Origin of the sequence: Chryseobacterium sp. C2(2020), assembly GCF_014218915.1 — a bacterium.
GTDB classification, from domain to species: Bacteria; Bacteroidota; Bacteroidia; order Flavobacteriales; family Weeksellaceae; genus Chryseobacterium; species Chryseobacterium mucoviscidosis.
In genome coordinates, this window is record NZ_JACLCT010000006.1 from 57,672 (window position 1) to 155,691 (window position 98,020).

At 36.3% G+C, this 98,020-nt stretch carries 82 protein-coding genes (1 of these 82 running past the window's edge); 44 read left to right on the forward strand and 38 right to left on the reverse strand.

Annotated elements, in window-relative coordinates; genetic code table 11:
• The 3 genes in view from H6W52_RS05415 to H6W52_RS05425 are tightly spaced (at most 4 nt apart) and all read right to left on the reverse strand, a layout consistent with a single transcriptional unit that may run on beyond the window.
• Nucleotides 1-800 carry the 5' portion of an anhydro-N-acetylmuramic acid kinase gene (locus H6W52_RS05415; protein ID WP_116096563.1) on the reverse strand. It extends 244 nt beyond the left edge of the window, so the window shows 800 of its 1,044 coding nt (coding positions 1-800); it begins with the start codon at nt 798-800; the stop codon falls past the left edge of the window.
• A 4-nt stretch (nt 801-804) separates the two neighbouring features.
• Nucleotides 805-1,398, reverse strand: a complete 594-nt coding sequence (gene lptC, locus H6W52_RS05420) for an LPS export ABC transporter periplasmic protein LptC (RefSeq protein WP_087711381.1) — start codon at nt 1,396-1,398, stop codon at nt 805-807.
• A 1-nt stretch (nt 1,399) separates the two neighbouring features.
• Nucleotides 1,400-2,683 (reverse strand): hypothetical protein, encoded by a 1,284-nt coding sequence (locus H6W52_RS05425; RefSeq protein WP_087711379.1) that lies wholly within the window; start codon nt 2,681-2,683, stop codon nt 1,400-1,402.
• Between the two features lie 256 nt (nt 2,684-2,939).
• On the opposite strand from H6W52_RS05425, the gene H6W52_RS05430 reads away from it, so the two are divergent.
• Nucleotides 2,940-4,055: an ATP-binding protein gene (locus tag H6W52_RS05430; protein ID WP_116096487.1), complete on the forward strand. Its 1,116-nt coding sequence runs from the start codon at nt 2,940-2,942 to the stop codon at nt 4,053-4,055.
• 36 nt (nt 4,056-4,091) lie between these two features.
• On the opposite strand, the gene H6W52_RS05435 is transcribed toward H6W52_RS05430, so the two are convergent.
• Nucleotides 4,092-4,316 (reverse strand): hypothetical protein, encoded by a 225-nt coding sequence (locus H6W52_RS05435; RefSeq protein WP_116096485.1) that lies wholly within the window; start codon nt 4,314-4,316, stop codon nt 4,092-4,094.
• Between the two features lie 158 nt (nt 4,317-4,474).
• Between H6W52_RS05435 and H6W52_RS05440 the strand changes: the two genes are divergently transcribed.
• The 4 genes from H6W52_RS05440 (at nt 4,475) to H6W52_RS05455 (ending at nt 9,734) form a co-directional block, all read left to right on the forward strand.
• Complete coding sequence (locus tag H6W52_RS05440; RefSeq protein WP_116096483.1) at nt 4,475-5,101, forward strand: TetR/AcrR family transcriptional regulator; 627 nt, start codon at nt 4,475-4,477, stop codon at nt 5,099-5,101.
• Nucleotides 5,085-6,398, forward strand: coding sequence for a TolC family protein (locus H6W52_RS05445; RefSeq protein WP_116096481.1), 1,314 nt, complete (start codon nt 5,085-5,087; stop codon nt 6,396-6,398). Before H6W52_RS05440 ends, H6W52_RS05445 begins: the two co-directional genes overlap by 17 nt.
• Nucleotides 6,399-6,419: 21 nt before the next feature.
• Complete coding sequence (locus H6W52_RS05450; RefSeq protein WP_116096479.1) at nt 6,420-7,523, forward strand: HlyD family secretion protein; 1,104 nt, start codon at nt 6,420-6,422, stop codon at nt 7,521-7,523.
• A gap of 636 nt (nt 7,524-8,159) precedes the next feature.
• Nucleotides 8,160-9,734 carry a DHA2 family efflux MFS transporter permease subunit gene (locus H6W52_RS05455; RefSeq protein ID WP_116096477.1) on the forward strand — a complete coding sequence of 525 codons (1,575 nt, stop codon included), beginning with the start codon at nt 8,160-8,162 and terminating at the stop codon, nt 9,732-9,734.
• Nucleotides 9,735-10,031: 297 nt separating this feature from the next.
• Here the strand turns inward: H6W52_RS05455 and H6W52_RS05460 are convergent, their stop codons facing one another.
• From H6W52_RS05460 to H6W52_RS21370, 7 genes are all read right to left on the reverse strand, one after another.
• Nucleotides 10,032-12,308, reverse strand: coding sequence for a cation:proton antiporter (locus tag H6W52_RS05460; protein ID WP_116096475.1), 2,277 nt, complete (start codon nt 12,306-12,308; stop codon nt 10,032-10,034).
• Between the two features lie 94 nt (nt 12,309-12,402).
• Nucleotides 12,403-13,113, reverse strand: a complete 711-nt coding sequence (locus H6W52_RS05465) for a LytR/AlgR family response regulator transcription factor (RefSeq protein WP_116096473.1) — start codon at nt 13,111-13,113, stop codon at nt 12,403-12,405.
• Complete coding sequence (locus H6W52_RS05470; RefSeq protein WP_116096471.1) at nt 13,091-13,861, reverse strand: histidine kinase; 771 nt, start codon at nt 13,859-13,861, stop codon at nt 13,091-13,093. Before H6W52_RS05470 ends, H6W52_RS05465 begins: the two co-directional genes overlap by 23 nt.
• 182 nt (nt 13,862-14,043) lie before the next feature.
• Nucleotides 14,044-14,415, reverse strand: a complete 372-nt coding sequence (locus H6W52_RS05475; protein ID WP_116096469.1) for a hypothetical protein — start codon at nt 14,413-14,415, stop codon at nt 14,044-14,046.
• The gene (locus tag H6W52_RS05480; RefSeq protein ID WP_116096467.1) at nt 14,415-15,608 is read right to left on the reverse strand and encodes an alanine dehydrogenase; all 1,194 of its coding nucleotides are present in this window, start codon (nt 15,606-15,608) and stop codon (nt 14,415-14,417) included. Before H6W52_RS05480 ends, H6W52_RS05475 begins: the two co-directional genes overlap by 1 nt.
• A 70-nt stretch (nt 15,609-15,678) precedes the next feature.
• The gene (gene tsaE / locus H6W52_RS05485) at nt 15,679-16,086 is read right to left on the reverse strand and encodes a tRNA (adenosine(37)-N6)-threonylcarbamoyltransferase complex ATPase subunit type 1 TsaE (protein WP_116096465.1); all 408 of its coding nucleotides are present in this window, start codon (nt 16,084-16,086) and stop codon (nt 15,679-15,681) included.
• Between the two features lie 37 nt (nt 16,087-16,123).
• Nucleotides 16,124-16,747, reverse strand: a complete 624-nt coding sequence (locus H6W52_RS21370; protein WP_116096463.1) for a transglycosylase domain-containing protein — start codon at nt 16,745-16,747, stop codon at nt 16,124-16,126.
• Nucleotides 16,748-16,885: 138 nt separating this feature from the next.
• Here H6W52_RS21370 and dnaG point away from each other — a divergent pair, with 138 nt between their 5' ends.
• The 3 genes from dnaG (at nt 16,886) to H6W52_RS05505 (ending at nt 20,568) form a co-directional block, all read left to right on the forward strand.
• On the forward strand, nt 16,886-18,865 hold the full coding sequence (gene dnaG / locus H6W52_RS05495; protein WP_116096461.1) for a DNA primase: 1,980 nt from the start codon (nt 16,886-16,888) through the stop codon (nt 18,863-18,865).
• Between the two features lie 110 nt (nt 18,866-18,975).
• Nucleotides 18,976-19,662, forward strand: coding sequence for an ATP-dependent Clp endopeptidase proteolytic subunit ClpP (gene clpP / locus H6W52_RS05500; RefSeq protein ID WP_076392404.1), 687 nt, complete (start codon nt 18,976-18,978; stop codon nt 19,660-19,662).
• Between the two features lie 357 nt (nt 19,663-20,019).
• Complete coding sequence (locus H6W52_RS05505) at nt 20,020-20,568, forward strand: type 1 glutamine amidotransferase domain-containing protein (protein WP_116096459.1); 549 nt, start codon at nt 20,020-20,022, stop codon at nt 20,566-20,568.
• A gap of 384 nt (nt 20,569-20,952) precedes the next feature.
• On the opposite strand, the gene tpiA is transcribed toward H6W52_RS05505, so the two are convergent.
• From tpiA to H6W52_RS05525, 4 genes are all read right to left on the reverse strand, one after another.
• Nucleotides 20,953-21,711, reverse strand: a complete 759-nt coding sequence (gene tpiA / locus H6W52_RS05510) for a triose-phosphate isomerase (RefSeq protein ID WP_116096457.1) — start codon at nt 21,709-21,711, stop codon at nt 20,953-20,955.
• Nucleotides 21,712-21,777: 66 nt separating this feature from the next.
• A complete protein-coding gene (locus tag H6W52_RS05515) occupies nt 21,778-22,131 on the reverse strand; it encodes a TerB family tellurite resistance protein (protein ID WP_076392410.1) in 354 nt (117 codons plus the stop codon).
• Between the two features lie 27 nt (nt 22,132-22,158).
• Nucleotides 22,159-23,271 (reverse strand): BT_3928 family protein, encoded by a 1,113-nt coding sequence (locus H6W52_RS05520; RefSeq protein WP_116096455.1) that lies wholly within the window; start codon nt 23,269-23,271, stop codon nt 22,159-22,161.
• Between the two features lie 15 nt (nt 23,272-23,286).
• Entirely contained in the window at nt 23,287-23,841 is a 555-nt protein-coding gene (locus H6W52_RS05525; RefSeq protein ID WP_116096453.1) for a DUF1599 domain-containing protein, read from the reverse strand.
• Nucleotides 23,842-24,173: 332 nt separating this feature from the next.
• On the opposite strand from H6W52_RS05525, the gene folP reads away from it, so the two are divergent.
• Nucleotides 24,174-24,941, forward strand: coding sequence for a dihydropteroate synthase (folP, locus tag H6W52_RS05530; RefSeq protein WP_116096451.1), 768 nt, complete (start codon nt 24,174-24,176; stop codon nt 24,939-24,941).
• Between the two features lie 98 nt (nt 24,942-25,039).
• Here folP and H6W52_RS05535 read toward each other — a convergent pair whose 3' ends face one another.
• From H6W52_RS05535 to alaS, 5 genes are all read right to left on the reverse strand, one after another.
• On the reverse strand, nt 25,040-26,506 hold the full coding sequence (locus H6W52_RS05535) for a M20/M25/M40 family metallo-hydrolase (RefSeq protein WP_116096449.1): 1,467 nt from the start codon (nt 26,504-26,506) through the stop codon (nt 25,040-25,042).
• A gap of 113 nt (nt 26,507-26,619) precedes the next feature.
• Nucleotides 26,620-26,856: a hypothetical protein gene (locus H6W52_RS05540; protein WP_116096447.1), complete on the reverse strand. Its 237-nt coding sequence runs from the start codon at nt 26,854-26,856 to the stop codon at nt 26,620-26,622.
• 26 nt (nt 26,857-26,882) lie between these two features.
• Nucleotides 26,883-29,081 (reverse strand): hypothetical protein, encoded by a 2,199-nt coding sequence (locus H6W52_RS05545; protein ID WP_116096445.1) that lies wholly within the window; start codon nt 29,079-29,081, stop codon nt 26,883-26,885.
• 280 nt (nt 29,082-29,361) lie between these two features.
• Nucleotides 29,362-31,818, reverse strand: a complete 2,457-nt coding sequence (locus tag H6W52_RS05550; RefSeq protein ID WP_116096443.1) for a DUF5686 family protein — start codon at nt 31,816-31,818, stop codon at nt 29,362-29,364.
• Between the two features lie 151 nt (nt 31,819-31,969).
• A complete protein-coding gene (alaS, locus tag H6W52_RS05555; protein WP_116096441.1) occupies nt 31,970-34,573 on the reverse strand; it encodes an alanine--tRNA ligase in 2,604 nt (867 codons plus the stop codon).
• Between the two features lie 494 nt (nt 34,574-35,067).
• Here alaS and H6W52_RS05560 point away from each other — a divergent pair, with 494 nt between their 5' ends.
• The 4 genes from H6W52_RS05560 (at nt 35,068) to msrB (ending at nt 37,565) form a co-directional block, all read left to right on the forward strand.
• Complete coding sequence (locus H6W52_RS05560; RefSeq protein WP_116096439.1) at nt 35,068-35,622, forward strand: RNA polymerase sigma factor; 555 nt, start codon at nt 35,068-35,070, stop codon at nt 35,620-35,622.
• Nucleotides 35,623-35,633: 11 nt separating this feature from the next.
• Nucleotides 35,634-35,906, forward strand: coding sequence for a hypothetical protein (locus H6W52_RS05565; protein ID WP_116096437.1), 273 nt, complete (start codon nt 35,634-35,636; stop codon nt 35,904-35,906).
• A gap of 79 nt (nt 35,907-35,985) precedes the next feature.
• Nucleotides 35,986-36,435 carry a DUF417 family protein gene (locus tag H6W52_RS05570; RefSeq protein ID WP_116096435.1) on the forward strand — a complete coding sequence of 150 codons (450 nt, stop codon included), beginning with the start codon at nt 35,986-35,988 and terminating at the stop codon, nt 36,433-36,435.
• Nucleotides 36,436-36,449: 14 nt separating this feature from the next.
• Nucleotides 36,450-37,565, forward strand: coding sequence for a peptide-methionine (R)-S-oxide reductase MsrB (gene msrB / locus H6W52_RS05575; RefSeq protein WP_087711546.1), 1,116 nt, complete (start codon nt 36,450-36,452; stop codon nt 37,563-37,565).
• 110 nt (nt 37,566-37,675) lie between these two features.
• On the opposite strand, the gene H6W52_RS05580 is transcribed toward msrB, so the two are convergent.
• From H6W52_RS05580 to H6W52_RS05600, 5 genes are all read right to left on the reverse strand, one after another.
• Nucleotides 37,676-38,341 (reverse strand): hypothetical protein, encoded by a 666-nt coding sequence (locus tag H6W52_RS05580; RefSeq protein ID WP_116096433.1) that lies wholly within the window; start codon nt 38,339-38,341, stop codon nt 37,676-37,678.
• The gene (locus tag H6W52_RS05585) at nt 38,338-38,976 is read right to left on the reverse strand and encodes a hypothetical protein (protein ID WP_116096431.1); all 639 of its coding nucleotides are present in this window, start codon (nt 38,974-38,976) and stop codon (nt 38,338-38,340) included. Before H6W52_RS05585 ends, H6W52_RS05580 begins: the two co-directional genes overlap by 4 nt.
• Entirely contained in the window at nt 38,973-39,587 is a 615-nt protein-coding gene (locus H6W52_RS05590) for a hypothetical protein (RefSeq protein WP_116096429.1), read from the reverse strand. Before H6W52_RS05590 ends, H6W52_RS05585 begins: the two co-directional genes overlap by 4 nt.
• Nucleotides 39,588-39,706: 119 nt before the next feature.
• The gene (locus H6W52_RS05595) at nt 39,707-40,552 is read right to left on the reverse strand and encodes an ABC transporter permease (protein WP_116096427.1); all 846 of its coding nucleotides are present in this window, start codon (nt 40,550-40,552) and stop codon (nt 39,707-39,709) included.
• A 2-nt stretch (nt 40,553-40,554) separates the two neighbouring features.
• Nucleotides 40,555-41,457, reverse strand: coding sequence for an ABC transporter ATP-binding protein (locus H6W52_RS05600; RefSeq protein WP_076392438.1), 903 nt, complete (start codon nt 41,455-41,457; stop codon nt 40,555-40,557).
• A gap of 117 nt (nt 41,458-41,574) precedes the next feature.
• Here H6W52_RS05600 and H6W52_RS05605 point away from each other — a divergent pair, with 117 nt between their 5' ends.
• Both H6W52_RS05605 and H6W52_RS05610 read left to right on the forward strand, forming a co-directional pair.
• Nucleotides 41,575-42,933 (forward strand): AAA family ATPase, encoded by a 1,359-nt coding sequence (locus tag H6W52_RS05605; protein WP_116096425.1) that lies wholly within the window; start codon nt 41,575-41,577, stop codon nt 42,931-42,933.
• Between the two features lie 385 nt (nt 42,934-43,318).
• A complete protein-coding gene (locus H6W52_RS05610) occupies nt 43,319-44,425 on the forward strand; it encodes an NAD(P)/FAD-dependent oxidoreductase (protein ID WP_116096423.1) in 1,107 nt (368 codons plus the stop codon).
• Between the two features lie 167 nt (nt 44,426-44,592).
• Here the strand turns inward: H6W52_RS05610 and H6W52_RS05615 are convergent, their stop codons facing one another.
• Nucleotides 44,593-46,179: a patatin-like phospholipase family protein gene (locus H6W52_RS05615; protein WP_116096421.1), complete on the reverse strand. Its 1,587-nt coding sequence runs from the start codon at nt 46,177-46,179 to the stop codon at nt 44,593-44,595.
• A 402-nt stretch (nt 46,180-46,581) separates the two neighbouring features.
• A complete protein-coding gene (locus H6W52_RS05620; RefSeq protein WP_116096417.1) occupies nt 46,582-47,481 on the reverse strand; it encodes a CorA family divalent cation transporter in 900 nt (299 codons plus the stop codon).
• Nucleotides 47,482-47,553: 72 nt separating this feature from the next.
• On the opposite strand from H6W52_RS05620, the gene H6W52_RS05625 reads away from it, so the two are divergent.
• A complete protein-coding gene (locus H6W52_RS05625; protein WP_087711319.1) occupies nt 47,554-48,576 on the forward strand; it encodes a 3-oxoacyl-ACP synthase III family protein in 1,023 nt (340 codons plus the stop codon).
• A gap of 256 nt (nt 48,577-48,832) precedes the next feature.
• On the opposite strand, the gene H6W52_RS05630 is transcribed toward H6W52_RS05625, so the two are convergent.
• Entirely contained in the window at nt 48,833-49,219 is a 387-nt protein-coding gene (locus tag H6W52_RS05630) for a helix-turn-helix domain-containing protein (protein ID WP_116096415.1), read from the reverse strand.
• Between the two features lie 178 nt (nt 49,220-49,397).
• On the opposite strand from H6W52_RS05630, the gene H6W52_RS05635 reads away from it, so the two are divergent.
• Together H6W52_RS05635 and H6W52_RS05640 are read left to right on the forward strand one after the other, a co-directional pair.
• Nucleotides 49,398-49,721, forward strand: a complete 324-nt coding sequence (locus tag H6W52_RS05635) for a hypothetical protein (RefSeq protein ID WP_087711315.1) — start codon at nt 49,398-49,400, stop codon at nt 49,719-49,721.
• 69 nt (nt 49,722-49,790) lie between these two features.
• Nucleotides 49,791-50,579, forward strand: coding sequence for a GLPGLI family protein (locus H6W52_RS05640; RefSeq protein ID WP_228457531.1), 789 nt, complete (start codon nt 49,791-49,793; stop codon nt 50,577-50,579).
• Between the two features lie 54 nt (nt 50,580-50,633).
• On the opposite strand, the gene H6W52_RS05645 is transcribed toward H6W52_RS05640, so the two are convergent.
• Nucleotides 50,634-51,803: a thioredoxin family protein gene (locus H6W52_RS05645; protein WP_116096411.1), complete on the reverse strand. Its 1,170-nt coding sequence runs from the start codon at nt 51,801-51,803 to the stop codon at nt 50,634-50,636.
• A gap of 279 nt (nt 51,804-52,082) precedes the next feature.
• Between H6W52_RS05645 and H6W52_RS05650 the strand changes: the two genes are divergently transcribed.
• Nucleotides 52,083-52,817 carry a helix-turn-helix domain-containing protein gene (locus H6W52_RS05650; RefSeq protein ID WP_116096409.1) on the forward strand — a complete coding sequence of 245 codons (735 nt, stop codon included), beginning with the start codon at nt 52,083-52,085 and terminating at the stop codon, nt 52,815-52,817.
• 250 nt (nt 52,818-53,067) lie between these two features.
• The gene (locus tag H6W52_RS05655; protein WP_123891935.1) at nt 53,068-53,958 is read left to right on the forward strand and encodes a hypothetical protein; all 891 of its coding nucleotides are present in this window, start codon (nt 53,068-53,070) and stop codon (nt 53,956-53,958) included.
• Nucleotides 53,959-54,051: 93 nt separating this feature from the next.
• On the opposite strand, the gene H6W52_RS05660 is transcribed toward H6W52_RS05655, so the two are convergent.
• The 6 genes from H6W52_RS05660 to H6W52_RS05685 all read right to left on the reverse strand — a co-directional run bounded on the left by H6W52_RS05660 (nt 54,052) and on the right by H6W52_RS05685 (nt 58,411).
• Nucleotides 54,052-54,261 carry a hypothetical protein gene (locus H6W52_RS05660; RefSeq protein WP_108410297.1) on the reverse strand — a complete coding sequence of 70 codons (210 nt, stop codon included), beginning with the start codon at nt 54,259-54,261 and terminating at the stop codon, nt 54,052-54,054.
• A 184-nt stretch (nt 54,262-54,445) separates the two neighbouring features.
• The gene (locus tag H6W52_RS05665) at nt 54,446-54,658 is read right to left on the reverse strand and encodes a cytochrome C551 (protein WP_116096405.1); all 213 of its coding nucleotides are present in this window, start codon (nt 54,656-54,658) and stop codon (nt 54,446-54,448) included.
• Nucleotides 54,659-54,865: 207 nt separating this feature from the next.
• The gene (gene pruA, locus H6W52_RS05670) at nt 54,866-56,491 is read right to left on the reverse strand and encodes an L-glutamate gamma-semialdehyde dehydrogenase (protein WP_116096403.1); all 1,626 of its coding nucleotides are present in this window, start codon (nt 56,489-56,491) and stop codon (nt 54,866-54,868) included.
• 169 nt (nt 56,492-56,660) lie between these two features.
• Nucleotides 56,661-57,764, reverse strand: a complete 1,104-nt coding sequence (locus tag H6W52_RS05675) for a DNA topoisomerase IB (protein WP_116096401.1) — start codon at nt 57,762-57,764, stop codon at nt 56,661-56,663.
• Nucleotides 57,765-57,776: 12 nt separating this feature from the next.
• On the reverse strand, nt 57,777-57,920 hold the full coding sequence (locus H6W52_RS05680) for a phosphatidate cytidylyltransferase (protein ID WP_228459446.1): 144 nt from the start codon (nt 57,918-57,920) through the stop codon (nt 57,777-57,779).
• Nucleotides 57,921-57,973: 53 nt separating this feature from the next.
• Entirely contained in the window at nt 57,974-58,411 is a 438-nt protein-coding gene (locus H6W52_RS05685; protein ID WP_116096397.1) for a DUF6526 family protein, read from the reverse strand.
• Nucleotides 58,412-58,827: 416 nt separating this feature from the next.
• Here H6W52_RS05685 and H6W52_RS05690 point away from each other — a divergent pair, with 416 nt between their 5' ends.
• Together H6W52_RS05690 and mnmE are read left to right on the forward strand one after the other, a co-directional pair.
• The gene (locus tag H6W52_RS05690; RefSeq protein ID WP_116096393.1) at nt 58,828-60,597 is read left to right on the forward strand and encodes an aminopeptidase P family protein; all 1,770 of its coding nucleotides are present in this window, start codon (nt 58,828-58,830) and stop codon (nt 60,595-60,597) included.
• Nucleotides 60,598-61,189: 592 nt separating this feature from the next.
• A complete protein-coding gene (gene mnmE / locus H6W52_RS05695; protein ID WP_116096391.1) occupies nt 61,190-62,575 on the forward strand; it encodes a tRNA uridine-5-carboxymethylaminomethyl(34) synthesis GTPase MnmE in 1,386 nt (461 codons plus the stop codon).
• An 88-nt stretch (nt 62,576-62,663) separates the two neighbouring features.
• Here the strand turns inward: mnmE and H6W52_RS05700 are convergent, their stop codons facing one another.
• Both H6W52_RS05700 and H6W52_RS05705 read right to left on the reverse strand, forming a co-directional pair.
• Entirely contained in the window at nt 62,664-64,154 is a 1,491-nt protein-coding gene (locus H6W52_RS05700; protein WP_116098403.1) for a contractile injection system tape measure protein, read from the reverse strand.
• A gap of 46 nt (nt 64,155-64,200) precedes the next feature.
• Entirely contained in the window at nt 64,201-64,521 is a 321-nt protein-coding gene (locus tag H6W52_RS05705; protein ID WP_116098401.1) for a hypothetical protein, read from the reverse strand.
• A gap of 513 nt (nt 64,522-65,034) precedes the next feature.
• Between H6W52_RS05705 and H6W52_RS05710 the strand changes: the two genes are divergently transcribed.
• From H6W52_RS05710 to H6W52_RS05790, 17 genes are all read left to right on the forward strand, one after another.
• Nucleotides 65,035-65,580, forward strand: coding sequence for a DUF4255 domain-containing protein (locus tag H6W52_RS05710; protein ID WP_116098399.1), 546 nt, complete (start codon nt 65,035-65,037; stop codon nt 65,578-65,580).
• A 41-nt stretch (nt 65,581-65,621) separates the two neighbouring features.
• On the forward strand, nt 65,622-67,007 hold the full coding sequence (locus H6W52_RS05715) for a phage tail sheath family protein (RefSeq protein WP_157967243.1): 1,386 nt from the start codon (nt 65,622-65,624) through the stop codon (nt 67,005-67,007).
• A gap of 79 nt (nt 67,008-67,086) precedes the next feature.
• Nucleotides 67,087-68,892 carry a phage tail sheath family protein gene (locus tag H6W52_RS21185; RefSeq protein ID WP_228457530.1) on the forward strand — a complete coding sequence of 602 codons (1,806 nt, stop codon included), beginning with the start codon at nt 67,087-67,089 and terminating at the stop codon, nt 68,890-68,892.
• A 40-nt stretch (nt 68,893-68,932) separates the two neighbouring features.
• Nucleotides 68,933-69,364 (forward strand): phage tail protein, encoded by a 432-nt coding sequence (locus H6W52_RS05725; protein ID WP_076394813.1) that lies wholly within the window; start codon nt 68,933-68,935, stop codon nt 69,362-69,364.
• Nucleotides 69,365-69,389: 25 nt separating this feature from the next.
• On the forward strand, nt 69,390-70,754 hold the full coding sequence (locus H6W52_RS05730) for a phage tail sheath family protein (protein WP_116098393.1): 1,365 nt from the start codon (nt 69,390-69,392) through the stop codon (nt 70,752-70,754).
• A gap of 40 nt (nt 70,755-70,794) precedes the next feature.
• Nucleotides 70,795-71,226 carry a phage tail protein gene (locus H6W52_RS05735; RefSeq protein WP_185216492.1) on the forward strand — a complete coding sequence of 144 codons (432 nt, stop codon included), beginning with the start codon at nt 70,795-70,797 and terminating at the stop codon, nt 71,224-71,226.
• A 2-nt stretch (nt 71,227-71,228) separates the two neighbouring features.
• Nucleotides 71,229-71,696 carry a phage tail protein gene (locus tag H6W52_RS05740; RefSeq protein WP_076394817.1) on the forward strand — a complete coding sequence of 156 codons (468 nt, stop codon included), beginning with the start codon at nt 71,229-71,231 and terminating at the stop codon, nt 71,694-71,696.
• Nucleotides 71,697-71,895: 199 nt separating this feature from the next.
• The gene (locus H6W52_RS05745; RefSeq protein WP_185144443.1) at nt 71,896-72,057 is read left to right on the forward strand and encodes a DUF5908 family protein; all 162 of its coding nucleotides are present in this window, start codon (nt 71,896-71,898) and stop codon (nt 72,055-72,057) included.
• Nucleotides 72,057-72,797 (forward strand): CIS tube protein, encoded by a 741-nt coding sequence (locus H6W52_RS05750; RefSeq protein WP_116099933.1) that lies wholly within the window; start codon nt 72,057-72,059, stop codon nt 72,795-72,797. The genes H6W52_RS05745 and H6W52_RS05750 overlap by 1 nt, the downstream gene beginning before the upstream one ends.
• Before the next feature lies 1 nt (nt 72,798).
• Nucleotides 72,799-74,544: a type VI secretion system tip protein VgrG gene (gene vgrG, locus H6W52_RS05755; RefSeq protein WP_116099932.1), complete on the forward strand. Its 1,746-nt coding sequence runs from the start codon at nt 72,799-72,801 to the stop codon at nt 74,542-74,544.
• A 2-nt stretch (nt 74,545-74,546) separates the two neighbouring features.
• Nucleotides 74,547-74,837, forward strand: a complete 291-nt coding sequence (locus tag H6W52_RS05760) for a PAAR domain-containing protein (RefSeq protein WP_076394823.1) — start codon at nt 74,547-74,549, stop codon at nt 74,835-74,837.
• A gap of 113 nt (nt 74,838-74,950) precedes the next feature.
• Nucleotides 74,951-75,361, forward strand: a complete 411-nt coding sequence (locus tag H6W52_RS05765) for a GPW/gp25 family protein (RefSeq protein ID WP_116099931.1) — start codon at nt 74,951-74,953, stop codon at nt 75,359-75,361.
• Between the two features lie 89 nt (nt 75,362-75,450).
• Nucleotides 75,451-78,525 carry a baseplate J/gp47 family protein gene (locus tag H6W52_RS05770; RefSeq protein ID WP_116099930.1) on the forward strand — a complete coding sequence of 1,025 codons (3,075 nt, stop codon included), beginning with the start codon at nt 75,451-75,453 and terminating at the stop codon, nt 78,523-78,525.
• A gap of 24 nt (nt 78,526-78,549) precedes the next feature.
• Nucleotides 78,550-81,399: a hypothetical protein gene (locus H6W52_RS05775; RefSeq protein ID WP_116099929.1), complete on the forward strand. Its 2,850-nt coding sequence runs from the start codon at nt 78,550-78,552 to the stop codon at nt 81,397-81,399.
• Between the two features lie 12 nt (nt 81,400-81,411).
• Nucleotides 81,412-84,672 (forward strand): Ig-like domain-containing protein, encoded by a 3,261-nt coding sequence (locus H6W52_RS05780; RefSeq protein WP_116099928.1) that lies wholly within the window; start codon nt 81,412-81,414, stop codon nt 84,670-84,672.
• Between the two features lie 117 nt (nt 84,673-84,789).
• The gene (locus tag H6W52_RS05785; RefSeq protein WP_116099927.1) at nt 84,790-87,129 is read left to right on the forward strand and encodes a hypothetical protein; all 2,340 of its coding nucleotides are present in this window, start codon (nt 84,790-84,792) and stop codon (nt 87,127-87,129) included.
• A gap of 92 nt (nt 87,130-87,221) precedes the next feature.
• The gene (locus tag H6W52_RS05790; protein ID WP_116099926.1) at nt 87,222-88,292 is read left to right on the forward strand and encodes a hypothetical protein; all 1,071 of its coding nucleotides are present in this window, start codon (nt 87,222-87,224) and stop codon (nt 88,290-88,292) included.
• Nucleotides 88,293-88,373: 81 nt separating this feature from the next.
• Here the strand turns inward: H6W52_RS05790 and H6W52_RS05795 are convergent, their stop codons facing one another.
• Entirely contained in the window at nt 88,374-89,036 is a 663-nt protein-coding gene (locus H6W52_RS05795; RefSeq protein WP_206608152.1) for a S24 family peptidase, read from the reverse strand.
• Between the two features lie 934 nt (nt 89,037-89,970).
• Between H6W52_RS05795 and H6W52_RS05800 the strand changes: the two genes are divergently transcribed.
• The 5 genes from H6W52_RS05800 (at nt 89,971) to H6W52_RS05820 (ending at nt 97,644) form a co-directional block, all read left to right on the forward strand.
• Nucleotides 89,971-90,126 carry a hypothetical protein gene (locus H6W52_RS05800; protein WP_157967284.1) on the forward strand — a complete coding sequence of 52 codons (156 nt, stop codon included), beginning with the start codon at nt 89,971-89,973 and terminating at the stop codon, nt 90,124-90,126.
• 352 nt (nt 90,127-90,478) lie between these two features.
• Nucleotides 90,479-90,649, forward strand: coding sequence for a hypothetical protein (locus H6W52_RS05805; RefSeq protein ID WP_157967283.1), 171 nt, complete (start codon nt 90,479-90,481; stop codon nt 90,647-90,649).
• A gap of 48 nt (nt 90,650-90,697) precedes the next feature.
• Nucleotides 90,698-91,063: a hypothetical protein gene (locus H6W52_RS05810; RefSeq protein ID WP_116099923.1), complete on the forward strand. Its 366-nt coding sequence runs from the start codon at nt 90,698-90,700 to the stop codon at nt 91,061-91,063.
• 1,191 nt (nt 91,064-92,254) lie between these two features.
• Nucleotides 92,255-96,487 (forward strand): hypothetical protein, encoded by a 4,233-nt coding sequence (locus H6W52_RS05815; RefSeq protein WP_116100146.1) that lies wholly within the window; start codon nt 92,255-92,257, stop codon nt 96,485-96,487.
• Nucleotides 96,488-96,489: 2 nt separating this feature from the next.
• Nucleotides 96,490-97,644, forward strand: a complete 1,155-nt coding sequence (locus H6W52_RS05820) for a hypothetical protein (RefSeq protein ID WP_185216494.1) — start codon at nt 96,490-96,492, stop codon at nt 97,642-97,644.
• Nucleotides 97,645-98,020: the final 376 nt, after the last annotated feature.

Here is a 98,020-nt window from a genome sequence, read left to right on the forward strand (position 1 = left end):
ATTTTAGAAATCTGTTCTGCAGTATGCTCTGTAAAGGTTGCCATTATATCTGCCGTTTCAATATCTCCAAAAAGAGGAAAAATATTCTCGTTACACCATTCAATTCCCAATGATTTTGGATGAGACTGGCTGTAAAAATCCAGCGAATTTAATTTAGACAGTAAATTCTTATTAATTTTTCCTATTCTCGCTAAATCACCGTCTTCGTCGAAATTTTTATTGAATTTCTGAGCCAATTTATTCAGGATAATATTGACCGGAGCAACATCAAAAGCTATTCTTTTCTCCCCAATTTTCATTGAAATATTAGAAAATCCGCCAAGATTAAGACAGGCGTCGTATTCCGAAAACAATAATTCATCACCAATCGGGACAAGCGGCGCGCCATTTCCGCCCATCAAAACATCCTGACTCCTGAAATCGTAAACCACAGGCAAATTTGTTTCGAGCTTAATTGCTCTTCCGTCGCCGATCTGTAAAGTAAATTTTTTCTGAGGCTGATGAAAAACCGTATGACCGTGAGAAGCAATCAGATCAACCGTTTTTATCTGATGCTTTTCGATAAAGTTTTTAACAGATTTCCCTAAATAAAAACCATATTCCGAATTCAGTTCCAGCAGTTCTTCCGCAGAAAGGTGAATAGAGTCTCTAAGCTTATCTTCCCAGTTTTTAGAGTAGGGAAGGGTTTCTGCTTTCAGTATTTGGAATGTCCATTGATCCTGTTTTTCAAATCTGGCAAAACAGATATCCAGTCCGTCTAAACTTGTTCCGGACATCAATCCGATTGCATGAAAAACCATCTGATTATTTCTTGTTTTGAGAAATTTCAGGCGCCGCAAAATCTCCTGAATTCTGGAAGAAAACATATTCGGAAAAATCATCTTTTGCACGCATTCCGTGTGCGCCGATCAGCGTACTTCCGTCTTTTCTCGTTACATACACTGTATCTTTGGTGTAGATATTCTTCTTTACCTGATCCCAGTAAATGCTCTGCATAGCAAATTTATCGCCTTCATTGGTGGTAATTCTTACGTTTCCTTTTGCTTCGTAAAACTTTTTGTAATCGTAGAATTTAGCATATTTAGCCTTAATTGTTCCTGGGATTTTCGGCTTTTTCTTGTCGAAAAACTGAATGTCAATTCCCTTCCTTGCAACCGTATAAGGACTGTCGATCAGCTCATACTTTTCAATGATCGGAGCTTTTGCCCTCATCGTCACAAAACCGGAATCTCTCTGGATGATATTTGCATTATTAATGATCTGTGAAGGGAAATTTTTGCTTTGTTTGCCTTTATTTTTCGTAAGATCTTCTTCACAGGAAGTTATCACAAAAAATATAGCACAACTAAAAAGGTATGCTATATTTTTTTTATATGATATGTTTCTAAATAACTTCATTTTAGTTGTATAGAGTCTTTCTGAACCACTTATCCGCAAAATTGAAACCAACTCTCAGGTTTATAAAATTCTGATTGATCAGATTATTTTTAGTAGTTCCTCTTTTTCCTACTTCAAGACCAAGTTCCAGACCGCTCATTCTCGTTATGCTGCTGTTTTTGAACGGAAGAAGAACTCCTCCGGAAATACCGAACTTATTAATGTTCTGTCCTGCAATCTGAAGATTTCCTTTCTCATAAAAGGCTCCGTATCTGTAAACGATTCTCGAAAAATAACTTCTGAAATTATTATAATTCGGTAAATACCAACCTCCGGCAGAAATTCTGTAAGAATCCTGAAGATCCAGCGTACTTCCAAAATAATTAATATTTTCCCCCTTTTTATAATCTCCCTGAAGAGAAACAAACCATCTGTTTTCTTCTCCATAACCTACCCCTAAAGAAGCCTGTAATGGCAAAAGATTTTTAGATTTTGTACTTTTCTGGTCGATAATGCTTTCATTACTTTTTACAGTAGCACCGGCATCAGAATAGAAATACGTACTGTTTACATAATCGGTCGTCATGTTACTCGTATTTCCGAAAGTAGTAGTAGCTCCGATCGTAAGTTTTTTGTCTGTACTTGTATTCAGGTTCTGGTAGCTTGCTCCTAAAGTAAAGTTGAAATTGTGGATGCTGTTTCTCGTTTCGTATCCGTTAATTAATTCTGCATTGGAATAAGCCAGTTCATTAAGGTCATAAAGATTCCCGAAATAATAATTTGCTCTTGCTCCAACAGCAAGTTTATCGTTCACTTTATATCCTAAAGCCATTTGTACCGTATTCAAAGTTCCGCTTCCTTTAAATCTGTTGGCTCTGATATTACCTGCAGAAAGCGTATCTCTGTGGATAATATCATAGCTTTTTGAGCTGTACGGCTGATAAGAAATCCCCATCTTCAATTTTGGAGACAGAGGGAAAGCAATAGAAATATTAGATAAATACGTAGAATGTTTGGTAGACTTCGTATTATTATAGTTTGTTTTAAAGTAATTGTTTTCGTTGGTAGCTTCCAGCTTAATACTTGTAAGCTCGAAATTAGCATTGTTTGCAGGGTTTGCAAAATTGAAATTACTTGTAAAATCGCTTATAAAAGCGGTAGATATACCTCCCATTGAGGTAGTTTCGATCGTATTATCATATTTTACATCTCCGATTCCGTAAGTTGCATAAGGAGAGTTACTCAGATTCTGCGCGTTAAGGAAATATCCAACTGATATCAATGATAGTACAAAGATTTTTTTCATTCTTTATTTTTAAAACAATGCGCAAATATCTTAAATATTAATGAATTGTAAAAATTATAAGAGGTTAAAGTTTGTTAAGGGGGATGAATAGCTATAATTATGATGAATTCTTAATTGTAAATTCGCTTTGGGTGTTAATTTTATGTACAATATCTACATACCTCATGATAAAATTCACAATTCATTTGCGATGCAAAATTCACCTGTAAAGTAAAAATTCACATTCTGCAAATTACAAATTTCATATCTTTGAATCATGAATTGGGAGAACATTGCCGGACAGGAAAGTCTGAAAAAACTTCTTAGAGACAGTATCGCCGAAAACAGGGTAAGCCATGCCCAGCTTTTCGTCGGCAAAGAAGGATACGGAACATTGCCGATTGCTTTGGCGTATGCTAAAGAAATTCTGAGCAGTGAAAATCCTCACGCCGGTGCGAAAGTAGAGCATCTCAATCATTTGGATCTACATTTCAGCTTTCCCGTTTTTACAGATAATAAAAACTCATTAAGCAAAAATAAATTTGATGAATTCAGGGAAATGATTCTTAAATCTCCGTATGCGGGATATGATGAATGGACGGCTGTTTTAGAATCCGAAAACAAGCAGCTTTTTATTTCGGCAGATGAAATTGATGAACAGAACCAGAAATTTTCTTTAAAAAGTTACGAAGGCGGAACTAAAATTCTCATTGTCTGGAGAGCCGATAAAATGAATGTCGCAGCATCCAACAAATTCCTGAAATTTTTAGAGGAACCTCCTGCGAAAACAATTATTTTGCTTACCGCAGAATCTACCAACGATATTTTACCAACCATTCTTTCCCGAACACAGATTGTAGAAGTACCGAGAATAAACGATGAAGATCTTGAAGTCTACCTCAAAAATAATACTACTGTTTCGGAGGACAAAATAGGAGAGATCATTCATCAAGCTCAGGGAAATCTGAATGAAGCCTTAAAGCTTTTACAATCCGGGAATAAAACCGATGAGTTTGAAAAGCTTTTTGTTCAGTGGGTTCGTGATGCATTTATGGTAAAAAAGAAACCTGAATTTCTGCGAAGCATCATTCTTTGGGCAAGAGAAATTGCAGGCTGGAACCGGGAAAAGCAGAAAAACTTCTTAAATTACTGTTCCGAGATTTTCAGACTCGCTTTGCTGCAGAACTATCAGTCGGAGAATTTAGTCTATAAAAAGATTGATGCCAATGGGTTTAACTGGATGGGATTCTCAAAATTCATCAGCGGCGCGAATATTGAAAGCATTCTGGAAGAAATCAATACCGCAGATCTGCACTTAACCCGAAACGGAAATCCTAAAATTGTCTGGACAGATCTCGGGATAAAATTATCAAGATACATTCATAAAAGCTAAATAAAAAACTCCGAAACGAATTCGGAGTTTTTTATTTTAAGCTGCTTTCTTTACTTTAGAAGCTTTTTTATCGGTCGTTTTAGAACTGTTTTCTGCTGTTTTGTGTTTAGCATCATAGTTTTTATGATCTCCACAGGCTTTTTTATCTTTTGTCGAGCATTCTTTCTTGTCTTTTCCTGCGCAGCATGCGCCTTTCGGAGTTTCCTGTGCAAAGTTGAAAGTGAATAAAGTGATGGCTAAAACAGAAATTATTTTTTTCATGATCTAAATTTTTAATTGAATCCAAATATAACAATTTTCCATTCGAAGAACTTTAAGATTAAAAAAAAATTAAATTTTATTAAAAAATCAATCAATCGTTTGATTTATGAAAAATTGGTTGTAGATTTGCACCTCGAAAAACAGATACAGAGTAAAAGATGATTTCAAAAGAAGAGAATATATTATTTGCCGCAGAAAAGCTTTTCGCCGAGAAAGGTTTTGAAGGAACCTCAACAAGAGAAATTGCCAAAGCCGCAAATGTGAATATTTCTATGATCTCTTATTATTTCGGTTCCAAAGAAAAGCTGTACGAGAAACTGGTAGAATACAGAATGAGCGAAGGACAGTTTTTTTCCAAAGATATTATCGAAAGAACCGATATCAACGAATGGGAAAAAGTTGAAAAAATCGTAGATCAGTTTGCAGGAAAAGTAAGACACAACAAATGTTTCTACAGAATTATGCAGAGAGAGCAGCTTCATGCAGAAAATCCGCAGATCGTAGAATTTCTTAAAGAAACCAAAATGGGATTCATTTCCATGTATTCAAAAATTCTGGAAAGCGGTCTTCAGAAAGGAATTTTTACAAAAAATCCTCCCATTTATCTCCTTCATTCCACGGTGAGCGGAACTTTATTTTACGCTTCTAATGCCAAAGAAATGTATAAGGAATTCCTTAACGACACCAATGAAGAAGAAATATTTGATGAAAAATATTACACAGAACTTAATAAACATATTAAATATCTACTAAAAGACCTTCTAGGTTATGAAGAAAATAAATAATTCAGTCCTTGCGCTCGCTCTATTTGTAGGGATTGCAAACGCAAATGCTCAGGAGAAAAAGACACTCACTCTTGATGATGCCGTGCAGTTGGGAATCCAGAACAGCAAAAATCTTAAAATTGATGCTGCAAAAATAGAAGAAGCTACAGCCAATCTTTTGGAAGCCAAAAACAGACAGCTTCCGGAGCTGAAAATTTCAGGAAGCTATATGTATCTTCCTTTAAAACCAAATATTGATATTAAACTTCCCGGAGTTTCAGGAGCAGGAGGTCCGGAAGTTCATCAGGTTGCCTACGGATCAGCGAATGTCAGCGTTCCGATTTACAGCGGAGGAAGAATAAAATACGGAATAGAATCTGCAAAATATTTAGTGGAAGCATCTAAATTAACCACTGAAAATGACAAAGTAGCCATTGCTTATAACGTGGCACAGGCTTACAATAATTTGTTTAAAGCCAACCAGTCCATCAAAGTTTTAGAAGAAAACCTTACCGCTTCTCAAAAGAGAGACGAAACGTTCCTTAAACTTGAAAACAACGGAGTAATTGCGAGAAATGACCGTTTAAAAGCGAGTTTGCAGACTTCAAACATCGAACTTCAGTTGCTGGAAGCAAAAAACAACTACAATATTGCCAATATCAATATGGATTTATTGCTTGGACTTCCGGAAACCACAGAAATCGAAGTAGACCAGAATTATATAGATGAAGGAAATGAAGTAAAAGCGCTTGATTTCTATTTAAATGAAGCCAGAGAAAACCGTAAAGACCTTCAGGCTTTAGACAAGCAGAGACAGGCTGCAGCTTTGGGAACAAAATCCGCGAAAGCAGAAAATCTTCCTTCCATTGCTTTTACAGGAGGTTATGTGGCGGCAGATATTCCGAAGTTTTTAACGATCTATAATGCGGTAAATGTAGGCGTAGGAATTTCTTACAATCTTTCAAACCTATGGAAAGAAAACTCTTCGCTTAAACAATCAAAAGCCAGAGAAATGCAGTTGGCTGCAACCAACGAGTTGTTAAACGACAACATCAAGCTGGATGTAAACAGAGAATATCAGAACACAGATTATTCTAAAAAGAGAATTGCCGTTTTCGAAAAATCTGCAGAACAGGCTAACGAAAATTACAGAATTACAAAAAATAAATATGATAACGGTTTGGCTACGATGACGGAACTTCTGGATGCAGATGCTGCACAGATTTCAGCGAACGTAGGAGTGATCAATGCGAAAGCAGATGCCGCTTTAGCTTACAGAAAACTATTACAGACCACCGGAACTTTAACAAACAAATAAAATTAAGAACTTATACCCACAATGGAAAATAATACTACACAAACGGCTGAACCTAAAAAGAAAAAAAGTTTAGTTTTCCCTATCATATTAGCAGTAGTTTTAATCGGCGGAGGAATCTACGGTTACAGAACCTATTCTTACGGGCAGGTTCATGAAGAAACAGACGATGCACAGATCGCGTCCAATATGGCTCCCGTAATTTCTAAAATTTCAGGATACGTAACGGAAGTAAAAGTAAAAGACAACCAGTTTGTAAAAAAAGGAGATACTCTGGTTATTCTGGACAGCAGAGATCAGAAAATGGCTTTACAGCAGGCAGAAGCAGCTTTGGCAACAGCGAAAAGCAGCATCTCTAATGCACAGGCTTCCACAACGGCAACTTCAAAAAATATAAATTCTTCTGAAGCCGCTGTTACTACAGCGAATGCACAGATTGAAGCCGCAAAAGTAAACGTTTGGAAAACTTCTCAGGATTTAAAAAGATATGCCAATCTTGTGAAAGACCACTCTATTACAGAACAGCAGTATGAGCAGGCTCTGGCAGCAAAACAGTCTGCAGATAAGCAGCTTCAGGTTTTAATCGATCAGAGAAACCAGATTGCACAGCAAACCAATATCGCTTCTTCTCAGACCGCAGCAAGTTCTCAGCAGATCGGGGTGGCAAATTCCGTTGCAAAACAGAGAGAAGTGGATGTAGAAAATGCAAGACTGAATTTATCTTACACGGTAATTGTAGCACCGGAAGACGGATATGTAGGAAAAGTGCCGATTCAAGCAGGACAGTATTTACAGGCAGGTTCACAATTGTTTGCTTTGGTTAAAAATGATCAGAAATGGGTGATTGCCAACTTCAAAGAAACTCAGATTGATAAAATGGTAGAAGGACAAAAAGTAAAAATTGAGATTGATGCTTTCCCGGACAGAGAATTTGACGGTGTGGTAAGTTCTTTCTCTCCAGCAACCGGAGCTACCTTCTCTATACTTCCTCCGGATAATGCGAGTGGTAACTTCGTAAAAGTAGTACAGAGACTTCCTGTAAAAATCGATTTTGTAAATCTGGATAAAAATGTATCCAAAAGATTAAGAACAGGAATGAATGTAAAAGCAGAAGTTTCTTTAAAATAAAAATATAAAATAAGTGAATTGTCAGCAATGCAGAAGCAGATCGGTTATGAGATGTAATGAAGTAGTAGAATTGACAATGAAAGATTGATAACTGCAATTCACTTTTTTCAAAAATATATAAGTGAATTGTCAATTTTTGAAGGAGAAGTCATTTTTTAATGAAATGAATTTGAAGATCGATGATGAAGCTGATGCCGGATAATGAAGAGAGATCAATGATAGATGTGGAAATGACGAAGTTGATCCATGAAGAAGGTTCCGGTGTAATGCAGAAAGATCATGAATAGGAAACAGGAAATGAAGACGATAAATGAAGCGGTTGCCGGATATGAAGAAGAAAATTGATGTTAAAATGAAGAAGCTGAACGATGCAGCAGAATTCCGGTTTAATGAAGACAGATCATGAAGAGGAAAATGCAGAGGTAAAAATAAGACCATGCAGAGGATGATTATTGACAATTCACTTTTTTAAAATTGAGAAATTTAGAGATTTGGAAATACTTTGATGAAATTTTAATCAGCTAAATTTTTCTGAAACCTCATCCCCGTGATGAGAGAACAAAGTTGGTTCGTAAAAACTTGTTCATATTTCCGAATCTCAAATCTCTTGATTTTTAATACAACACTAAAAAAACTATGCAAGATTCATTAGTAGAATATGGAGCCCGAAGAGTAATCATTACGATTACGGCAATTCTTTGTGCTTTGCTTGAAATAGTGGATTCCACGATTGTAAACGTTGCCCTGAATGAAATGAAGGGAAATCTTGGAGCCACCCTTTCCGAAGTAGGATGGGTAATCACCGCATATGCGATCGGAAACGTAATTATTGTTCCGATGACGAGCTGGCTTTCCCAGCAGTTCGGGAGAAGAAACTATTTTGCGGCTTCCATTATTATATTTACCGTTTTCTCCTTTTTATGCGGAAATGCAACCAACATCTGGGAGCTTGTATTTTTCCGTCTCATGCAGGGAATCGGTGGGGGAGCGCTTCTGGTAACTTCACAAACCATCATCACGGAATCTTATCCGGTGGAAAAAAGAAGTATGGCACAGGCAATTTACGGACTTGGGGTAATTATCGGTCCTACATTGGGTCCGCCTTTGGGAGGATATATTGTGGATAATTTTAGCTGGCCGTATATTTTCTACATCAATATTCCGATCGGGATTGCGGCAACCTTAATGACGCTTCAGTTTGTAAGAAGTCCGAAATATGCCGAAAAACGAAAGATTTCCGATGTAGACTGGATTGGAATTGCATTATTGGCAATTACCGTAGGTTCCTTACAGTTTATTCTGGAAAGAGGTCATGAAGAAGACTGGTTTGCCAGCGGAATGATCGTTTTCTTTACAGCCGCTGCGGTTTTAGGATTTATCCTTTTCCTATGGAGAGAACTTACCTTTAAATATCCGATCGTTGAACTCCGTGTTCTGAAAAACGGAAACTTAAGAATCGGAACCGTGATGTCCTTTGTTTTAGGATTTGGTTTGTACGGCTCAACGTTTATCGTTCCTTTATATACCCAGAGTATTTTGGGATGGACGGCACTTCAGTCGGGTGCTTTAATGATTCCGGCAGCTTTAACGACGGCTTTCATGATGCCGATTATCGGAAGACTGCTTTCAAAAGGAGCTAAACAGCAGATTTTGGTTTCACTGGGATTATTTATCTTCTTTATCTACAGTTTCTGGGGATATAAAATATTAACTCCGGACACGGGAAAAGATGCCTTCTTCTGGATGCTGATTGTAAGAGGAGCCGGACTGGGTTTACTGTTTATTCCCATCACCTCGCTTTCCTTAAGTACATTGAAAGGGCAGGAAATCGGACAGGGAGCTGCATTTACAGGAATGATGAGACAGCTTGGAGGTTCCTTCGGAATTGCCGGGATCACCACATTCATTGCCAATGCGAGCCAGAAATACAGGGTGAATCTTATTTCGCACCTCGACCAGACCGATTTTGCCGTACAGCAAAGGTTACAGGCTCTGAAAGGCAGTTTTATCGCAAAAGGAATGACTCCCGATGCCGCAATGAACGCCGCCTACAAAATGCTCGATCTTTCTGTAACGAAACAGGCAACCGTACTTTCTTACATGGATGTTTTCCTTTATCTTGGGGTAATCTTCCTTGTCTGTATTCCGTTCATCTTATTTATTAAAGAACGAAAAAGCAAAGAGAAGATTGATCTGAGTGGGGTGCATTAATAAAAATGCAAAAAAAATTCTAAATCAATACAATGAATATGACCGTTTCACAAATGAGACGGTTTTTTTAATTAAAGTGAGTTTGATTTAAGCCATAATTATAATTTTTGATCAATAATCTCCGAAAAGATATTAATTGATGTTTTTATCAAAGAACGAATATGCTGCCAAAGCAGATAGAGAATATTTTTTCATGATATTTTTTCATCTTTTAGATCGGACTCGCTTTAATTTCTCGGAAAGCGAATTGACAATAAAATTAATTGACTTGCATAACAAAATTCACTATTCAAATCATTAAGGATTACTGATAATCAATGTTGAAGGAATATCCGATAACCATATGCTTTTCGTATCGATGAGGTTTTTCCAGCTTTTGCTGCTGATGAGCATTAAATCCTGCGAATTCAGAAATTCTTTCTCAATTTTTTTCTCATTGTATAAAGTGATGTGATTGGGCGCAACCTGTTCGATGCTTCGGATGAGTTCTTTCACTTCAATATTATTCCGGATCTGTCCTGCAACATCTAAGATAATAATCTGAGAATTGTTGTTATTGATGAGTCTTTTGGCATATTCAAGCAGATAAAAATCACTTAAATTAAAGATCGGAACAAAAACTTTGTCTGCGGAAGTAAATTCTTTTTCCACCAGAATACCAACAGGAATCTGGGTTTTATCCAGAATCTGTAATGTAAAATCGTCAAAAGGAGAGTTGTTGAAAATATTTCCTTTCCCTTTTACCGTATTTAAAAGTTTTTCCGGATTAATGATCTTCGTCGTAAAACCTAAAAGTCTCCCCAACAGACTTCCCTCATACATCGATTTTCCGAGCATAATCAGAAGAAGATCGTAATTTCCTTTGTTGGTAATGTGTGTAAGATCGTTTTCAATATCATTGGAGGCTTTAAAAAGCGTTGTGACTTCAAGATTCAGATCGTTGGAAGTTTCTATTACATTTTTAAACTGTTCATTTTCGTATTCATTAATATCATAAGCGTGCATTTCGTTCACTGGAGCAATATTCATTGCGGTAATGCTTTTATTGCCGTTCATTTTATGGGTGAAATCATGAGCCAGTTTCAGCAGTGTACTTCCGGATTCAGGATGGTCAAAAGATAATAATACCCTGTATTTCGCATCATTTACCGGAGATTCCTCATCATCTTTTTTAGATTTAAATAGAAAATTGATGAAATCCAGCGCAGGTCCCGTCATAAAAGTTGTAAACAGCGCCATAATTACCATCATCGCAAATATCTGAGGACTTAAAACGCCCAGATCATAACCGATATTCAGGACAATAAGTTCCATTAAACCTCTGGTGTTCATCAAAGCTCCGATCGTTAAACTTTCTTTCCAGTTGATGCCTAAAAATTTTGCGGTTAACGCACTTCCTGCAAATTTTCCGATCACTGCGGTTAAAATGATGAATCCTGCTGTAATCCACAGATGACTGTCATTCAGTAATCCGATCTGGGTACGAAGTCCTGTAAATACAAAGAAAAGGGGCAGAAGAAGAACCAATGCCACATCTTCAACTTTATCAATAAACAATGTTCTGAATTTTGCATTTTCAGGCATGATCGCTCCTGCCATAAAAGCTCCGAAAAGCGCGTGAATCCCAATAACTTCCGTAGCATAAGCCGAAAGAATTAAGGTTAAAAAGAAAATCGCAACCATGGGTTTGTTGATGGTGCTTTTTCCTGCCTGTAAGTCTCCGATTCTTTTTAGGAACGGTCTTACAATTTTAATCATGAAAAATACATAGGCAATTGCCATCAGGATTACGTAAATGGAGCTTTCAAACGATCCGGCCTTTACAATAGCAATTACGGCTGCTAAAATACACCATGCCGTAATATCATCGGCTGCTGCACAGGTAATAACCACAGTTCCCAATTTGGTTTTCTGAAGATTTCTTTCCTGAACGATTCTTGCTAAAACGGGAAAAGCGGTAATACTCATGGCAATAGCGATGAAAAGCGCGAATGAGGTAAACTGAATTCCTTCCGGCGCAAATTCTTTATAAATGAAATAAGACAGACCAATTCCCAATGCAAAAGGGATAATAATACTTGCATGACTGATGACCACCGCATCGTGTGCTTTTTTTCTTAAAACACTTAGATCCAGTTCCATTCCCACAATGTACATGAAAAGAATAAGTCCGATCTGGCTTAAAAACTGAAGATTTCCTAAAGATTCTTTCGGGAAAAGAAACGCCGAAAATTCCGGGAAGTACATTCCTACAAGGGAAGGTCCCAGAACAATTCCTGCGATCATTTCACCGATCACGGAAGGCTGCTTGATCTTCATACAAATCCAGCCGAAAAGTCTTGCAACAAGAATAATCGTAACGATTTGCGCCAGTAATAAAGCTAAAGGATGGTGAAGATTGGTCTTGAATGATTCTAAAAAATTGTCCCAACTGGAACTGTTGTTTGTTTTTGTAATGATCTTTTCTCCGATTTCCAACGTCTGTCCTTCAATGATGAAAAAGTACATCAGTGATGAAAAAACAATAATGGTGGAAATATAAAAGATAATGTTTCTGTATTTTCCCCAATTCATGATTCCAAATTTTAGACAAAATTGCTAAGAAAATCGGAAAAAAAAGATGATTTTTAATCAAATGTAATGAAAAGAAAGAATTTTGCAGTGAAATCTAATGTCCCAATAAATCGGAAAGAGATTTCCTGTAGGTTTCCCCGATCTGAAGCTTTAAAAAGCGGTCATTTCCCAGAGAAACAGTAGTAATAATTTCGTTGGTGGAGAATATTTTGATGGCAGATAAAGCAATAACTTCTTTTTTATTGACCTGCGCAAAATCTTTTGCGGGAAGCATTTCCAGAAGATTTTTGAAATTCAGATTTTTTAGAACAATATTGGTTCCGTCCTTAAGAAGGATTTCCTTATCCCGACTGTCGATTTCCGAAGTTTTGATGTAGGCAATCTGGTCTGTAAAAATTACGGTTTTACCGATGTTGGTATTCCATTCGATAAAATCTTTTTTATGGGTTTTCCGGAGCAATTCTGCCGCTTTTTCGAAGGCCTGTACTAACCTTTCTTTTTTGATGGGTTTTCGAACGTAATCAACCACATTTAAATCAAATGCTTCGGCTGCGTATTCTTTGTAAGCGGTGGTAAAGATGATTTTTTTTGAGCCTGAAATGGCTTCTGCAATTTGCAATCCGCTCATTCCGGGCATTTCGATGTCTAAAATGCAGACGTTACAGTCGATATTTTCAATTTCGTTCAGAAAAATTTTAGGATCATTAAATGCTTTTACAACTTCTACATTTTCAATCTGTTCGCATAGAAGTTTTAAATAGCTGATTGCCAGTAATTCATCGTCAAGAATAACGCATTTTATCATAAAAATCTCCTAAATTGATTGTTAATTCTGCCGTGAATATACCGTTTTTTGAACTTTTCTGAAGCGTGTAAAACGTATTGTAGATCATTTTCAGCCTTTGATCCAGAGACTGGCTTCCGAAGCCGCTTTTTTCCTTTTCGAGAACATTTTTCAGAGAAGCTTTATTGCTTACTTTCATCGTGAAAACTCTTTCTTCCAGTTCCATCTGGATTGAAATAAAAGAGTCTGAAGCAAGGAAATCGGTATGTTTAAAGGCATTTTCAATCAGATCTACCGAAAGAAGAGGGGCAAAAACTTTTTCTTCGTAGATTTCATCCGATTTGTTTATTTTCGATTTAATTCTGAAATCAAAAAGAGGATTTACTTTAATTTTGTTGATCTCAATTAAGCTTAAGGCAAAATTTAATTCTTCTTTCGGGCTTACGAATTTATTGTTGCTTTCGTATAAAATATAGTCCAAAACATTCGCGAGCTTATCGAGCGACATATACGTCTGATAGGCGTGAGACTGCACCGAATTCAGGATATTTTTAAATAAATGTGGATTCAGTTTTGTTCCGATGTGTTCAAGCTGTACTTCATTCAGTCTTTCCTGAATCATTTTATTGGCAGTCGAAAGCTTGGCATTTTTTACTTTAAATTTCTGATTTTGGCTGAATAAATAAATGCTTACCGTTAAAAAAAAGAAAACCGCAAATACTCCGATGAATATCCAATAATCATGAATCATGTAGTAATTGCCTTCCATGGATTGAAAATTTATTTACTTCTTTTTATTTCTATTTTAAACCAAAACTCGGTATTTGTGACATGTCATGCTGAGCTTGTCGAAGCATCTTTATTTTTTATTTAAACGCAAAGTTTTAATAAAGATAATTCTAACTTCAAAAGGAGCAAAGGCATAAATGCTTCGCAAAGCGGACTGATAATTTATTTCAGTTTCTTCAAAGAATTCACTGTTACATTTTCCTCGCATTTTTCGAAAGTAATTTCGAAAGTTGGTTTTTCTTCGGGATAGGTGAGAAGATAATCAGGACAGGGTTTTTTCTGTGCGTGGCTTCTGTCGAAATCAATCTTTCCTTTGGTGATGATACTGTCTTTCAGAAATTTTTCATCAACTTTTAATGTCGCCATTTCTGCTTTTGCTGTTTCAGAATATTTAAAATCTTTAGACAGGGTTTCTGCAATAACGCGGCTGTTGGGAAGATAACCGCTGCAGCTTGCGCCTTTTTTGTTTAAGATAAAAAATACAATAATACATCCCGGTACAAGACCGATTGCATAGAATTTCAGTTTTTTCATTAGAAAATTAAAAGATTGATATCGTGATAAGTAAGTCCGAAACGGTCGCAGATGATTTTTTTCGTGTGTCTGCCTTTGTACATATAAAGACTCTGTTTCATTTCGTTTTTGCGAACCAGCATATTTTCGAAGCCGCCTTCTTCGTCGTAATTTAAAATATAGGAAAGGAAGAAATTGGAGATCGCTTTTGTGGTGGTTCTCGGCATTCTTGAGGTTAGGTTCGGAAGTCCGCAGTGGATTACGCCGTGCTTAATGATGTATGGATCTTCCATGGTGGTAAGTTCGGAAGTCTCGATTACTTTTCCGTTGTCGATGGTAATATCGATAATAACGCTTCCTTTTTTCATTTTCATTACCATATCTTCGGTAACGATGGGTGTCATATTAAGTCTTGGAAGGGCTCCGATCACCACATCGGCTCTTCTTAACGCTTTTTTCAGCTCTTTCGGATCGATAATGGAAGTCGGAACTCTGCTGTCGACCAAAGTATGAAGTCGTCTTAATTTTGAAAGGGAATTATCGAAAACTCTTACACTTGCGCCTAAACCGATGGCTGCTTTTGTTGCAAATTCTCCAACGATTCCTGCTCCCAAAATAACCACTTCAGCGGGTCTTACTCCTGTAATTCCGCCCAACATTAAGCCGTTGGATAAAGCTAAAAGCTCGGAAGCATAAAGAATGGAAACCGTTCCTGCAATTTCGCCGACCAATCTTACTAAAGCTAATTGTTTGTATTCATCTACAATGAACTCGAATGCAATGGCATTTACTTTTTTCTCTGCCAGTTTTAAGAAATAATCTTTATCTCTCAAATTGATCTGAAGTGCCGATACAAGATAGGTATTCGGTTTCATATACTCAATTTCCTCTTCTGTTGGCGGATTCACTTTTAAAATTAAATCCTGTCCGAAAGCTTCTTTAGGATCATTTGTAATTCTGGCTCCCGATTCAGAATATTGAAGATCTGTAAAGAACGAACCTTGTCCGGCTCCGGATTCTATGATAATTTCATGACCACTTTCTACCAAAACCTGCACCGCATCGGGCGTTATGCAAGCTCTTCTTTCATTCAGGGAAGTTTCCTTCGGAATTCCTATGCTGAATTGTTTTCCTTTTTTAATGACCTCCAGCTTTTCTTCTTTCGGCATCAGTTCCTCTTCGGTAAAAGGAGTAAAAATGTTTGTAGTACTCATCCTTTTAAATAATTAGGTTCTTACAGATCGTTATTTTACATTCAAATTCAGGAGCAAAGATACATAATATTTACTCGAATGAAATTTCTCTGTTTTCTCCGGTATTAATGATGCTCATTTCGTGGTATTTGAGACCGTAAAGATCTTCTTCGTAGACTTCCGGCCATTCAATAATGCAAAGAAAAGCGTTATCAAGATATTCTTCAATGCCAATATCGTAGACTTCTTCAATGTTTTTTAAGCGGTATAAATCGAAATGATAAACTTTTCCTTTCGGAGTGTTGTATTCGTTAACGATGGAATAGGTAGGAGAGTTTACTTCATCTGTACTTCCCAGATTTTTAAGTAGAAACTGGGTAAAAGTTGTTTTTCCGGCGCCCAGATTTCCTTTTAAAAGTAAAATGTTATGCTCTAATTTTGAAATGACGGTTTCGGCAATATTCTGCCAGTCTTCCATATGTTGAATCGTGAATTGCATATTTTTAAAACAAAGATAATTAATTACGGTAAAAAATTTAATTCTTTATTTTAGAATTATTGAGATAAACATGATAAAAATGTTCTGTCCTTTCCTTTGCTTTTTGAGGATTTCTAGACCGGTTGTGTTTTAGAGGAGCTTCGTATAATGCTAAAATTTCAGCCATTTCCATGGGTTTCAGATCTTCGGCATCCTTTTTAAAAAGAGACTGGGAAACTTCAGATAAACCTTTTCTGTTTTCTAAGAAATTAAAACTGCTGAAATTAAATTGAAGACATTCTTTCTGGCTAAATCTGTTTTCAATAAATCTTGCTACAATAAACTGATTCATGAAATAATTTATTCTTTTTGTATGCTTAATTTCTAAAGTTGGTAAAATCTTGTAAGACATTTGATTACATGGGCATTCTTTTCGAGGAGCTTGTGGATTAGTTAATATATCAAACATGTAACTCCATGAATTTGCGGATAACGAATTCGGATAAACGGTATTATAAAAATTTGAAAAGTTATTAGGAATTTTTTCGCTGCTTCTGATGTAGAATGTGATTGTTCTTTTGTCGTTGGTCTTTAAGATGAACATTCCTCCAAACTCTAGATACAAAAGGAATACAATGAAAATAGTAACAGTTATAATAAAAAATCTTCTGAAATATTTCATAAATAAAGAATGTCGTTATAGTTTGATTCAAAAATAAATAAATTAAATTGTTTTAAATCAATAAATTATGTGGGCTAATAAAAATCTTCTTTACAATCCTATTATAGAAAGAATATAATTTTTGTATATTTTTGCAGCATGATTTCCAAACAGACCATCGATAAGATTTTTTCTACAATCCGCGTTGAGGAGATTGTGGGAGAATATGTGCAGCTCAAAAGAGCAGGGTCTAATTTCAAGGGATTAAGTCCTTTTCATGACGAGAAAACACCGAGTTTCGTTGTTTCGGCAAGCAAACAGATCTGGAAAGATTTCTCCACCGGAAAAGGAGGGACAGCGATCTCTTTCTTAATGGAAATCGAAAATTTTACGTATCCTGAAGCACTTCGCCACGCGGCAAAAAAATACGGAATTGAAATTGAGGAAGATCAGAAAGATTTTTCCGAAGAAGCAAAAAATGCACAGTCGGAAAGAGATCTGCTGTATAAAATCCATGAAGTAGCGAACGATTTTTTTCAGAATTTTCTTTGGGAAGTGGAAGAGGGGAGATCAATCGGTCTTTCTTATTTTAAAGAGCGTGAACTTCGTGATGATATCATTAAAAAATTCCAGCTCGGCTATTCGCCTGAAAAAAAGAATGCCTTTACAGAATATGCTTTAGAAAAAGGCTATTCAAAAGAAATTCTGGAGAAATCGGGTCTTTCAATTTTCCCTGAAAATTCTCCCGCCGGAATCGACCGTTTCCGTGAAAGAGTAATCTTTCCGATCCACAGTTTTTCGGGCAGGGTTTTAGGTTTTGGAGCCAGAATTCTTAAAAATAACGTAAAGACAGCCAAATATCTCAACTCACCGGAAACGGAAATTTATCATAAATCCAATGTTCTTTATGGTTTAAACCAAAGCAAGCAGGCAATTTCGCGTAAGAATGTCTGTCTTTTGGTGGAAGGTTATATGGACGTTATTTCGCTTCACATGTCGGGAATCGAAAATGTGGTAGCAAGTTCCGGAACTTCTTTAACGACGGAGCAGATTAAGCTTATCAAAAGATTAACGGAGAATGTAACCATTCTTTTTGACGGGGATAATGCAGGAATCAAAGCCAGTTTCAGAAGTATTGATATGCTTTTGACGGAAGGAATGAATATTCGGGTGATGCTGTTTCCGGACGGAGACGATCCCGATTCTTTCGCCAGAAAACATCCGCAGGAATATGTGGAAAAATTCATCGAAAATGAAGCGATGGATTTTATTGATTTTAAAGCTGAAATTCTTTTCAAGGAAATTGGGGACGATCCGATTAAGAAAGCTGAGGCCATCAGAGACATTGTGAAGTCGGTTTCCTTTGTTCAGAATGCTTTGAAAAGGGAAGTGTATCTGAAGCAGGTCTCTACAAAATTCGGACTTTCTGAGCAAAGTCTTTTTAATGAGCTGGATGTTCAGAAACAGATCACCCAAAATCAGACCCATAAAGCGCAGATTAAAACGGAAGCGCAACAACCTGCAAAGCTTGAAGTAGTAAATGATCCGAGAGATTATATTGATCCGGTACTTTTTAATGTGACGAAACTTGAAAATGACCTTATCAATCATATGCTCAATTACGGAGATGTTGTTCTTCACAGAACCGCGCCGGATCAGCAGCAATATGATATTACGGTGATTGAAGAAATTCTTCACCATTTTGAAGAAGACAACTACGAATTCCAGGTGGAACTGAACAAACGAATCGTAGAGTATATAAAAGAAGGAATTGAAAAAGAGGAACTCCGAAAAGGAAATTTCTTTTTCGGATTAATGGATGAAGAATTGAGTAAGGCAGCCGTCAATTCCATGAATATTTACAGTGAGCTGAACGACTGGACCACAAGAAATATTTTTTCACCCAATTACGGGGATAAAATTCCGGAGCAGGTGGCAGGAGATATTCTGATTCATAAATTCAGATATGTTAATTTCCTGATATCAAAAGCAAAAGGAGAATTGGCAGAATATGCAGAATCCGATGAATCTAAATATTTTGAACAGCTTAAGAAAATTCAGATGCTCACGATGGTTTCAAAAGAATTGGCTAAAATTTTAAATTATTCTGCAATTACTGGTATTTATACTGACAGATAAGAGGAAATGATCTGTTAATTATTGAAACTTTATGACAAAAAGTCTTATAAAATTTTAGGAATAAAAGTTGTAAATTCAACCTCGTAAAATGTAATACACAAAACAAGCATATGGACATTAAAAAAGAATTCAGAGATTTCTCTGTAAAACATCTGGGAAATAACGGTTTGGCAACCGATCAGTATATGGGAATGTATGGTCCTACAGGTCTTACGCCGTACATCATGGAGGAGAGAAGATTAAATGTTGCACAAATGGATGTTTTCTCCCGTTTGATGATGGACAGAATTATTTTCTTAGGAACAGGAATTGATGATCAGGTGGCGAATATCGTAACCGCTCAGCTTCTTTTCTTGGAGAGTGCAGATCCTTCAAAAGATATTCAGATTTATATCAATTCTCCGGGTGGAAGTGTTTACGCCGGTTTAGGAATTTACGACACGATGCAGATCATTAAGCCTGATGTAGCAACAATCTGTACAGGTATTGCAGCTTCAATGGGAGCGGTTCTTTTGGTTGCCGGAGAAAGCGGAAAACGTTCTGCTTTAAAGCATTCAAGAGTAATGATTCACCAACCTTCGGGAGGTGCGCAAGGGGTGGCTTCTGATATGGAGATCAATTTAAGAGAGATGTTAAAGCTTAAAAAAGAGCTTTACGAGATCATTTCTGAGCACTCAGGACAGACTTATGACTGGGTAGAAAAAGCTTCCGACAGAGATTACTGGATGACTTCCGAAGAAGCAAAAGGATACGGAATGGTAGACGAAGTTTTACAGAGATCCAAAGACAAAAAATAAATTTTGTAAAAATAATAAGAAGACGCATCAATTGATTTTGGTGCGTTTTTTTTATGGAGACCTGAAACTTTTATGAATTTTTTTAGGAGCTTTTTCCGGCTTTCCGCACTCGCTGTTTCTAATATTTCAGGGTTGCGGCGGCGAAGCCGCCGCAACCCTGAAATATTAGAAACGAGCTCAGACAATTGCTGCAATCCGGGCTAGGATAAAAGTCAGATTTATAAATTTTAACATCAATAGTAATAAAAGTAATTTTTAGATCGGAAATAAATACTTTAACAAATTTTATAAAATGTAAGGGCAAAAACGGTATCATTTTTTCAAGATGATGAGTACAACACTTAAATCATAAAAATTATGTCAAAGAAAATTGCAATTTTAGCAACACACGGATTTGAAGAAAGCGAATTGAAATCTCCAAAAGAACATTTGGAACAGCAAGGTTGGACAGCCCACATCATCAGTCCGGAATCCGGAACCATTAAAGCATGGGCAGAAAAAGACTGGGGACAAGAATATAATGTCGATAAAACGCTGGATGAGGCTAATGCTTCAGACTATGATGCATTGGTTTTACCGGGAGGCTTGATCAATCCCGATCAGTTAAGAACCAATGAAACTGCTTTATCTTTCGTAAGAGATTTTTTCCAGCAGCACAAACCCGTTGCAGCTATTTGTCATGGATCACAGATTCTCATCAACGCCGAAGTAGTTGAAGGAAGAAAAATGACGTCGGTGGATTCAATCAGTAAAGATCTTAAAAATGCGGGAGCGAATTGGGAAGACAGCGAAGTTGTGGTAGATCATGGTTTAGTCACAAGCCGTACTCCGAAAGACCTTCCTGCCTTTAATTCAAAGATGATCGAGGAGATCAAAGAAGGAAAGCATGAAGAGCAGACCATCTAAAATATAAAAGCACAAACTTTAATTTTACAAACTCTGATTATAAAAGATCCGGCGGCATCGAAGATGCCGCCGAATTTTATTTTTCATTTTCTGTAGATCTTCTCTTTTTAAAGAACATCCTGTAAATCAAAAATGTCTGTACTAAAATATTTCCAAAAAATATCAGAAACATCTTATATATTGGTATTGACGCATAAAAAGGCAAAAGCTTATCAAATAATACTGCGGGTGAATTCACCAAAACTTTAATTATCGACAATGGATACTGCAAAAATTCAGGTTTTATACCGATGAAAAACTGGTCGTAGATAAATACATAAAGAATATCAAACAACAATATTCCCAGAAACAGCAGTATAAATTTTTTCACAGCTTTACTCGCTATTAGTTGAAAGCCTCAATAATTTTAGAAAAATCTTCCAGTTTTAAAGCGGCTCCACCAATCAGACCTCCATCGATATCCGGCTGAGAGAATATTTCCTTCGCATTATCCGGTTTTACAGAACCTCCGTAAAGAATAGAAACTTCATCAGCAACTTCCTGTCCGTATTTTGCAGCGATAATACTTCTGATGTGAGCATGAATTTCCTGTGCTTGTTCCGGCGTCGCAGTTTCTCCAGTTCCGATTGCCCAAACCGGTTCGTAAGCGATCACTACTTTTTTAATTTCCTCTGCTGAAAGTGTGAAAAGAGCTACTTCAGTCTGATTTTTTACCACTTCAAAATGCTGTCCTGCTTTTCTCTGTTCCAAAGTTTCTCCGTTACAGTAAACAGGAATCAAACCTTTATCCAAAGCTAATTTTACCTTTCTGTTGCAGTGAGAATCTGTTTCTCCGTGATATTGTCTTCTTTCAGAATGTCCGATTAAAGAACCTGTTGCATCAATGGATTCAAGCATATCCACAGAAATTTCTCCTGTGTACGCTCCGTTTTCATGTTCGCTGATATCCTGTGCGAAAACACCGATTTCATCCTTTTCAAAAACATCTTTTGCCATCATCAGATACAGAGACGGAGGAGCGATCCATACTTCGCAGTTCGTAGTATTATTGTTTTTATAGCTTAGTAACTGAACCATTAATTGTTGGGCATCAATTACATTTTTGTTCATTTTCCAGTTTCCTGCAACTATTTTTCTTCTCATAGTTTCTTTTATTTTAAAGTTAAAAACTAAAAGTCAGAAACGAATTTCTAACTTTTAATGACTCAATTATCGATTAATATTCCAAAGATTTTTCAAAAGTGTATAAAAAGTATGCTCTTCATCCGTCACTTTATTATCCGCCTTAATCAGCGTTTTCGCAAACTGAATGAAACTTGTTCTTTCTTCCTCCGTAGAATCGTCGTAGAAACAACGCGCGTGAAATTCAAAATGATCTTTCCATTCTTCCGGCTGAAGCAGGGCAATGGTTTCAAGCTCATTATCAAGATTCATTTTAAAAGGAAATTCATCGGCTAAATATTGCTGAACAAGCATTCCTTCTTCCGGAGCAAATTCTCCGTCTACAGAAGAAAGAATCATCAATAAATGATAACCGGCAATGGGTTTGTTAGACTTTTGCATTGATATAGTTTAAATTTTAGTGTTTTTTTATTTCAGATAATCTTTTGCAGGCTGTTTGTCAACAATTTTTCCGTTTTCCAAAACCAGTACAAAAGGATTGCTTCTTGCGATGGTTTTAATTGCTGTAGCATCCATCATCAAATTTTTAATGGTTTTAAAAGTATTCGGAAGCGTTGAAACCCCATAAACAGCAGTTGTACCCTGAGTTTTTACTTTAGCTTCAAGCTGTTTAATAACTTCCGGAGAAACATTTTGCGGATAGTACGTGAAAATTAAAATAGCTTTCGGAGTATTGATAATCTGCTGAGTAAGATCTGTTCCTGATGTATCTTCAAGCTTGAATTTTGCAATTTCAGATTTGTAGCCTTCTTTTACCAGAACAGATTCATTTTTTCCGTCTTCTATTTTCCAGGGCGATCCTTCTGCCCAATATTCTGTTTTTTTGATATAATCATCCTGATTCACTTTTATAACTTCTCCTGTTTTAGAGTTTTTCAGGGAGTAAAACGTTTTATACTGAAAAGGATTTTTAGCAATCTTAATTTTTTCCGTTTTCAGATCGGTTCCGATTTTATAATCACGGAAATCGATAACAGGTTCATGAATAATTCCATAAGCACCCACCACAATCATCGCAACAGAAAAAACGCCCAGAAGAATATATTTGAATTTATTTCCTGTCTCTTTTTTTGCACTGTAGCTGTACGCATCTTTTTTCTTAAATTCTTTTCTGTAAAGAATGAAAACAGCAATTAACCCGATTAAAAGCACAATATCTTTAATAAAACTCTGCCAAGGCGTAAATTTAATGGCATCCCCGAAACATCCGCAATCTGTTACCACATTGTAATAGGCAGAATAAAAGGTAAGGAAACCAAAGAAAATACAAAGTGCAATTAATGCAGAAAGCGTGAATTTAAGTTTCAGTTTAATTAAAAGCATAAAGCCCAGAAGAAGTTCCAAAACCACTACAAATATGGAAAGCGGCAGTGCAAATTTCTCGAAAAACGGCATATTAAAAACATTCGGGGCAAAGTATTCTTCCATTTTGAAAGAAAAACCAACCAGATCAACCGCTTTTACAAACCCTGAAAGGATGAAAATAATCGCAAGTAGGAATCGTAATAAACCTTTTATCATAATTAATTTGTTTTTTTATTCTACATGGGTTGCTTTTTCAGAAAATTTGATCAGGCAGAAAACCGCATAATTCAGCATATCAAAATAATTAGCGTCCAATCCTTCGGAAACGATAGTAACTCCTTGATTATCTTCAATTTGCTTGGTTCTCAAAACTTTCTGATAAATGAGATCTGTTATGGAGGAAACTCTCATATCTCTCCAGGCTTCACCGTAATCATGGTTTTTTCTTTCCATTAATTGCTGTGCTTCGGCTGCATAATGATTGTAAAGCTCTAAAATCTCTTCTTTATTTTCATTAAAATCGTTGGAGAAACCTTTTTCAAGCTGAATCAGTCCGATAATGGAGTAGTTCACAATGGCAATAAATTCATCCTCTTCACTTTCGTCCACCATTTTTTTGTCAGTCATTTGTAACGTACGGATTCTGTTGACTTTAATGTAAATCTGATCCGTAATTGAGCTTGGTCTTAAAACCCTCCAAGCTGCGCCGTAATCCTGTAATTTTTTGCTGAATAATTCGCGGCACTGACTGATAACTTTCCCGAACTGTACTGATGTTTCTGACATAAATTCTCTTAATCTTCCAAATATACGAATTTTTGTGTGTTGGAGGGGTTCGGAATAGGAGAGTTTGGGCGTTTTTGGGTGAGAGCGTTTATGAGTTTGAGGGAGAGCGTTTATGTGTGGCGCAGTTAATGGGCATTTAAATGATATTTTCAGATTTATGCATTTCTTTTTTATGTTATTTTTGTAGAATAAACTCAATTCGTAATTCCAAAATGTTTACTCATAAACCATCCGTCTTCCCAGCTCTGTCATTCTCCAACACTCAAACCTTTGAACACTTTCACTCCATCAACTGCAATGGAAGATTAATAGATTTATCAGCCCCGAAAATCATGGGAATTCTCAATCTCACTCCGGATTCTTTTTCAGACGGCGGAAAATTTAACAATGAAAAATCTGCGCTGGAACAGACTGAAAAAATGCTGAAAGATGGTGCTGAAATCATCGACATCGGACCGCAATCCACAAGACCGAATGCCGAATTTCTGACTTCTGAAGAGGAAATCCGACGAATCGGAAATATCATTTCTCTAATTAAAAAGGAATTTCCGGAAGCTTTGATCTCTTTGGATACATTTTATTCCGGAACCGTAAAATTTGGTTTTAATGAGGGCATTGATCTGATCAATGATATTTCCGGCGGTCAGTTTGATGATAAAATGTTTGAAACTGTTGCAGAAACAAAGCTGCCGTACATTTTGATGCACGTAAATCCTACTTATGAGACGATGCACGATAAGATACAATTTGAAGATATTATTCTTTCAGAAAATCGATATTTCTCAGAAAAAACGGCAGAATTGCTAAAGTTAGGAGTGAAAGATCTGATCCTTGATCCCGGCTTTGGATTTGGTAAAACAGTGGAAGATCAAATGAAAATGATTGACGAAGTACAGTATTTAGGATTCGGAAAATTCCCTTTACTGATCGGTATTTCAAGAAAATCTTTCATTTATAAACCTTTAGGAAAATCTCCTTTGGACATTAATGAAGAAACTCAAAAACTCCATCTGAAAGTTTTGCAGCAGGGCGCAAAAATTTTGAGAGTTCATGATGTTTTGGAAGCTAAGAAAACTTTAAATAGATTTTTGAGAAATTAAATAGTCCGAATCGTCGGATTTTCATGATTAAAAAACAAAAAAGCTGTCTCAAAAGTCAAAAAACTGACTTTTGAGACAGCTTTTTTATGTCACTAAATTTATCTTTCCAGTGTAAAATTAGAAATCACTTTCGGACGTTCGGTTTCATTGGCTGCTTTCCATGAAGTTCGGTACATCCATTCCGTCATTTTATACAGCTTTTTGTAATTAATGTTTTCCGATTCATCTTGCGGCGTGTGATACTGATCGTGCAGAACACTCGTGAAAAATATTGCAGGAATTCCTGCTTTTGCATAGGGTAAATGATCGCTTCTGAAATAAAAATATTCTGCATGCTTCGGCGAATCCCAATCTTTCAGATATCTGAATTTCGTACTCTCATTATTGGCATCTTCAGCCATTTTCACCAATTCTTCAGAATTTTTGTGAGGCGAATTTCCTCCCAGAAGCGCAGCTTCATTATTATCATTTCTCCCGATCATATCACCATTGAGAACGGCAACAATATTTTCTTTTGGCACAACAGGATGCGCTGCATGCCATCTCGAACCCAATAAACCTCGTTCTTCAGCACCATGAAAAACAAAGAGAATACTGCGTTTTGAAGGCTGTTTTTTATAGGCTCTTGCCATTGCCAACATTGCAACACAGGTACTTGCGTTATCATCTGCGCCGTTATAGATTGTATCGTTTTTTACAGGATGTCTTATTCCGTCGTGATCCTGATGTCCGCTGATTAAGACATATTTGTTTTTAAGTTTAGAATCTGTACCGTCTATTTTTCCGATGATGTTTACGGAAGGATATTTATACGTTTCTGTGATGAGGTGCAGCGAAATTTTAGGATTGTTTTTTACCCAGTCAGAATTTTCTCTTTTAATCCATAAAACCGGAATATTATTCGTTACACTTTCTCTTAAACCTTCAACTCCGTAAGAACCTCTGGTCATTTGCGGTAAAACTTCAACCCAGCTTTTATCCGATGTTTCGTCTGTAATGAAGATGATTCCTTTTGCTCCCAGTTCAGATGCTTTGTTATAGTATTTTGTTCTTACAAAACCGGGATATCTTCTTACGAAAAGCGTCATTTCCTTTTCAATATTCTTATCAGATGCATTTACGGCGAGAATTTTATCTTTAATATTTAATTTTGATAAATCTTCAGGTTCGGCATTTCCGGCATAAACAATTTCAGAATCAATGTCTGCATTTACGGGTTCCGCAACAAGAAAATCTTTCCATAATTTTAAAGAATTGTCACCAATTTTCAGACTGCTCTGCGGAATTACCTGATGTCTGTACATATCAAAAAACTGAAAGAAAGTTCCGTTGTCTCCGGCTGGTTTCATTCCCGCTTCCTTGGCTCTGTCAGCAAGCCACATTGATACTTTAAGCTCATCTAAAGTTCCTGCTTCTCGACCCAGAAACTGATCGGCTGCAAGATCATACATATCCTTGCGAAGATCGCCTTCTTTAATAGCAGAAACCAGAGGTTTTTGATAGGATTGAGCGGTAAAAGTCCCAAAAATAAATACACTGATTGCAGATAATAGGTAATTTTTCATCTTGAATTTTTTAATGATTTGATTACACTTTTAAAATTTAACACAAAATAAACAAAAAATGAAGTTTAAGTTGAGGTTAAACTTTAAATAAGAAGAAATACGTGTCTAAAAGTTTAATTCAGATTCGCAAGCTTATCTGCAAACTGTTTTGAAAATTCTTTTCGGTCTTCTTCCATTTTTTCCGGTGTGGAAGGAAGAATATAATTGAAGAGGATTTTATTTTCGTTATCCAGAAAGATGATTTCCTTTTCGTTTCCATCGATCATTTGGGTAAAGATTTCCCACATCGAGGTATCTTTTAATTTTAATAACTCGAAAAACTGATCTGCTTTTATTTCGATTTTCTGCATTATCTTTTATTTAACGGTTTCATTTTTTAAAAATCCAGAATCTTTAATTTAAACTGAATTGCAAAATTTTGTTTAAAATTAGGAGTGGTGTAATATCCAACCCTGTAAAATAATCCCAGATTAAAGTAGGTAGAAAGAAAATTATTCCATTCCAGACCGACTTCCTGATAAAGATGATCCAAAGGACGGAATCTGAACTGATGATAATCCGGATGTTTCATATTTCCCGTTGTTCCTCTTAACACAAAGTCGAAACTTGAAATATTCTGCCCAAAACTTTTAAAATACCAAGGAATTTTATGCGTGAAATAATACGCAATAAACCGGTCATTGTAATATTTTCCGCCTTCCAGAGTTGCAAATCCGAGGAAAGAAGTCAGGTTGAAATTAAAATCTTTTCTGGAAGAAGCAAGCCCATTCATGGTGAAATTTTTCCAGATTGGAGCCTCTCCGAAAACCATTCCGCCGTAGAGTCTGAAGCCGGTGGTTCCAAACATGGTTTTAAAGTTATGAATTAAAAGCGCATCAAATCGGGTATAATTGAAATCTCCGCCAAAAATTTTGTAGCTCTGTTCATAATTAAAGTACAGTTCGGGATATTTCTGATCGATCAGCGATTTTCCCTGCGGCGTCATAATGTTCGTAGAATTTGGGGAATATTTTAGTGTAAATAGGGTATTAAAATTATCAAAAGAAGGACCTCTTCCACGGAAAGAATAATCGAACATCGCTTCTTCCAGATTTCTGCGTGCGGCAAAAACCAGTGTTAATCCATTGGTAACATCATTCAGGTAAGACACAGAAGCTCCTTTGTAACGGTAATAACGGTCGTTGTTCAGGTTATTTCCATAGTTTGCCGTTCTCATTTTAAAGCTCCAGAGTCTTCTGTAAAATTCACCGGAAGCCGTCACATCATCATAATAATCCAACCGGAAATACGAGTCTTTTTCCAACGTTGTTTTGATATCAAGACCAATCCTGTATTTCCATTTATCATCCTTAAAACCGTAAGCAAAAAGGTAATCCGGAGAAAAATACGGATTGAAATTTTCATTAAGTTTTGCTTTTAATCCAACTCTGAAACCTTCATAAAGATTGTAATTGACGATTTCATCCACTGCAAAATCAACGACACCTACTTTAATCTGTCCGTTAAGAAACAGACCGCCCAAAACTCTTGCCTTACGGTCGATATTATAGATTTTTCCAAGACTGTCGATCGTTTTATAGGTGTTTTTTTCTCTTTCGGTAAGAGGATCGGTTCTGTATTGGTCTAAAGTTTTTCCGTCAATATTTTTTACTGAAAAAGTGTAGCCTTTAAAGTCATTTTGATTATTTTCCGCAGGGGAATGATAATCAAAATACCGCGATGTGAGAAAAGCGTAGGTTCCGAAAGTTTTTTTACTTTTCCTATCGGTTTTTTCTTCAGCATTTTCATTTTCCATCTGCATATCACTCATTTTCAGCTTTACGGTTTCATATGCCAGAAACCATTTGTTGTTGAAAAAAATCCACGAACTGGTAATAATTCCGTCGTTTTTATTCTTGCTGAAATTTTCAATTTTTTTTACGCCGTAGGTTTCGGTATCTACATAAATAGCACCGTTGTATTTTCTTTTTTTATCGGGCTTTTTGTAATTCACTTCCCGGAAACGGATGACGAAGTTTTTTCTTCCGTCTATTTCAATGGTATCGGTAAGAAAGAAACGGTACAGTCCTCGGTTTTCTTTTTTAATCTGATCCGGGATTTTGTCTCTGTTGCTCTGCTGAAGCGCGATCATTTCATAAATAGGCTGTTTGAGACCGGAAATTCTGTTATCCAGAATATTGATCTTCTCACCGTATTTTTTAGAATACAGAAATTCCTGCGCTCTTTCCCAGAGAAACAGTTTGCTTTTCGAGAATATTTTTCGCGCGGTAATGTTGTTTAAAGAATCTTTTTCCCGCTTTTTTTTGAACATTCCGGTTTCTTCGAAGAATTTGTTGTACTGAGAAATACTGTCTTCGTCGATATCGAGAGAAATTTTTTCGTAAGATTTGTAATAGTAGGAATCCAGCGTTTTGGGAGAGTTCTCATGGAAATACTGATTCACTTTATTAAGGATTTCCAGTGCTCTCGGATCACTTTTGTCTTCGATGATAACGGTTTCAATAGAAGTAACTTTCGATTGTGAAAAACCAAAAATACAGATTGAAAAACATAGAAACAGTAAAATCCTTTTCATAGAAAACCTTGCCAAAATTACTAATATTTATTGTCCCGCAAAAGTTTTGTTAATTGATATTAATGGGATCATTCTTTGGAAATATCTTTTAAAAAATAAGGCTCAAACTCCCTATCTTCAATCAAAGGACGGGATTCTTTTTGTATTAGAAGAAATTAATATTGCAGAGAAACACTCAGTAAGCATATGTTTCATGGTTATTTTTTCAGAAAGATAATAAAAAAACAGAAACCCGAAAGCTTCTGTTTCTATTTTGCAGATAATTATTTAAAAATACGGCTTAGTTTAACAGGTTAAATCTCAGTTTGATTGCAAAGTTATCCTTAAATTCTGAAGTCTGATAATATCCTAAACGGTAAGAAAATCCTACCCCAAAGTTTCTTCCCAGAAAACGGTTCCAGATAACTCCGGCTTCCTGATAATAATGATCCAGCACCTGAAACTGGAACTGATGATCCTGTCTGTTTTTCATGTTTCCGATCGCCGCCTGATATTCGAGTTCGATACTGGAATATCTTGATCCGAAAGTTTTAAACCTGAAAGGAAGAGACTGGGATATCTTGAAGGCTGCAAATTTATCGGTAAAAAATGTTCCCGAAGGCATGGTTGCAAATCCCAGATTGGAAGGTGTCGTAATGCTCGAAGTCCATTTGTCTCTGTTCGCATCGGTTTGTCCTGCGATTTCAAAGTTTTTCCAGATCGGTGCATTTCCTGAAGAAATTCCTCCGAAAAGTTTGATGTTCGTATATCCTAATTTTGATCTGAACTGATGAATAATTAACGCATCCACTCTGTGATAATCCAGATCTCCTCCTAAAGTTTCGAATCCTTTTTCATAATTCATGAAGATTTGTGGATATCCTTTTTCATAAGTAAACTTTCCGCTTGGCGTCATGATATTTTTGTCATTCGGTGAGAGTTTTAAGGATAACGTTGCACTTGTATTGTCGAAACTGCTGCCCAGATTTTTATACTGATAATCAAAAAGATCCTGTTGCTTCTCTTTATTCACCGCAATTTTCACACTTAAAGAATTCGAAATATCATAAAGGAAAGAAGCTCCCCATTTTTGGTTTTTGTAGAAAGTTGAGTTGTGAAGATCCAGATTGATGTCTGAAAATTTCATCATCATGTCCCACATATGATTGCTGAATCTTCCTGCTGCGAACACATCATCCACATAATCGATCCTGAAAATGGAAGTTCTTTTATCTGATAATTTCACATCAAGACCCAAACCATATTTCCATGTATGATCTTTAAATCCGTACCCGAAATAGCCGTCCGGAGAAAATGTTTTGTTGAATTTTTCATTCAGTTTGATTCCTGCTCCCAGACGAAGACCTTGGTATTTATCATAGCTGAAGAACTTTGTAAGATCAAAATCGATGAATTTGTATCGCAGATTTCCTCTTAAAAGCTGGGTTAAAGTATTCAGCTTTTTCTCAAAATCATGCTTTTCCACAAAACTGTCTATTTTGGTATAGGTTGCACTTTCTCTCGCGGTAAGACTGTCGGTTCTGTATTGGGAAAGGAGACTTCCGTCCGAGTTTTTCATTTCAAGAGAGTAGCCTTTGAATTCGGATGCTTTTTGTTCTTTATTGATCTCAAAATCGAAGAAACGGTTTTTCACATACAGATAATTTCCGAAATTCTTTTTGTTGTATTTCGTTTTTTCTCCTGGTTTCAGACTGTCTTTTTTAGAAGTCTCAAAACTCTGGCTTCCCATTTTTACTTTGATGTTTTCGTAGTCTAAGAACCACTTTCCGTCAATAGGTTTCCAAACCGAAACAATATCTCCTTCATTCCGCTTTTTGCTTTGGCTTTCAAATTTTTTCAAAGCATAAGTTTCGGAATCAATATAGATTTTCCCGTTGAATTTTCTCGGATTCTGCTTCTTTTTGTCGGTGATTTCCTTGAATTTAATCACAAAAGTTTTTCTTCCGTCAAGCTGTAAAGTATCGGAAAGATAAAAATTGAATAATTTTCTGTTCTCCGGTCTAAGCTGTCTCGGAGTTCTGTCAAGATTAGAAATATTGATGGCTAAAGCCTCATAAATCGGATTTTTGAACCCCGACATTCTGTTATCAATGATATTGGTTTTTTCCCCGAAACTTTTAGAATATTTGTATTCTGCAGCTTTCTCCCAAAGAAACAACTGGCTTTCGGTGGTCGCCTCAATAAGATCTTCTCCGATCAAAGAATCTTTTTTCTCTTTTTCTGTTTGCTTAAGGTCTTTTTTATCAACCTTAGAAAGCGAGTCTTTTCTTACTGCCAAAAAGGTTTTGTAAGTATCCACAGAATCTTTATCTACATCAATAGAAAACTTGGAATACGATTTAAAATTGTAGGAGTCCAATGATTTGGGTGAATTTTCCTTGGCTCTTTTATTCACTTCATCCAAAATTCTCAATGCTCGCGGATCACTTTTATCCTGAATGATAATTTTGTCTATATTTCCCATCTTTTCAGACAAAGGCTGCATAGAAACTTCCATAGAAGGTTTTACATCCGCCACCACATCCTGAAAATTGCTGGCAAGAATTTCTACCTTTTTACATTTTGTTTTGAAGGATACATTTCCGTTAAAGTCGGTTTTCCCAAGAAGTGCGTCATCACAGTAAACCGCTGCATTGTGAACAGGTTTTTTGTCCGCTTTACTGATCACTTTCAGCTGATTTTGTGCGAAAAACACTACCGAAACAAACAAAAACAGGGATGATAGATATTTTGTCATTAGTCTTTTTTATAGTTAAGACAAAACTAAAAATAAGAAGGTTACAAAACGGTACGAAAAAATATAATCTTTTGTTAAAAATAAAATCAGCTGTACGCAAAGATGGTACAACTGATTTCTTATAATAACTTTATTGACGTTTTAAGTTTGTCTAAATATTCAAAGCTTTCTGATAGGCATTTTCAAGACCTTCAAGATTTTTTCCTCCTGCCGTTGCAAAGCCCGGATTTCCTCCGCCGCCGCCTTGGATTTCTTTCGCTAAATCTTTTACGATTGCTCCTGCCTGATAATTTGCAGCCAGATCATCTGAAACACCCACGGTAATCATTGGTTTTCCGTCTGCATCAGAAAGGATGATCGTTACTGAAGTCGGGATTTCTCTCTTCAACTGGAATACGATATCTTTTACAGAACCTGCATCAAGAGACGTTTTCTTTACCAAAAGCTGCTTATCGCCTTTTTGTTCGTAAGCATTTTTCCAGTCGCCGATTTCTCCTTTTGCTTTTTCTTTTTTGAAAGCTTCCACTTCAGATTTTAAAGAAGCATTTTCTTCCATCAGTTTTTCAATCGAACGGATGATATCTTTGGATTTTAACAACTGAGAAAGTTCAGCAACCTGCTTTTCAAGGTTTTTGAAATATTTTTCAGATTCATCTCCGGAGATCGCTTCAATTCTTCTGATTCCTGCTGCGGCAGAACTTTCGGAAAGAATTTTAAAATGACCGATTTCGCTGGTATTTTTTACGTGAGTTCCTCCACAAAGTTCTTTCGAGCTTCCAAACTGGATCATTCTTACATTATCTCCGTATTTTTCTCCAAACAAAGCCATTGCACCTTTGTCTAAAGCCTCCTGAATCGGGATGTTTCTGAATTCCTGTAATGCAATACTTTCTTTGATTTTAGCATTCACTTTATTTTCAACCAAAGCCAGTTCTTCTTCCGTCATTTTGTTGAAGTGGGAGAAGTCGAAACGCAGATAATCGGGACCTACGTAAGAACCTTTCTGTTCCACATGTGTTCCCAGAACTTCTCTTAACGCTTCATGCAGTAAGTGCGTTACAGAGTGGTTTGCCTGAGAATTTTTTCTTTCCGCTGCATTTACTTTAGCATAGAAAACAGCTCCTGCATCTTTAGGAAGACCGTTAATTAATGAAATAATCAGTCCGTTTTCTTTTTTGGTTTCCAGAACTTCAAAACTTTCCGTGGCATTTTCAAGAAGACCTTTATCTCCAACCTGTCCACCGCCATCCGGATAGAAAGGCGTTTCACTTAGAACCACCTGATAAAATTCTCCGTCTTTATTTTCTATTTTTCGGTATCTTGTAATGTAAGTTTCAGATTCTAATTGGTCGTAGCCTACAAAATTTTCTGCTTTTTCCTCAAGAATTACCCAGTCGTGAACTTTTTGTTCAGCGCCGCCTCTTGAACGATCCTGTTGCTCTTTCTTTCTCGCTTCAAAACCTGCTTCATCAATCGTTAAGCCTTTTTCTTCAGCAATAATTCTCGTCAAATCATCCGGAAAACCGTAAGTGTCATATAATTCAAAAACTTCATTGCTTGGAAGTACCTTCAAATTGCTTTCAATGGTCTGCTGAATTAATTTTTCAACTCTTATCAATCCGTTTTCAATGGTTCTTAAGAAAGATTCTTCTTCGCTTTTGATCACTTCTGTAACCAAAGCTCCCTGTTTTTCAAGTTCAGGGAAGAATTTACCCATTTGTTCCTGAAGAACGGCAACCAATTTATAAAGGAAAGGTTCTTTCATATCTAAGAATCTGTAAGAGTAGGAAACTCCTCTTCTTAAAATTCTTCGGATAACGTAACCTGCACCTCCGCTTGAAGGCAATTGTCCGTCTGCAATGGCAAAAGAAACCGCTCTGATGTGATCTACCACAACACGGATCGCAATATCCTTTTCGTCTTTTAAAATTCCGGTATATTTTTTTCCTGAAAGTTCCTCCACTTGAGCAATCAAAGGGGTGAAAACATCCGTGTCATAATTGGAGGATTTTCCCTGGAGCGCCATACAAAGACGTTCGAAGCCCATTCCGGTATCAACATGTTGCGCAGGAAGTTTTTCCAAAGAACCATCAGCTTTTCTGTTGAATTCCATAAAAACGAGATTCCAGACTTCCACCACTTGAGGATGGTCATTGTTCACCAATTCAAGACCGGAAACTTTAGCTTTTTCTTTCGGAGTTCTCAGGTCAACATGAATTTCAGAACACGGTCCGCAAGGTCCGCTTGCACCCATTTCCCAGAAATTGTCTTTTTTGTTTCCGTTGATGATTCTGTCTTCAGAAATATGGGATTTCCAGAAATTATAAGCATCCTGATCTCTATCCAAATTTTCGGAAGCATCTCCTTCGAAAATGGTTACGTAAAGATTCTCTTTAGGAATTCCGTACACTTCCGTCAGCAATTCCCAGGCAAAAGCAATAGCATCTTTTTTAAAATAATCACCAAAAGACCAATTCCCCAACATTTCAAACATGGTGTGATGATAGGTATCTCTACCTACATCATCCAGATCATTGTGCTTTCCGGAAACTCTTAAACATTTCTGGGTATCGGCAATTCTTGGAGCTTTAGGCTCTTTGTAACCTAAAAAATAATCTTTAAACTGCGTCATTCCCGAGTTGGAAAACATTAGGGTAGGATCGTCTTTCAGCACAATAGGAGCCGAAGGAACGATAAGGTGTTCTTTACTTTTAAAATAATCTAAAAATTTTTGACGAATCTCTTGTGATGTCATAATACTATATATTGCTTTGCTTTTTACAATTTTGATAAGATGCAAATTTAATGTTTTTGAGTGATTTAGTTTTAAATATTTGATACTTTTGCTAAGATTTGTATAATAATCTGAAACATTTTCAGGAGCTTTTTCCCGCTTTCCATTGCAATTCCTCATTGCGCGGCTCCGCTTTGCTCCGCCGCTTCACTGCGGGATTTTCATTACAATCGGGGCTAAATCGCGATCATAATTTTCACTATTTATCATAATAAAGCATCATTTGTCATGCTGAAAGTATTTAAATTGCGCAACACGAGATATAATTTTATCAGAATCGGGTTATTGGTGTCAGGATTTGTGACATTTGTGTTTGATATTATTGCTTAGATGCTTTCAGCATGACAAATACAACGTTCAGATAAGTTTGATGAAAACTTTGCAGTTTACCATTTAACTTTCTATATTCGTTTTTAACTGTAAAAATGTGCTGATTTTTTTATAAATTTAAATCAATGACAAAAAATGAAACCATTAAGAACTGGATCGATCAGTATTCCGGGCAGTTGTTGAGAAGAGCAGTTTATCTGCTGTCGGATAGAGTGGAGGCGGAAGACATTGTTCAGGAGGTTTTTATCTCTGCTTTTTCGTCATACGAATCTTTTGAAGGGAAAAGTCAGCCTTTAACGTGGTTAATGACGATTCTAAACAGAAAGGTTGCTGATTTTTACCGCAAAAAATACAAATCGGAACCACAGATAAGTTTGGATCATTTTTTTGATGAAACCGGATCGTGGAAAAATGACGATGTGCTGAATGACTGGAATGCTGAAAATAAAGAAACAGAACTTTTAGATGATACAGAATTTAATACAACATTGGAGGATTGCCTGGAAGAATTGCCCGTTCGGTGGAAACTTCCGATGAAAATGTATTATCTTCAAGAAAAAAAAGCACCCGAAGTAAGTCAGGAACTGAATATTTCTACGACTAATCTTTGGAAGATTCTGCAGAGAGGCAGAATGCAGCTCAGAGAATGTCTGGAATTTAACTGGTTTGCTCAATTATAAATGCTTTTAAAATGTTAAAAAAACTAATCCATATCCTATTTTTACCATGCAGTGAAGCAACCATGCTCATGGAAAAGAGAAACGCAGGTAACATTTCTTCAAAAGAGAATCGAAAACTTTCCATGCATCTGAAAATCTGTAAATGGTGCAGAGCTTATAAAGAAAAGCTGGAAATTTTAGATGAAATTTTAAAAAGAAAACTTTTTAATGAAGAAAAAAGTAAAATTCAGGATTCTGAAATTCAGGATTTTAAAGAAAAAATGATTAAAAAATTAGATATTTAAGAAATTTTTTGTCAGGATTTTGAAAACGTTCCGACTATACTTTTGAAAATAACAAAGTATTAACTCAAAATCTTAAAAAATGAACGGAACTACACTTAAAATCGATAACAGAAACCTTGCCGGAAAAGCAGGGTATTACATCTCACTTTTCGGAGCTGCCATCATTCTGCTCTGGATCGGAATTTTCAAATTCACACCCACAGAAGCGAACGCGATAAAACCTTTGGTAGAAAACCATTTCCTTACTTTTTTCGTATATGATATTGTAAGCATTCAGGCAGTGTCTAATGCTATCGGAGTGATAGAAATTATCATTGCATTACTTTTAATTTTTAGTGTGAAATTTGCATCACTCAGAAAGTACGCCGCCATCGGAATGATCGTTACCTTCCTTACTACTTTGAGCTATTTATTTACAACTCCCGGAGTTTGGAAAATGGTAGACGGAATTCCTGTAACAGATTTTTTTATCGTAAAAGATCTGATGCTTTTAGGATTTGGTTTAATGATTTTAAATGTGAAAAAATGAATAATAAAATAAAAATGAAGAACATACTAATTCTGCTCAGTGTAGTACTGGGAATAGCAGTTTTTGCGACAAGCTGTGGAGATGCCAAGCAAAAATCCACAGAAAATAAAAAAGAAAATGAGACCATTATGGACAACAAAAATGTAAAAGAAGTTTATTTTGCGGGAGGATGTTTCTGGGGAACCGAACATTTTTTTCAGCAGGTTCGCGGAGTAGTAGGAACAGAGGTAGGATATGCCAACGGAAATAAAAAGAATCCTACATATGAAGAAGTAGTAAGCCACACCACAGGTTTTGCCGAAACCGTAAAAGTGAAATATGATCCTGAAGTAGTAGATTTAAAACTATTAATCGATTTATATTTTAAAACCATAGATCCGACAAGCATTGACAAACAGGGAAATGACAGAGGAAACCAATACAGAACAGGAATTTATTCCACAGACAAAGAAACGGAAGCGATCGTAAAAGCTGAAGTGGCAAAACTGGCTAAAAATTACAGCAAACCTGTTGTGGTGGAAACTATTCCTTTAAAGAATTTCTATAAAGCGGAAGATTACCATCAGGATTATCTGGATAAAAATCCGGGAGGATACTGCCACATCGAACCGGGATTGTTTGAAATGGCAAGAAATGCCAATCCGCCCAAAAAAGAAACAAAGGGAACTAACGAAACCAAATATCAGAAGCAGGATAAAAAAGCTTTAAAAGAGAAACTGACTGCCGAACAGTATAACGTTACTCAGGAAAACGGTACGGAAAGAGCTTTCCAGAACGAATACTGGGACGAAACCAGAGAGGGAATTTATGTAGATATTACGACAGGAGAACCTTTGTTTATCTCCACCGATAAATTCGAATCCGGTTGTGGATGGCCAAGTTTTTCTAAGCCGATTACCAAAAAATTAATCGAAGAGAAGTTAGACCGTTCTCACGGAATGACAAGAGTGGAGGTGAGAAGTAAAACAGGAGATGCGCATTTGGGACACGTTTTCAATGACGGTCCTGCAGACAAAGGCGGACTTCGTTACTGCATCAATTCAGCTTCCCTGAAGTTTATTCCAAAAGCAGAAATGCAGGAAAAAGGTTACGGAGAATATATTTCTTTACTCGATAAAGATAAAAAGTAAGTGTTAAGTGAAGAGGTGATTGAAGGGGCTGCCGAAAGGCAGCCTTTTTTTGTTTATACTTTAAATTTAGTACCCCGTCATTCAGAAAGGAGCAGAACGAAGTGAAGAATCTATTGAAGTTTTAGCTGAAATCTTTCCTTAATGCTTAACATGGAAATATTCAGAAATAATAGAAAAGCAAATAAAATGTAGTATGCGCCTTTTGGAAGTTTTGATGCATTTTCAAAAATTGTCCGATAATATTGTCGGTTAATAAAATCGCAAATTTCATTACTGAAAGTCGGTTCATAATAATCTGTGATAACATCATTACACAAAAGGCATTCAGATTCTTCTATAATTACAGGAGTTTTATAGATTACCGGAACCAGAAAATTTCCTGTTTTATCTAAATCCAAAGCATAACTTTCATGTTTTGCAATAGCCATATCATTTAGCAAAGACACAAAATCTCCATAAGTATTGTCTTTATTTAAAATGAATTCAATTGCCGTATTCTTTTCATTCTTTTTTTGAAGTTTTTGAATTTCAGAAACATATAAAGATGAATTTTCTTTTGCTTTTCCCGAACCAACTTTTATTTTTTTGAAATTCCAGCTTCTTAGGGGTTCAAGGGTTGAATTAAAATTACCTTTATCATTTGCCAGCTTCATAGGAAGTCCAAAATCAACTACATTATAAACTGTTTTATCAATATATGGATGAATGTAATACCAGAATAAAACAGGAATTAGCAAAGCACTGATCAGTCCCGGAAAATAATAGATCTTTCTCATGCAAACGTTCTTTTAATTTGAAGATTTTCTTTAATGCTGAACATGGAAATATTTAAAAACAGTAGAAATCCAAAGATGATGTAATACGTTTGTAGAGGAACATGATTAATAAATGTCTCTGGATTAAAAAAATTCAATGCGATTTTCTTTTCGTGATGCTCGCCTCCTACAACTCCTCCACAAATAGCTTCTCTTTCTACAGCCTTCGGATCTTTGTACATATGAACAGCAAAAAAATGATTGGTTTTTTCAACATCAACCCCATAGGATTCCTGTTTTGCCATCTTCATTGCATCAATTAAAGCGATAAAATCCTGATAATTATTTTTATCTCCAATTACAAATTCAATTCCGGTTTCTTTTTCATTTCTTGCCTGAAGTTTTTTTAATTCGGAGACATAATATGGCTGATTCTGAAGTGCGGTATTGGGCTTTACAACAATCTTTTTGTAATTCCATTTTCTGTAAGGTTCAAAAGTATTCAATGAATTTTCCTTTTCTTTTTTTAGTTTAGCGGGAAGTCCCAGATCCATCACGGTGTATTGTTCATGAGTTCTTTGGCTACCGTAATACCAGAACAAAACAGGAATCAGTAAAGCACTGATCAGTCCCGGAAAATAATAGATCTTTTTCATGCAAACGTTCTTTTAGTTTGAAGATTTTCCTTAATGCTGAACATGGAAATATTTAAAAACAGTAGAAATCCAAAAATAATGAAAAAAGCTTCTTTTGGAAGTTTGAAAAATTTATCTTTAAAAGTTGGTTCTGCATAAGTATAAATGGCATCATTACAAAGAAGGCATTCAACTTCTTTTGCGTTTGGATCCTTATAATAATGAACTGCAAATACATGTCCTGTTTTTTCTATATCAAAAGCATAAGTGTCCTGTTTTGCAATTTCCATATCATTTAGTAAAGAAGCAAAGTCTCCGTAAGTATTATTTTTATCAAGAATGAACTCAATTCCTGTTTCTTTTTGATTTCTTTTCTGAAGAGCTTTCATTTCCGAAACATACAAGTTAGAATTTTCTTTAACTGTATTAGGATTAACTTTTATCTGTTTATAGTCCCAGTTTCTTAAAGGTTCAAAGCTATATAGATAATTATTACCTGTAAGCTTCGCTGGAATTCCTATATCTATAACACGCAGATTAGCTTCTTCAAGTTTCATATTCCCATAATACCAAAACAAAACAGGAATCAGCAAAGCACTGATCAGTCCCGGAAAATAATAGATCTTTCTCATGGTTATAATTTAATTTCATCTGAATGAAAATTTTAAGCCAAAAAACAAAAAAAGTGATCCGTAAAAACGAACCACTTAAAAAATAATCTGAATATATTGTGTTGAATGTTTCAAATCAATTACCAGTCCTTCTTTCTGAGAATCCAGTACGACCCGAAAATAAAAATCGCACACCAAACCAGACACGCAACTAAACTTTCGGTAGGGTAGTGGAATTCATATTTTCCGCCAAAGATTTGCGCCGCTTTTAAACGCATCATCGGATTGGGAATAAGACTGGACATACTTTCCAGCGGAAAAAGATGACTGATGAAGAAATCGTCTTTCATAATCTTTAATCGTTCCGCTTCCTGTGTTCCTCTTACTTTTGAAAAAACTTCTATGGTCGACAAAATACTTTCTGCAACCCATAAAACAAAGAATGCAAGAAAAACAAAGACCGATTTTCTCAGCAAAACCGAAAGAAACATCAGAAAACAGAAAAATGTAAACAGCTTCACAAAGTAGTTGCCAATAAAGAAAACCTCTTCAAAAACTTTTCCTGAATCTGTCGTATCGGAATACTGATACCCTAAAAACAAAGTAAGCGCAAATACAATAACTGTGGAAATAATCGTGAAAATGCTTATCGTTAACAATTTAGAGCTGATGAATTCCTTTCTGCTTAAACCGTCAATTGTGTTCTGCTTAAACATCCGGTTGCTGAATTCCTGCGAAATCGAAAAAACAATAATTAATCCTAAGAAAATCTTCAGCAAAGCCACAATCCATGTTGTGAAATTCCAGATTCCCGGAAAATTGTAAATTCCCTGCTCTTTCAAATTAATCTTTCCTCCGAAAGCATCAAAATCTACCAGTCCGACGAAAAGCAAAGTAATAAGAATCGCAAAATATAAGATCGTAAAAACCTTAAACGGTCTGTAGTTCAGGTTTTTGTAATATTCTAGTTTTAGTAATTTCAGCATGATTATTTTGTGTTTTTTACAAGTTCAAGGAATTGAGATTCAAGAGACAGTTTTTTCTTGGTTAAATGAGATAAGAAAATCCCTTTTTCAGCCAGTTTCTGGTTCAGCGCCGAAGCCGAAATAGAAGCATCATCACGGATCTGTGCTTTCAGAATATCGCCTTCCGGATTTACCGCAGTAAACCACTGCAGCTCATTCAGTGCATTTAAAAGCAATGTATTGTTGTCTGCTTTCAATTCAAAATAACCATTATTGGCGGTCATCTCATCCACCCTCCCGCAATAGATGGAATTTCCCTCCTTCAAAACAATTACATGACTGCATATCTTTTCAATCTCATCCAGAAGGTGACTCGCAATAATAATCGTAATGCCCTGTTTTGCAATATTATTGATGATATCTCTGATCTGGATAATTCCTTCAGGATCAAGACCGTTTGTAGGCTCATCCAGAATAAGAACCTCCGGATTGTTCAGCATCGCCGAAGCAATCGCAAGACGCTGTTTCATTCCCAGAGAATACGTTCGGAAAGGATCCTTTTTTCTTTCCAGAAGATTAACCGTTTTCAGCACTTCATCAATTCTGGAATACGGCGTTCCTTTAATTTCGGCAACAATTTTAAGATTCGTCTCCGCATTCAGATAAGGATAAAAATTAGGCTGTTCTATAATCGCCCCGATTTTTTTCAGCGTATCCGGATCAGTTCCTTTTTTTCCAAACCAGTACCATTCTCCGCTTGTCGGGTTAATCGTAGAAAGCAGCATCCCGAAAGTGGTGGATTTTCCGCTTCCGTTCGGTCCTAAAAGTCCGTAAACATTCCCCTTTTCCACATCAAAGGAGATATTGTTTACCACGATTCTCTTGAATTTTTTAGTCAGATTCTTTACTGATAAAATTTTTTCCATGTAATTTGTTTTACATAGTAGTAGTGTATATAATTCACGTTTTGTTACAAATTATATCATCAATCCGTAAAATTTAATTTCTAAAAACATTAAATTTGATAGAATTAATAGGGAATTATGAAGTTAATTGAACTGGCAAAAGAACTTAACGTTTCAGCAGAAGCGATCAAACAGTTTATTCAGGATTTTGATCTTGAGCTCGTAGAATGCATAAGCACAAATTTTGAAGTAAAAGAAGATTTTGAAAAGTTTGCGCGCGAAAACATCGAATTTTTAAAACTTTACGAAAAAGATTTAGACAAAACAAAAACACTGGAACAGATTGCGGAAACCATCAATCAGCCCAAAGAAAAAATAGAAAAAGCCATTAAAGAAGCCGATCCGAATATTTTCGACAACGGTTTCTTCAAATCCTCCATTTCAAGCTACGGAATCGATAACAAACTGGGCGGAAATTATCAGTTTGTGTACAATTATTTCGGGCATAAAACCAGCCTTCAAAAAAGAGATTTCATCGGCTACAGAGATCTTTTCTTCTATATTTCAGGCGTTCTGGAACCGTTTTTAAATCCGCAGCAGATTAAAGACTGGGGAATCAACAAACCTGCCGGAATTATTCTGTATGGTCCTCCCGGAAGCGGCAAGATTTTCTGGGCAAATAAAATTGCGGAAATTATCGGCTATCAATTTAAAGAAGTTAAAAAACATTACCTCGGAACCTCTTTTGTAGACGGAATTCAGACCAATTTCAATGATTTTCTGGTAACCATTATGAAAAAAGATAAAATTCTGCTGTTTCTGGAAGACTTTGATGAAATTATGATGGCAAGGAAAGCAGACAATAATGTTGCTTCCTGTAATCTGGAAACACAGGAACTTATTCTGCACTATATTTCGAAATTTGAGCAGGGGAATCTTTTAATGGTAGGATCTGCAAATTCCGTTTCTGAAATTAATGAAGAAATTCTGGCTCCCGGAAGATTCGATGTCATGATTCCTGTTTTTCCGCCCAATCTTGCGGAAAGATCTGAAATCATTTTATATGCGATGACAAAAAATCTTGAAAAAGATTCTTTGCTGTTTAAGATTTTAAAAAACAACAAAGCCGATAAAATTCCTTTCTGGAATGAGGTTTCTTCACAGATGAAAGTATTCAGCAATACGATGCTCATCGATTTTACCCAAAGTCTGAAAAAGAGAATTAAAAACGAATATCAGAAAACACGGAACGAGAATTTAAAGATCGATCAGAAACTTTTAAAAGGAGCTTTAAGAGATGCAGCAGCGAAACTGACGGAAGAATATCTGGATCAGATTGCGAGATTTTTAGCAGATGCGATCATCAATAATTTCGATCAGTTCCAGCAGAGAATTCAGAATCTTAAAAAAGAACTGGATACTTACAAAGCAGTTGAAGAACCAAGAAGAATCATCGGATTTCATCATAACGGCGAAGAAGAGGGAAGTCAGGGATAAAAGGGAATTTCTTCGTTTTTGAATTTTGCGTTGCAGGTTATTTGTTGATTTTAAATGATTTACAAACTATTTAAATTAAACACATAAGTCACATGAGTTTTTAACTAAATATTGAATAGAAGATCACATAAGGAAAATCAAAGATTTTCAGAAACTAAAGTGTTCTTACCTATAATTTCAAGTTGATTTTAATCTTATGTGACTTATGTGTTTAAATAAATTACCATAAGTTGAGTTTAATAAAAATTAAAATATGAGTTTGGACTAAAGTCTCATTCTATTAAGGTTTTTGTATTGTTTTAAATCAAACTTAAGTCAATTATAGAGTTTAAAAAAATTCATAAGCAAAGCAAATTCACCGTTAACCATTCACTACAAATTACTTATGAACAGCATCTGGGAACTTGAAACTTTTTACAGAAAACGCGAGGTTATTATTATCGGAGCCGGTTTTACGGGACTTTGGACGGCAATCTCCATTAAAGAAAAATATCCCGAAAAATCTGTTTTGATCATTGAACGAGATTCTGTTCCGATGGGCGCTTCCACGAGAAATGCAGGATTTGCGTGTTTCGGAAGTTTAACGGAAATAATTGCCGATTCTGAAAAAATGGGCTGGAAAAAAACACTAGACCTTGTAAAGATGAGGTTAGACGGTTTGCAGAAAATTCAGCACTATTTTAAAAATTCGGAAATAGATTTTGATCTGAATGGCGGTTTTGAAATTCTTAACCATGATGAGCCTTTACAAAAGATGGATGAAGTGAATCAAAAGCTGAAATCCATTACCAATGTTGAAGAAACCTATTTTTTAAGCCAACATAAAATTCAGGAATTTGGTTTGGGAAAATCTCAATATCTCATTGAAAATCCGTGTGAAGGAAGCCTTCATTCTGGGAAACTCCTTCAAAAATTACTGGAAAAGTGTCACGAATTAAAAGTTGAATTTCTTTTCGGAACCGAAGCTGAAAATATCACGGAACATTCAGATGAAATTGAAGTTCATCTTTCAAAAAATCTTTCTGTGAAGACAGATCAGTTAATTCACTGTACGAATGCTTTTGCTTCAAGATTTTTAGACAAGGAAGAAATTATTCCGGCTCGAGGACAGATTATTCTAACGGAACCGATTGAACATCTGAAATTAAAAGGGACATTTCATTATGATGAAGGTTTTTATTATTTCAGAAATCTCGGAAACCGGATTTTATTGGGAGGCGGAAGAAATCAGGATTTTAAAACAGAAGAAACCACATCTTTTGAAACCACAGAATTTTTGCAGAATCATCTTGAAAATTTTTTGAAAGAAGTCATTTTACCCGATCAAAATGTTGAAATCGCTCATCGCTGGTCAGGAATTATGGCAATGGGAACCGAAAAAACACCGATTGTAAAACAACTTTCAGAAAGACAGTTTTGCGCAGTCCGCCTTTCGGGAATGGGCGTTGCGTTGGCTCCGAAAATCGGGGAGATTGTAGCGGAAATGATTTAATTTCAGTCACATTAGTTTTTATTACGTAAAAATAAAAATCAACGAAGAAGAAAATCGAAGCTTTTTAAGCTATTGTGAGCTTTTCATTGCATTCATGCACTAAATTAAAATTATTTTAAGCTTTTGCGACTTTTGTGGTTAATAAAATTTTAAAGCAAACTTATTTTTTACCCCACCGTTTTCGTATCCTCTTCCTTCAGGATCTTTTTCTCCTTCATAGAAACCATCATTCTCTCGCATTTGTATTTTTGCCAGTCGAAATTACTCAGGAAATCCAGAGCTGCAGAAAATCCGCGGTTGAAGAGCTCTTCTTTTTCTTCTCTTTGCATAAAGAAATTCAGCCAGTTGCTGGTTCCGCAGTTCACGGTCTGAATGCTGAAAAGATGGTAGAACGTATGTTTGGTGAGAAAAGTTTTGTCGTTAAAACCTTTTAAAGTATCAATAATATTACCTGCAAAAGAGAGGGGAGATTTTAAAATTTCGGCACTGGTTTTTCCTTTTTCAGACTGAATATCAGAATCGCTCGTTAACTGTACGCCGAATAAAGGCATTCTCGGATAAAAAATATCAGTGGAATGGAAAAGATCGATCGGGAAATTGGAAATACTTCCGCCATCAATAAAAACTCCGGCAGGATTGATGTCTTCCTGTTTGGTATTCATCCAGAATCTCCATGCATATTTTACGGAATCATCATTTTTATCGATTTGCTTCTGAAAAGGCTCAAAAAAGAAGGGAACCGACATCGAAGCTCTTACAAATTCAGCCGGACTGATCTTTTTCAGCTCTTCTTCCGACCAGTACAGATTCGCCATTGTGGGAAGTTCCACTTTTATTTTGGCATTAATATCCGTTGTAATTATGATGTATTCCGATTTTAAGGAATAGAAAGGATCTTTTTTATAATATTCGTTGTTAACAACTCCGTCATAGAATATTTTAAACCGGATTTCATCAATATGTTTCTTATTGTTCTGATGAATTTCTTCAATGCTTTCTAAGGCAATATTGTAATATTGTGTTTCGTTTCCATGACGGTAATTCAGGTTGAGGTCTTTGCCTTTTTTTACAAACTTGTCATTCAGCGCAGCCACGGTTTTAATGTCGAAGGCATCCAGAACATCCTTCATCTGATTCAGAAAAGTATTTCCGGGATTTAATCCTGAATTGGCTTTTTTCAGATCATTATATAACTTTTTCAGATACAGATAAGCAATGATGATCGGAATGATGGGAACCAGAAAAAGCAGTTTGGCTCTCAGCGTTGTTTCCGAAGAAATGGCAAAAGGCGCAATCACGAGAATCAGCATAATAATTCCTGCGATAATTGAATTGATCTTCAGGAAGTTTTTGTTATTCAGCATGGAATGGATGGTGGTTTTTACATACGGTTTTCCATCCATAAAGTCGGAGAACTTCCAGTTGAAGAGTATATCTTTAATCACTTCACTTTTGGCTTCTTCTTTGGTTTTACACGCGGCGATCAGCATCGTATTAATCGCTCCTGCACTCGTTCCTGCTACTTTCAGAAAACGGATCCCGAAAATTTCCAGTCCGTACAGATAACCCACCAGTGCGCTTCCCCAGACTCCGCCTCCTTCCTGCACAAATTCCACATACTGATTGCCTTCCGCATCCAGAAGATCAGAAAATTCCTTCGCCGAAATACGGTCGTGAAGCGCGGAAAGTTTTTCTTTGGATTCTTTGGAAAGAACATCTTCCTCAAGAATTTTTTGCAGCATTTCAGGTTTCATGGCTTTTGTTTTTGGTTGTTTTTATTTTTTACTTGGGCGTATCCCTCCGTTTTCCCTATCCAAACCTTATAGGTTTTTAAAACCTATAAGGTTTCCCGCATCATCACTTCGGGTCGGGCTTCTGCAGGCTTCACTTCGTTCCGGTTTCAGCGCGGCGCGAAGCGCCGCGCTGAAACTCCTCCTTTCAGTCGGACCTTCCGTATCCCTCACGCGAACGCGGGAAATACAATATTCCTCTTTTCACTGTCATTCCTACGGAAGAAGAAATCTAATGTTAAATGCTAAAAAACTTTTGGAAAAGAATTAGCGTATTTAAATTTAACCGTTCTTCTTTTCGAATTAAAATTACAACTATTTAAAATATTCAGCCACAGTATTTTCACGATAATTAAAGCGGGAAAATTACCATTGTTTTCTTCGCGCGTAGATAAAGGTGCAGATCACAACCAGAGCCATGACTCCTAAAACAGCATGATAGCCATACTTATAGTGCAGTTCCGGCATATTGTCGAAATTCATTCCGTAAACTCCTGCAATAAAGGTGATGGGTAAAAAATACACCGAGTAAATTGCCAGAACTTTCATTACCTGATTGGCTTTCTGGTCAGAAAGAGCAAGAAACATCCCGATAAGGTTGGTGATCTGTGCGTTAAGATGATCGAAATCCGCAACCACGTCCTTGTGTTTGTCTTTTAAATCATACGCTTCAGAATCCTGAAGTCCGAGTAATTTAAATTTATCAATGGCATCTGTGGAAATCGTAAGCACTCTTGAATTCAGCCCCGATTTTCTTTTCAGCTTATATAACCTTTTAATCTGGTTCGTATGGTTGGTATTTTTAAGGAAAATTTCGTTTTCGATATTGTCCATCGTTTCCAGAAGACTTACCGATTCATCATCAAAACTTTTCATGATGAGCAGTGCGATTTTCAACGCAATATTTTTGGAGGTGGTTTCGGTTTTCATGGCAGAAAGCTGTTTCTTGGTTTCTGCGATGCTCTTCGTTTTCATCCTGTGGATCGTGATAATGGTTCTTCCCAGAATGAAAATCCCGATTTTGGTACTGATGTCGCTGATCGTATTGAGGTTTTTACGTTCCAGCTCGGTACTTTCCCGCAGGAGAAAGAATTTTACTTCTCCGTCCTCTTCATATTTCGGTAAGTGATTGGGGTCTAAGGTATCTTCCAGAAGAAGATTATTAATTTCGTACCGTTCGTGTAAAAATTTCAGGTCTTCCGCTGTGGGAGCCTCTACATCCACCCATTCGCACTGGGAATCTCTGTAAATCGTGTCAATTGGCATACCGTAAAAATAGTAATATTTTGAAATACTATGTCTTAAATAAGTTTATCTTTGTCAAAATTAAAAAACTATATGATTAAAAGTACAATAAAAGGAATCGGATTTTATGTTCCAGATAACGTTGTTACCAATGATGATCTAGCAAAATTAATGACCACCAATGACGAATGGATCACGGAAAGGACGGGGATAAAAGAAAGAAGACACCGTAAAAACAGAAACGATTCTCAGGAAACGACGGCTTATTTAGGTTTCAAAGCTTCTGAAAAAGCGATTGCGAATGCGGGTTTAACGGCTAAAGATATAGATTATATTGTTTTTGCAACCCTTTCTCCGGATTATTATTTCCCGGGATGCGGTGTTCTGCTGCAGGATATGCTTGGCTGCGATACCATTGGTGCTTTGGACGTGAGAAACCAGTGTTCCGGTTTTGTATATGCGACGAGTGTGGCAAATGCTTTCATTAAATCCGGAACGTATAAAAATATCCTGGTGGTGGGTGCGGAAGTGCATTCTTTCGGACTCGATTTTTCGGATGAAGGAAGAGGGGTTTCCGTTATTTTCGGAGATGGGGCAGGAGCGATTGTACTGTCGGCAACAGAAGATGAAAACGCAGGAGATATTTTAGCATTCAATATGCACTCCGAAGGGAAATTTGCAGATGAACTGTGCACCCAGTTTCCGGGTTCCAAGTACGGATGGAGCGACAGGATGAGAAAAGAACCTGAAAATGTAACGAACAAAGAAGTTTACCCGATCATGAACGGAAATTTCGTGTTTAAGAACGCTGTAACGAGATTCCCTGAAACCATGCAGGAAGCTTTAGATAAAGCAGGAAAAACAATTGACGATGTAGATATGTTTATTCCGCATCAGGCGAATTTAAGAATTGCCCAGTTTGTTCAGCAGAAGTTTGGACTTCCGGACGAAAAGGTCTTCAATAACATCCAGAAATACGGAAATACAACGGCAGCTTCCATCCCGATTGCTTTAAGTGAAGCGATTGAGCAGGGGAAAATTAAAAGAGGAGATTTGGTGCTTCTTTCCGCTTTCGGAAGTGGCTTCACCTGGGGAAGCGTTTTGTTTGAATATTAATGGCACAGAACCATTTTACGATAAAAATCCGCAGAACAGTCTGCGGATTTTGTTTTATGTGGATTTTGTTTAAACTTTTATAAATAAATGTTCTTTTCGGTTTTGCGTTTTCTCGATCCGAGACGGAGCCAAACTGTTTGGGTTTACACTTTCTCGGAGCGAGACGGAGTGTTTCTCTTTCAGGCTGAATTTTCTCATCCCGAGAAAGCAAGAACCTGTCTGGGTTTTGGTATTCTCGGGTAGAGAATGCTTCTCCCTATTTTTCTTTCAGCATTTTTTCGATCAGTTTATTCTGCATTTCCATAAGTTGGCTGATCTGCTGCTGATTATCAATTACATTTTTTAATAAATCTTCTGAAACGTTGTTAACAATACCATTTGAATTATTAAAATTATTTACCAACATTCCATTATTATTTTCAATATCATTAATAAACGTATCTCCTTCCAAAAAATACTGAGGTTCTACTTTAAAGAATTCAGCCACTTTCTGCATAAAAATAAAGTCTAATTTTTCAATGCTCCCATTTTCAATTTTGCTGAGATAGCTTTGGGAAACTTCAAGCTGAAAAGCCAGATCTTCCTGAGACATTTCTTTCTGTTCTCTCAATTTTTTTATTTTAAAGCCAACACTGTTATTCATAATTATGGAAATTGAACTGTAAATATACTGTTTTTGGGAGAAAAAATTTATTCCAAACGGAATTGTATTTTATTCTGTTTGAAATAGATGATTAGGGAATGAGATTTTATTTTTGAAAAAAGTTTCGCGAAATACTTTTCATGTAAAAATTATTGTTAATTTCAAATTCTAAAAACAAATGAAAAAAATTATTTTATTGGCAGCCTTTGGAGTTGCCGGCTTGGTAAATGCAAAAAACGCAGAAGAAACAAAACCTGCTAAAGAAACAGAAAAAGAGAAAAAAGAAGTTATTCAGGAAAAAAACACGAATGAATCTTCTAAAGCAGAATCTAAAACATTACAATATAATTGTATAGAATACTCAATGTATATTCCCTGTTTAGATATGTTTCTTGATGATCAGGTTTGCTACGGTTCAGGAACGTGTGTTTCAACATGGGATGATGCATGGAATTGTATGACCACAAATGGGACATTGGCAACAAAGTTCTTTTGTGGGTAAACAATAATTTGTAAAATAAAAAGTCTCAGTCAGTTTTATACTGAGACTTTATTAAATTTTTAAAACATGATGAGATTATTATTTTTAGTTCTGATATTTTTAGGGAATATTTTATTTTCTCAAGAATTGGAAAATTCAAATATTAAATGTACCTATTTGACTAAATTTTTAATAGACACAACAGATGCAAACAGTCAAAAAGAAGAAATGACGAGTCTGTGGATAGGTAAGAAATCTTCTATTTTCAAAAGCGATCAAAAGGCAATTTATGATTCTTTAACGAAGGAATCAACGAAGAATAGTATCAAAAATCCTATAAACGGAAGAATTATTATTGATTTTTCTAAAATTCCAAAAGCTTATTTTAATCCGGAAGTATTTAAATCTGAAAACAAATTAGAGATTTACGATAAGATTTTTAATGCAACATATTCTTTTGAAGCAGATCAAAAAATTGATTGGAAATTAGAAGATGATACTAAAATAATAAGTACTTATAAATGCAGAAAAGCGGTAGGAAAATATAGAAATAAAAATATTACTGCATGGTATACGGAAGAAGTTCCTGTTTCTGAGGGACCTTATACTTTTAAAGGGTTACCCGGATTGGTAATTGAGGCTTATGACGATAAAGACTATTTTCACTTTACCTTAATTAAACTTAAAAATATCAGTGAATTAATAGCTCCTATAAGAAACATCATCGAAACAGATTATCAGAAGTTTTCTAAAAAAAGAGCAGATTTTCAAAATGATCCTGCAGGAGCTTTTTTTATGGCTACAGGAAAAACGTTAACCAAAGAACAAAAAGAGTGGGTGGAAAAAAGACACAGAAAAGATAATAATCATCTGGATTAAATTTTCATCCATAAAAAAAGGCTGTCTGTTTTGGGAGACAACCTTTTTTATTATTTACTGTATATTCAGGCTTTTCAGCAATTTCTCGGTATCGGAAGAATCCTGTCCTGTCTTTTTTGCCAGTTCGATGGATTTTTCAGCCCATAGTTTGGCGTTTTTCTTGTCGCCGGTTTTGTTGTAAAGATTGGCTAAAGTATCGGTATTTGCGAAGTTTTCGTCTTTCTTTACAGATTCCTGCGCCCAGACTAATGCCTTTTCCAGAGAAGCTTTGTTGCTTACATTTTCAAAGAAATTCCATGCAAGAGAATTCAGTTCTTCGGAGCTTAAGGCAGAAGTATCTTGGTTCAGTTCAAGCGTCAGTTTTTCGTATTTGGCAAAGTCTTTATCTCTTAAAGCTCTTGAAGCCTGTGCTTTTTTCAGGATTTTTTCAGCCTCATCTTTAGATAAAAATTTCTGAGCTTCTGTCAGGAAATAATTGTCATCCCACGTTTTCGACTGTGGGTTGTAAGACTTTTTAAAGATACTGCTGATCTTGATATTTTTGTCAATCGCTTCATACTTTTGAGGAGTAATAATCTTTGAGATTTCATCCTTTTTTGCCTGAAAAATTTTGTACATCGGGCTGTCCGGATTCTGTGCAACGGAAAGTAACATCTGAACATCTTCTCTGTCAAGTTCTTTTTTCGAACTGAAATAGCGCTCCATTACTCTTCCTGCAAACTCAGCATCGTTATACATCGTAAGAGAAGCAAGGTTTTTCAGAAACTCAGGATCTTTTTCGCCGTCTTCGAATTTTTGTTTCAGTGCGGTTAACCTTTTGCTTGGATCTCCTGCATCTTTTGCAAACTGGATGAAATCGTTTTCCTCTACATATCCTAAAGTTCTGTGTACCAATTCTCCGTTTCCGTCTACGAAAAGGTAAGTAGGGAATGCTTTTACGTTATATTTTTTGGCAATTTCTATTCCTTCGCCTTTCTCCATATCAATTTTTGCATTGATGAAGTGGGAGTTGTAATAATCTCCTACGGTTTTCTGCGGAAAAATATTTTTCGCCATCAGTTTACAAGGTCCGCACCAGGTGGTGTAAGCGTCGATAAATACAAGTTTATTTTCTTTTTTTGCTTTAGCAAGAACGGCTGTAAAGTTGGATTCCTCAAATTTTATTCCCTGCGCAAGAGCAAACGCTCCGATGAATAAGGCAGAAAATATCGATAGTTTTTTCATAAATACTTTTTATTGGTTGCAAATGTAATAATTATGTTAATAAATAAGTCTTTTCAGGAGAGAAATAGTTACAACGATGTTTTGATTATTTTTTTGATTTGAGGTTAAAAAAGAAACGGATGTTTTATTAAAAACAGTAAATATTTTCATTTTACCTATCGAATTAATTGGAAGTATTAAATTTTATTAAAAAATAAATTATTCTTAGTTTTGTGAAAAACAAAAAGACACCCATGAAAATGATGAATTATTATAACAAGGATAATAATTTGTTGAAGTATGTCTAATAGTTTCTGCCGGTTTGTATTACTGCTAGTCAATGCCTTTCCCATTTCCGTACATGAGCATCATGAAACGATACATGTTGCACAGAACGTAATAATTATTGTGTTGTGTTCTGCGTTAATTGGGTTATTTTTTCATTTCAGATCCAAACAGAAAAAGCAGCTTGCAAGAATCAGAAATATTCTCAGAAACCATCGGCAGGCTTTTGTTGCGGATGGAGATTTCCCTTCTGAGAATCCTTACAAAGATTTTATCAATATTTCCGTAGAAGAAATTCATCGCAGCGAGAATGAAAAAGACAGAAAAAAAGCAGAATCTCCGATGACTTCCGAAACCGAAGCCAAACTTCTGGAACTTTTGGATGATTTTGAAAAGGGAACTTCCTTCACGAATAAAAATATGTCTCTTTCCTTTCTTGCAGGAGAATTAAATACCAATACGAAATATCTTTCGCACCTCATCAATCGCCATAAAAATTCAGATTTTAAAACCTATATCAATCGTCTGAGGATAAATTACATCGTTAATAAGCTTATTAATGACGAAAAATACCGCCAATACAAGATCAGCATCCTCGCTGAAGAGTGCGGATTTTCTTCTCACAGCAAGTTTGCCTCCGTTTTTAAACAGATTACAGATTATTCTCCATCGGTTTATATAAAGTTGCTTTATTCTGAAAATCAGTCGGATATGGTTCCTGTTTTTCACGAAAACGATCAACAGTCTTAGTCTTTTTCTTTTCATTTTCCTGAAAACGGATAACCTTTCTTTTCGCAGAAACTATTTGATGCTTTATATTTGCGCCAGTTTTACGGGATAACCACTACTACTGCAGTTATTACCAATCTTTCCGGAAAAATAAACCCGTACTGCTCACCTAAACACTAAAAACTAATAATGCCACTAGCCAATGTTGTAAAATATGTAACCGATATTTTGCACCAAACCATGAAACATTAACTAGTAACGAATTAAACGGATGAGAACAATTTTTACAGTCGTTATGGCTACTGTAGGATCTAATTTTGCATTTTCGCAGATCGGGATCAATACAGCAAATCCCATAACGAGTTTGGATGTAGTCGCCAAGAACAGCGATGGCTCCACTGCGGAGGGTATTTTGCCACCGAGATTAACTGGAGATCAGCTAAGAGCAGGAGATTCCAGATATACAAGCACACACGCCGGAACTATTGTATATGTAACTTCACCGGTCACTTCAATCACTTCAAAAACCAACAGAGTAGATGCTCAGGGATTGTATTATTTCGATGGTACGATCTGGCAGAAATTAATGCTTGGTGATGAAAAATCATTAAACAGCAAGAACATCGGCGATATTAAAACTTCTGTAAAAAAGACTGACCACGGAGGATGGTACCTTTTGGACGGAAGAAGTGTTTCTGTACTTTCACCTGCGAGCCAGACAGCAGCAGCAAGTCTGGGATTTACGGACAATCTGCCGGATTCCAGAGACCGGGTTTTAAAATCCAGAGCCAACGGAGAAGTTTTAGGCGCAACAGGAGGCGAAAACCATTTCGGAATTTTACAGTCTAACTTACCGAATATTACCCTTTCAGGACCGGTAAACGGGGTGGCGCAAAGTGCGGGATCTCATACCCATTCTTCCACAGAAGGGGGATTTTTGTTGGGTGGAACTACCGTTAACAACAGTTCCGGCGGTTATCATCCGGATGGAGCTTCTACCGCATGGGGCGGCATCGGAATGCTGAACAATACAGCACCTGCAGGAGCGCATATGCATACTGTTGCAGGAACAGCAACTGTTTCTACAGGAGGATTAGGGAAATCTATAGATAACCGTTCTGCGTATCTTGTAGTGAATACTTTTATTTATCTGGGAGAATAGTCTTCCTAACAATACAATCGGGGTGATTGCCCGGTTTTTTTCAGTCAAGTTTTTTTAAGTACAAAACCGCAGATTTTCCGCGGTTTTGTTTTTTTATTTCATTTTTGTAGAATCTGAAGCAGCTTTTGTACTGTCTGAAGGAGCAGCAGTAGTTTCTGAATTGGCAACGGCAGAATCTCCCATTCTGTTTCTTAAAGAATCTTTGTTGTGCTCTTCTTTAAATTCTTCCCTGTTTTCTTTCTTATCGGCACAGCTTCCTAAAAACAGCAGTCCTAAAACGGCACAAATCCATAATTTTTTCATAGTAAATTTTTTAATGTTTAGTGTATATCAAATATAATGATTTAAAAAGTAAAAAGTAAAAAGTAAAAAGTAAAAAGTAAAAAGTAAAAAGTAAAAAGTAAAAAGTTCTTTTTAAACTTCTGAGCATTATAAATCCCCAGAATATTTTCTGAGGATTTTGAAATTTTTAAGTTAAAATTCTGTGTTATTTTACAGTAGTGCTTGCAGAATCCATTTTCATCTTCATACTGTCCGGATTGGCTTTTGCCGTAGTCATGGTGTCTGTTGTGGCTGGAGCAACGGCTGTTGTATTATCCACTATTGTAGAATCCGAATTGGTGGTCGACATGGACGATTCTTTTGTACCGCAACTTACCGCAAACATTCCGACTGTTGCCATTAACAATAACTTTTTCATAATATTTTATTTTTGGTGTGAATAGGTTATTTGTAGTTCAATAATTGTTCCGATAAAGAAATATGAATATTAAAGTATCAATAAAATCAATTAAATTTTGTTAATAAATGATTTTGGTACAGGATTTAAATAAATAAAAAGCCCCGAAACCAAAATTCCGGGGCTGTATTGATATAAGAACAATAATTATCTATTGTTCCTGAATGATTATCCTAAATACGGATATTTATAATCTTTAGGAGATACAAAAGTTTCTTTAATAGATCTTACAGAAGTCCATCTCAGTAAGTTCATTTTAGAACCTGCTTTGTCATTTGTTCCTGAAGCTCTACCACCACCGAAAGGCTGCTGACCAACAACTGCTCCTGTCGGTTTGTCATTGATGTAGAAGTTTCCGGATGCATTTTCCAATGCTTTGAATGCTTCATTTACCGCGTAACGATCCTGTGCAAAAACAGATCCTGTTAATGAATAAGGAGAAGAAGAATCTACCAACTGTAAAGTTTCAGCCCATTTTGCATCTTCATAAACGTAGATAGACAAAATTGGTCCGAAGATTTCCTCAACCATACTTTCGTACTGAGGATTTGTAGTTTCAATAACAGTCGGGTGTACAAACCATCCTTTAGAATCATCTGTTTTACCACCGATTACAACGTTTGCTTCAGTTGAAGAATTCGCTCTGTCAATATATCCTTTACATTTTTCGAAAGAATTTTTGTCAATTACCGCATTTACAAAGTTAGACGGATCTTCAGGAGAACCGATTTTGATGGAAGCGATTTGAGTTTCCATTACTTTTTTCACATCTGCCCAAAGAGACTGAGGAATATATGCTCTGGAAGCCGCAGAACATTTCTGTCCCTGGTATTCGAAAGCACCTCTTACCAAAGCAGTTGCCACCGCTTCTACGTTTGCAGAAGGATGCGCAATTACGAAATCTTTCCCTCCGGTTTCTCCAACGATTCTTGGATACGTTCTGTAATTATGAATATTGTCTCCGATCATTTTCCACATTCCCTGGAAAACTTTTGTAGAACCTGTAAAGTGAAGTCCTGCAAAATCTCTGTGCGCCAAAACTTTCTCAGCCGTTTCTTTTCCATCCGTGAAGATCATGTTGATAACCCCTTTTGGAAGACCTGCTTCCGTAAGAACGTCCATGATTACTTTTGCGGAATAAACCTGCTTATCAGAAGGCTTCCAAACCACTACGTTTCCAAGCATTGCCATACAGGTGGGTAAATTTCCTGAAATCGCTGTAAAGTTGAAAGGAGTTACTGCAAAACAGAATCCTTCCAATGGTCTGTATTCCACTCTGTTCCAGATTCCTGCATCAGAAATCGGCTGTTCAGAATACATTTCCGTCATAAATTCTACGTTGAATCTTAAGAAATCGATGAATTCACAAGCGGAATCAATTTCAGCCTGATGAACATTCTTAGACTGTCCGATCATCGTTGCTGCATTAATAACGTCTCTGTAAGGTCCTGCCAAAAGATCGGCCGCTTTTAAGAAAATAGCTGCACGGTGTTCCCATCCAAGCTCGTTCCATTCTTTTTTCGCAGCCAGTGCAGCGTTTATCGCATCATCTACATGCTGCATCGTTCCTCTGTGATAAAATCCGAAATCGTGCGCATGATCCTGAGGCGACTGAAGCTGAACTTTATCTCCTGTTTTTACTTCTTCACCATTGATGATCATTGGGATTTCGATCTTTTCTGCCCACATTTTTTTGTACTGGGCGATCAGACTTTTTACTTCCGGAGTTCCCGGTGCATACGAATTTACGGGCTCGTTTACTGCAAATGGTACTTGCGAAATTGCTTTAGACATATTAGTTGTATATTTTTATTTGCTAATGATACAAATTTACAACAATTATTTGGGTCGAGAGAATGTGTGAATGATCAATTTTGCTTCGCAAGTGAATTGTGAATTTTAAAATATAATTGAAAATTGACAAGTATAACGGATTGACAACTCACCATTCACAATTGATCCCCTACATTTTCTCAGTTTCTAAAATTTTTAAAACTAATTTTTCTTCCTGTGTGAGATCTGCTTTACCATCGTTTTCCTCTATCTGTTCAAGCTCATCAAGATATTTTTTGATGGTGTTGTTCTCATAAAGATTAATGACCAAAGGATGAACATAATATTTTCTACATACCGTACTGGTATTTCCAAGATGGGAAGCAACTATTTCAAGGGCTTCTTTCACTTTTTTCTTGTATTCTGTATGGGTTTCTGCATAGCCGATTTCCTTAAAAGCAATCAAAGCATTTACGGTTCCCGACCACGTTCTGAAATCTTTCGCCGTAAAATCTTCACCGCTGATTTCTTTAATATAATCATTCACCATTCCGGAGTCTACAGTGTGGCGGTTTCCTTCATCATCAATGTACTGGAAAAGTTCTCTTCCGGGAATATCTTTGCACTTCTGCACCAGTCTGGAAAGCCTTTTACTTTTCAGATCGATATCGTGCATCACGCCTTTTTTTCCTTTAAAATGAAAAGTTATTTTCTGTCCCTTAACCTGAACGTGCTTCTCCTTTAAAGTCGTTAAACCGAAAGAACCATACAATTTTTCATATGCATTATTGCCAATTCTTATGTTGGTTCTCTGCATCAGACTTACGATCAGTGCAAGAATCTTTCTTTTTTCGAAATTTCTTAAGGCTAAATCTTTCTCAACCTGCAGGCGAATATCCGGTAAAGCATACCCGAACTGAAGCATTCTGTAAAACTTCGTGTGATTTCTCAGGGCACTCCAAAGCGGATGATAACGGTATTGCTTTCGTTTTTTAACATCAAAACCGGTTGCCTGAAGATGACCGTTGTCCAAAGCGCAGATCCATACATTTTCCCAAGCCGGAGGAATAACCAGTTTGTTAATTCTTGTGATTTCTTCTTTGTCTCTTATTTTTTCGCCGTCTTTGTAGTAAGAATATTTTTTTCCGGTTTTCTTCCGTGTAATTCCGGCTGTTTCTGCATCGGTGGTATATATAAGATGTACCGCCTTTGCAGATGCTACCGGATCTTTCATAATTTTTACGATCTTCGAAGGCTTCAGATGTGAGATGAGTTCTAGGTCTGAATTTTCCATACGATGATTTGGTTAAGAGTTCCTACCCCTTGAAAACAGCCATAAGATAATAGCTATTACGGCGACTACTACGATAATTCCCCACCACATTCCTGCTTTAAAGATCGTTTCTACTGCTTCGCAGCTTGTTAAAGTCAGCAGACACAATGCGGCCATGCTGTATAAGCTCCATTTTTTCATGATTAATTTATTATTTGGTGTTTGTTATTTTATACTCTGTGATGATCCGGTCGCCATCTTTTTATTGATCTCTTGATCTCATCGCCCGAAATATTATCATTCAGTGCTTTGTAAAGAAGTTCTTTAAACTCATCATCGTAAGAAAATCTCAATGCAGCGATCTGGTCAAATTTCAGTCTGTTTTCAACCTCATCAGATCTCTGCTGGAAAAGTTCGTAATACCTCTGTTTAAATTCTAATCTAACCAATCGGTTCTGTAGAACCAAGGCATAATGCTGTCTCAACATAATGGCAAGGTAGAAAAGAAGAAAGATAACAGCGGAAAACAAAATCCAGATCAGTTGGTTGGTTTCATCATTAAAGATTTTATAAATGCCAAATATCTCCAATCCCAAGAGTAATGGAAGATAAACGAAATGATGCGGCGGATAAAATTTTCTGTGATTTTTGTAATTCTGACTTTCCATATTTTGTAAGTAAGCAATAACCTTTCCAAAATGTTAAATTTTGACAACAATTGATTCTTGTGGTATCTGAATATTGCTGTTTTCTTACATATAATTCAGAATTTTTGATCTTTCCTCATTATAAAAACGGATTATTTTTCAGGAGCTTTTTCCGGCTTTCCGCACTCGCTGTTTCTTGATTTTGGGATTTGCGGCGGCTCCGCCGCAAATCCCAAAATCAAGAAACGAGCTCAGACAAATGCTGCAATCCGGGCTAGGATTTCTGTCGTTCCACAAACATTTGCCATTTCAGGAAATCAAGAATAACAAAGCACAGAAAAACGTTCAATCATGCAGAAACGGTTTAAAAACAACAATAATTTCATCTTCAAAACTCAAAAAATTCGTAACTTCCCCTCTTTAAAAATTAAGATAAAATGACTTCAAAGGAAAAAGTAGCTGCGCTTCGTGAAGAAATGCAGAAAAATAATGTTGATGCATTTATAGTATATTCTGCAGATCCTCACATGAGTGAATATCTGCCGGAAGAATGGCAGGAGAGAGCATGGCTATCAGGATTTCTGGGTTCTGCAGGTTTTGTGGTAGTTACCAAAGACAAGGCAGGACTCTGGACAGACGGAAGATATTTTACACAAGCCCCAATCGAGTTGGCTGGTTCAGGAATCGATCTTTTCAAAGACGGAATGGAAGGAACACCTCATTATATCGACTGGATCATTTCCGAAATTCCTGCGAACGGAAAAGTAGCGGTAAATGCTCTGGCAACTTCTCACGCCAACTGGGAGCTTTTAACGCAGAAATTAAACGCAAAAAATATTACCCTTGAAGACCTTCCTTTACTGAAAGAAATCTGGAAAGACAGAGGAACACCTTCGAAAAATCCAATATATGTGCATCCTGTAGAAAGAGCAGGAAAATCCGTAGTAGACAAAATCGCGGCAATACGCCAGAAAATGGAAGACATTGAGGCAACGGTACATATCATTTCAAGCTTGGATGATGTAGCATGGACGCTGAATTTAAGAGGAAGCGATGTAGAAAGCAATCCTGTGTTTTTAGGCTATATCGTCATCACTAAAAACGATGCGAAATTATTCGCAGATCTCGATAAGCTTGAAGTGGAAGCCAGAAGACAATTGGACGAAGCATGGGTAAAAATGATGCCTTATGAAGAATTCTACAACTGTCTGAAAGAATTTAAAAACGAAAAAGTTCTCGTTTCACCAAACAGCAACCAGTCGATTTTTGAAGCGTTGAAATCTGAAAACGAATTCATCAAAGCTCCGGTTCCGGGAAATCTCATGAAAGCCCAGAAAAACGAAACAGAACTTGAAGGATTCAGAAAAGTAATGGTAAGAGATGGCGTTGCAATGGTGAAATTCCTTTACTGGCTGACTCACAACGCGGGAAAAGAAGCCATGAACGAATATTCTATCGGTGAAAAACTGAGAGGTTTCCGTGCAGAAGGCGAAAATTTCGTAGGCGAAAGTTTCGGAAGCATCGTCGGATACAAAGACAACGGAGCTATTATGCACTATTCTGCCAAAAGCGAAGGAAGCAAAGACGTTACTAATGATGCAAGTATTTTGGTAGATTCCGGAGGTCAGTATTTGGAAGGAACAACAGATATTACAAGAACTTTGGCTTTAGGAGCAGTTTCTGAAGAATTCAAAAGAAATTCAACATTGGTTTTACAGGGATTAATCCGTTTATCGATGGTGAAATTTCCGAAAGGAACAAGAGGTGTTCAGTTGGATGCGATCGCAAGACTTCCGCTTTGGATGGAAGGGAAAGATTACAACCACGGAACCGGACATGGAGTAGGAAGCTTTATGAACGTTCACGAAGGTCCGCAAAACATCAGAAAAGATATGAATCCGCAGGAATTATTGGTAGGAATGGTCTGCTCAAACGAACCCGGATATTATCTGGAAGGTGAGTATGGAATCCGTCATGAAAACCTGATCGCTGTAAAAGAATCTGAAACCACCATTCACGGTACTTTCTACGAATTCGAGACTTTAACATTCTGTCCGTTCTTTAAAGATACCATTGTGAAAGAAATTCTTTCTGAGGAAGAGATCAACTGGCTGAATGCTTATCACAAAACATGTGAAGAGAAAATTGCGCCATATTTAGAAGGAGAAGTGAAAGACTGGTTCCTTGAACTGGTAAGTCCTTTGTAAAAGAAAATAAACAGATAAAAAAATCGTCCTGTAAGTATTTGCGGGGCGATTTTTTTTGCATTACCGTATTTTTACGGATCTGGTTTTAGGGTTTATCCTGAAAAATTAAAATGAAGCCCAACCTATCTTTGTATCAGCAAAAAGACATCATTCATATCTTCATATAGTAAATTCAAAGCAGGTAATCATCTCAGTTCTTGAGATGATTTTTTATTTCTATGTTTTGCCTGATGGAAATTCCCCTCCTTTGGAGGGGTGGCGAAAATTTCGAAGAAATTTTTGACGGGGTGGTTATAAATTGGAAAAGATAAACTTTGCTTTAAAGATGAATTTAGAAGACCAATAATTAATTTCCGACATTCTTAGCCCGGATAGAAACGGTTACCCCGCAACAAAGACTGGAAGCAATGGCAAAAGCTGTGGCTTGTTTGGCGTGAGGAGTATGAGTGGATAGCCGGAAACAGCTCCAAAATAAAATGCTTGAAAGTCTTGAGATTGATTTTTATGTTACTGAAAATATTTTGAACTCGTTAAATTATTGCAATAGATAAAGGATATTTTTGTTTGCGGTTAAAAACCGTAAATTTGCAGTATGAATAACGATACCATTTGTGCGTTGGCAACTGCCAATGGAGTAGGTGCTTTAGGAATTATAAGAGTTTCGGGTGATGAAGCTTTAGCTGTTGTGCAAAAGTCTTTTCCGGCGAAAAATTTGGCAAAACAGAGGTCTCACACCATTCATTACGGATATTTTATGGATGGAGAAGAGGCAATTGATGAAGTGATGCTTTCTATTTTTCTGGCTCCGAAAAGTTTTACGACGGAAAATTCTGTGGAAATTGCTTTTCACGGGTCGCCGCACATTGGAAAACGTATTCTTGAAACCCTAATTAAAAATGGGGCAAGGATGGCAAAAGCCGGAGAATTTACGCTTCGTGCTTTCATCAATGGAAGAATTGATCTTTCTCAGGCTGAAGCGATTGCTGATGTTATTGCATCTGAAAATGAGGCTTCGAGGAAAGTGGCAATTAATCAGCTGAAAGGAGGAATTACCAACGAAATTTCTTTCCTGAGAACCGATTTGCTGAATTTTGTTTCATTAATTGAATTAGAGCTTGATTTTGCAGAAGAAGATGTAGAATTTGCGGACAGATCGGCTTTGGTTGAGCTTTTAAATAAAATAGAAATAAAATTAAATTCCCTGATTGAAAGTTTCCAGTACGGAAATGCTATCAAAAACGGAACTGCGGTTGCCATCATCGGAAAACCGAATGCCGGAAAATCGACTTTGCTCAATGCTTTGTTAAAGGAAGAAAGAGCGATTGTAAGCAATATCGCCGGAACAACGAGAGACACGATAGAAGAGGTTCTTCATATAAAAGGTCATGCATTCCGCCTGATCGACACAGCAGGATTGCGTGAAACCATGGATGAAATTGAAGCAATTGGTGTGAAAAAAGCCAAAGAAAAAGTAGAAAACGCCAATATTCTGGTTTATTTAGCCGATGCTGCAACAGAAGATTTTTCCGAAGATATTGAAATGATCCAGTCTCTGCAAAGAGATGATCTGAAACTGATTATCTGTGCAACAAAGATTGATGAGGTTTCTCCTGCAACGTATGAAAAAGTTGAAAATATCTTCAGAAATAAAATTTCTCAGGAATTTGATTTTATTAAAATTTCTGCTGTTGAAAATCAGAATATTCAGGATCTTAAAAATGAATTGTCTTCTTACGTAGAACAGTTAAAAGCTTCTGAAAACAATGTTGTGATTACCAATCAGCGTCATTTTGAAGCTTTACAGAAATCTTTGGAAGCTGTACAAAAAGTAAAAGAAGCAATTACTTTCCAAATTTCCACCGAACTTTTAGCCTACGAACTGAGAAACGCACTGGAACATCTCGGTGAAATTTCGGGCGAGGTGACTAATGATGAGGTTTTGGGGAATATTTTTTCTAAGTTTTGTATTGGGAAATAATCGCAAAAATTTATCCTAAGTTATGTTTATTCTAAAAATAGGAAAATCAAAGTCTGTATGTTTTAACAGACTTTGATTTTAAAACTCTTTACCAGTTCACAAACATAAACTTATCCTTCCACGGCAGCTTCACAAGACCGATTCCCCACGAAAGTCTTTCCAGTAAGATATCTTGTGTTTTTCGTTCTACGGTAAGAGTGCAGTCTTGGTCGGAGACAACCAGTTTTCCGGGACGTTGAAAAAATTCATTCCGGAGCAATTCTGCGGATGAGGTTTTCATGGCACTCCAGTTGTGCTGAACGCTTTCTATCAGATTTTTAACTTGAGTTTTGTGTTTACGTGTAAGCTTAACATGTCGGTTGATCGATTGATGAAGAGGAATATTACATAAAAATTTCTCAAATATCATATCGTATTCAGGAGCATTTATTTTTCCGGTAGCAATATAATGAAGCAGATGCGCACCCAATTCCGGATCTGAAAGCTGATTAGTTTTCTTGTCCAGAAGATCACAATGCTCAAAAAAAGTTTTCATAAACGGATGAATCAGAATCAGCCCGGCATTTTTGACATATTGTCCTTCATCAGAAGCAATTTCTTCGTCTTTTTGTTCAGAATTCTTGTCATTCTGTATTACCACATCATTGATTTCCGTAAAATTTTGCTCATTTTTTTTCGTTGTCTTTTTTGTATTTTGATCGTTTTTGATGAATGTATCTTCAATTTTTTCAATCAATTCAGCTTCTTTGATGTTTTTAAATACTTTTACTGCTGTTTTTACGTTCTGAAGGTCTTTTTTTACAGAAGAAGAATCTCTTAACAAAGTCTTAGATTTTAGTATTTCTTCTAAAAAATAATCCTCAATATGGATGGTCGGAGATTTCAGATGCCTCGACAAAATATTTAAAACCAGTTTCCACACCATAATTCTGTTAGTCTGATCCAGCTTTGAGATCAACTGTATAATTTCAGATTCTAAATTGATTTTTAATGCTTTGTCTTTTAGAATAACATTGCATAATTGGGCAATTTGTCCGTCAGAAAGCTGATGAATGATTCTTTCCTGCACATTTCTTTTAGAAAAAACAGGAAGAATACAGCTTTGAAAATTTTCAGCCTGAATAATAGCATTAAATACTTTTGGCTCAAGCAGAGAAAGACTTTTTTTATCAGAATTCCACCATGGCATACTTCCTCTTTCCAAAAAATAAATAAAGCTCTGAAGAATTTTTTCCTGATGGGTTACCAGATAAGCTTCAGAATTATTTGCTGTAAACTCATCTAAATTTAAAACAGGGTTTGTAACCTCAGATAATTTCTCTTCAAATACTTGGGCAATTTTATCTTTCAGATCAGAATTTAATGTGCTGCTTTTTACATCCAGATTCAATTCCAGTTTAGGGATCTGCAAAATGTGGTCTTCTAATCTGTGTTCAAAAGTACTGAGGTATTTTTCTATTTTCGGAAACACATCCATCGACAGAAAACTGTTGATGTCGTCTTTTATGCTCAGTCCTTTTTCTTTATTATTTACCGTAATTTCAATAAAAACTTTCTGAATGATATGATCTTGCTTCACATTAAATAAATTTGAGTTATACAATGGTGGAATTACCGTAAAATGCCTATTTCTTGTCAAATTCTCCGCCCCAGAAACCTGCAGGACAAAGGCTGTATTTGGATCTCTGTTTTGCACTCAGTCTGCATCCGCAACCTCTTATAAAGCCGTCTTTCGGACCGTTTGAAACTTCCAGAGTCTGAGGATGAATCCATTTTTGGGTATTGCAGTTGTTTCCGTTTTTCAAAGGACAGGCGTTACAGATTTCTTCTCTTACAGAAAAAACAACTTCCTCGTCCTGATTTGCCATACCCAGTTTTGATCTTAATTCATTAAAATGGCCGCCAATGATTTCATTGCGTTTGCCAAAAAGAGTTTTAATATTCATTGTGATTAAAGTTTAAATTATGGGGTCAAAATTAGAGGAAGAAAAACAGTCTGACGAACAATAAGACCTCACTGTTCTGTCTTTGCAGTAGATCATAAACTTATGTTCTGATAATAAAAACGATAAATTTTTTAATTCAGAGTAGGATGAAATCTGATCAGATTTCGGAATTATATCTTTTCAGATATTGATAATTGGAAAAAATATTGAGCGGATAAAAAAATCAATGGAGGAATCTCACAACATTATACTTAAAATAATCATTTTTCACGCCTTAAAATTACCTTCAGTTAACCGTGTTTATTTCACAAGTCTTAGATCAGGATAATTTTTTTTTAAATTTAGTAGGTGTTAATTATTTGATTATCATTATTTTATATTGATTTATTTTTTAGGTTAAAAGAAAATTCAAAAAAAGCATTTACTGCAAAGACAGGATGGAGCCCCCAAAATATTCGTTTTTTAAGTCGGGCTGATTGTATGTTTGCACCATAATACTAAAGAACAAAAATTATGATAAAAGAAGTATTAACAGTTTTAAAAAATGAGTTGCATTCTGCCGGTTTAGCAGATGTTGTTGTTAACGACATCGCAAAGCATGAAGACGGAGCTGCGGGACTTGATAATAAAGTGGTGATTACTTTACTGAACGTTCAGGAGGAATCTACCATGAAAAATATCTCAAGATACGTAAAAAATACATCCAATGTTACAAAAATGGAAAGTCCTTCGGCGTATGTAAATCTTTTCGTAATGGTTACAGCCAATATGACGGATTATGACAGTGCTTTAATAAACATTTCAAAAGTTATTGAGGTTCTTCGTGCAAAAAATGTATTGGAATATGTTGCAACCGGTATCGGAGAAAACAATTTTACTTTCAGAACAGAAATGCACGCCGTACCGTTTGAGCAGCTAAGTTACATTTGGGGTTTATTGGGCGGAAAGATCATTCCTTCCGTAATGTATAAAGTAAGTGTGGTTAAGATTGGAGCTAAAAATATTTCTGATGTTCAGCTTATTAACGATGTTGATATTAAGGATATTACGGTTAAATAATATCAGAAAACAAATAACCCTTTAATTTAAAATTTATGAACATGCCAAATCCGACGACACCCGGTGTTTCTATTGAAGAACTGCCAAAACTTCCCAACTCCATTGCATTAGTAGAAACTGCAGTACCTGTATTCATAGGATATACCGAACGAAAGCCTTCCGAAGACAATGTTACTAGCGCACCTGATTATAAGCCATCAAAGATCAGTTCTCTTCTGGATTTTGAGAAAAAATTCGGGAGCGCAAAAATGGAAAGTATTACATTAAAAGATACTGATGCAGGAATAACAGTTTTAGAACCAAAGGCAAAATTTTTAATGTATCATTCCTTACAAATGTATTTTGCTAATGGAGGCGGTGCTTGCTACATCGTTTCTGTGGGAGATTACAATGCACCACAGGTGGAAAAAAATCTTTTGGAATCAGGGTTAAATTTAATCAATAATATAAAAGAACCTCTTCTTCTTATTTTCCCGGATGCCGTATCATTAAATTCTCCAAATGACTTTCATGCCTTATATAATACAGCAATTGCTAAAGCCGAATCTGCAGGAGAATCCAAAAATATGTTTGCCCTATTAGATACCTACTACGGAAATTCCACTACAAAAATAGGAAATCTTACTGCGGTAGAGAGTTTCAGAAATACAGTAAATTCCTCAAGTTATGCGGCAGCTTATTTTCCTCATCTGAAAACGGTTCTAAATTATCATTTTGATGAAAAAATCACTCCTGTTTCTCACCTTGATACGCAGAATCAGCCCGTTGGAATTGCTAATGGAGTAACATTAGAATCTCTGAAGACCGCAAATTCTTCATTATACAATCAGATAAAAGAATTACTGAAATCTCTGAAAGTAGTTTTGCCGCCATCATCTGCAATAGCAGGAGTGTATGGAAGAATAGACAATACAAGAGGAGTCTGGAAAGCTCCTGCAAATGTAAGTTTGAATTACGTAACAGCTCCGACGGAAAAAATTTCCGACGAAGAACAATCCGGTCTTAACATTGATGATGAAGGAAAATCAATCAACGCTATCAGAAACTTCACAGGAAAAGGAACTTTGGTTTGGGGAGCCAGAACACTGGACGGAAAAGATAAAAAAGAAGATGAAAAAGATAACGAGTGGAAATATATCCATGTACGCCGTTATTATAACATGCTTAAACAGTCAATAAGCATAGCGCTTAACGAAAAATTTATCAATCAGCCTCATGTCATTCACACATGGTTAAGAGCAAAAGCAATGATTGAGAATTTTCTTAATCAGCAATGGATAGACGGAGCATTGGCGGGAAACTCTCCCAAAGAAGCTTACAAAGTTGAGGTAAAATCCGGAGGAACAGACATCATGGATGTAAAAATTGAAGTAGCCTTAGTACGTCCTGCAGAGTTTATTGTATTAAATTTTTCTCACAAACTATAACAAAACCAAAATCAATCACAACAAAATATTGAAGTTCAGCTTCGAGTGATAATTAATATTAACTTAAAATTTTTAACAAATGAATTACAAAACCCCTGGAGTCTATGTGGAAGAAGAAGCAAAATTTCCGCCTTCCGTAGCGCAAGTTGAAACAGCTATTCCCGCTTTTATCGGATATACAGAAAAAGGGACACAAAACAAACCTACGAGAATCTCGTCTATGCTGGAGTTTAAAGAACTTTTTGGAAAAGGATATGCCGAAACTTTTGCTGTAGCTTTCAAAGAGGGTACTGCAACAGCAGTTCAGCCAAAGGTAAGCGATTTCAAAATGTATTACGCGATGCAAATGTATTTTGCCAATGGAGGCGGACCATGCTATATTGTTTCGGTAGGCGATTATGATGATGATGTTACTGTTGGAACTATTGCAACTCAGCAAGGAACTCTCTTATACGGTCTTGAATTATTAAAAAAAGAAGACGAACCTACACTTATCGTTTTTCCTGATCTTCAAGATCGAGTAGCTTCTGCTGCTGATGTCGATGCTGCTAAAGCCATTTTAGCTACTGCAAAAAAGGATGAAATTTTAGCCACTGCATCTAAAGTTGCGGCTCAAGTTGTTGCAGATGCTGTTAATAATGCTGCAGATGTTGAGCTAGCTCAAACTGTTGCTCAGGCTGCAACTACTGTTACAGATGCTGTTACAGATGCTCAAGTTGCCGCTGAAGCTGCGGCTGAACTTGCTGCGGTTACTTTTAATCAAGAAATTGAAGCAGCTACTGAAGTTGCTGCTAGAAGTGCCGCTAAAGCTGTTGCAGATGCTGTTGTTGAAAGTAAACTTGCAGGTGCTATTCTTGCTGATATTAAAGAGGCAGCTAACTCTGTAGCTCAAAATTTTCAAAACGATCTTATTACAGCTACAAGTATTACTAGCGATGCCAATGAAGAACTTGATAATACTAAAAAGATTGATGCTTCTTCTTCAGAACCTTTGGTTATCAATGCTATTAAGAATACCTACTCTTTGTATGACAGTGCCTTAGATCAGGCAGAATCTATGAAAGACAGGTTTGTTATTATGGATGTTTTAGGAGATGATGCCACTTTCAGAAATAAAGTAACATCTACAGGACTAAAATACGGAGCAGCTTATTATCCGAACCTTAAAACAATTTTAACGTACGCTTTTAAAGAAGATAAGGTTTCTGTGATGGGTGTTTCCGGTGCAACAACTCTTGCAGAGCTGAAATTAAAAAATTCTGAACTGTACAATCAGGCTAAAGCGGCAATTGAATCCCAAAAAGTAGTTTTAGCTCCATCGTCAACAATGGCAGGTGTTTACGCAAAAGTAGACAGCACTTCCGGAGTATTCAAAGCTCCTGCAAATACAGGACTTAATTATGTTGATTCTCCCGTGATTAAAATTTCCAATAAACGTCAGGATGAACTTAACGTAGATCCTACTTCAGGAAAATCCATCAACGTTATCAGATCTTTTACAGGAAAAGGCACATTGGTTTGGGGCGCAAGAACGCTTGACGGCAACAGCAACGAATGGAGATACATTTCAGTACGCAGATTCTTCAACATGGTAGAAGAATCCGTGAAAAAAGCAACGGAACGTTTCGTATTTGAACCGAACACTGCGAATACTTGGGTTCGCGTACAGACCATGATCGAAAACTTCCTGAACCAGCAGTGGCAGGACGGAGCATTGGCAGGAAGCAAGCCGGAAGAAGCTTATTATGTAAGCGTTGGCTTAAACAAAACCATGTCTGCACAGGATATCCTTGAAGGCAGAATGATCGTGGAAATCGGTATGGCGGCAGTTCGTCCGGCAGAATTTATTGTTCTTCGTTTCTCACACAAACTGCAGGAAGCTTAAAAATTAAACAAACAAATAACAAAATTAAATCAAGACAATTATGAATACATATCCATTAGTAAAGTTTTCCTTTGAAGTAGACTGGGGCGGAACAAATATCGGTTTTCAGGAAGTTTCGGGATTAAGCATCGAGCGCGATATCATTGAATACAGACAGGGAGCAAGTCCGGATTTCAGCAAGATCAAAATGCCGGGAATGGCAAAATTCGGAAACATCACTTTAAAAAGAGGAACTTTCAAAGGCGATAACGATTATTTCGAATGGCTGCAGACCGTTCAGATGAATACGGTAGAAAGAAGATCGATCACGATTTCTCTTTTAGACGAGAACGGAGCCCCTGCAGTAACATGGAAAGTGAAAAATGCCTTCCCATTGAAATTACAGTCAACCGATCTGAAAGCTGAAGGTAATGAAGTAGCAATTGAAACTTTGGAGATTGCGCACGAAGGTTTAACTATTGAACATAACTAAATATTAATTTTAAATTTTTAACAAAATGAATTACAAAACACCAGGTGTTTACGTGGAGGAACTGGCAAAATTTCCGCCTTCCGTAGCACAAGTAGAAACAGCGATCCCTGCTTTCATCGGATATACAGAAAAAGGACCAAAAAATGAGCCGACAAGAATTTCTTCGTTGTTGGAATATGAAAATCTTTTCGGAAAAGCAAAAAACGAAGGGAAAGAGATCAAAATTTCTGTTAAAGACAATACTGTCTCTACCACTTTTGAAGATAGTAAATTAGGTAAATTCAAAATGTACCATGCTATGCAAATGTATTTTGCAAACGGTGGTGGTCCATGTTATATTGTTTCTGTTGGAGTAGCTTCAGGATATCCTACAGAAGTATTAAAAAGCGAATTAGAAACAGGACTTAAGACTCTTGAAAAAGAAGATGAGCCTACGCTTATCGTTTTCCCGGATGCAGAATCTTTACCAACATTAGAGGCTTACGGTTTGTATGGATTGGCTTTGGATCATGCAGAGGAAATGAAAGACAGGTTTGTTATTATGGACGTTCTTGGAGATGATCTTACTTTCAGAAATAAAGTAGTTTCTACAGGTTTAAAATACGGAGCTGCTTATTATCCGAAATTGGAAACTGTTTTAACTCATAGCTTTGAAGATGAAGATGTTAAAATTACAAGTTTTGAAGAAAAAGATATCTCAGGAAATGTTTTGTCTCTTCCAGATGGCTATGTAAACAATTTAAAATGGCTAAAATCCAACAGAACAGAGCTGTATAATAAAGCTAAAGCAGCAATCGAGTCTGAAAAAGTAGTAATGGCTCCGTCCTCAGCAGTTGCGGGTGTGTATGCAAAAGTAGACAGCACTTCCGGAGTATTCAAAGCACCTGCTAATGTTGGACTTAGCTATGTAGTGGCTCCTACAGTAAAAGTTTCTCACGAAGATCAGATGACTCTTAACGTAGATCCTACATCAGGAAAATCCATCAACGTTATCAGATCTTTTACAGGAAAAGGCACATTGGTTTGGGGTGCAAGAACACTTGACGGCAACAGCAACGAATGGAGATACATTTCAGTACGCAGATTCTTCAACATGGTAGAAGAATCCGTGAAAAAAGCAACGGAACGTTTCGTATTTGAACCGAACACTGCGAATACTTGGGTTCGCGTACAGACCATGATCGAAAACTTCCTGAACCAGCAGTGGCAGGACGGAGCATTGGCAGGAAGCAAGCCGGAAGAAGCTTATTATGTAAGCGTTGGCTTAAACAAAACCATGTCTGCACAGGATATCCTTGAAGGCAGAATGATCGTGGAAATCGGTATGGCGGCAGTTCGTCCGGCAGAATTTATTGTTCTTCGTTTCTCACACAAACTGCAGGAAGCTTAAAAATTAAACAAACAAATAACAAAATTAAATCAAGACAATTATGAATACATATCCATTAGTAAAGTTTTCCTTTGAAGTAGACTGGGGCGGAACAAATATCGGTTTTCAGGAAGTTTCGGGATTAAGCATCGAGCGCGATATCATTGAATACAGACAGGGAGCAAGTCCGGATTTCAGCAAGATCAAAATGCCGGGAATGGCAAAATTCGGAAACATCACTTTAAAAAGAGGAACTTTCAAAGGCGATAACGATTATTTCGAATGGCTGCAAACCGTTCAGATGAACACGGTAGAAAGAAGATCGATCACGATTTCTCTTTTAGACGAGAACGGCGCACCTGCCGTAACGTGGAAAGTGAAAAATGCCTTCCCGTTAAAATTACAGTCAACCGATCTGAAAGCTGAAGGTAATGAAGTGGCAATTGAAGCTTTGGAAATTGCGCACGAAGGTTTAACTATTGAACATAACTAATCATGGCTCTTTTATATCCTCCAACCAGTTTCTCTTTTATTGTTAACGGGATTTCGACAACAGAGGGTATTGACTCCAGATTTCAGTCTATATCTGGTTTATCTACAGAAATTCAGACCGAAGAATATGCCGAAGGAGGCGAAAACAGATTTCTTCATCAGCTTCCTCTGAGACCGAAATATGAAAATTTAGTTCTTAAGCGTGGCTTGATTGTAAGTTCAGGATTAATAAGCTGGTGCAGAAATGCAATGGAAAACTTCGAGTTTGAACCCAGAGATCTTGTCATCACACTTTCAGGAGGACTTCAGTCTACAGCCCCTTTAATGGTCTGGAATGTAGTTGGAGCCTATCCGGTAAAATGGAACGTTTCAGAATTCAACGCAGAAGAAAGCAGGCTTGCCATTGAAACAATAGAGCTGAAATACAGATATTTCAAAATACCCTCATCGTTAGCAAGTTTAGGCTTGTAATTTCTAAATCAAATCTAAGCACTTACCGTGTGTTAGTTTTCGGATAACATTCAGCAAAAATTTTAAGATAAAAAAATAAAGGATTGGTCTATAACAGGACTGAACACACGCTTTATGTGCTTAGATTTTTTTAAATAAATACGTTAAATAATTGGTTTTAAGTTTTTTACGTATTAATAATTAATTAAAAATAAACGAAATGCCAATAGAAATAAAAGAGCTTCACATTAAAATAAATGTGGACGAAAAAGCAGCCGCAACGACAACTACCGCATCAGTAGATGAAGGAAAAATTATGTGTGCAATTAGCGAAAGCGTAGAGCAGGCAGTAAATATAGAAAAACGTAAAAAAGAAAGATAATGATAGGAGAAATAAAGAAAACAGGAGGAGAAGTTTTGAAAGTAAAGATAGGAACGTACAAGGATATTAACTTTAAAAGTGTTATTGATAGTGATGCATTTGAAGCCTTTATTAATCCGACAGGTTTTTCTTTCACCAGTAAAATAGAATATAACACTGCCCAAGAGCAAGGTGCAGCAGGAAGTAGTCCAAAATTTGTTAAAGTTGCTCCTCAAGCATTACAAATGGAATTTTTATTTGATGGCACTGGAGTAACGGAAACATATTCGGGTAATAAACTTGTCAATGTCATAAAAAAAAATAAATTCAAGCATGATACTGTTAATTTACAGTTAGAACGTTTTTATAAAGCAACAGGTGAATTTAAGGGATCATTTCATAAACCATATAGTGTTATTGTGATATGGGGAGAATTTGAATTTAAAGGTGCTCTTACGGAGTTTACAGTAGATTATAAAATGTTCAACAAAGATGGAACACCGTTAAGAGCTATAGGTAAAGCAACTTTTGTAGAAGGTATCAGTCAGGAACTTATTGCAGAAAAAGCTAAAAAATCTTCTCCAGACCTTACCCACAAAAGAACCGTACAGGCAGGAGATACTTTACCCTTAATGACTGAAAGAATCTACGGAGACTCCAAATATTACCTGGAAGTCGCTAAAGTTAATAATCTCATCAATTTCAGACAGTTGAAACCGGGAACTGAACTCTACTTTCCACCCATAGAAAAAATAGCATAACATGAACAATAGCGGATACATAAAAACATCAAAAAATCCGGATCTGATCACTTTTAAAGTAATGTCCGGAGGTACCGAGTTACCCGGGAAATATGGGGTAAAAAGTATTGTTGTAGAAAAAGAAGTAAACAGAATTCCTTATGCCCGCATTGTTATTTTGGATGGAAGCGTACCGGAACAGGATTTTAAACTAAGCAATGAAGATCTTCTGATTCCCGGAAAAAAAATTGAAATTACCGCAGGTTACCATTCGGACGAAGAAAGTATTTTTAAAGGAGTTGTTGTAAAGCACAACATCAAAGTAAGAAACGGCTCTTCCTACCTCATCATAGAATGCAGAGATAAAGCGGTGAAAATGACTTTAGGCAGAAAAAGTAAATATTTCTACGACAGTAAAGACAGCGATATTATCGGAGAACTGATCAGTAACAACGGTTTAACTGCCGATGTTCAGGCTACCTCTAATTCACACAAAGAATTGATTCAGTACAGAGCTTCCGACTGGGATTTTATGCTCACCAGAGCACAGGCAAACGGAAAACTTTGTTTTGTAGAAGACGGAACCGTTAAAATAGCTAAACCCGATTTCAGCAAAAAAGAAGTGGAAACAGTGGTTTACGGATCTTCGGTGCATGAATTTGACGGAGAAATAGACGCAAGAGATCAGTTCAAAAAAATTTCAGCCAAAACATGGAGCTATACCGATCAGGAACTTACAGAAGTGGAAGCTCAGGATCCAGCAGTAAAACTTAACGGAAACCTTTCACCGGATGATCTGGCGAAAGTATTTGGAATAGACGATCTGCAGCTTAAACATGGCGGAAATCTTACGCAGAGTGAACTTCAGGACTGGAGTGATGCGAAAGCAACTTTCCAGCAACTGGCAAAGACCAGAGGAAGGGTGAAATTTCAGGGAATTCCGGCTGTAAAACCGGGAGTTTCATTAATGCTGCAAGGCGTAGGAAACCGTTTCAACGGAAAAATTTACGTAACAGGTGTTCGTCACGAAATTGCGGAAGGAAACTGGCTGGTTGATGCACAATTCGGACTTTCTCCGACATGGTTCTCAGAAACGTACGATGTAAGCGAAATGCCGGGTTCAGGAATTATTCCTTCCATCAGCGGATTGCACATCGGGAAAGTATCCCAACTGGAATCCGATCCCGATGGAGAAGACAGAATTCTGGTGCAGATCCCGATCATCAATAACGAAGAGGAGGGAATCTGGGCGCGTGTAGCCACACTTGATGCAGGAGAAAACAGAGGATCATTCTTCAGACCGGAAATCGGAGATGAGGTAATCATTGGTTTTATTAATGATGATCCCAATGATGCAGTGGTTCTGGGAATGCTGAACAGCAGCGCAAAACCGGCTCCTATTGTAGCTTCCGATGAGAACAACGAAAAAGGATTTGTTACCCGCAGCAAAATGAAGATGATTTTTAATGACGATAAAATTTCATACACCCTTGAAACACCAAAAGGCAAAAAAATAACTGTAGACGAAGATGCAGATGTCATTAAAATAGAAGACGAGCATAAGAATACTCTTACCCTCAATAAAGACGGGATCAGTATGGAAAGTGGGAAAGACATCAGGATCAAAGCAAAAGGTGATATTAAGATGGAAGGAACCAATATCGGTATCAAAGCATCCGCACAGTTTAAAGCAGAAGGAAGTTCCGGTTCTGAGCTTAAATCAGGCGCAGTAACCATCGTAAAAGGATCTCAAGTTAAAATTAATTAATCATGAAACCGGCAGCAAGAATTACAGATATGCATACCTGTCCGATGGTAACGGGAACTACCCCGCACGTTGGCGGGCCCATCATTCCGGCAGGAGAACCTACTGTACTTATCGGAGGTAAACCCGCAGCAAGAGTAGGAGACAAAGCGATATGCACAGGTCCGCCCGATACCATTGCAGCAGGATCTTCAAGCGTAATGATCGGCGGAAAACCAGCCGCAAGAATGGGAGATTCTACCGCTCACGGAGGCGTAATAAGCGCGGGTGAAGCAACTGTTTTAATAGGCGGATGATACACAGCCTGCAAGATTAAAAAATGTACAAACATCAATAACAAAACGGTTAGAAAACTAAAACTCTATGTTACAGATGCAAGATGTTACAATTAAATATAATACAAGAACGTATGAAAATAAATACAGATTTTTTAGGAATAGGCTGGAGTTTCCCGCCTGAGTTTAATGAGACTGAAGGAAAGCTGGTAATGACTACAGATGTGGAAGACATTAACAACAGTCTGATCATTTTACTCTCCACAAGACCGGGAGAACGCGTTATGTTTCCCGATTACGGATGCGACCTGCAGGAAATGCTTTTCAAATCTTTGGACTTAACGCTGATTACCCAAATGAAAGGAATCATCGAGCGTGCCATTTTATACCACGAGCCCAGAATAAACATTTTAAATATCGACATCGATACTCAGGAAGAACTGGAAGGCGAAGTGTTGATAAAAATTGATTATGAAGTAAGGAATACGAATACCAGAAGCAATATGGTTTTCCCTTTCTATAAAGGTGAAGCTACTGAAATATAAATAATTACGGGATGTCTGTAACCATTTTGAATACTACCGAAACATTACATTAAGTATTGCATCTGACCATAGAATATAAATATAAACAAATGAAAAAAACAGATACATTTTCACATTATCGTGAAGGAAAATCACAAATGCAGCGCTTTTTAGCGGATCTGGATCCCGGCAATCTCGAATTGCACGACTTCGATCTGTTCGATTGGCTGCTATTTGCAAACAATTTTGCCAGTCATGTAAATTTTTTTGAAAAAGATGCTGATACAGCAATACCAGATAAGAAGTGGGGAAACTTTTTCTTTGGTGATGATACCAATGCTATTCCGCGCAGAGAAAGCGTAGAGTACAAAAGTATGAAAAAACAGGTTACAGATCTTATTTCCCAATTTGAACAGGACAGCAATCTGACGCCTCATCTTACCCTCTTTGTCTGCTTTCTGAAATTGCTGGATTTTTCCAAAAAAGCTTTCAATAATTTAACGAAAAGACATCTGGATTTCTACTATAACGAGATCCTTCAGATTCATAAGAATGATGCTAAAGAAGACAAAGTCTATGTGATTTTTGAATTGGCTAAAAAAGCAATTCAGGAAAGAATTCCGGAAGGAACACTTCTGGACGGAGATAAAGATGCGGAAGGAAAAAAACGGGTCTACAAAACCAATAATGAACTGATTGCCAATCAGGCAAAAATAGTTGAAATTAAAAGTCTTCTTAACGACGGCGGAAAACAAGAGCTTAAAATGGCTCCGGTTAGCAATTCTGCCGATGGTTTGGGCGAGAAATTACCGGAAGGCGGAAACTATTGGTGGCCATTCGGATACAATGCTGAAGAAACAGCTTCGGGCAAATCGATCTATAAAGAACTTCCAAAAGCGAAACTGGGATTTTCTGTAGCATCATCTTTATTCGATTTAAAAGAAGGAGACAGAACAATTACCCTGAAAATAGATTTCAACCCCAATTCTGTTCAAAAATTAAAAAATCTTGAAAAAGAAGATTTTCAGAACAACATCAAAGTACTTTGCAGCGGGGAGAAAGAATGGTTATCCGACATTGCATTACAGTGTACTGAAAATGGAGAAATAGGAACCAAAAGTGATAAAAAACACCGTTTAACCTTTTCTTTAACATTACCTAAAGATTTTCCTGCCATCGTAAAATACAATAAAGATGTTCTGAAGGAAACATTCCAGACCAGCTTTCCTGTTCTCAGATTCATGATTGAAGGGAAGAAATATTATGAAGTCTATGAAGCTTTTTCAGAAGCATTGGTCAACAATATTGAAGTTTCTGTAGATGTAAAAGGAATAAAATCTCTTCAGATTGAAAATGACAATGGAGAACTGAATTCCGAAAAATCCTATTATCCATTTACTGCGCAGCCGATTAAAGGCTCCAATTTTTACATAAAATGTCCTGAAATGTTCTCTAAAAAGTGGAACACTGCAGACATTACCATCAATTGGAAAAATACACCGGCTTCCATAAAGGATTTATACAGCGGGTATATCATGGAACCGGATACAAATATCAGTCAGCAGGATTTTAATAATTTGAAAAATTCGTCAGTTGTAACAGGAGACGATTATTTTAAGATCGATACAGCGGTGTTAGACAAAGAAATCTGGCACAATCAGGAAAGTGATATTGCTTTATTTAAAAAGAATGGAAATGTTTACCAAACACAGTTTTCTGTAAAAAGCACCAGTGATGAAGCAGGTACAGGCGAAGCGATCAGGGTAAAACTGAAGAAATCTTTATTACAGGACTTGTATCCTAAATTATATACGCTTGTTTTATCAGATCCTCAAAAACTTAAAGTAGTTCCGAATGAACCTTATATTCCTTTTGCAGAAGATATTGAGTTGAGTTACAGCGCAACAGAAACCGCATACCATTCTTTAAGAAAAGATTCTGAAGGAGAACTTTTGAAAAGTGATGAAGTACAGATGTATCATGAAGATGCTTTCGGGCAGTATGAAATGGAAATCGATACGAAAACCATTGTTCCGGTACATCAGAAAGGAGGCGAATTATACATCGGTCTGGAAGCAGTTCCGCAAATGACGGTTTCCCTTCTCATCCAGATGCTGGAAGGAAGCGAAAATCCTTTAGCCGAAACTTTTGAAGAAAAAGAATACATCGAATGGAGCATCCTTTCCGGAAATACATGGATTGATCTTTCAAACTCTATGCTGCAGAATGATTCTAAAAAATTCCTGGAATCCGGAATTGTAAAATTCAAAATTCCAAAAGATATTAATTTGAATCACACAAGATTTACAGATCAGTTAATCTGGGTAAGAGCAAGGTCAGGAAGAAGTTACGATGCGGTTTGTAAAGTTCAGGGAATTTATACACAGGCAGTTCTGGCAACATTCCAGAATCAGAACAACGATCTGTCTCACTTAAACAACGGTTTGAAAGCCAATACGATTTCCAGACTTATTACCAGAGTTCCGCAGGTAAAATCTGTGAGCCAGCCGTATAACTCATTCGACGGAAAATATAAAGAAACAGATACAGAATTCTACAGAAGAGTAAGTGAAAGACTGAGACATAAAAACAGAGCCGTTACACAATGGGATTACGAACATCTCGTTTTGCAGGAGTTTCCGGAAGTTTTCAAGGTAAAATGCCTGAATCATACTTCAGAAAAGTCTTACCTCGCTCCAGGATATGTTACGCTGATGGTTGTTCCGAATATTAAAAATAAAAACGCTTTTGATATTTATCAGCCAAGAGTAAGCAGAGCCACGCTTAACAGGATTCAGAATTATATAAATGAATTGAATACCATGCACATCAACGCTCAGGTAATCAACCCGAATTATAAAGAAGCGAAGGTAGAAACAAAGGTGAAATTCTTCGATCAGTATGATGAAACATTTTACACAAAACAGTTAGACGAAGACATCAAAAAGTACATATCGCCTTGGGCTTTTACAGACACTAAAGATATTGATTTTAATGTGAAACTGAATGTTAATCAGCTCATTAATTATCTGGAACAACTGCATTATGTAGACTACGTTGAGGAGACCAGTATATTGGTAAATAATGTTTTACAGACACAGTCTTTAATCGAAGTAGATCCGAAATCCATACTCGTATCTGCCAAACAGCACAAAGTTACTATTGCAGAACCGGTATGCCTTTAATAACAAACAAGCAGAAACATAATTATGTCAGAAAATAAGCACATTAGTATACCCAAAAATATAGAAACGCAGGATCAGACCGATTTTCATTTTCTACGCAGAACAGGTATTGAATATATAGAAGGATTAGGAGGAAAACTTTGGACAGATTATAACTCTCACGATCCGGGGATTACCACACTGGAGGTTTTAAGCTACGCCATCACAGATCTTGGAATGAGGATGAATATGAATATGGAATACATTCTTGCTTCAAACGATGCAAAAAAAGATATTCATACACAATTCCTGAAAGCTACGGAAGTTTTACCTTCCAGACCTTTAACGGAGCTTGATTACAGAAAACTCTTCATCGATATCAGCTTTAAATTCGGTCATCAGAGACCAATCAGCAACTGTTGGCTGGTTCCGAGAACCGAAACGCTGTATGTGGATTGTAAAACTGGACAGTTGGATTTTGAACCTATCGGAGAAAAGACACAACATTTTAACGTAAAAGGATTGTATGACCTTTATGTAGATTATGCCGATGATATAGACGATAGTGAGAATGAAGATTGTGACAAATCGAATGCAAGAGTAAAAATACTGGAGCGTTATCACCAGAACAGAGGTCTTTGCGAAGATCTTGTAGATATTAAAGAAATCGAAACCCAGAAAGTGGCGGTATGTGCCCGCATCGGACTTGTAAATAAAGTAGATGAGGAACTGGTTCATGCAAAGGTAATCAGAGCAATCAACAATTATCTGGCTCCGGAAGTTCATTTTTATTCATTAAAGCAGATGCTGGAAAAAGGTCTTACCACAGATGAGATTTTTGACGGACCGATTCTCGATAATGGTTTTATTGATACGGAAGAATTGAAAGCAAGTCAGTTAAAAAGAGAAGTCCGACTTTCTGATATCATCAGCGAAATCATGAAAATCGACGGAGTGAAAGAAATCCACGAAATTTCTATTGCCGGATGCGACAGTGCAGTGAAACAGACCGATGACTGGATGATCTGTATTGAAAAAGGTAAAAAACCGGAGCTTTGCGATCTGAGTTCATTCAGTTACACCAAAGGTGCGCTTCCGTTGAATATTAACACTAAAAAAGTAGATGAATATCTCGAAACGTTAAGAAAAGAGGAGGAAGTACTGAGAGAAGATGCGAGACAAAATAAAGAGTTGACTCTGCCGCAGGGAACTTCATACGATATCGGAAATTACGCGACTATTTTAAATGAATTTCCGGATACGTACGGAGTAGGAATTTCCGGAATCATCGGAAATCCAACCCCGGAAAGAGAAGCTTTGGCAAAACAGATGAAAGGATATCTTTTGTTTTTCGACCAGATTCTTGCCAGTTATTTCAAACACCTTGAAAAAGTAAAAGAAGTTTTAAGTATCAGCGGAGGTTTAAAAAGAACGTTCTTTACTCAGGCTCTTAAAAATATCAAAGGTTTTGAAGAATTGGTTTCGGATTATGATGAAAACGACGACAAACTTACAGATACTTTATACGAGGAGCTTGATAACAGTGTGGAACGCCGAAATGAAGTTCTGGATCATTTAATTGCCCGTTTTGCAGAAACATTCAGCGACTACACTTTCCTGATGAAATCTCTGTACGGAAAATCTACCGATGAAATTGTACTGAACAATAAAGAAACCTTCTTAAACGAATACAAATCGTTGAGCAAAGACCGTGGATTAGGCTATAATTATACATTAGATGATACCGCGAATGTCTGGAATACAGACAATATTTCAGGGGTACAGAAAAGAATTGCCCGATTACTGGGGATTAAAAATTATCAGCAAAGAAATCTTTCTCAAACACCTGTTTCGATTATTAAATCGGTAAGTGACGACGGAACGGCAAGCTATTCATGGAAAATAAAGGATGGAAATAATAATATCACTTTATCATCCGTAGATACATTCCATATCGAATATGCGGCAACAAAAAACCTGCACGAAGCCATTTATCAGACCATTCAGATAGACGAAGAAGATCTTAAAAATGCTTTAGAGCTTTTACAGGAAAATCAGACTCATTATGATTTGATTGGGAATATTCAGATCCGAATGTCTTCCGGAGGCAACTATTATCTTGAAATTATGGATGACAGCCAGCCACAAAACGTAATGGCTACTCATAAAATGACCAATCCGTACCCTTCTTTAGCTGAATTAAAAAAGGGAATTGAAGAACTGGTAAGATATTTCAAATATGATTTTACCGAAGAAGGAATTTTCCTTGTAGAACATTTATTGCTGAAACCGGCATTCAAAGATTACAAACTGATCAAAGGAATTGGTTGTATGTCTATAGAAGACACGTTCAAAGTTTTTCAGGATCTTGAAGGGATCGGAAGCATGATCGTAGGAACCTCTTTTGAAGTAGCTCCTAATGAGGACGGAGATATTCTTTCTGGAAATCCGATAGATTATGCAGATGCTTTAATGTCCTCTTGTGAAGAAGACTGTGAATATGATGTTTTTGATCCTTATTCTTACCGCGTAAGTGTGGTTCTTCCGGGCTTTGCCTACCGTTTTCAGGATCCTGACTTCAGACGTTATGCAGAAACAGTGATCCGACAGGAGATTCCGGCTCATATTCTGGCTAAAATCTGTTGGGTGGGAGATCGTTTAAGTGAAAAACAAACCGCTCAGAACGATTTGTCTGCATTTGAAAAGGCATTCAAAAAATATCTTTCAGATAAAGCAAAAAATAATATTAACAATTTAGGAAACAGCATTCAGAATTTACTGACGGCTCTTACCAACTTAAATAATATTTACAGACCGGGAAGACTCTTAGACTGTGCTGTAGAAGATAATGACAGCCTGGACGGAAAAATAATATTAGGACAATCAAACATATAAAATTGAAAAACAATGAATGCTAAATTAGATAATGTAACAACCCAATATAGAAAATTTAACGAAAATCAGGTACTTACGGATGGGCAGTTAAATGAATTCATAGACTATTTCGAAGATCAGGACAGGCTCTCGAGAACACTTCTCAGTGGCGTAGGAATTGTATGCGGATTTAAATCCACAATTACCAGTTCCGGTCTCATTACAGAAGTTATGGAAAAAATCGCTCCGCGAAAGGCTGAAAATGCTTTGGATACCATTGTGATTACCCAGGGAGCAGGCGTTACCACAGACGGAGATTTAATTACCCTTCGTACAGGAAAAGAAAAATCTTCAGACGTTACGATAGATTTCGATACCAAAAATTACAGATACTTCAGAGAGTATAAAGACAAAGTGAAGTATGATCATTTCCGAATCGGAGAAGAACAGATTCCTTTATTGGAACTGGCAACCGAAGACGAACTGAAGCAAATGAAAATTAAAGGATTAGATACAGGAAGTTTTAAAGATGTTAAAACCTTAGAAAAACTGAATGAAAAGATCATTATCCTTTATCTGGAAAGCTACTCTAATGATGAAACGCCTTGTGAAGATGCGGATTGTGATAACACCGGAGCAGAGCAGGTTTCTGATCTTAAAGTACTTTTGGCAGATTTTCAGTCGGTTTCAGATCTTATGACGAGCGGAAATGCAAAAGATACGCTGTATAAAATTCATAATTCTTACGAAGAACTTTTTGACCGCTTACCGAATATTGAGGCTAAAAGAGTAATTCTTGATCCTAAAGTTGAAACAGCAGACCAGTTAAAAACAAAATTTCGTAACGCTATGGATTCTGTTTCGAAATTGTCCGACGGTTTTGGCGCTATTGCAGATACTTTTAAAATAGATCTTAACTTCAGTGGTTTATCGCTTTTTAATAAACTCAATACTTTATTGTCTGCATCTTCCCCAAGACTGGATGATTTTCAGTACAGATATGATCTCCTGAAAGATCTCATAGATACCTACAACGAAATAAAAGGACTGATCTTACATCTGAATGTAGAATGTTGCCCGACTATTGCTTCATTCCCTAAACATTTGATGTTGGGATATGTCGGAGGTTCTTTGGAACTGGGAGAATATTCTGCTTTCCGTCACGGATTCTATCATTCTCCCATCACAACCCAAGATGATGAAAATTATGAAAGGCTGATGTTGCTTGCCAATCGTTTTGTTCAGAAAATCAATGGATTTCAGTCGTATGTAGGACCGGTTAAAATTACACCGTCCAATCTTTATGTAAGATTAGGAGAAAAAGCAATCCCATATTATTATAATGTCGATAAGTCTTTACTTGATAAGTGGAATTTCGAAAAGACAAAAACAGACAGAGAAACGTATAATTTAAGTTATCATACTGCGAACTTATCATCAGAAGATCATGTTCAGAATCCTCTGAATTATAATATCGATAACAATGATTTTTACAGAATTGAAGGACATCTTGGATTGCCTTATGAAACAGCGGTACAGAATATTAATGATCTTAAAATGAAGTACGGACTGGCTTTTGACGTTAGCGTTTTACTTTTAAATGACGGTAAAAAAACAGACGATGAACCTGAAGAACCAAGAAAAGTTTCCATTGAAGAACTCAGAAATAAATTATTGTCTATTTCCAATGAGATCAGCAAAGAAACAGGAGACCCGAAGAACGCACTCCTTAATTTATCCAAATTAGACAGCGATCTTAAGTTATTGAATAAAGCTAAATTTGAAACGCCTTCCGGAACATCAGACGATGTAACGATCGTAAAAGAAGATCCCAGAAAAGAAGAAATTTCTACAGAACTTTTAAGCGAATTTTTAGAAAGAAAATCTGGTTTGGAGCATCTTTCCGGTGTAGAACCGGGCGGAACATTTGTTTTGATCGCAGAATCGAAGGCAAACAATCAGGTTATTGCAGATTTCTCATTGTCTTATTTATGTTGTTCGAAGGAAAAACCGAATGTTCCGCCAATTGCTCTGGATGATAATGTTTCTTGTATGATCGGTCAGACAGTTATTATTTCTGTTCTGAATAATGATTATGATGCTGATAATGATATTTTAACCGTTGTAAAAAAATCAAATCCTTCATACGGAACTGTAGTTTTAAACAGTAACGGAACTTTCTCTTATACCCATGATAATTCTGTAAATCTTAAAGACTCATTTACGTATTGCGTGAATGATGGTAAAGACGATAGTAACATTGCAACGGTATTTATTAATATCAAATCTGCACCGGTAGCAATAGATGATCATGCCTCAACTGAAAACGGAGGATATGTAGATATAGCAGTTAAAGATAATGATTATGATCTTGGAAATACACCATTAACTGTACATATAAAAGATCATCCAACTCATGGAACCGCAACTTTAAATTCTGACGGAACAATAAGATATCAACATACAGATTCTACAAGTCTTACAGATTCTTTCACATATTACATTAATGATGGTGAATTTGATAGTAATATTGCTACGGTTACGATTAGTATCGCTCCTCCTCCTTGCGATTCGGGGATGGATGTGGTCTTTATTTTCGATTACACAGGCAGTATGTCTGGGCAGATTGACGCTGCTAAGACTGGAGCTGTAAGTATAGTAAATACAATAAAAACTCAATCTAATGAAAATTACAGATTAGGTATTGTAATAGCAGATGAAACCAATTCTAAAAGTTATTCAGGGTATGAGAATGCACCAGCGTATATTAGTTTAAATCCATCTCAGAAAATCGTAAATACAGGACTTAATTCAAATTTCCAGTGGATAACAGCTATGGAGGTAATGCCATCTGCGAGTGTTAATAATTTTAGTTCCTTTAAAGTTCAGCTTGATAAACTTAATAATTCAGCAACTGGATTAAGTTTAGGATCTGGAAGCGGACTTCCTGAACCGACGGATTTGGCACTAAGCAAAGTTGTGGAATACAATTTCGCAGGGACGTTCAGAAATAATGTTGCAAAATATGTAATCATTATAACAGACGATGTTCCTGGTGGTAATGATGACAGTGCAACTACTGCTGATATTACTGAAATGAACAGATTAAAAGATCAGTGTATAGCCAAGTCAGTTAAGGTTATTGTATTAGGACAGGGAGTTGAAAAAACAATAGGAGGAAAATACATATGGAAAGAATTGGCAAATGCTACAGGAGGTTCTTGGAACACAAGTTATAATGCTTCTGCTATCGAATCTGCTATTAAAAATGGTTGTGGAGAAAGTAGTAAATAAGAGTATGAAAATCTTATAATGTAGAATGATATTTTACATTTCTAATATGCTTCTTAGGTGAAGATTATTTGCCTAAGAAGTTTTTAAAATCACCTTAATCATTAAAAATTAAAAATAATGAATAATCAATTAAGTAATATACCGATAGAATATCAACATCTTACAGAATTGAGTACTATATCAACCCAATACCGTAAATTCAGTAAAGGTCAATATATAGATCATCAACAGTTCAATGAGTTTCTGGACTTTTTCGAAGATCAGGATCGTTTGTCCAGAACTTTACTGCAGGGAGTGGGTGTTGCATGCGGACTGAAAGCAAAACCTGTTTACAAGGACAGTCTGCTGAAAAGCATACAACTCTCTCAAGGTGTAGCGCTTACAACTGATGGAGATTTGCTCACATTAAATAATATCAATAAGATAAGTGAAGAATTATATGTGAGTGATTTAAAAACTCTTGACATAGAAAGTAAAGAATATACTTATTTCAAAGTATATGATAATTTCAAAGTAAAATATCCTGCTTTTTATGAAGGTAAAAACCAGATTGAGCTTTGGGAACTGGCTACAGATTTAGAGAAGAATTCTGATTTTCAAACAATTGGGAGCCTTTCAAATTTAGAAGATAAGTATTTACTGCTTTATCTGGAAAGCTATGAAAAAGAAGTAAAACCTTGTCGGGGTGTAGATTGTGACAATCATGGAGTACAGCAGATCCGAAATCTCAAAGTATTACTAACAACAGCAGACGGAATTAAATATATTATTGAAAAAGACAGGATTCAAGAACACCCTCTTTTCTTCGAAAATATACTGCAGGAAACAAAACAGGAAAGAGCTATCGTGGAAAGGCTCATTCTGGAGAACGGAATAGATAAAGATTTTTATCCGTCTGATTTAAAAAGATTTTACGCTGAAATTATAGAAAGAAATGGTTTTGCAGAACATATTTTTAAAAAAGTTAATATAATATCTGACGTATTTGGAATTTCGCCTGTTGATCATCAGATATTTAAAACAAAATTAGAAAAATATCTTACTCAGGAATCAGGATTTCAATATGCATACGATGTTGTAAAAGATCTGGAAGATACCTATTCTGAAATTATAAAATTTTTGCCTCAGTCGTTTACTAAATATCTTCCTTATCTGGCTTCTTTTCCTAAGCATATTATGTTGGGCAAGCTAATCTCAGATAAGCATTTAGATCCTACAAGACATCGATTTTACAATTCGCCTGCTTTAGATGATCATCAATCTTTGCAAAAGGTCATTATGCTCATTGAACGTTTTAAACAACAAGTAGAAAATTTTAGAGAGTGGGTTGATCTTCAGAGTATAGAAGAGATCAAAATTACCCCCTCAAATAAACTGCTTCCGTTGGGAAATAAAACAATACCCTTTTATTACAAAGTTACAGAGGCGTTTTTAAAGGCATGGAGTTTTGATAAAACCAATATCAGATCTGCTAATACCAATTTAGCGTACGATTCCGATTTATTGTCTACAGATGAGCATATCCAAAAACCTATGTATTTTAATAAAGACAATAAATCTTTTTACAATATTGAAGGTCATCAAGGCTTAAATTACGACGATGTTTATGAACAGATAAAACAAATCCGGGACGAGCAACAATTAGACTTTGACATCATGGGACTTTCCTTTGGAGAAGTCGCAGACAAAAACGATCTTTTTAAAGCTTATTTTAACGAGTATTTAGATAAGCATCCTGGTTTAGAGCATAAGCGTGGGGTTGAAAAAGGTGGGACTTTCGTAATGGTTTATGAGATTAACGGAAGATATGCCAAGATTGTAGCAGATTTTTCAATACCTTATATATGCTGTACTCCTAAAATAGATGTTAAATTAACTTTGCCAAGCTCTGTAATTTGTAGTAAATCGGAGCCTGTACCTTTTACTGTATTTCCTATGAATGGCGATGTAAAAGCTGTTGTTGGAAGTGGTTTAAAAGCAGGGGTAACTTTGAATTCTGATGGTAAGTACATCTTTGATCCCACATTAGTCAGTAAAGAACTATACAATAAGGAAATTGCGTTTACAGTTAATGGAAAATCTACAAATTGTAAGATCAAAGTGATCCCACAATCTGATATAACTGTAATTGTGGATTCTGTTATTCATTCAGATGAGACCGAAACAACAGTTAAATTTATAATTTCAGGAGATAATTTTGAAGATTATAATTACATATGGGATTTCTGGAATAATGGCAGATTGGTGACATTAAATCCGGATGAAAAAAGAAATGTAACATATGTTTACAAAAATTTAAATCCATCTATAATTCCGGTAATAAAAGTAAATGTTGTCGGCGGGGGATGTACTCAGACCATAGTAATTGATAATTGGTACGAAGAAAATCCCATCATTATTAAAGGTATCGTCTTCGAGGAAGGAGGAGACTGCTGTGAAGGACGTATTCCTAAATAAATATCACAATAAGAAAGGGTGTCCTTATTCAGTTGAAAGATTAAAAATTCACCCTTTGCTTATTAAATTTAATAACAATATAAAATAAAATAATGGCAACAGAAACATGCAATATTTCATTTAAGGTAGATTACACATCTTCTAAGCCAATAAAAAGCGCAATTGCTTATTATAAAAATAAAAACGGAAGCCCGTCTGATCCCTATATTGAATATAATATAACCCCAATTCCAAGCTCTTCAGACATTGTAAAGCTTCCTTTTATTCCGGATCAGGGAGAATACGAGCTGATTATAGAATTGATGGATGAAGATGGAGTAGCAGTTAAAGAAACAAGTTCTTTTAAAATTGGAAATTGTTCGGGAGATAAACCAAAAGTGAGCATTAAATGGAGAGATAACTCAGGAACAGAAGACAGAATCTGTACTACATCTAATTGTGAAGAATATGTCATTTCTGCTAATTATTCTGATGCGGATAATAATATAAATACTGTAGAAGTATTTATAAGTCAGGATAATGGGATAACCTGGTCAAGTATTATTTCTAATTTATCGGGTAGTGCAACTTTTGGTACAGGTGCATTATCCACAATTGGCAAAAGATTATTTAAAGTTGTCGTTACCGATTTATCGGGCAATGTAACTGAATCAAATTGGCTTTCTTACACAAAAGAAAAAGAACAGCTTTCAATCTGCAAACAACTATATAATTTTAAAAATTCGAGATTAGATGTAGATAGTTTACCAGTTACAAAAGATTGGGTTACTGCAACAGTTGATGTAGATGCCTCTGCAGTAGGAGTATCAATGAGTTTATCTCATGAAATTTATTATAGAAGATGTAATGACTTATTTCTTAACAGAGTTCAGGTAATAGGAACTAAAAATGAAATTTTACAGGATTTCGAAGTTCCTAATGATTTGCAAAGCGGAATTACAGGATACAAGTCTGTACCTTTTACTTATACTCCGCAGGTTGCAGGGCAGCTAAAAGTTAGAATCAGCGAATATACTTCTTTCGCAATGGCAGATGATACACCGGCATATTTGCATATAGATTCTCAGCTTTTATTCTTAGATGAAGGGGAGATTTGTAGCAGTATTTCTGCAGAACATAATTTTTCAATATATCGTGGTACAGATTGCATTGAATCTGATTAACATATTTACTGCATTATTAGACATTAAACAAAAAATCCTCAATAAATTTTGAGGATTTTTATTCTATGATAAAGCTTTCTATCATCTTCTGTTATTTTTACGTCTCGTACTGATGATATTGAAAAGTTTGGCAACATCCTGAAGATGAATTTCAAAATCTTCGTAATATTCATTCAGAGAATGAAGCGTGATAATGCCTCGTTCCACATCATGATTGATGATCCTTTTCACAAGAATCCCTTTTTCTTTGTGTACGATGACAAAATCCCACTTATCATAATGCAGCTTGCTCATCCAGTAATCCTGGCGGATATTTCTGCATAAAATAATATCGCCTTCAAGATAGCTTTCGTAGGAGCCGTCGTCCATACTGTCTCCCCGAACTTCGAAACACATATATTCGCCGCGGTGTTCCACATCATCACTGAAAGGAATCGTGGGTAAACTTTCTATATATTCCTCATCTGCAAACCTGCTCAGATACCCGGCTTGTGCGTATTGGTTCGCCAGCGGAACGTACATGATCTTTAGATCCGAATAAGCAACCGGCGATGCGCTGTTATCAGGTTTCTGTTGCTGTTCCTGCAGCATGTTTTTTACAAAATAAGCAGTGGTTTCCGGTATTTTTCTTTCGCCTTTTTCCCAGTACTGGACGGCTCTCGTACCAACTCCTATCGCCTCGGCGATCTCGGCCTGCTTCATCTTTAATTTCTTTCTGATCTCTTTAAATTCTAAGTTGGTCATTTTGATATATTTATCGTTATTTATGAAAAAATACGCAAAATATTTTCCTTTTTTATTTTGAAATACGAACATTGTTCGTATATTTGTCTCGTTGTTAAAACAGAATACGGCAAATGTACAAAAATTATCACAACAATTTAATACATATTTGATACTTTTTAATTTTTTTTGGTTTAATATAGGTTGTTAATCAAATATTTAAAATTGTTTATGTACATTTTGTTTACAGACAGAAGATAAACGTTCAGTAATACAAAACAATGTAAAAAGTGCGTTTTTATATTGATGTGAATATTTTTATTATTGATTTTAAATTTTTTTTCCGAAAAATGTGCATTTTTTTAACCGGTAATGCGAACATTTGCTGTTTTGTTTTAACGACCATAAACACAGACCGTGAAAATGTAAGACAAAGCTGCTGTTCAGATTATAAAATATCGATTCATTATAACTGTCAGTAATAATTTAAATACATTCCGAAGCGGAGAATCTGAGTTTGCAGAAAGAAATTCATTTTTTAACATGAATTTGTTTAAACTTTTTTAAATAAAGAGATTCTTGTCGGAAGAAGCAAAGACGCAAGATTTTATTGGTCTCAAATCTTTTGAGGCGCAGGAAAATCCAAGATTTCCAACAAGGATTGATGCTTAATTTTATTGCAGATAAAATTCTTGCGCCTTTGCTATTAAGTTTAAACAAATTGTATATGAAGATACTTTTCGCATACGAAGGAAAATAAAATTCAGGAAGACAGGCCGATGAAACTGCGCCGGAAAACACAGGAAGCCGACTTCTGAGAATTAAAAATCAAACAACATCATTAAACATCTTTTCTGAGGCAGACTTTAAGCCTTTGCAGGATTTTATTGACTCAATTGATCAAAAAAAGACACGAAAAATTATTTTATTAAAACAACTTTTAACCTTTTTAAAAATGAAACGTAGTAAAGAACTTGTAGAGAAAAGAAAAGACTTTGTCAACGATTATGTAAAACGCAATCAGGACAAACAAATGAAAGTTATTGTAACCGAGCTTACGGAGATGCTGTTTTTGTCGGAAAGAACCATTTACAACATCATTCAGGAGTAAAACGGAAAAACAAAAGTCATTAAAGATCCGCATTTCGTGCGGCTTCCTCAGGACAATCTTTTACAACTGATCCACCATCACAAAAAATTAGAGCCGGAAAATTATATTCTAAAAAGCTTAAGACCAAGCAACCTCACAGTTCAGTGCTTCTAATTCAATCTGCCCATCAGATCAATAAAAGATTGTCTTTTCATTATCCATTTAATTTATAGAGAATTACAGCAAGGTAAAAACTGTTTTACTTTCCGGAACGATGCTTTTAAGGCTAAAGACGAGCCTGCAATACACTGGTTTCGAAAGTAATAGGAAGAAATTGAAAATTAAAAATCAGCATTAATAAATTTTGGTAGTCATGGAAAAAGAAGAGAACAAAAAAATTAAAGAAAACTTAGAAAAATTTCAGGATCCCGATAGAGACATTAGTGATCTTATAGACGAGCTGGCTTACCTCAGCGAAAACGAAAACATCGAAACGAGCAGAAAATTTCTGGATGATATGTATATGCTCGATCAGGACGATTAACAACTTAGCGTTGTGAAAAATCAATTTTAATGAATAACAATATGAAGAATGAATTTAGATAGCATAAAAGCCCTCCTCATCGGAACTGCCATTGCATTTTCGGGAGGACTGTTAAGAGTATTGATCTCCATACAGAACAAAGAAAAAAAGAGGCCTTGGGAACATATCGTCACCTTAATTATCGTGATTATTGTCGGTTTCACCATGAGCTATGTCATGAAAAGTGCCGAACTCCACAACAAATGGTATTCCACAGGAATATTGTTTGTACTCGGTTATGGCTACGACAAGTTCCTGAAAATGATTACCACCAATCTTCCTAACTGGATTGATACTACCATGAATCTTTACATCGGAAACCAGCCAAACAGACAGCCTGAAGAAGAAAAAGAGAAGAAAGAAGAAATAAAATAAAGAACAAAGAAATCCTCCGAAGCAGGACAAATATCAAAAACAATTAATTATTGTTGTTAAAAACCAACATCTGAAAACGTCATTACATGAAGTAGGCTAAACTCCTTTAAAATACTATTTGAATCTTGTGTACTAAGCTTTAGGAAAAGTGTGTTGGAATAAAATTGTTGTGCAGTAAGGCTAAAATATAGTGTATTGGAGTATGGAACGAGTGAGCAGTAATAAAAATGTACTGTAGTAAGCTTAAAATGTTAAGCAGTAAGTAATAGAAAAGGTGAGCAGTAGTAAAAATGTACTGTAATAAGCTTAAAATGTTAAGCAGTAAGCAGTAGAAAAGGTGAGCAGTAATAAAGTTGCAGAATAATAAGCCTTCAATCCAAGACAGTGGAATGTAAATGGAGAATATTTTGTTAAAATTGCTGTACAGGAAGCTTTCAATCCATAACAGTGGAATATAAATATAGAATACTGCAATAAAAATACATCACAGTAAGCTTTCGGTACAGGACAGTGGAGCGTAGAGGAAGAATACTGCAATAAAATTGCATAACAGTAAACGTCCCATTTAAATAATCAGGACATTAAAAAACCTTGGATTTTTTTTAACTTATGTGCTCTTTTTTTTCATTAAAGCATTAAACTTAATAAACTTAAGTGTTAAACTCTTTTGCATCTTTTGTGGTAAAAAAGTTTAAAGGAGGAAGAATACTGCAATAAAATTGCATAACAGTAAACGTCCCATTTAAATAATCAGGACATTAAAAAATCTTTGATTTTTTTAACTTATGTGCTCTTTTTTTCCATTTAAGCATTAAACTTAAAAAACTAATGTGTTAAACTCTTTTGCATCTTTTGTGGTAAAAAGTTTAAAGTAAATTTCTGTATTGCCGTCATCAGAAATCATTTCGGAAAACCACTTACTGCAACTACAGAATCCCCCGCTCTAAAAAAGGCTTATTCTCCTTAAAAATTCTGAATTTTGAATCTGGAATTTCAGCCGGATCAAAAGAAAAAAGCACAGCACTTCCGATTTCTCATCATAACGCTGTGTACACCTTACAGGCAGTAAAATCTTAAAAAAATATGTTACCGCGTCTGATTTTTCAGTTCCATCAGGTACGGTAAAGCGCAGCTCCATTGTTGTGCTTTACGTGCCTTTTAAACAAAATATAATTAAAAAACACCAAGTCAATGAAAGCAGCAAAACCTGTAGAAAAAGACAATAAAAACCATCATAGCCAGAGCAAAAAGCAGAAGGCTAAAAAGCCGGTGGTGGTACCTCTGCCCGTGGCGGAAGTTGCTCCTTTACAAACCCAAAAACCGGAAGAATCTGCAGCTCTCGCAGGATTCGCAATCCCGAATATCAATAAGACAAATGCAAACGGAATTATCGCTCCGGTTCACGGTTCACAGACCATTTATGATCAGGGTTCCGGGATCATGTTTAAAAAGCATCAGGAAAGTCTGGCAAAAACCGGAGATATCAATCATCCGGATACCCAAAAAGCGGAAAAAAATTATACTTCCACGCTGAACATCAGTCAGGTTAAAGATTATCATGATCTGAAATCCGGAACTTCTTTGCCGAAGACGTTGGAGGAACAGGCAGCAGCTCATCAGCAAAATAAAAAATCTCCGGAAACAAATGCCGAAACTAAATCTCCGGGGAAAAAGCAGATATCAGATAAAGGTGATATTGTTTCGACTGACCAGCTTAAACCTGTTAACCCGGATAAAGCACCTGTTGAAGAGATAGATCCGGCTCCTTCTGCAAATGCCCACAGTAATCCTGGATTTACAGAGCTTAGCGGAAAAATAAGCAGTACTGCTAAATTACAGAAACAGCATGAACCATCCCATAAAGCCACAAATGATGCACAGGCTGCAGCCCCATCTCCTTCCAACGAACGTCAGAGTATGGCACAGGCAAGCCAGATAAATGTAATGGGTGCGAAGGAAGCCGGAATGTTCAAAAAAGAAGATTTCAAAGCTTTGCTGAGTGCAAAAATACATAGTATACAACTTCCGAAAAATGAAGAGCAGGCTGATGAGTTTGAGAAACATAACAATATAAATGAAGTCAATCAAAAAGCAGTGGGCGATGTTAAAAGAGAAAAGAATGCAGCAGCAAATGATATTGCTTCTGCAACTGCAGCAAAACCGGATATTGCAGCACAGCCTCATCGTCCGGTTGCAAAAATGCCGACACAAAATGTAGGTAAGGCTCCTTCTACGCCGAATGTCGCTAAGGCAATGCCTGTGAAAAGAACTGCAGCCAGCGTAGAACAACCTATAAAGCAGCAAACGGCAAGTATCGACAGTGAAATGAAAGCGAATGGAGTAACCGATAAGATGTTGGCAAACTCCAATGAACCATCATTTACGGATGCTTTAGATCAAAAGAATAATGCGAAAGCCCAAAGTGTTCAAGCAAATCATCAGTTTAGAGACAATGAAGCTAAGGAGTTGTCAAAAACCCGTAGTGATGCACAGGCACAGGCGGTAAATCATATAAGCGGTATGCATGGCGCAAGAAAAGGCGGGCTAGGCAATGTACACGGCGATCAACAGCAAACTTCAGCGAAAGACAGCCAGAAACGAAAAGAAATTGCCGATCATATTAACGGCATTTACGTCAGCTCCAAAGCAGATGTAGATGTTATATTAAACAATCTGGATACAACGGTAGCGAAGAAATTTGATGAGGGCAGCAGAGAATCTAAAAAAGCATTTGAAGCCCATGTCGATAGAGAGATGAAGGCTTATAAAAAGAAACGTTATGGTGATGCGTATGCAGACTACGGTGCTTTAGCTGCGGCTGGAAAATGGATATGGGACAAACTTACCGGCTTACCTGAAGAAGTTAATAAATTCTTTGACAGTGGTAAGGATTTATACATTAAAGTCATGGATAAATTCATCGACCAAATCGCAACCCATGTTACCACCCAGCTAAATGCAGCCAAAACCAGGATTGCCAAAGGCAAAAAAGATGTACAGACTTATGTCGACAGTTTATCGCCAAGCTTAAGGAAAATCGGGAAGGAAGCTATTGCAGAGATCCAAAGCAAATTCAATGCACTGGAAGAAAGTGTAAACAGTAAAAAAGATGCATTAATTGATGTATTGGCTAAAAAATACGCCGATAATATCGCAAATATTGATACCCGGATTGCAGATCTTAAAGCGCAAAACAGCGGATTGATCAACAAAGCTCTTGATGTGCTTAAAACCAGCGTATTTGCTATTATTATTGAAATTAAAAATACACTCACCAATTTATTATCCGGTGTGATCAGTGCCATTCAGGCGATTATTATGGATCCGATAGGATTCTTTAAAAACCTTATTGCCGGTGTTTCCCAAGGATTTACCAATTTCGGAACCAACATCTGGACACACCTTAAGACCGGTTTCTTCGGATGGTTAACCGGAGCGATGAAAGGTATTTCTTTCACCATGCCGGAAGATGTATTCTCTTTGAAAGGTATTTTCTCCATTACCACGCAGGTGCTTGGTTTAACGTGGGACGGTATCAGAAGCATTGGTGCAAGAGTGATAGGCGAACCTGTAATGAAAGTTCTGGAAACCGCTTCTGAAAAAGGTCTTGAAATAATTCCGATTGTCCGCAAAGACGGTGCTGCCGGATTATGGGGATATCTGAAAGATCAGTTTGCCGATCTTAAAGCCACCGTAATGGATGCTATGATGGACATTATCCAGACACAGGTGATCCAGGCGGGAATTAAATGGGTGATGGGATTATTGACTCCGGTAGGAGCCTTTATAAAAGCCGCAATGGCGATTATCGATGTGGTTAAATTCTTCATCCAGCGAGCTGCCCAGATTATGGAACTGGTAAAAGCATTTACCGACAGTATAAAAGCTATTGCCAGCGGAAACGTAAGTGCCGTAGCCAAATCCATAGAAAATGCATTGGGAAGAGCAGTTCCTGTACTCATTGGCTTTTTAGCTTCATTATTAGGAATTGGCGGATTGGCAGATAAAATACTTGGCGTTATCAGAAAAATACGTCAGCGTATTGAGAATGCGATTGTGAAGTTCTGGAATTTTATTAAAGGGAAGGCTGCTAAACTGTTAAGCAAAGTAGGAATTACGAAACCTGGTAAGAAGAAAGATAAGGTTGACGAGAAGCATATCAAAAACATGGATTCTGAAATCGCTCCGGAACCATTTACTATGAATGGGGAAAAACACACATTAACTTTTGAAAAGAGAAAAGTGTATATGGCTAGTGAGAAGAGACTATTATCTGACAAGCTTGCTAGCGCCGCAAGATATGCTAAAGCTAATCCTGAGGCGGAAGAGTTTAAGGGTAAAGGTGAAGCTGTGTTGACTGATGTCAATAGTTTAAAAACCAAGACTCTAAAGGCAGAAAATGAGCTAACTGAAGCAGAAGAAATACAAGATAATCAATCTAATAAGGCTGGAAAAGTAAAAAATGCTCAAAAAAAATTGGACAATTTAGCTTTAGATATTTCTGCCTTTGGAATAAAGTATGGATTAATTGATTTATTAGATGGTACTGATTTACAACATTTAGGAGATAAGGGATTAGTGGTTGGTCTTCACAACATACCAAAAGAAGGAAAGCCGAGACAATCTCATCATGTACCAGAAAAGCAACTTCGAAATGCAATAGTTTCCATGTATGAAAAAGTAGGTGAAACATTGATTAAGAATCCTTCTTATAGGGATTTAGGCGAAAAATTCATTAACCGAGTTATTTCAATTACTGGAAAATTTAACAAAGCCGGAGATAAATTACCAGCGATCCTGATTCATGAAAAGACTCATAAAATTGGAGGAGATATGGGAGTTCACAACGAAGACTTACAAAGTAAAGCATTAGAAACAATAGAAGAAAGTGTAAAAAATAATAGAGAACACTATAGAGTTATAATTTTTGATAAAGCAAACAATAGATTGGTTGCCTCATTTAGAAAACATCATTTTGAAGGATTTGTAGATGAAATACATCAAATAGTACAAAGTAAAAATGGAGACAGCAATGTAAAAATTGTTGAAGAAAATAAAACTGGTATCATTATAAAGTCCGAAAAACATACTCAGGATGCAACAACAATAATTGCCAATAGGATTAATACTCAAATTAACGAATATATTCTTAAATTTGGAATCAAGAATGGTAGTAATAATGAAATAGTGTTAGATGATAACCAACTTAAAAGACATAAAGTAAAAGTTCTTAAAGAGATTAATATGACGGCTCAACTCACTTTTGAGCATGCTTTAAAAAATGGTTTAGATGTTTTAAAAGCTGCTTTAGAAGAAAACAAAGAATTAGAAGGTGATAAGGCAGTCAGAGAAAATGCACTTGAAAAAATAAAAGTATTATCAAGAGATATCTGGGAGAATCATGTCGTTAAAGAAATAAAATAATTATGGAAATAAACAGAATACATTCAGATTTAAAAGAAATCTACAAAGGTAAAGAAGTTGATGAAAAATTTAATTTCACCTTTGAATATAGGTATGGAGATGAGAAATTTTTATTAATGAAACTTTTAAAAAAGGGATATTGGTCGGTAATGCCATTTGCATTTAACTCAGATAATGTTCTGGCTTTTCAATTAAATCCAAATCAACAGAAATTTCAGGACACTTCCATTGTATCATTTGATGACACATACCTTGAATGTTTTATGCTTTCCCCAAATGTAAAAGGGATAATACCTTTAACTAATTTAATCTATTTTGATGAATTTTTTTTTATTAATAGAGCCAAAGATACAATAGATGAAATCATATTGTTATCTAAACCATTTTTTGATTATTTCGGAGGCGGTGATCTGGATTTTTTTAAAAATTTTTTATTGTCAGAATCTAATCAGGAACGTTTTGAAAATGCTGATGAATATAGAGAAGAATTTTACAAGGAATTCTGGAGTCATTATTATGATACTCCGGAAAATATAAAAGCTTTTGAATTGTTTGATAAGCTTATCAATAGATTAACATATTTGCCACAATATGAGGATGTTGCTGAGGACTACGGACTTTGGAATAACTACATAGGTAATGTACTTGCTAAGAGAGCCTATTCGAGAATCATAGTAGAAGATATAGATAAATGGAAACATTATTGGCGCTGTGCACAGTTGCCCCATGGTTTTGATTGTGATACCAATAGTTTTGAAGAATATACAATTCATTTTGGTTGGTCAAGTTCTCTACTGGATTGCATATCAGACTCATTTGATTCTGAACGTGAAAGCAAATATGAAATGTTTCCGGAAGAAGTAAAAAAACATCCTCTTTTTGAAGCTACTGAAGCTATAAGAAAAGTAGGAGGTTATTCAGGTGATCTTCATATTAAAGCTGCGGTAATTTTAGAAAAAGAATACAATGATCCCATAGGCTGCTGGAATGCTTTAATCAGTGCAAGTTACTGGGCGGGAAAAAGAGGAGATCTGGATGGAGTAGAAATGTGTTGGGGATTAGCTATTGATCTTTCCAAAACCCATGGCTGGACAGAAATTCATAATGTTTTATCAGAACAGATGGAATTTTATTATCATTATAAAGATAAGATCTAAAAGTTTATCTCTTATCTTAAAACGAAGTTTCTATTTTTTAGAAGCTTCGTTTTTTTTTGCTTAATATTTAGATGCTGAAAAAGGTCTTGAAATAATTCCGATTGTCCGTAAAGACGGTGCTGCCAGATTATGGGGATATCTGAAAGATCAGTTTGCAGATTTAAAAGCTACGGTAATGGATACTATTAGAGCATGTTTAAATAAAAAAATAGTTTTTTATTTAAACATGCTCTTAAATATCATTTGTGACAGTTTTTTACTACGTCAATTTTTCTAAAAAAAACCACCGCTTTGCTGAAGTCACTGAAAAACCTTTCATTTTACGACAGCCTATTTATTTAGGATGAAAAATAAGAGCTTATTACAAGATTTAAAA

Excerpts from the sequence above, each read along its gene's own strand:
- tsaE (WP_116096465.1), bottom strand. The coding sequence starts at position 16,086 with ATGCAATTCACGATTCAACATATGGAAGACTGGCAGAATATTGCCGAA.
- H6W52_RS05810 (WP_116099923.1), top strand. The coding sequence starts at position 90,698 with ATGAATTTAGATAGCATAAAAGCCCTCCTCATCGGAACTGCCATTGCA.
- H6W52_RS05795 (WP_206608152.1), bottom strand. The coding sequence starts at position 89,036 with ATGACCAACTTAGAATTTAAAGAGATCAGAAAGAAATTAAAGATGAAG.
- H6W52_RS05475 (WP_116096469.1), bottom strand. The coding sequence starts at position 14,415 with ATGAAAAAACTGAAATTCTATGCAATCGGTCTTGTACCGGGATGTATT.
- H6W52_RS21185 (WP_228457530.1), top strand. The coding sequence starts at position 67,087 with ATGAATTACAAAACCCCTGGAGTCTATGTGGAAGAAGAAGCAAAATTT.
- H6W52_RS05735 (WP_185216492.1), top strand. The coding sequence starts at position 70,795 with ATGAATACATATCCATTAGTAAAGTTTTCCTTTGAAGTAGACTGGGGC.
- H6W52_RS05625 (WP_087711319.1), top strand. The coding sequence starts at position 47,554 with ATGATTAAAAGTACAATAAAAGGAATCGGATTTTATGTTCCAGATAAC.
- H6W52_RS05595 (WP_116096427.1), bottom strand. The coding sequence starts at position 40,552 with ATGCTGAAATTACTAAAACTAGAATATTACAAAAACCTGAACTACAGA.
- H6W52_RS05690 (WP_116096393.1), top strand. The coding sequence starts at position 58,828 with ATGACTTCAAAGGAAAAAGTAGCTGCGCTTCGTGAAGAAATGCAGAAA.
- H6W52_RS05760 (WP_076394823.1), top strand. The coding sequence starts at position 74,547 with ATGAAACCGGCAGCAAGAATTACAGATATGCATACCTGTCCGATGGTA.
- H6W52_RS05675 (WP_116096401.1), bottom strand. The coding sequence starts at position 57,764 with ATGGAAAATTCAGACCTAGAACTCATCTCACATCTGAAGCCTTCGAAG.
- pruA (WP_116096403.1), bottom strand. The coding sequence starts at position 56,491 with ATGTCTAAAGCAATTTCGCAAGTACCATTTGCAGTAAACGAGCCCGTA.
- H6W52_RS05480 (WP_116096467.1), bottom strand. The coding sequence starts at position 15,608 with ATGAGTACTACAAACATTTTTACTCCTTTTACCGAAGAGGAACTGATG.
- H6W52_RS05610 (WP_116096423.1), top strand. The coding sequence starts at position 43,319 with ATGAACAGCATCTGGGAACTTGAAACTTTTTACAGAAAACGCGAGGTT.
- msrB (WP_087711546.1), top strand. The coding sequence starts at position 36,450 with ATGAAGAACATACTAATTCTGCTCAGTGTAGTACTGGGAATAGCAGTT.
- H6W52_RS05525 (WP_116096453.1), bottom strand. The coding sequence starts at position 23,841 with ATGTCAGAAACATCAGTACAGTTCGGGAAAGTTATCAGTCAGTGCCGC.
- H6W52_RS05750 (WP_116099933.1), top strand. The coding sequence starts at position 72,057 with ATGATAGGAGAAATAAAGAAAACAGGAGGAGAAGTTTTGAAAGTAAAG.
- H6W52_RS05655 (WP_123891935.1), top strand. The coding sequence starts at position 53,068 with ATGAGAACAATTTTTACAGTCGTTATGGCTACTGTAGGATCTAATTTT.
- H6W52_RS05440 (WP_116096483.1), top strand. The coding sequence starts at position 4,475 with ATGATTTCAAAAGAAGAGAATATATTATTTGCCGCAGAAAAGCTTTTC.
- vgrG (WP_116099932.1), top strand. The coding sequence starts at position 72,799 with ATGAACAATAGCGGATACATAAAAACATCAAAAAATCCGGATCTGATC.
- H6W52_RS05765 (WP_116099931.1), top strand. The coding sequence starts at position 74,951 with ATGAAAATAAATACAGATTTTTTAGGAATAGGCTGGAGTTTCCCGCCT.
- H6W52_RS05565 (WP_116096437.1), top strand. The coding sequence starts at position 35,634 with ATGTTAAAAAAACTAATCCATATCCTATTTTTACCATGCAGTGAAGCA.
- H6W52_RS05660 (WP_108410297.1), bottom strand. The coding sequence starts at position 54,261 with ATGAAAAAATTATGGATTTGTGCCGTTTTAGGACTGCTGTTTTTAGGA.
- H6W52_RS05710 (WP_116098399.1), top strand. The coding sequence starts at position 65,035 with ATGATAAAAGAAGTATTAACAGTTTTAAAAAATGAGTTGCATTCTGCC.
- H6W52_RS05800 (WP_157967284.1), top strand. The coding sequence starts at position 89,971 with ATGAAACGTAGTAAAGAACTTGTAGAGAAAAGAAAAGACTTTGTCAAC.
- H6W52_RS05450 (WP_116096479.1), top strand. The coding sequence starts at position 6,420 with ATGGAAAATAATACTACACAAACGGCTGAACCTAAAAAGAAAAAAAGT.
- alaS (WP_116096441.1), bottom strand. The coding sequence starts at position 34,573 with ATGACATCACAAGAGATTCGTCAAAAATTTTTAGATTATTTTAAAAGT.
- H6W52_RS05680 (WP_228459446.1), bottom strand. The coding sequence starts at position 57,920 with ATGGCCGCATTGTGTCTGCTGACTTTAACAAGCTGCGAAGCAGTAGAA.
- H6W52_RS05780 (WP_116099928.1), top strand. The coding sequence starts at position 81,412 with ATGAATGCTAAATTAGATAATGTAACAACCCAATATAGAAAATTTAAC.
- H6W52_RS05775 (WP_116099929.1), top strand. The coding sequence starts at position 78,550 with ATGTCAGAAAATAAGCACATTAGTATACCCAAAAATATAGAAACGCAG.
- H6W52_RS05545 (WP_116096445.1), bottom strand. The coding sequence starts at position 29,081 with ATGAAAAGGATTTTACTGTTTCTATGTTTTTCAATCTGTATTTTTGGT.
- H6W52_RS05705 (WP_116098401.1), bottom strand. The coding sequence starts at position 64,521 with ATGAATATTAAAACTCTTTTTGGCAAACGCAATGAAATCATTGGCGGC.
- H6W52_RS05685 (WP_116096397.1), bottom strand. The coding sequence starts at position 58,411 with ATGGAAAGTCAGAATTACAAAAATCACAGAAAATTTTATCCGCCGCAT.
- folP (WP_116096451.1), top strand. The coding sequence starts at position 24,174 with ATGGGAATTCTCAATCTCACTCCGGATTCTTTTTCAGACGGCGGAAAA.
- dnaG (WP_116096461.1), top strand. The coding sequence starts at position 16,886 with ATGATTTCCAAACAGACCATCGATAAGATTTTTTCTACAATCCGCGTT.
- H6W52_RS05820 (WP_185216494.1), top strand. The coding sequence starts at position 96,490 with ATGGAAATAAACAGAATACATTCAGATTTAAAAGAAATCTACAAAGGT.
- H6W52_RS05730 (WP_116098393.1), top strand. The coding sequence starts at position 69,390 with ATGAATTACAAAACACCAGGTGTTTACGTGGAGGAACTGGCAAAATTT.
- H6W52_RS05455 (WP_116096477.1), top strand. The coding sequence starts at position 8,160 with ATGCAAGATTCATTAGTAGAATATGGAGCCCGAAGAGTAATCATTACG.
- H6W52_RS05785 (WP_116099927.1), top strand. The coding sequence starts at position 84,790 with ATGAATAATCAATTAAGTAATATACCGATAGAATATCAACATCTTACA.
- H6W52_RS05535 (WP_116096449.1), bottom strand. The coding sequence starts at position 26,506 with ATGAAAAATTACCTATTATCTGCAATCAGTGTATTTATTTTTGGGACT.
- H6W52_RS05725 (WP_076394813.1), top strand. The coding sequence starts at position 68,933 with ATGAATACATATCCATTAGTAAAGTTTTCCTTTGAAGTAGACTGGGGC.
- H6W52_RS05540 (WP_116096447.1), bottom strand. The coding sequence starts at position 26,856 with ATGCAGAAAATCGAAATAAAAGCAGATCAGTTTTTCGAGTTATTAAAA.
- H6W52_RS05790 (WP_116099926.1), top strand. The coding sequence starts at position 87,222 with ATGGCAACAGAAACATGCAATATTTCATTTAAGGTAGATTACACATCT.
- H6W52_RS05650 (WP_116096409.1), top strand. The coding sequence starts at position 52,083 with ATGTCTAATAGTTTCTGCCGGTTTGTATTACTGCTAGTCAATGCCTTT.
- H6W52_RS05590 (WP_116096429.1), bottom strand. The coding sequence starts at position 39,587 with ATGAGAAAGATCTATTATTTTCCGGGACTGATCAGTGCTTTGCTGATT.
- H6W52_RS05600 (WP_076392438.1), bottom strand. The coding sequence starts at position 41,457 with ATGGAAAAAATTTTATCAGTAAAGAATCTGACTAAAAAATTCAAGAGA.
- H6W52_RS05585 (WP_116096431.1), bottom strand. The coding sequence starts at position 38,976 with ATGAAAAAGATCTATTATTTTCCGGGACTGATCAGTGCTTTACTGATT.
- H6W52_RS05425 (WP_087711379.1), bottom strand. The coding sequence starts at position 2,683 with ATGAAAAAAATCTTTGTACTATCATTGATATCAGTTGGATATTTCCTT.
- H6W52_RS05570 (WP_116096435.1), top strand. The coding sequence starts at position 35,986 with ATGAACGGAACTACACTTAAAATCGATAACAGAAACCTTGCCGGAAAA.
- H6W52_RS05645 (WP_116096411.1), bottom strand. The coding sequence starts at position 51,803 with ATGAAAAAACTATCGATATTTTCTGCCTTATTCATCGGAGCGTTTGCT.
- H6W52_RS05715 (WP_157967243.1), top strand. The coding sequence starts at position 65,622 with ATGCCAAATCCGACGACACCCGGTGTTTCTATTGAAGAACTGCCAAAA.
- H6W52_RS05445 (WP_116096481.1), top strand. The coding sequence starts at position 5,085 with ATGAAGAAAATAAATAATTCAGTCCTTGCGCTCGCTCTATTTGTAGGG.
- tpiA (WP_116096457.1), bottom strand. The coding sequence starts at position 21,711 with ATGAGAAGAAAAATAGTTGCAGGAAACTGGAAAATGAACAAAAATGTA.
- clpP (WP_076392404.1), top strand. The coding sequence starts at position 18,976 with ATGGACATTAAAAAAGAATTCAGAGATTTCTCTGTAAAACATCTGGGA.
- H6W52_RS05745 (WP_185144443.1), top strand. The coding sequence starts at position 71,896 with ATGCCAATAGAAATAAAAGAGCTTCACATTAAAATAAATGTGGACGAA.
- H6W52_RS05515 (WP_076392410.1), bottom strand. The coding sequence starts at position 22,131 with ATGCAAAAGTCTAACAAACCCATTGCCGGTTATCATTTATTGATGATT.
- lptC (WP_087711381.1), bottom strand. The coding sequence starts at position 1,398 with ATGAAGTTATTTAGAAACATATCATATAAAAAAAATATAGCATACCTT.
- H6W52_RS05560 (WP_116096439.1), top strand. The coding sequence starts at position 35,068 with ATGACAAAAAATGAAACCATTAAGAACTGGATCGATCAGTATTCCGGG.
- H6W52_RS05640 (WP_228457531.1), top strand. The coding sequence starts at position 49,791 with ATGAGATTATTATTTTTAGTTCTGATATTTTTAGGGAATATTTTATTT.
- H6W52_RS05630 (WP_116096415.1), bottom strand. The coding sequence starts at position 49,219 with ATGAATAACAGTGTTGGCTTTAAAATAAAAAAATTGAGAGAACAGAAA.
- H6W52_RS05815 (WP_116100146.1), top strand. The coding sequence starts at position 92,255 with ATGAAAGCAGCAAAACCTGTAGAAAAAGACAATAAAAACCATCATAGC.
- mnmE (WP_116096391.1), top strand. The coding sequence starts at position 61,190 with ATGAATAACGATACCATTTGTGCGTTGGCAACTGCCAATGGAGTAGGT.
- H6W52_RS05740 (WP_076394817.1), top strand. The coding sequence starts at position 71,229 with ATGGCTCTTTTATATCCTCCAACCAGTTTCTCTTTTATTGTTAACGGG.
- H6W52_RS05805 (WP_157967283.1), top strand. The coding sequence starts at position 90,479 with ATGGAAAAAGAAGAGAACAAAAAAATTAAAGAAAACTTAGAAAAATTT.
- H6W52_RS05615 (WP_116096421.1), bottom strand. The coding sequence starts at position 46,179 with ATGAAACCTGAAATGCTGCAAAAAATTCTTGAGGAAGATGTTCTTTCC.
- H6W52_RS05435 (WP_116096485.1), bottom strand. The coding sequence starts at position 4,316 with ATGAAAAAAATAATTTCTGTTTTAGCCATCACTTTATTCACTTTCAAC.
- H6W52_RS05665 (WP_116096405.1), bottom strand. The coding sequence starts at position 54,658 with ATGAAAAAGTTATTGTTAATGGCAACAGTCGGAATGTTTGCGGTAAGT.
- H6W52_RS05505 (WP_116096459.1), top strand. The coding sequence starts at position 20,020 with ATGTCAAAGAAAATTGCAATTTTAGCAACACACGGATTTGAAGAAAGC.
- H6W52_RS05430 (WP_116096487.1), top strand. The coding sequence starts at position 2,940 with ATGAATTGGGAGAACATTGCCGGACAGGAAAGTCTGAAAAAACTTCTT.
- H6W52_RS05580 (WP_116096433.1), bottom strand. The coding sequence starts at position 38,341 with ATGAGAAAGATCTATTATTTTCCGGGACTGATCAGTGCTTTGCTAATT.
- H6W52_RS05770 (WP_116099930.1), top strand. The coding sequence starts at position 75,451 with ATGAAAAAAACAGATACATTTTCACATTATCGTGAAGGAAAATCACAA.
- H6W52_RS05620 (WP_116096417.1), bottom strand. The coding sequence starts at position 47,481 with ATGCCAATTGACACGATTTACAGAGATTCCCAGTGCGAATGGGTGGAT.
- H6W52_RS05520 (WP_116096455.1), bottom strand. The coding sequence starts at position 23,271 with ATGATAAAAGGTTTATTACGATTCCTACTTGCGATTATTTTCATCCTT.
- H6W52_RS05635 (WP_087711315.1), top strand. The coding sequence starts at position 49,398 with ATGAAAAAAATTATTTTATTGGCAGCCTTTGGAGTTGCCGGCTTGGTA.
- H6W52_RS21370 (WP_116096463.1), bottom strand. The coding sequence starts at position 16,747 with ATGAAATATTTCAGAAGATTTTTTATTATAACTGTTACTATTTTCATT.
- H6W52_RS05470 (WP_116096471.1), bottom strand. The coding sequence starts at position 13,861 with ATGGAAGGCAATTACTACATGATTCATGATTATTGGATATTCATCGGA.
- H6W52_RS05605 (WP_116096425.1), top strand. The coding sequence starts at position 41,575 with ATGAAGTTAATTGAACTGGCAAAAGAACTTAACGTTTCAGCAGAAGCG.
- H6W52_RS05460 (WP_116096475.1), bottom strand. The coding sequence starts at position 12,308 with ATGAATTGGGGAAAATACAGAAACATTATCTTTTATATTTCCACCATT.
- H6W52_RS05550 (WP_116096443.1), bottom strand. The coding sequence starts at position 31,818 with ATGACAAAATATCTATCATCCCTGTTTTTGTTTGTTTCGGTAGTGTTT.
- H6W52_RS05465 (WP_116096473.1), bottom strand. The coding sequence starts at position 13,113 with ATGATAAAATGCGTTATTCTTGACGATGAATTACTGGCAATCAGCTAT.